At 72.7% G+C, this 115343-nt stretch carries 95 protein-coding genes and 3 pseudogenes (2 of these 98 only partly in view); 56 read left to right on the top strand and 42 right to left on the bottom strand.

Annotated elements, in window-relative coordinates:
* The 3 genes in view from ACU6P3_RS26610 to ACU6P3_RS26620 are tightly spaced (at most 27 nt apart) and all read right to left on the bottom strand, a layout consistent with a single transcriptional unit that may run on beyond the window.
* Positions 1-633 carry the 5' portion of an LLM class flavin-dependent oxidoreductase gene (locus tag ACU6P3_RS26610; RefSeq protein ID WP_447194426.1) on the bottom strand. The gene continues 390 nt to the left of window position 1, outside the view, so the window shows 633 of its 1023 coding nt (coding positions 1-633); it begins with the start codon at positions 631-633; its stop codon lies beyond the left edge, outside the window.
* 27 nt (positions 634-660) lie between these two features.
* On the bottom strand, positions 661-1410 hold the full coding sequence (locus ACU6P3_RS26615) for an SDR family NAD(P)-dependent oxidoreductase (protein ID WP_447194427.1): 750 nt from the start codon (positions 1408-1410) through the stop codon (positions 661-663).
* Positions 1410-2195, bottom strand: a complete 786-nt coding sequence (locus ACU6P3_RS26620) for an SDR family NAD(P)-dependent oxidoreductase (protein WP_030744961.1) — start codon at positions 2193-2195, stop codon at positions 1410-1412. Before ACU6P3_RS26620 ends, ACU6P3_RS26615 begins: the two co-directional genes overlap by 1 nt.
* A gap of 189 nt (positions 2196-2384) precedes the next feature.
* Here ACU6P3_RS26620 and ACU6P3_RS26625 point away from each other — a divergent pair, with 189 nt between their 5' ends.
* Complete coding sequence (locus ACU6P3_RS26625; RefSeq protein WP_447194428.1) at positions 2385-2816, top strand: nuclear transport factor 2 family protein; 432 nt, start codon at positions 2385-2387, stop codon at positions 2814-2816.
* A gap of 126 nt (positions 2817-2942) precedes the next feature.
* Positions 2943-3860, top strand: coding sequence for an MBL fold metallo-hydrolase (locus ACU6P3_RS26630; RefSeq protein ID WP_447194429.1), 918 nt, complete (start codon positions 2943-2945; stop codon positions 3858-3860).
* Here the strand turns inward: ACU6P3_RS26630 and ACU6P3_RS26635 are convergent.
* Both ACU6P3_RS26635 and ACU6P3_RS26640 read right to left on the bottom strand, forming a co-directional pair.
* Complete coding sequence (locus ACU6P3_RS26635; protein ID WP_447194430.1) at positions 3851-4363, bottom strand: flavin reductase family protein; 513 nt, start codon at positions 4361-4363, stop codon at positions 3851-3853. The genes ACU6P3_RS26630 and ACU6P3_RS26635 overlap by 10 nt on opposite strands.
* A gap of 242 nt (positions 4364-4605) precedes the next feature.
* Positions 4606-5781 carry a sensor histidine kinase gene (locus tag ACU6P3_RS26640; RefSeq protein ID WP_447194431.1) on the bottom strand — a complete coding sequence of 392 codons (1176 nt, stop codon included), beginning with the start codon at positions 5779-5781 and terminating at the stop codon, positions 4606-4608.
* A 306-nt stretch (positions 5782-6087) separates the two neighbouring features.
* Between ACU6P3_RS26640 and ACU6P3_RS26645 the strand changes: the two genes are divergently transcribed.
* The 4 genes from ACU6P3_RS26645 to ACU6P3_RS26660 all read left to right on the top strand — a co-directional run bounded on the left by ACU6P3_RS26645 (position 6088) and on the right by ACU6P3_RS26660 (position 10094).
* Positions 6088-7356, top strand: coding sequence for a beta-ketoacyl-[acyl-carrier-protein] synthase family protein (locus tag ACU6P3_RS26645; RefSeq protein WP_344280916.1), 1269 nt, complete (start codon positions 6088-6090; stop codon positions 7354-7356).
* The gene (locus ACU6P3_RS26650) at positions 7353-8675 is read left to right on the top strand and encodes a ketosynthase chain-length factor (RefSeq protein ID WP_447194432.1); all 1323 of its coding nucleotides are present in this window, start codon (positions 7353-7355) and stop codon (positions 8673-8675) included. The genes ACU6P3_RS26645 and ACU6P3_RS26650 overlap by 4 nt, the downstream gene beginning before the upstream one ends.
* Positions 8676-8772: 97 nt before the next feature.
* Positions 8773-9030 (top strand): acyl carrier protein, encoded by a 258-nt coding sequence (locus ACU6P3_RS26655; RefSeq protein ID WP_030744947.1) that lies wholly within the window; start codon positions 8773-8775, stop codon positions 9028-9030.
* 128 nt (positions 9031-9158) lie between these two features.
* Complete coding sequence (locus ACU6P3_RS26660) at positions 9159-10094, top strand: aromatase/cyclase (RefSeq protein ID WP_447194433.1); 936 nt, start codon at positions 9159-9161, stop codon at positions 10092-10094.
* Positions 10095-10254: 160 nt separating this feature from the next.
* On the opposite strand, the gene ACU6P3_RS26665 is transcribed toward ACU6P3_RS26660, so the two are convergent.
* Together ACU6P3_RS26665 and ACU6P3_RS26670 are read right to left on the bottom strand one after the other, a co-directional pair.
* Positions 10255-11385 (bottom strand): acyl-CoA dehydrogenase family protein, encoded by a 1131-nt coding sequence (locus ACU6P3_RS26665; protein ID WP_447194434.1) that lies wholly within the window; start codon positions 11383-11385, stop codon positions 10255-10257.
* A 43-nt stretch (positions 11386-11428) separates the two neighbouring features.
* A complete protein-coding gene (locus ACU6P3_RS26670) occupies positions 11429-13120 on the bottom strand; it encodes an FAD-binding oxidoreductase (protein WP_447194435.1) in 1692 nt (563 codons plus the stop codon).
* A 221-nt stretch (positions 13121-13341) separates the two neighbouring features.
* On the opposite strand from ACU6P3_RS26670, the gene ACU6P3_RS26675 reads away from it, so the two are divergent.
* Positions 13342-13791: a nuclear transport factor 2 family protein gene (locus ACU6P3_RS26675; protein WP_447194436.1), complete on the top strand. Its 450-nt coding sequence runs from the start codon at positions 13342-13344 to the stop codon at positions 13789-13791.
* 11 nt (positions 13792-13802) lie between these two features.
* Complete coding sequence (locus ACU6P3_RS26680; RefSeq protein WP_447194437.1) at positions 13803-14684, top strand: 4'-phosphopantetheinyl transferase superfamily protein; 882 nt, start codon at positions 13803-13805, stop codon at positions 14682-14684.
* Here the strand turns inward: ACU6P3_RS26680 and ACU6P3_RS26685 are convergent.
* Together ACU6P3_RS26685 and ACU6P3_RS26690 are read right to left on the bottom strand one after the other, a co-directional pair.
* On the bottom strand, positions 14653-15468 hold the full coding sequence (locus ACU6P3_RS26685) for an AfsR/SARP family transcriptional regulator (protein WP_344281675.1): 816 nt from the start codon (positions 15466-15468) through the stop codon (positions 14653-14655). The genes ACU6P3_RS26680 and ACU6P3_RS26685 overlap by 32 nt on opposite strands.
* A gap of 144 nt (positions 15469-15612) precedes the next feature.
* Complete coding sequence (locus ACU6P3_RS26690) at positions 15613-15957, bottom strand: hypothetical protein (RefSeq protein WP_447194438.1); 345 nt, start codon at positions 15955-15957, stop codon at positions 15613-15615.
* A gap of 345 nt (positions 15958-16302) precedes the next feature.
* Here ACU6P3_RS26690 and ACU6P3_RS26695 point away from each other — a divergent pair, with 345 nt between their 5' ends.
* Positions 16303-17325 (top strand): ArsR/SmtB family transcription factor, encoded by a 1023-nt coding sequence (locus ACU6P3_RS26695; RefSeq protein WP_447194439.1) that lies wholly within the window; start codon positions 16303-16305, stop codon positions 17323-17325.
* A gap of 912 nt (positions 17326-18237) precedes the next feature.
* Here ACU6P3_RS26695 and ACU6P3_RS26700 read toward each other — a convergent pair.
* Entirely contained in the window at positions 18238-18945 is a 708-nt protein-coding gene (locus tag ACU6P3_RS26700; protein ID WP_447194440.1) for an LOG family protein, read from the bottom strand.
* Positions 18946-19198: 253 nt separating this feature from the next.
* Between ACU6P3_RS26700 and ACU6P3_RS26705 the strand changes: the two genes are divergently transcribed.
* The gene (locus ACU6P3_RS26705; RefSeq protein WP_447194441.1) at positions 19199-19657 is read left to right on the top strand and encodes a pyridoxamine 5'-phosphate oxidase family protein; all 459 of its coding nucleotides are present in this window, start codon (positions 19199-19201) and stop codon (positions 19655-19657) included.
* Positions 19658-19692: 35 nt separating this feature from the next.
* Positions 19693-23028: an amino acid adenylation domain-containing protein gene (locus tag ACU6P3_RS26710; RefSeq protein ID WP_447194442.1), complete on the top strand. Its 3336-nt coding sequence runs from the start codon at positions 19693-19695 to the stop codon at positions 23026-23028.
* A 272-nt stretch (positions 23029-23300) separates the two neighbouring features.
* Here ACU6P3_RS26710 and ACU6P3_RS26715 read toward each other — a convergent pair whose 3' ends face one another.
* Positions 23301-24485, bottom strand: a complete 1185-nt coding sequence (locus ACU6P3_RS26715; protein ID WP_447194443.1) for a cytochrome P450 — start codon at positions 24483-24485, stop codon at positions 23301-23303.
* Positions 24486-24877: 392 nt separating this feature from the next.
* Here ACU6P3_RS26715 and ACU6P3_RS26720 point away from each other — a divergent pair, with 392 nt between their 5' ends.
* Positions 24878-26578 carry a hydrogenase maturation protein gene (locus tag ACU6P3_RS26720; protein WP_447194444.1) on the top strand — a complete coding sequence of 567 codons (1701 nt, stop codon included), beginning with the start codon at positions 24878-24880 and terminating at the stop codon, positions 26576-26578.
* Positions 26579-26639: 61 nt separating this feature from the next.
* Here the strand turns inward: ACU6P3_RS26720 and ACU6P3_RS26725 are convergent, their stop codons facing one another.
* Complete coding sequence (locus ACU6P3_RS26725) at positions 26640-27347, bottom strand: ScbR family autoregulator-binding transcription factor (RefSeq protein ID WP_447194445.1); 708 nt, start codon at positions 27345-27347, stop codon at positions 26640-26642.
* 115 nt (positions 27348-27462) lie between these two features.
* On the opposite strand from ACU6P3_RS26725, the gene ACU6P3_RS26730 reads away from it, so the two are divergent.
* From ACU6P3_RS26730 to ACU6P3_RS26740, 3 genes are all read left to right on the top strand, one after another.
* On the top strand, positions 27463-28437 hold the full coding sequence (locus tag ACU6P3_RS26730; protein WP_447194446.1) for a ScbA/BarX family gamma-butyrolactone biosynthesis protein: 975 nt from the start codon (positions 27463-27465) through the stop codon (positions 28435-28437).
* 195 nt (positions 28438-28632) lie between these two features.
* Positions 28633-29325 (top strand): HAD family hydrolase, encoded by a 693-nt coding sequence (locus ACU6P3_RS26735; protein WP_352087948.1) that lies wholly within the window; start codon positions 28633-28635, stop codon positions 29323-29325.
* A 327-nt stretch (positions 29326-29652) separates the two neighbouring features.
* On the top strand, positions 29653-30090 hold the full coding sequence (locus tag ACU6P3_RS26740; protein WP_447194447.1) for a hypothetical protein: 438 nt from the start codon (positions 29653-29655) through the stop codon (positions 30088-30090).
* Positions 30091-30138: 48 nt separating this feature from the next.
* Here the strand turns inward: ACU6P3_RS26740 and ACU6P3_RS26745 are convergent, their stop codons facing one another.
* The 7 genes from ACU6P3_RS26745 to ACU6P3_RS26775 form a co-directional block, all read right to left on the bottom strand.
* Positions 30139-31050 (bottom strand): endo alpha-1,4 polygalactosaminidase, encoded by a 912-nt coding sequence (locus ACU6P3_RS26745; protein WP_447198079.1) that lies wholly within the window; start codon positions 31048-31050, stop codon positions 30139-30141.
* 114 nt (positions 31051-31164) lie between these two features.
* A complete protein-coding gene (locus tag ACU6P3_RS26750) occupies positions 31165-32046 on the bottom strand; it encodes a ferritin-like domain-containing protein (protein ID WP_447194448.1) in 882 nt (293 codons plus the stop codon).
* Positions 32043-32768 (bottom strand): ferritin-like domain-containing protein, encoded by a 726-nt coding sequence (locus ACU6P3_RS26755; RefSeq protein ID WP_447194449.1) that lies wholly within the window; start codon positions 32766-32768, stop codon positions 32043-32045. The genes ACU6P3_RS26750 and ACU6P3_RS26755 overlap by 4 nt, the downstream gene beginning before the upstream one ends.
* Before the next feature lie 144 nt (positions 32769-32912).
* Positions 32913-33869 carry a carbohydrate ABC transporter permease gene (locus ACU6P3_RS26760; protein WP_447194450.1) on the bottom strand — a complete coding sequence of 319 codons (957 nt, stop codon included), beginning with the start codon at positions 33867-33869 and terminating at the stop codon, positions 32913-32915.
* The gene (locus ACU6P3_RS26765; protein WP_447194451.1) at positions 33866-35098 is read right to left on the bottom strand and encodes a carbohydrate ABC transporter permease; all 1233 of its coding nucleotides are present in this window, start codon (positions 35096-35098) and stop codon (positions 33866-33868) included. The genes ACU6P3_RS26760 and ACU6P3_RS26765 overlap by 4 nt, the downstream gene beginning before the upstream one ends.
* Before the next feature lie 5 nt (positions 35099-35103).
* Positions 35104-36360, bottom strand: coding sequence for a sugar ABC transporter substrate-binding protein (locus tag ACU6P3_RS26770; protein WP_344281722.1), 1257 nt, complete (start codon positions 36358-36360; stop codon positions 35104-35106).
* Between the two features lie 117 nt (positions 36361-36477).
* Positions 36478-37536, bottom strand: coding sequence for a LacI family DNA-binding transcriptional regulator (locus tag ACU6P3_RS26775; protein ID WP_447194452.1), 1059 nt, complete (start codon positions 37534-37536; stop codon positions 36478-36480).
* A 263-nt stretch (positions 37537-37799) separates the two neighbouring features.
* Between ACU6P3_RS26775 and ACU6P3_RS26780 the strand changes: the two genes are divergently transcribed.
* The 6 genes from ACU6P3_RS26780 (at position 37800) to ACU6P3_RS26805 (ending at position 43014) form a co-directional block, all read left to right on the top strand.
* Positions 37800-40073, top strand: a complete 2274-nt coding sequence (locus ACU6P3_RS26780; protein WP_447194453.1) for an amylo-alpha-1,6-glucosidase — start codon at positions 37800-37802, stop codon at positions 40071-40073.
* A gap of 226 nt (positions 40074-40299) precedes the next feature.
* The gene (locus tag ACU6P3_RS26785) at positions 40300-40701 is read left to right on the top strand and encodes a cell division protein SepF (RefSeq protein WP_344281728.1); all 402 of its coding nucleotides are present in this window, start codon (positions 40300-40302) and stop codon (positions 40699-40701) included.
* 129 nt (positions 40702-40830) lie between these two features.
* Positions 40831-41181, top strand: a complete 351-nt coding sequence (locus ACU6P3_RS26790) for a nucleotide pyrophosphohydrolase (protein WP_447194454.1) — start codon at positions 40831-40833, stop codon at positions 41179-41181.
* A 144-nt stretch (positions 41182-41325) separates the two neighbouring features.
* Positions 41326-41850: a DUF6099 family protein gene (locus ACU6P3_RS26795; protein ID WP_447194455.1), complete on the top strand. Its 525-nt coding sequence runs from the start codon at positions 41326-41328 to the stop codon at positions 41848-41850.
* A gap of 52 nt (positions 41851-41902) precedes the next feature.
* Positions 41903-42826 (top strand): LLM class F420-dependent oxidoreductase, encoded by a 924-nt coding sequence (locus ACU6P3_RS26800; protein ID WP_447194456.1) that lies wholly within the window; start codon positions 41903-41905, stop codon positions 42824-42826.
* Between the two features lie 14 nt (positions 42827-42840).
* Positions 42841-43014, top strand: a complete 174-nt coding sequence (locus ACU6P3_RS26805; RefSeq protein WP_447194457.1) for a hypothetical protein — start codon at positions 42841-42843, stop codon at positions 43012-43014.
* Between the two features lie 50 nt (positions 43015-43064).
* Here ACU6P3_RS26805 and ACU6P3_RS26810 read toward each other — a convergent pair whose 3' ends face one another.
* Positions 43065-43646 carry a DUF5919 domain-containing protein gene (locus tag ACU6P3_RS26810; RefSeq protein ID WP_447194458.1) on the bottom strand — a complete coding sequence of 194 codons (582 nt, stop codon included), beginning with the start codon at positions 43644-43646 and terminating at the stop codon, positions 43065-43067.
* A gap of 368 nt (positions 43647-44014) precedes the next feature.
* Between ACU6P3_RS26810 and ACU6P3_RS26815 the strand changes: the two genes are divergently transcribed.
* From ACU6P3_RS26815 to ACU6P3_RS26830, 4 genes are all read left to right on the top strand, one after another.
* Positions 44015-44254, top strand: a complete 240-nt coding sequence (locus ACU6P3_RS26815) for a hypothetical protein (RefSeq protein ID WP_447194459.1) — start codon at positions 44015-44017, stop codon at positions 44252-44254.
* Positions 44255-44396: 142 nt separating this feature from the next.
* Positions 44397-44582, top strand: coding sequence for a hypothetical protein (locus ACU6P3_RS26820; RefSeq protein WP_447194460.1), 186 nt, complete (start codon positions 44397-44399; stop codon positions 44580-44582).
* A 537-nt stretch (positions 44583-45119) separates the two neighbouring features.
* The gene (locus ACU6P3_RS26825) at positions 45120-46178 is read left to right on the top strand and encodes a TIR domain-containing protein (protein ID WP_447194461.1); all 1059 of its coding nucleotides are present in this window, start codon (positions 45120-45122) and stop codon (positions 46176-46178) included.
* On the top strand, positions 46163-46648 hold the full coding sequence (locus ACU6P3_RS26830) for an HIT family protein (protein ID WP_447194462.1): 486 nt from the start codon (positions 46163-46165) through the stop codon (positions 46646-46648). Before ACU6P3_RS26825 ends, ACU6P3_RS26830 begins: the two co-directional genes overlap by 16 nt.
* Positions 46649-46737: 89 nt before the next feature.
* Here ACU6P3_RS26830 and ACU6P3_RS26835 read toward each other — a convergent pair whose 3' ends face one another.
* Entirely contained in the window at positions 46738-47262 is a 525-nt protein-coding gene (locus tag ACU6P3_RS26835; RefSeq protein WP_447194463.1) for a hypothetical protein, read from the bottom strand.
* 156 nt (positions 47263-47418) lie between these two features.
* Here ACU6P3_RS26835 and ACU6P3_RS26840 point away from each other — a divergent pair.
* A pseudogene (locus tag ACU6P3_RS26840) lies at positions 47419-47640 on the top strand (3' terminal RNA ribose 2'-O-methyltransferase Hen1); the annotation flags it as partial.
* A gap of 835 nt (positions 47641-48475) precedes the next feature.
* Here the strand turns inward: ACU6P3_RS26840 and ACU6P3_RS26845 are convergent.
* Positions 48476-49060 carry a DUF6461 domain-containing protein gene (locus tag ACU6P3_RS26845; RefSeq protein ID WP_447194464.1) on the bottom strand — a complete coding sequence of 195 codons (585 nt, stop codon included), beginning with the start codon at positions 49058-49060 and terminating at the stop codon, positions 48476-48478.
* 172 nt (positions 49061-49232) lie between these two features.
* Here ACU6P3_RS26845 and ACU6P3_RS26850 point away from each other — a divergent pair.
* The 13 genes and pseudogenes from ACU6P3_RS26850 to argF all read left to right on the top strand — a co-directional run.
* Positions 49233-49942 (top strand): annotated as a pseudogene (locus ACU6P3_RS26850) (ISAzo13-like element transposase-related protein); the annotation flags it as partial.
* A 684-nt stretch (positions 49943-50626) separates the two neighbouring features.
* A pseudogene (locus tag ACU6P3_RS26855) lies at positions 50627-51310 on the top strand (Crp/Fnr family transcriptional regulator); the annotation flags it as partial.
* A gap of 242 nt (positions 51311-51552) precedes the next feature.
* Positions 51553-52488, top strand: a complete 936-nt coding sequence (locus ACU6P3_RS26860; protein ID WP_447194465.1) for a nucleotidyl cyclase domain-containing protein — start codon at positions 51553-51555, stop codon at positions 52486-52488.
* Entirely contained in the window at positions 52485-55001 is a 2517-nt protein-coding gene (locus ACU6P3_RS26865) for an nSTAND3 domain-containing NTPase (RefSeq protein ID WP_447194466.1), read from the top strand. Before ACU6P3_RS26860 ends, ACU6P3_RS26865 begins: the two co-directional genes overlap by 4 nt.
* Complete coding sequence (locus ACU6P3_RS26870) at positions 54998-56833, top strand: hypothetical protein (RefSeq protein ID WP_447194467.1); 1836 nt, start codon at positions 54998-55000, stop codon at positions 56831-56833. The genes ACU6P3_RS26865 and ACU6P3_RS26870 overlap by 4 nt, the downstream gene beginning before the upstream one ends.
* Before the next feature lie 242 nt (positions 56834-57075).
* Positions 57076-59787, top strand: coding sequence for a VWA domain-containing protein (locus tag ACU6P3_RS26875; RefSeq protein ID WP_447194468.1), 2712 nt, complete (start codon positions 57076-57078; stop codon positions 59785-59787).
* 84 nt (positions 59788-59871) lie between these two features.
* The gene (locus ACU6P3_RS26880) at positions 59872-63870 is read left to right on the top strand and encodes a tubulin-like doman-containing protein (protein ID WP_447194469.1); all 3999 of its coding nucleotides are present in this window, start codon (positions 59872-59874) and stop codon (positions 63868-63870) included.
* Positions 63867-67172, top strand: a complete 3306-nt coding sequence (locus tag ACU6P3_RS26885) for a hypothetical protein (RefSeq protein ID WP_447194470.1) — start codon at positions 63867-63869, stop codon at positions 67170-67172. Before ACU6P3_RS26880 ends, ACU6P3_RS26885 begins: the two co-directional genes overlap by 4 nt.
* Positions 67169-69298 (top strand): hypothetical protein, encoded by a 2130-nt coding sequence (locus ACU6P3_RS26890; RefSeq protein WP_447194471.1) that lies wholly within the window; start codon positions 67169-67171, stop codon positions 69296-69298. Before ACU6P3_RS26885 ends, ACU6P3_RS26890 begins: the two co-directional genes overlap by 4 nt.
* Positions 69298-72450 carry a hypothetical protein gene (locus ACU6P3_RS26895; RefSeq protein ID WP_447194472.1) on the top strand — a complete coding sequence of 1051 codons (3153 nt, stop codon included), beginning with the start codon at positions 69298-69300 and terminating at the stop codon, positions 72448-72450. Before ACU6P3_RS26890 ends, ACU6P3_RS26895 begins: the two co-directional genes overlap by 1 nt.
* 18 nt (positions 72451-72468) lie before the next feature.
* Positions 72469-73707 (top strand): arginine deiminase, encoded by a 1239-nt coding sequence (locus tag ACU6P3_RS26900; protein WP_447194473.1) that lies wholly within the window; start codon positions 72469-72471, stop codon positions 73705-73707.
* Positions 73708-74094: 387 nt separating this feature from the next.
* A complete protein-coding gene (locus ACU6P3_RS26905) occupies positions 74095-74526 on the top strand; it encodes a PPOX class F420-dependent oxidoreductase (protein WP_030744837.1) in 432 nt (143 codons plus the stop codon).
* 211 nt (positions 74527-74737) lie between these two features.
* Positions 74738-75742: an ornithine carbamoyltransferase gene (argF, locus tag ACU6P3_RS26910; RefSeq protein ID WP_447194474.1), complete on the top strand. Its 1005-nt coding sequence runs from the start codon at positions 74738-74740 to the stop codon at positions 75740-75742.
* Positions 75743-75806: 64 nt separating this feature from the next.
* Here the strand turns inward: argF and ACU6P3_RS26915 are convergent, their stop codons facing one another.
* Entirely contained in the window at positions 75807-76226 is a 420-nt protein-coding gene (locus ACU6P3_RS26915) for an ATP-binding protein (RefSeq protein WP_447194475.1), read from the bottom strand.
* A 618-nt stretch (positions 76227-76844) separates the two neighbouring features.
* Here ACU6P3_RS26915 and ACU6P3_RS26920 point away from each other — a divergent pair.
* Complete coding sequence (locus ACU6P3_RS26920; RefSeq protein ID WP_447194476.1) at positions 76845-77696, top strand: enoyl-CoA hydratase family protein; 852 nt, start codon at positions 76845-76847, stop codon at positions 77694-77696.
* 2 nt (positions 77697-77698) lie between these two features.
* Positions 77699-80101 carry an oxidoreductase gene (locus ACU6P3_RS26925; protein ID WP_447194477.1) on the top strand — a complete coding sequence of 801 codons (2403 nt, stop codon included), beginning with the start codon at positions 77699-77701 and terminating at the stop codon, positions 80099-80101.
* 61 nt (positions 80102-80162) lie between these two features.
* Here ACU6P3_RS26925 and ACU6P3_RS26930 read toward each other — a convergent pair whose 3' ends face one another.
* A complete protein-coding gene (locus ACU6P3_RS26930) occupies positions 80163-81008 on the bottom strand; it encodes a PaaX family transcriptional regulator (protein ID WP_447194478.1) in 846 nt (281 codons plus the stop codon).
* A 9-nt stretch (positions 81009-81017) separates the two neighbouring features.
* The gene (locus ACU6P3_RS26935) at positions 81018-82697 is read right to left on the bottom strand and encodes an AMP-binding protein (RefSeq protein WP_447194479.1); all 1680 of its coding nucleotides are present in this window, start codon (positions 82695-82697) and stop codon (positions 81018-81020) included.
* A 100-nt stretch (positions 82698-82797) separates the two neighbouring features.
* Here ACU6P3_RS26935 and ACU6P3_RS26940 point away from each other — a divergent pair, with 100 nt between their 5' ends.
* Entirely contained in the window at positions 82798-84021 is a 1224-nt protein-coding gene (locus ACU6P3_RS26940; protein ID WP_447194480.1) for an acyl-CoA dehydrogenase family protein, read from the top strand.
* On the top strand, positions 84018-84416 hold the full coding sequence (locus ACU6P3_RS26945; RefSeq protein ID WP_344276060.1) for a RidA family protein: 399 nt from the start codon (positions 84018-84020) through the stop codon (positions 84414-84416). The genes ACU6P3_RS26940 and ACU6P3_RS26945 overlap by 4 nt, the downstream gene beginning before the upstream one ends.
* Before the next feature lie 200 nt (positions 84417-84616).
* Here ACU6P3_RS26945 and ACU6P3_RS26950 read toward each other — a convergent pair whose 3' ends face one another.
* Positions 84617-86182 (bottom strand): hypothetical protein, encoded by a 1566-nt coding sequence (locus ACU6P3_RS26950; RefSeq protein ID WP_030744818.1) that lies wholly within the window; start codon positions 86180-86182, stop codon positions 84617-84619.
* Positions 86183-86790: 608 nt separating this feature from the next.
* Between ACU6P3_RS26950 and ACU6P3_RS26955 the strand changes: the two genes are divergently transcribed.
* The 3 genes from ACU6P3_RS26955 to ACU6P3_RS26965 all read left to right on the top strand — a co-directional run bounded on the left by ACU6P3_RS26955 (position 86791) and on the right by ACU6P3_RS26965 (position 91987).
* Entirely contained in the window at positions 86791-90150 is a 3360-nt protein-coding gene (locus ACU6P3_RS26955) for a S8 family peptidase (RefSeq protein WP_447194481.1), read from the top strand.
* Positions 90151-90307: 157 nt separating this feature from the next.
* Positions 90308-90979: a HEAT repeat domain-containing protein gene (locus ACU6P3_RS26960; RefSeq protein WP_447198080.1), complete on the top strand. Its 672-nt coding sequence runs from the start codon at positions 90308-90310 to the stop codon at positions 90977-90979.
* A gap of 3 nt (positions 90980-90982) precedes the next feature.
* Complete coding sequence (locus tag ACU6P3_RS26965; RefSeq protein WP_447194482.1) at positions 90983-91987, top strand: MerR family transcriptional regulator; 1005 nt, start codon at positions 90983-90985, stop codon at positions 91985-91987.
* A 66-nt stretch (positions 91988-92053) separates the two neighbouring features.
* On the opposite strand, the gene ACU6P3_RS26970 is transcribed toward ACU6P3_RS26965, so the two are convergent.
* Entirely contained in the window at positions 92054-92632 is a 579-nt protein-coding gene (locus ACU6P3_RS26970; protein ID WP_447194483.1) for a hypothetical protein, read from the bottom strand.
* Positions 92633-92707: 75 nt separating this feature from the next.
* Here ACU6P3_RS26970 and ACU6P3_RS26975 point away from each other — a divergent pair, with 75 nt between their 5' ends.
* Both ACU6P3_RS26975 and ACU6P3_RS26980 read left to right on the top strand, forming a co-directional pair.
* The gene (locus ACU6P3_RS26975; protein ID WP_447194484.1) at positions 92708-93049 is read left to right on the top strand and encodes a PadR family transcriptional regulator; all 342 of its coding nucleotides are present in this window, start codon (positions 92708-92710) and stop codon (positions 93047-93049) included.
* A complete protein-coding gene (locus ACU6P3_RS26980) occupies positions 93046-93708 on the top strand; it encodes a permease prefix domain 1-containing protein (RefSeq protein ID WP_447194485.1) in 663 nt (220 codons plus the stop codon). Before ACU6P3_RS26975 ends, ACU6P3_RS26980 begins: the two co-directional genes overlap by 4 nt.
* A gap of 97 nt (positions 93709-93805) precedes the next feature.
* Here ACU6P3_RS26980 and ACU6P3_RS26985 read toward each other — a convergent pair whose 3' ends face one another.
* The 6 genes from ACU6P3_RS26985 to ACU6P3_RS27010 form a co-directional block, all read right to left on the bottom strand.
* Complete coding sequence (locus ACU6P3_RS26985; protein WP_447194486.1) at positions 93806-95032, bottom strand: hypothetical protein; 1227 nt, start codon at positions 95030-95032, stop codon at positions 93806-93808.
* A gap of 438 nt (positions 95033-95470) precedes the next feature.
* Positions 95471-96046, bottom strand: a complete 576-nt coding sequence (locus ACU6P3_RS26990) for a hypothetical protein (protein WP_447194487.1) — start codon at positions 96044-96046, stop codon at positions 95471-95473.
* On the bottom strand, positions 96043-97440 hold the full coding sequence (locus ACU6P3_RS26995; RefSeq protein ID WP_447198081.1) for a hypothetical protein: 1398 nt from the start codon (positions 97438-97440) through the stop codon (positions 96043-96045). The genes ACU6P3_RS26990 and ACU6P3_RS26995 overlap by 4 nt, the downstream gene beginning before the upstream one ends.
* On the bottom strand, positions 97434-98240 hold the full coding sequence (locus tag ACU6P3_RS27000) for an ABC transporter ATP-binding protein (RefSeq protein ID WP_447198082.1): 807 nt from the start codon (positions 98238-98240) through the stop codon (positions 97434-97436). Before ACU6P3_RS27000 ends, ACU6P3_RS26995 begins: the two co-directional genes overlap by 7 nt.
* Before the next feature lie 1136 nt (positions 98241-99376).
* Positions 99377-99718 carry a hypothetical protein gene (locus ACU6P3_RS27005; RefSeq protein ID WP_447194488.1) on the bottom strand — a complete coding sequence of 114 codons (342 nt, stop codon included), beginning with the start codon at positions 99716-99718 and terminating at the stop codon, positions 99377-99379.
* Positions 99719-99830: 112 nt separating this feature from the next.
* Positions 99831-100700, bottom strand: coding sequence for a hypothetical protein (locus ACU6P3_RS27010; protein ID WP_447194489.1), 870 nt, complete (start codon positions 100698-100700; stop codon positions 99831-99833).
* Positions 100701-101851: 1151 nt separating this feature from the next.
* Here ACU6P3_RS27010 and ACU6P3_RS27015 point away from each other — a divergent pair.
* Positions 101852-102775, top strand: coding sequence for a MerR family transcriptional regulator (locus ACU6P3_RS27015; RefSeq protein WP_447194490.1), 924 nt, complete (start codon positions 101852-101854; stop codon positions 102773-102775).
* 191 nt (positions 102776-102966) lie between these two features.
* Here the strand turns inward: ACU6P3_RS27015 and ACU6P3_RS27020 are convergent, their stop codons facing one another.
* The 5 genes from ACU6P3_RS27020 to ACU6P3_RS27040 form a co-directional block, all read right to left on the bottom strand.
* Positions 102967-103311: a hypothetical protein gene (locus tag ACU6P3_RS27020; RefSeq protein ID WP_447194491.1), complete on the bottom strand. Its 345-nt coding sequence runs from the start codon at positions 103309-103311 to the stop codon at positions 102967-102969.
* Positions 103308-103457 (bottom strand): hypothetical protein, encoded by a 150-nt coding sequence (locus ACU6P3_RS27025; protein ID WP_447194492.1) that lies wholly within the window; start codon positions 103455-103457, stop codon positions 103308-103310. The genes ACU6P3_RS27020 and ACU6P3_RS27025 overlap by 4 nt, the downstream gene beginning before the upstream one ends.
* A gap of 21 nt (positions 103458-103478) precedes the next feature.
* Entirely contained in the window at positions 103479-103652 is a 174-nt protein-coding gene (locus ACU6P3_RS27030; protein WP_447194493.1) for a hypothetical protein, read from the bottom strand.
* Between the two features lie 156 nt (positions 103653-103808).
* Positions 103809-104810 (bottom strand): LLM class flavin-dependent oxidoreductase, encoded by a 1002-nt coding sequence (locus ACU6P3_RS27035; RefSeq protein WP_447194494.1) that lies wholly within the window; start codon positions 104808-104810, stop codon positions 103809-103811.
* Positions 104811-104914: 104 nt separating this feature from the next.
* Positions 104915-106147 (bottom strand): MFS transporter, encoded by a 1233-nt coding sequence (locus tag ACU6P3_RS27040; protein ID WP_447198083.1) that lies wholly within the window; start codon positions 106145-106147, stop codon positions 104915-104917.
* Positions 106148-106225: 78 nt separating this feature from the next.
* Between ACU6P3_RS27040 and ACU6P3_RS27045 the strand changes: the two genes are divergently transcribed.
* Entirely contained in the window at positions 106226-106987 is a 762-nt protein-coding gene (locus ACU6P3_RS27045; protein WP_447194495.1) for a DeoR/GlpR family DNA-binding transcription regulator, read from the top strand.
* A gap of 262 nt (positions 106988-107249) precedes the next feature.
* Here the strand turns inward: ACU6P3_RS27045 and ACU6P3_RS27050 are convergent, their stop codons facing one another.
* From ACU6P3_RS27050 to ACU6P3_RS27060, 3 genes are all read right to left on the bottom strand, one after another.
* Positions 107250-107636, bottom strand: a complete 387-nt coding sequence (locus tag ACU6P3_RS27050) for a VOC family protein (protein ID WP_447194496.1) — start codon at positions 107634-107636, stop codon at positions 107250-107252.
* A gap of 10 nt (positions 107637-107646) precedes the next feature.
* Positions 107647-108552, bottom strand: coding sequence for an LLM class flavin-dependent oxidoreductase (locus tag ACU6P3_RS27055; protein ID WP_447194497.1), 906 nt, complete (start codon positions 108550-108552; stop codon positions 107647-107649).
* A gap of 140 nt (positions 108553-108692) precedes the next feature.
* Complete coding sequence (locus tag ACU6P3_RS27060; protein ID WP_447194498.1) at positions 108693-109430, bottom strand: SDR family oxidoreductase; 738 nt, start codon at positions 109428-109430, stop codon at positions 108693-108695.
* Positions 109431-109570: 140 nt separating this feature from the next.
* Between ACU6P3_RS27060 and ACU6P3_RS27065 the strand changes: the two genes are divergently transcribed.
* The 3 genes from ACU6P3_RS27065 (at position 109571) to ACU6P3_RS27075 (ending at position 111411) form a co-directional block, all read left to right on the top strand.
* Positions 109571-110035, top strand: coding sequence for a MarR family winged helix-turn-helix transcriptional regulator (locus tag ACU6P3_RS27065; protein WP_447194499.1), 465 nt, complete (start codon positions 109571-109573; stop codon positions 110033-110035).
* A 308-nt stretch (positions 110036-110343) separates the two neighbouring features.
* Positions 110344-111120 carry a GNAT family N-acetyltransferase gene (locus tag ACU6P3_RS27070; protein ID WP_447194500.1) on the top strand — a complete coding sequence of 259 codons (777 nt, stop codon included), beginning with the start codon at positions 110344-110346 and terminating at the stop codon, positions 111118-111120.
* A gap of 57 nt (positions 111121-111177) precedes the next feature.
* On the top strand, positions 111178-111411 hold the full coding sequence (locus ACU6P3_RS27075; RefSeq protein ID WP_447194501.1) for a hypothetical protein: 234 nt from the start codon (positions 111178-111180) through the stop codon (positions 111409-111411).
* Between the two features lie 8 nt (positions 111412-111419).
* On the opposite strand, the gene ACU6P3_RS27080 is transcribed toward ACU6P3_RS27075, so the two are convergent.
* On the bottom strand, positions 111420-112361 hold the full coding sequence (locus ACU6P3_RS27080; RefSeq protein WP_447194502.1) for an oxidoreductase: 942 nt from the start codon (positions 112359-112361) through the stop codon (positions 111420-111422).
* A 433-nt stretch (positions 112362-112794) separates the two neighbouring features.
* Here ACU6P3_RS27080 and ACU6P3_RS27085 point away from each other — a divergent pair, with 433 nt between their 5' ends.
* The 3 genes from ACU6P3_RS27085 to ACU6P3_RS27095 form a co-directional block, all read left to right on the top strand.
* Entirely contained in the window at positions 112795-113469 is a 675-nt protein-coding gene (locus ACU6P3_RS27085; protein WP_447194503.1) for a TetR/AcrR family transcriptional regulator, read from the top strand.
* Positions 113470-113616: 147 nt separating this feature from the next.
* The gene (locus ACU6P3_RS27090; RefSeq protein WP_447194504.1) at positions 113617-114309 is read left to right on the top strand and encodes a FadR/GntR family transcriptional regulator; all 693 of its coding nucleotides are present in this window, start codon (positions 113617-113619) and stop codon (positions 114307-114309) included.
* Positions 114306-115343, top strand: the 5' portion of a protein-coding gene (locus ACU6P3_RS27095; RefSeq protein ID WP_447194505.1) for a CynX/NimT family MFS transporter. It continues 243 nt past the right edge of the window; the window shows 1038 of its 1281 coding nt (coding positions 1-1038); it begins with the start codon at positions 114306-114308; the stop codon falls past the right edge of the window. The genes ACU6P3_RS27090 and ACU6P3_RS27095 overlap by 4 nt, the downstream gene beginning before the upstream one ends.

A 115343-nucleotide genomic window follows, 5' to 3' on the forward strand; every position in this document is an offset into this window, starting at 1 on the left:
CAGGCTGGGCAGCACGTCGAAGCCGGCCAGGTCCTTCCCCGCCCGCTTCCGTCCCTCGCCGATCGCCTCGACGGCGTCGGCGACCGCGTCCGGCGACGTGAACACCCCGATCCAGCCGTCGGCGATCTCCCCGGCGAGCCGGAGGTTGCGCGGCCCGACCGCCGCCAGGTAGACGGGCAGGTCCGGACGGAAACCCTCGGTGAGCAGGTGCACCGGCGCCGGGCCGCCGACCCGGTAGTGCCGCCCCTCGTACTCCACCGGACCGCCGGCCAGGGCCCGCCGGACGATCTCCACGTACTCCCTGGTGCGTTCCAGCGGCCGGTCGGACCCGGCCCCGTACCAGCCCGCGGCCACATCGGGGTTGGAGACACCGAGGCCGAGACCGAACCGGCCGCCGCTCAGCGAGTCGAGCGTCGCGGCGGTCAGCGCGGCGAGCCCCGGCGGCCGGGCCGGGATCTGCATCACACCGGAGATCAGCGCCATGCGCCGGGTCTGCCCGGCGACCAGCCCCAGCAGGCTGGCGGCGTCCGAGCGGTACCCCTCGGGGGCGAGGGCCGCCGCGTAGCCGAGCCGTTCCGCGGCGCGGGCGAGCTCCGACGCGCCCTGGTGAGTGAGGTTGACTGCGAGACGCATGGCGCCGGACTCCCTGGGTCGGTGGGATCAGAGCAGGTGCGAGCCGCCGTCGACCAGGACGACCTGGCCGGTGGTGTACGTCGACTCCAGCAGCAGGGCGACGGTCCTGGCGACGTCCTCGGGGACCCCGACCCGGCGCAGCGGCGCGTTCTCCCGCACGTACTGGGCGATCGGCGCGAAGAACGGGTCGTCCGCCGTCCACGGGGTCTCGATCAGGCTGGGGGCCACGGCGTTCACCCGCACGTCGGGGCCCACCGCCTTGGCGAGCAGCCGCGTCATGTGGTCGATCGCCGCCTTGCTCACCGCGTATGGGATCGAGCTCCCGGCCGGGCGGGTGCCCGCGATGGAGGAGATGTTGACGACGGCGCCCCGCCCCGTGGCGGCCAGGTGCGGCATGGCGGCCACCGTGGTCTGCCAGGTGCCGATGACGTTGAGGCCGAGGATGTCGCGCCACACGTCGGGCGTCGCCGCCGTGAGGTCCTTGTGCGGTATGGCCTTCGTACGGCCCGCCGAGTTCACCAGCACGTCGAGCCGGCCGAACCGCTCCACCACCGCCGCGACCAGGGCCTCGGCCTGCTCCTGGTCCGCCACGTCGGCCCGGACGTAGTGGCCGTCGGGCAGCGAGGCCGCCACCTTCTCGCCCGCCTCGACCGAGCGCGAGGAGTTCACCGCGACCCGGTAGCCGCTGTCCCCGAGCCGCCGCGCGATCGCCTCCCCGATCCCGGAGGAGGAGCCGGTCACCAGCGCCACGGGGGCGTCCGCCGTGTCCTGGGGCATCAGTAGTTCCCCAGTCCGCCGCAGACGTTGAGCGCCTGGGCGGTGACACCCGCGGCGTCCTCGCCGATCAGGTACTCGACCATGGCCGCCACCTCGCGCGGCTCCACGTAGCGCCCCATCGGCACGCGCGCGGTGATGCGGTCGAAGGCGTCCTGCTCGCTGACGTTCCAGATGCCGGCGTAGTGCTCCCGCACCCGCTCCGCCATGGGCGTCTCCACGAAGCCCGGGCAGACGGCGTTGACCGTGATGCCGGTACGGGCCAGCTCCAGGCCGAGGGCCTTGGTGAAGCCGACGACGCCGTGCTTGGAGGCGGAGTACGGCGCGGCGTGCACCACGCCCTGCTTGCCGCCCGTGGACGCGATGTTGATGATGCGTCCGCTCTCCCGCTCCGTCATCCGGCCCGTGGTCAGGACCTCCTTCGTCATCAGGAAGACGCTGGTGAGGTTGACGGTGATGACGTCGTTCCACAGCTCGTCGGGGATCTGCGCGGTGGCCCCGCCGCCGCTGCGGCCCGCGTTGTTCACCAGAATGTCCACCGGCCCGTACCGCTCCACGGCGGTGGAGACGTAACCGTGGATCTGCGCGGGGTCGGCGACGTCGCACACGACGCCGTCGGCCTCGTGGCCTTCCTCGCTCAACTGCTTGACGGTGGCCGTCAGCCGCGCCTCGTCCCGGGCGCAGAGAAAGACGCGGTTGCCCTTGGCCGCCAGCCGCCTGGCGATCTCCAGGCCGATGCCGCTGGTCGCTCCGGACACCAGGGCCAGCGGGGGTGCGGTCGCGGTCATGAGTAACATCCTCCGTGGTGTGAGGGTCGGTCGCCTCGGCAGAGGTTCCCGGGCACCGGTCGAGCCCTGCTGGAGACTCCGTGCAGCCGGGGTCTCCCCGGCCGCCGGTCACCGGTTCGGGCGGATCCCGAGCGCGCCGGACGACCATGGGCCCTCGCCCGTCCCAGGCCGAGAGAAAGCGATGAGCGGATGACCGCGAACAAAACCGTGACCACGGACCTTTACTTAAGGGTGCAGCAGTTCTACGCCCGCCAGATGCACGCGCAGGACAGCGGACGCCATGACGATTACGCGGACACCTTCACCGAGGACGGCGTCTTCGCGTTCGGGCCGGGCCTGGAGCCGGCCGTCGGCCGGGAGACGATACGTGCCCTGCTCACCGACAACTCCGTGGTGGGCGGCGACGATCCGGTACAGGTGCGCCACTGGTTCAACCAGCTCGTCCTCGAGCCGCGGGACGACGGGGCGTTCGACTCCAGGTTCTACGCTTTGGTGGTGAACACCCGGCCGGGCTCCACCCCGGAGTTCGTCACCAGCGCCTTCGTGCACGATGTCCTGCTCATCGACGACGACGGGATACTGATGCGCTCGCGCAACCTCTCGCCGGACCACCTGGCCTGAGGGGCCCCGCGGCCACCGTCGCGATGGCCGCGACCGTCCGAGCCCGCCACCACACGCCGCTCAAGCGGGCCTCCATCCGCTCAGCCGACGATGGGTCAGATCCAGGATGTCGAGGAGGAGGCCCGTATGACTGTGGAACTCGGGACGCGCGAGTCGCGGCTCCAGGAGGTCGCCGACGGCGTGTTCGCCTGTGTGCGGCCGGACGGCGGCTGGTGTCTGAACAACTCCGGCCTGATCGTCTCCGGCGGGCAGTCGGCCCTGGTGGACACCGCGGCCACCGAGTCCCGGGCCAGGAGCCTGCGGGACGCGGTGCTCGGTGTCGCCGGGGCCCCGCCGCGTACGGTGGTCAACACCCACTCCCATGGCGACCACACCTTCGGGAACTTCGTCTTCCCGGAAGCCACGGTGGTGGCACACGAGGGCGCACGCGCGGAGATGGCCGCGATCGGACTGAACCTGACCACCCTGTGGCCCGAGGTGACCTGGGGCGCGGTCGAGGTCGTCCTGCCCCACGTCACCTTCGCCGACCGGCTGACGCTGCACGTCGGTGACACCGTGGCGGAGCTGATACACCTCGGCCCCGCGCACACCAGGGGCGACACGGTCGTATGGCTGCCGGAGCAGCGGGTCCTGTTCACGGGCGACCTGCTGATGTCCGGGGTGACCCCCTTCTGCCCCATGGGGTCGGTGGCCGGTTCGCTGAGCGCCTTCGCCGCGCTGCGCGCGCTCGGTGCCCTGACGGTCGTCACCGGCCACGGCCCGGTCGCCGGGCCGGAGGTGATCGACGCCGCGGCGGGCTACCTGACGCTGATTCAGCGCCTCGCGCGGGAGGGGGCGGCGGCCGGGCTCAGCCCGCTTGAGGCCGCCCGGGCCGCCGACCTGGGTCCGTACGCCGAGTGGATCGACGCCGAGCGGCTGGTGCCCAACCTGCACCGGGCGTACGGCGAGGAACGGGGCCAGGCCGTCGGCGACCCCGCCCAGATGCCCCTCCTCTTCGGCGAGATGGCCGAGTTCCACGGCGGGCTCCCGGCCTGTCACGCCTGAACCCCCCGCCCGGCCAGGCCGTCCCAGGCCCGGAAGTTTCCCCCTTGGTACAGCACGGGCCGACGGGGAAGCACCCGGGCCGCCTCCATCCGGCCGATGAGCAGCTGGTGGTCCCCGGCCTCCACCGCGCGCAGCAGCGTGCACTCGGCGTACGCCAGCACACCGCTGCCGAGGATCGGCACCCCGCGCACCGCCTCGCCCGGGAGCCAGTCCAGCCCCGCGAACTTGTCCTGGGACCGGCCCGCGAAGACCCGGGCGATCTCCTCGCCGTCGTCCGCCAGCAGGTGCACCGCGAACGCGCGCCGCAGCAGCAGCGAGGGGAGCGTCCGGGAGTTGCGGTCCGCGCACACCAGCAGCAGCGGCGGGTCCGGGCTGATCGCCGAGAACGCGTTGCAGGTGAAACCGCGGGGCTCGCCGTCACGGCCGGTCGTGGTCACCACCGCCACGGCGGTGGGTATCGAGCCGAAGAATTCCCTGAACGTCTCAGGGGCCACCGTCGTCATGCCGCCTCCGTGGCTGCCGATCCCGGCCGGTCCTGTCCGGTCCGGTGCGGGCAGCCTGGCAGCGGGCGATGGAGGTGCGGTCGAGGTGTGCTCGTGCCGGTCGGCGGAGGGCCGCCGTGTTCACCGGGCTGTCGGCGCCGGTGGCGCACAGGGCCACGGGACGCCCGGGACCCGAGCCGGGCTCCGCGCCCCGCGGCCCGGACCGGCACCGTGCGGGGCCCCCGAGGACGCCGCGGCCCGGTTCACCCCGCCCGGGGCGCGTAGTCGTCCCGGCGTGGCGTCTCCTTGCACGACGTGCCGGGACCGGCAAGCGGGATGGGGACCGCCGTGCGGGCCGGCGCCCGCTGTGGCGAGACCACGGTCAGTTCGAACATGCCGGTCGGGGTGCACCGCGCTGTACACGTGCCACCAGTGCTCGCGGCCCGCGAGGCGAGATTGGCCAGCCCGTGTCCGTGCGTCGCCTCCACCGGCCCCGGCGGCAGCTCCGCCCCGTCGTTGACGACGGACAGGACGTACTCGTTCTGTCTGCGGTAGACCAGGAAGCAGCAGGCCCGGGCCTCGCTGTGCCGGAGGATGTTGGTGACCGACTCGCGCACGGCCACCGCGAAGACCGTCTCGGTCTCGCCCGGCGGTACCCGGGTGGCCTCGTGCACCGTCACGGACACGCCCACGCCGCCCAGCAGGGCCCGCGCGTGGTCCAGTTCACCGATCAGGGAGAAGTCCCCGAAGCTGTGCGCCAGCGACCGCAGGTCGGACAGCGCGCCCCGGGTCAGCTTCAGCACCCCGCGCAGTTCGGAGCGCGCCCGCTCGTCCTCGCTGCCGATGTGCCGGGAGGCCAGCTCCCCGCGCAGGACGGCGAACGTCAGCCGGGCCGCCAGCAGGTCGTGCATGTCGCGGCCGATGCGCATCCGTTCCTCCTGGAGCGCCTTGCGTATCGCGCTGGCCTCGGCCCTGTGGACCGACGCCAGCCGGCAGGTCGTCCGGATCAGCGTCGCCACCCCCACCCCGACGGCGATGGTGACCAGCACTGACAAGGTTGTCTCCACGTACGACAGTCCGCCGTACCGGCAGGCCGCCCAGTCGCACACCGCCACCATGGCGAGTCCGGCCACTCCCTTGCGGTCACGCAGGACGGCCAGGACCGAGCCGGCGGCGAACCCGCCGAGACCGTGCCACTCGAGGTTGACGAGGAGCGGGGGCAGATACGTCAGCGCCGTCTGGAGCGTGAGCGTACAGATCACGTACGGGCGGTGGATCCGGCGGGCGGCGGGAGCGCTGTGCAGGCTCTGCAGGAGCAGCAGGGCCGCGAGCGTTCCCAGCGCCACCAGCAACAGCCGAAGGTCCCCGCGCGCCGTTCCCATCTCCTGGTTGAGCGCGGACAGCGCCACACCGCACTGCAGTCCCGAGATGACCAGCACCGCTGTCCAAGACAGGGGCGCATCCTCGAATAACTTGCCCATACCTTCCCCCACGCCGACAACTGCCCCATCATCGTGGAAAACCGCACGCGTGTTTGTGGATGCCCCGTATCCGGGAGGTAAATACTGCGCCCGCCTTCCAGGTGTCCCGGCCGCGGCCGACGAGGCCGGCACACTCCCCTCATGCTGAGCCCCATTCCGGTCCGAGCCAGGCTCTAGCGGATCCCCTGAGGGTTGCCCGTGTCAAGTACGTCAGGGGTGAGGAAGGGGCTCGTGGACCATGCCTAGCAGCGCAGGAGCCGGGCGGTGACCCGGCGGGTGGTGATCACGGGGATCGGTGTGCGGACACCGGGCGGTTCCGGGACGAAGGAGTTCTGGGACCTGCTGACGGCGGGCCGTACGGCCACCCGCGCCATCTCGTTCTTCGACGCGTCGCCCTTCCGGTCCCGCGTCGCGGGCGAGGCGGACTTCGACGGCCGGGCGGAGGGGCTGAGCCCGCGCCAGTTGAGGCGGATGGACCGGGCGACCCAGTTCGCGGTGGCGTGCACCAAGGACGCGGTCGCGGACAGCGGCCTGGACTTCGGCTCGCTCGACCCGCACCGGATCGGGGTGTCCCTGGGCAGCGCGGTGGCCTCCGCCACCAGCCTGGAGAACGAGTACCTGGTCATGTCGGACGCCGGCAGGGAATGGCTGGTCGACCCGGCACACCTGTCCCCGTACATGTTCGACTACCTCAGTCCCGGGGTGATGCCCGCGGAGATCGCCTGGGAGGTCGGCGCGGAAGGCCCGGTCACCATGGTCTCCGACGGCTGCACCTCGGGTCTCGACGCGGTCGGGTACGGCGTCCAGCTCGTCCGCGAGGGCAGCGCGGACACGGTGGTGGCCGGGGCCGCCGACACACCGGTGTCCCCGATCGTCGTCGCCTGCTTCGACGCGATCAAGGCGACCACGACCTTCAACGACTCGCCCGACAGCGCGTCCCGTCCCTTCGACGGCACCCGCAACGGCTTCGTGCTGGCGGAGGGCGCGGCGATGTTCGTCCTGGAGGAGTACGAGGCGGCGCGGGCCCGCGGGGCGAGCATCTACGCCGAGGTGGGCGGCTACGCCACGCGCAGCAACGCCTACCACATGACCGGCCTCAAGAAGGACGGCCGCGAGATGGCCGAGGCCATCCGGTCCGCCCTCGACGAGGCCCGGCTCGACCGCACCGCCGTCGACTACGTCAACGCGCACGGCTCGGGGACCAAGCAGAACGACCGGCACGAGACGGCGGCGTTCAAGCGGAGCCTCGGCAGTTACGCCTACGACGTCCCGGTCAGCTCCATCAAGTCGATGGTGGGTCATTCGCTGGGCGCGATCGGCGCCATCGAGATCGCCGCTTCCGTCCTGGCCATCCGGCACGACGTGGTGCCGCCCACGGCCAACCTGCACACCGCCGACCCCGAGTGCGACCTGGACTACGTCCCGCTGACGGCCCGTGAGCGGCGCGTGGACACGGTCCTGACCGTCGGCAGCGGATTCGGCGGGTTCCAGAGCGCCATGGTGCTGCACGAGCCGGAGGTGGCCACCGCATGAGTTCCCCCACGACACCCGGCACGACCCGGCCCGTCCCGGAACCGGGCACCGCCGCGGGCACGAGCGCCGCCCCGGCGGCCCGGCCCGGCCGTACCGTCGTCACCGGCATCGGCGTCGTCGCGCCGTGCGGGCTCGGCGCGGAGGCGTACTGGAAGGCGCTGCTCGCCGGCGAGAGCGGCATCACCGAACTCAGCCGGTTCGACACGTCCGGCTACCCCGCCACGCTCGCCGGCGAGATCCGCGACTTCGACGCCCGGGAACACCTGCCGAGCCGGCTGCTGCCCCAGACCGACGTCTCCACGCGCTACGCCGTCGTCGCGGCGGACTGGGCGCTCGCGGACGCCGGGGTGGCCCAGGAGGCCGGGGAGACGGGGGAGGCGGGGCTCGCCGACTACGACATGGGCGTGGTCACCTCCACCGCGCAGGGCGGATTCGACTTCACCCACCGGGAGTTCCGCAAACTGTGGGACGAGGGGCCCGAGTACGTCAGCGTCTACGAGTCCTTCGCCTGGTTCTACGCGGTCAACACCGGTCAGATCTCGATCCGCAACAAGATGCGCGGTCCGAGCGCGGCCCTCGTCGGCGAGCAGGCGGGCGGCCTGGACGCCGTCGGCCACGCCCGCCGCACCGTCCGGCGCGGCACCCCGCTGGTGGTCAGCGGCGGAGTCGACTCGGCCTTCGACCCCTGGGGCTACTCCGCCCAGCTGGCCGGCGGACGGGTCACCACCGCCACCGACCCCGCGCGGGCCTACCTGCCCTTCGACCGCGCCGCGAGCGGGCACGTCCCCGGTGAGGGCGGCGCGATCCTCGTCGTGGAGGACGCCGACTCCGCCCGGGAGCGCGGCGCCAGGACCGTCTACGGCGAGATCGCCGGCTACGCGGCGACCTTCGACCCGCCGCCCGGCAGCGAACGGCCGCCCGGCCTGCGGCGCGCCGCCGAACTGGCCCTGGCCGACGCCGGTCTCGAGCCGGCCGACATCGGGATCGTCTACGCGGACGCCGCCGGCGTACCGGAGCTGGACCGGGCCGAGGCCGAGGCGCTGCGCGGCCTGTTCGGCGCGTACGGCGTCCCGGTGACCGCGCCCAAGACGCTCACCGGCCGGATGTACGCGGGCGGCGGCCCGGCCGATCTGGCGGCCGCCCTGTTCACCCTGCGGGACGGTGTCGCCCCGGCCACCGCGCACACCACCGACGTACCGGACGACTACGGCCTCGACCTGGTCGTGGGCGAGCCGCGGCCCGTGCGCGAGCGGGCCGCGCTGGTCCTGGCCCGTGGCCGGCACGGGTTCAACTCGGCGATCGTCGTCACCGCCCCCTGACACCCGGCGGGACGGCCCCGGTCCACCCGGGCGAGTCCCGGAGGGCCACCGGCCCCCACGCACCTGCCACCCCCACATGACGAGGAGAACGACACCCATGGCACAGATGACCCTGGAAGAACTGCGCGACACGCTCGTCGCGTGCGCCGGTGAGGGCGACGCCGTCGACCTGAGCGGCGACATCCTCGACGTGCCCTTCGAGGAACTGGGCTACGACTCGCTGGCGCTGATGGAGAGCGCGGCCAGGATCGAGCGCGCCTACGGCATCAGCCTGCCCGAGGAGGCCACGTCGGAGGCGGACACGCCGAGGGCGCTGCTGGACCTCGTGAACGGCATCACCGCCTCGGCCGTCTGACGGACGGCCCGCCCGCGACCCGGCGTCCTCGACCGGCGACGACGACGCCGGGCGCGGCCCGTCGGCACGCGACGCCGCCCCACCTGTCCGCGCGACCTCTCAGTCCCTGGAAACCGTTGGGAGCCCTGATGGCCTCTGCCGCCGTTCATCGCACCGAGCACACCCTGACCGTCGACGCGCCGGCCGGCGTCCTGTACGGCCTCGTCGCGGACGCCACGCTCTGGCCCGCCGTGTTCGAGCCGACCGTGCACGTGTCACACCTGGAGCGTTCGCCCGGGTCCGAGCGCTTCGAGATCTGGGCCGAGGTGAACGGCCGGGTGGCGCACTGGAGTTCCCGCCGCGTACTGGACCCCGTACGGCGCTACGTCTCCTTCCGCCAGGACCACAGCACCCCGCCCGTCACCGCCATGTCCGGTGGCTGGCTCTTCCGGGAGCTGCCCACGGGGGAGACAGAGATCGTGCTCCGGCACCGGTTCACCGTGGCGGACGACGACCCGGACGCCGTCGCCGCCGTCTCGGCCGCACTCGACCGCAACAGCGCCCGGGAACTCGGCGCGCTGGGCCGGCTCGCCGCCGGCGGGCACGGCGTGGAGGAACTGGTCTTCTCCTTCACGGACACCGTCGAACTGGCCGGTACGGCGGCGGAGGCGTACTCCTTCGTCGACCGCGCCGACCGGTGGCCCGAACTGCTTCCGCACGTCGCCCGGGTGAAGCTCGTCGAGCCCGAACCCGGCGTGCAGGAGCTGGAGATGGACACCGTCACCTCCGACGGCGCCCAGCACACCACGCGCTCGCTGCGGGTGTGCCGGCCGGGCCGGTGGATCGGCTACAAGCAGGTCGCCACGCCCGAGCTGATGACCGGGCACAGCGGGCTGTGGACCTTCGCCGACACCCCGTCGGGCGCCGTGGCGACGGCGACGCACGTGGTCGTGCTCGCCCCGGACGCGGTCACCAAGGTCCTGGGCGGCGACGCCACGCTCGCCGACGCGCGCGCCTACGTCCGTGAGGCGCTGGGCCGCAACAGCCGCACCACGCTGGAGCATGTGGCGGCGGTACGCAGCTGACACCCGGGTCCCGCCCGCGCGGGGCCCGGACGTGACACGGCAGGTGGGGCGGCCCGACCGGGGCCGCCCCACCTGCCGTGTCCGGAGCGCCGAGGCGCGGGAACGCCGATGTGGCGCCGTCCGCGCGAGCGGACGGCGCCACCTCCCGTACCAGGTGTTCCTACGAACCGGCCGCGGCCGCCGCCGCGCCGCGGAAGCCCTCGGCCGCCGCCGGGAAGCCGAGCGCGACATGCGTCGTGGCCGACGTGATGTCGCGCCACGGGCGCTGGGCCGGATGCGACGCGGACTGGCCGCGCGTCCCGTACGCCCGCACCACCCGCGTGGCCGCCGTGGTCAGCAGCTCGGCCGCCACGGCACAGTCCCGGGTCGCCCGCGCGGTCGGCAGCTGCCCCGTCCGGCCCCGGTCGGCCTCGGCGGCGGCCCGCTCCAGCAGCAGTTGGGCGGCGTCCACCTCGGCCCCGGCCCTGACCACCTCGGGGCGCGGCGCGGTCCAGTCCGTCCAGCCGCCCACCAGAGCGCGCGCGGCGCCCAGGACCGGCCCGGCGAACGCGAGCCCGTTGACCGCCTTGTGCGGGACCCGGACGCACGCGGGCCCGCTCTCCCGGCCCCGCATCAGGTCGGCGTGCGCGAACGACAGCCGCGCGGGGACGAGGACGTCCCGCGCCACCAGCGTATGGCTGCCGGTGGCCCGCATGCCGACGCTCTCCCAGGTCTCCTCGATCCGGTACGCCCGGCGGCGCACCGCGAAGAACCGCAGCTCGCCCCCCGCGCCGCCGTCGGGGCCCGCGGCGCCGCCCGGCCCGCCCGACGCCCGGCCGCACAGCAGGGCCCAGTCCGAGAACTCGACGCCGCTCACATAGGGCCACGCGCCGTCGAGCAGCCAGCCGCCGTCCGTCCAGGTGGCCGTTCCCGAGGGGACCAGCCCGCCCACGAGGAGGGTGTCGGGGCCCTCGCTCCACACCTCGGCGCAGCCCTCCGGTGGCAGGAACGACGCCATCCGGCCGGTCTGCGCGCCCAGGGAGGCGATCCAGGCCGTGGAGGTACAGCCCTCGCCCACCAGGGCGACGGCTTCGAGGAGTTCACCGAACCCGCCTTCCGCGCCGCCCCAGCGGCGCGGCACGAAGTGCCGGGCGAACCCGGCGGCGAGCAGGGCCTTGACCGACTCGGGCGCGAGCCGGCCCTCGGCGTCGGCGCGGACCGCGTGCGCCGCCGCCACCCGGGCCGGGTCGGCGGCCGCCTCGCGCAGTCCCGTTCCCGGCGGAGAACCGGCCGGCAGGGTTTCTACGGACATGTCAGAGCACTCACTCCCGGTTCGGGACGGCGACCCGTCGCCGTCATGTCGTGGGCAGTTCGACGGACTGGCTGTGGTGGAAGACGTTCCGCGGGTCCCAGCGCGCCTTGACCTGCTGCAACCGCGGGTAGTTGTCCTTGTGGTAGAGCCGGTGCCAGGACCAGTCGGAGGTGTTGGCGTCGGGGTCGTGCACACCGGTGTCCGGGTAGTTGATGTAGCAGCCGTCCGTGACGCCGTTCGGGACGGGCACCCCGCCGGTCTCCTTGTACACCGCCCGGAAGACGCCGTTGGTCCAGGCGATGTTCGCGGCGTCGTCCGCCGGGTCCTGCCACATGCTCTGGTAGAGCAGCTTGAAGTGCGAGTCGCGCTGGGCCACCGCCGTCGCGCTCGGGGACACCCGGTCGATGGCCCCGCCCACCAGGTGCAGGATGACCATCGCCATCGGGTTGTCGATGCTGTCGCTGTTCAGCCACTCGTAGATGCGGTCGATGTGCGTGTCGGGCACCGCCCGGCGCACGTACGCGGAGTGGTGGTGGCCGCGGATGGCGGGGTCGGTGACCATCGGGGAGCTGGTGCCGAGGCGCCGGGTGGCCCGCAGCCAGGGCAGCCGGGTGGGTTCCGCCAGCTCCGGGAGCGCGCCCAGCTCGCCCATCGGGCGGACCGCGGCCTCGGCGGTCGCCCCGACACCGTCGAGGATGTGCGTGTGGTAGGCGCGGAACAGCTTCTCCGCGTCCGGCACCGTCGCGTCCATCTGCGCGAACATGCTGATCCCGCCGCTGGAGCGGTGGGTGAAGGGCAGGGCGCCGGCCAGCGAGGCGTACGGCGAGTCGGGCGAGCCGTGCGTCTCGAACCAGGTGCCGACGTTCTGCACCAGCCGCCTGAAGCCCCGGCCGTCGAGCTGGTCCCAGGGCAGCGACAGCGCCTGGACCAGCACCTCCTCGGGCGGCCTCGGCAGCAGCCCGCCCGGGTCGGAGCCGGTGGCACCGGGCGTACGGAACCAATAGCGGGTGATCACGCCGAAGTTGCCGCCACCGCCCCCCGCGCAGCCCCACCACAGGTCGCGGTTCGGGTCGTTCGCCTCCCGCGTGGCCACCACACTGCGCACCCGGCCCGAGCGGTCCACGACGACGACCTCCACGGCGTGCAGGTGGTCGACCGTCAGGCCGTGCAGCCGGGAGAGGAGTCCGTAGCCGCCGCCGGAGACATGCCCGCCGACGCCGACCGAGTAGCACATGCCGCCCGGGATGGTGACGCCCCACCCCTTGTACAGCGCGTCGTACACGTTCATCAGAGTGGCGCCGGCCTCGACGGCGAACGCCCCGCGCTCCTCGTCGAAGGAGACCCGGTTCATCAGGGACATGTCCAGGACCAGGTCGATGTCCTTGTGGAAGACGAAGTCGGCGAGACAGTGACCGCCGCCCTTCACCGATATGCGCTTGCCGCCGCGCACCGCCTCGTCGACGGCGGCCACCACCTGCTCGGTGGTGGAGACCAGGCGGACCTCGTCCGGAGTGCCCACCCAGCGGCGGTTCTGGCCGGTGGTCAGCTCCGTGTACCGCGGGTCGTCGGGCAGCACCCGTACCGGCGCCGCCGGGCTCGTCACGGCCCCCGCCGCCTCCCCGGCACCCGGGGCCGCCGCGGCGCCGCCCGCCGTGAGCAACGGGGCCGCCACCGCGGCGGAGGCCACGGACGCGGCCCCGCCGAGCACTCTTCGCCTGCTGAATTCTCGCTCCATGCTGCTGTTCTCCTCGGTCGCGCGGATGCGGGCGCGCGTAGGGACCCCGCGCCGCGCGCCCACCGCAACACGGCCCGCTCGCAACCGGCTTGAACCGGCCGCCGTACCGGTCCTCCATCGGTTTTCGAGCGGCGGGTACGACGATGTGCTCCGCGTCGGACAGGGCCCCGGACGGGACCGGGACGCGCAGGACGAGGCACATCAGCGGCGGGAGGAATCAGGTGACCGACAGCGACCAGGCGACCGGGAACACGGGCGTGTCGACCGACCTCTACACACGGGTCCAGCAGTTCTACGCGCGCCAGATGCAGGCGCTGGACGGCGGCCGTTTCGAGGACTACGCGGCGACGTTCACCAAGGACGGCACCTTCCAGCACTCGCCGGGCGCCGAGCCGGCCGTCGGCCGGGACGGGATCGTCGCCGAACTGGTCGAGTTCCACAAGCGGTTCGACGGCGACCCCGTGCAGCGCCGCCACTGGTTCAACCACGTCGTGCTGGAACCGCAGGACGACGGCTCGCTCCGCTCCACGGTGTACGCGCTCGTGGTCACCACCAGGCCGGGCGGCAAACCGCTCATCGCCCCCAGCTGCGTGGTGAACGACGTCCTGGAGGTCGAGGGCGGCGCCGTGCTGACGCGCTCCCGCCAGATCGACCACGACCAGCTCGTCTGAGGGAGACGGCAGTGATCCCGTACCGGCGGGTCACCCCCGCCGGGCCCTGGGGCCCGGTCCAGGACGCCTGGGCCGGGGCCGGCCGCGTGGTGGTGTACGGCGCGGCCGAGGCATGGGCGACCGACGCGCTCACCGCCCTGTCGGCTGAGGAGACCGCCCGCGTGCGCGCCCAGCGCAGCGCCGCCGCGCGCGGCCGCTTCCTCGCCTCCCGCCGGCTGCTCCGCCACACGGTCGGCACGCTCCTCGCCGTCCCGTGGACCGGCGTACGGCTCGCGCGCACCCCGCTCGGCCGGCCCGTGCTGCCGGACCGGCCGGACATCGGCATCAGCCTCAGCCACACCGGGGGGCTGCTCGCCGTCGCGGTCAGCGCGCTCGGTCCGGTGGGGGTGGACACGGAACGGGCCGGGCGGCCCACCGGACCGGAGCTGGCCGGCCGGGTGTGCGCCCCCGGCGAGCTGCTCCACCTCGCGGGACTGCCCGCGCGGGACCACGCGGACGCCGTGCTGCGCCTGTGGACGCTGAAGGAGGCGTACGTCAAGGCGCTGGGCACCGGACTGCGGATGTCCCTGCGCGGCATCGGTTTCGACACGATCGGCGGGCCCTCGCCGAGCGGACCGCGCGGCTGGTCGTTCACCACGCGGGAGGTCCGCGTATACGTCGATGGTGGTGCCGGTGGTGCCGGCACCTCGTACCACGTGAGCGCGGCCCACCTGACCAACGCCCACGCGACGGCGGCGCGGACGCCCGTGGCACCGGCACGTACCGCACCCGCACCCGTACCCGTGCCCGCGCCCGCGCTCGCGGACCGGCCCGGCGACACCGCCGCCGGCCGGGCCGGGAACACCGCCGCCGGCCGGCGGCTCAGCTCGCGCTCCGCAGCGGGGTCCTCGTGACGGCCTCCAGGGACGGGTCGCCGTTGAGCACCGCCAGGTGCAGCCGCTGCAGCCCCGGGGTCGGCTCGACACCGAGCTCCCCGTTCAGCCGCCCGCGCAGCCGCCGGAACTCCTCCAGGGCGCGCCACGGGCTGCCCGCCCGGTAGAGCGCGGTCATCAACTGCGCGCACAGGTTCTCGTTGAGCGGGTGGCGGGCGCTGAGCATGCGCAGCTCGGGGAGCAGGGAACTGTGCCGCCCCAGCCGCAGATCCGCCTCGATGCGCTGTTCGAGCACGGTCAGCCGGGCCTCCTCCATGCCGATCACCTCGAGTTCGAGGGCGGGCCCCTTGGGCACGTCCGCGAGCGCCGCGCCGCGCCACAGCGCCAGCGCCGTACCGAGCAGCGTGGACGCCGCGTGCGCGTCACCCGTCTCCAGTGCCCGGATCCCACGGGTGGACAGGTCCTGGAACTCGGCCAGGTCATGACCCTGGCTGGGGGCCACGAGGCGGTAGCCGCCGTACGCCGTGGCCAGGACGTCCTTGGGCGACGGGCCGCCCCGCTCGCCGTCGGCGCCGAGGGCGGCGGCGATCCGCCGGCGCAGTTGCAGGATGTACGTCTGCAGGGTGGTGGCCGCACTGCGTGGTACGGCGTCCCCCCAGACCTCCTCGATCAGGGCCCCGACCGGCACGGCGTGCCCGGGGCGGAGGGCGAGCAGGGCGAGTATCTGCTTGGGCTTGTTGGCGGTCGGGACGATGGACATGCCGTTGTAGTCGATGGCGAGCGGACCCAGGACCCGTGTCTGCACCGGTTGTCTCCGTTCTACGAGGCCCAGCGGCGGGGCATGACCCGGAGCCTGGCATCGAGTGCCACACGGTTCCCAGAGCGTCCGGCACGAGTTCCCCCGTGAACTGCGCATGCCGGGGTATGCGTTTTTCACAGCGGTCCGTGATCAGTCCCTCTCGCACAGTGCGTATGCCCGCGCGCTGCCGGTGTACATCCGGACCACCCAGGTGTTCGGGACGCGCGAGGACGGCGCGTTCATGTCGACCGGGCCGGCCGGCGCTCCGTCGGGCCGGGCCGTGGGCTCCGACTCGTAGCCACCGCCGACCAGTTCGGTGCCCTTCGGGCAGGTGGCCTCGGACGGCGCGCCCGTCGCCCACTTCCCCGTCACCACCACGGGGACGTCATCGGCCAGGGCCGGCGCGGCGCCCGCCGCGCCGAGCCCCGCGGCCAGCAGGCAGCACAGCGCGGCGCCGCGGGAGAGGGACGGCCGCGTACGACGGTTCTTCGGCATTCGGTACTCCTGAACAGGTCGGGGGTTCCACGGGGGGGCGGCCGGTGCGCGCCGTCGTCCGGCAGGCGGGGACGGCCGGGGCGGCCGGGCCCGAGGCCATGTGCCCGTGCGACACCGGTCATCCGGCGCGTGCGCCGTGTATTTCACCCCCGAGCCGTACGAGAATCGCACGACCGGCCCCCCGGCCCCCGGCCTCCAGGCCCACCGCGCACCGAGCGAGGAGAGTGCCATGAGACGTCCGTGTCCGACCACCGACGTTCCGGACGCACGGGACCCGCGGGACCCGTCGCTCCGACACGCCCGACAAGCCCGACCGGACCGACGTCCCGGGGGGCGGTGACGGCCGTGCTGCGCATCCACTTCACGGGCGAGGACCTGCGCAAGGTCACCGTGGCCGACGGAGTCGATCCGCTCTGGGAGGTGCTGCTGGGCCTGCACGCGGTGCAGGAGCGCGGTGCCGACTCCCTGGCGTTCGCGGAGTGGCGCCGCCGGTTACGCATACCGGCGGCGCGCTCGACGTCCGTGCGGCTGCTGACCGAACTGGCCCGCCCCTGGGGCTATTCGCCGGACTTCCTGACCCCCGGCCGGGCGGAGGAGGGCTTCGAGGCCGGCCTGGACCGGGTGCTGTCCACGCCCCGCGCCCGGCTGCGGACGGAGTTCTCGAACCTGGCGGAGGAGAGCCCGCCCACCGCCTGGACGCGGGCGCTCGGGGACGGCGAGCCCGCCGCGCTGCGCCGCCTCGGGGAGGCGCTGAGGACGTATCACCGCCTGGCCCTCGCGCCGTACGCCGGCGCCATCCGGGCCCAGACCGAGGCGGATCGCGCCCGGCGGGCGCAGGCCCTGCTCGGCGGCGGCGTGGACCGGCTGCTGGCCGAGCTGCACCCGAGGGCCGAGTGGCAGGCCCCGGTGCTCCAACTGCCCGTCTACACCGACCAGGACATCCACCTCGGCGGCCGTGGCCTGGTGCTCGTGCCGTCGTACTTCTGCCGTATCCAGCCCATCACGTTGCTGGACACCGACCTGCCGCCCGTCCTCGTCTACCCCCTGTCGCCACGGCTGGAGGGCCGGCTGACACCCGACTTCTCCGGCCTGGACGACGAGGCGTACGCGGGGGAGGACGCGGCCCGGGTGGACCCCGTCGTCGCGCTGCTCGGCAGGACCAGGGCCACGGTCCTGGAGGCCTGCGCGGTGGAGGGGACCACGACGGACCTCGCCCGGCGGGTCGGGGTCGCCGCACCGGTCGTCAGCCGCCAGACCAGCGTGCTCAGGGACGCCGGGCTGGTCGCGAGCGAGCGGTACGGCGGATCCGTACGGCACCGGATCACCCCGCTCGGCATAGCCCTGCTCAACGGCGAGTTGCCCGGCTGACGCCGGACCGGACCGGACCGGCCGGTCGATGGGGACGCGGGCCCGGCCAGGGGCATTGCGTCTGGGGGCAAACCCTGGATCCGGCGGCCCGCACGCGCGACAGTGTTCGAGCGTCGAGCGGACGGGCCCAGCGTGACCCGCACCCGCTCGACGGTGGGCCCCAGGCCACACGGGGGAAACGGGCGGCGACGGGGCAACGGGGGAACGGGGGAACGGGGGAGGCGTCGCCGCGCCGGACGGGGGTACGGCGCGGCGACGCCGCGCCGCTCCTGGCCCGCCGCGCGGACTCGTCGGTGACCTGACGCGGCGCCGGCGCCGCCCACCTGTCACGGAGGCTCGGACGGAGCCCGCCCGGCGCGTCACGGACGGCGGAGCGGCCGGAACGGCCGGACGGCGGAACCGTACGGCCCTCGCCGTGCGCGGCCGGCCGCGTGGTCCGGGCGCGGGGGATCCCCACCGGCACCGGTGAACGCGCGGCCCCTCCCGTACGTACGACGGGGCGGAGCCGTACACCCGTGGGATCAGGAGCGCGCCGATGACCCGTCATGTCCGTCGCCACACGGCCGCGATCGCGGCCCTGGCCGTCGCCTCGGTGCTGACGGGCTGCGGCGGGACCTCGGATGACACGCCCAAGGGGGCGGCGTCCGCCTCCGCGCCGGCGTCCGCTTCCGGGGCCCCCGCCGGGTCCCCCTCCGCCGGGCCCGAGTCGGACGATGCCGCCGAGTCCCCGAAGCCCGCGAGCATGGAGAAGCTGGCGGAGGTCGTCGGCTGCGAGCCCGAGGAGCGCGGCAAGACGCTCGACTACCGGCAAGGCGTGTGCCGGACGGACAGCGGCCAGTACGTGATGCTCACCTTCGACACGGACAAGGGCCAGGAGGACTGGCTCACCTACGCGCAGGCGTACGGCGGGATCTACCTCGTGGGCAAGCGCTGGGTGCTCTCGGCGGAGCCGCGCGCGGCCATGGAGGAGGTCCGGGCCGAACTCGGCGGGACGATCGAGGAGACCGGCGCGTTCGGCGCGTCGCCCGGCGCCTCCGACGGCTCGTAGCCCTCCGCCGGATCGACCAGGCGGTCCAGCGCCTCCTCCACCTCGGAGGCGACCTGGATGACGACGCGCTCGTCCGGGCTGATGAACCCGTCGGCGACCATGTTGTCCAGCAGGGTGAGCAGCGGGTCGAAGAAACCGCCCCGGTTGACGAGGACGAGCGGCTTGCGGTGGATGCCCAGCTGGTTCCAGGTCGCCACCTCCAGCAGCTCGTCCAGCGTGCCGAAGCCGCCGGGCAGCACCGCGAAACCGACCGCCAGCCGGTACATCAGCGCCTTGCGTTGGTGCATGGTCTCCACGACGATCACCTCGGCGCGCGACTCGTCCGGCCGCTCCCGCTCGTACAGCTGCCGGGGGATCACCCCCGTGACCGGGGCCCCCGCCTCCAGCGCGGCGTCCGCGACGGCGCCCATGATGCCGACCCCGCCCGCGCCGTAGACGAGCCCCGACCCGCGCCGTGCGAGCGCCCCGCCGAACTCGGCGGCCAGTTCGAGGTGCTGGGGCCGGGCACCCGGCCGGGCCCCGCAGAACACCCCGACCCTCGCCACGCCCGACTCGGCACACGCTGTTGGCATGGACGCGTCCGCCACCTGTGTCACATCCGGCTCCTGTTCATTCGGCTGCCATGCGTACTCGAATGAATACAGTAAGTGAGATCGCCTCTGCTGGGCCGGGCCGCCCGCTCCTCTTGTCTTGCTGCATAAGGGATTTAATAGCTTTAAACACCCGAAAGAGTTAATTCCCGGATCTTCTGAGTTTGGTCAGGGCATACCGGTATCGGCAAGACGTTTGTCTACGAGATGCGGAGGCTTGCCGATGGTGCCTGCCATGCAACGGGACGCGCGGGAGCGGTTCCTGGCCGACGTCCATGTCGGCGTCCTGGGGGTCACGGACACCCGGGGCGAGAGCGCGCCGTTGCTCGTGCCCGTCTGGTACCGGTACGAGCCCGGCGGCGACGTGGTCGTGCAGACCGCCCGGTCGGCGGTCAAGACCCGGTTGGTCGAGGAGACCGGCCGGTTCAGCCTCTGCGTGCAGGACGAGACGGCGCCGTACCGGTACGTCAGCGTGGAGGGCCCGGTCGTCTCGGTCGCCGACCCGGCGGACGCGGCCGAGCGCGAGGCCACGGCCCACCGCTACCTGGAGTCCGACGACGCTCGGGACTACCTGACGGCGACCGCCCATCAGCTCACCGAGGACGTCACGCTCCGGATGCGTCCTGAGCGCTGGCGCACGGCCGATTTCGCGGCCTTCGCCGCCGAGTTCGCCGGTTCCGACGGCAACCGCTGATCCGCCCCTCCCACTTGCCGGAAGGCATTCTCCGCATGAGCAATACGCTCCCCCGCCCGGACATCCGCACGGGCCTGTCCACCCGCTCCCGGCTCCCCGGCCCGCCCCCGCGCGTCTATCCGCGCGACCGCAGCCTGCCCGAGCTGTTCGAGGACCGGGCCCGGTCCGCGCCCGAGGCGCCCGCGGCCCGGTACGGGGACACCGTCCTGACCTACGGCGAACTCGGTGCCCTGTCCGACCGCCTCGCCGCACGGCTGCTCGCCGCGCACGTGGCACCGGGATCCGTCGTGGGAGTGTGCGGCAGCCGCTCCCTGGAGGCGCTGGTCGCCTTCCTCGGCGTCCTGAAGGCCGGCTGCGCCTACGTCCCCCTCGACGAGGACCACCCGCCGGCCCGGCTGCGGGCCATGGCCGAGGACGCGGGCGTGCACACCGCCGTCGTCCTGCCCGGCGGCACTCGCCGCATCCGCGGCCTGCGCACCCTGATCGGGGTCGACCCCGTCGCGGCCGGCGCGTCCGGGGCCGACGCCTCCCCGGGCCGTCCGTCCGGGGCGGACGAGCGGGCGGCCGTGCCCTGGCCCCCGGCCGGTACGGCGCTGCCGGCCGCGCGCGCGGCCGACCGCGCGTACGTGATGTTCACCTCCGGCTCCACCGGCCGGCCCAAGCCCGTCGCCATCCCGCACCGGGGCGTCGCCCAACTGGTCCTGGCCGACGCGGAACTGACCCCGCCCGGACCGGGCGACGGGGTGCTGCACGGCTACGGACTCTCCTCCGACGCCTCCACGATCGAGATCTGGAGCGCCCTGCTCGGCGGCGCCTGCCTGGTGCTGGTGGACCGCGCCGAACTGCTCTCCCCGGCCGCCCTGGAAGACCGCTTCCGGGCCCAGGGCGTGACCGTCGCCTACCTCACCACCAGCGTCTTCCACCATGTGGCCAGGACCCGCCCCGCGGCCCTCGAACCGCTGCGGTTCGCCTCCGCCGGCGGCGAGGCGATGGACCCCGCCCTGGCCAGGGCCGTCCAGGAGGCGTGCCCGCACACGACCCTGGTGAACTTCTACGGGCCCACCGAGAACAGCGTCGTCTCCACCGCCCACGTCCTGCCGAAGCTCACCGGCGACGAGGAGTCGGTCCCCATCGGCCGGCCCTTCGCCGCCTCCACCTGCCATGTGCTGCGCGCGGACGGCGGCCCCGCCGCACCGGGCGAGGAGGGCGAGCTGTACGTCGGCGGCGACGGCCTGGCGCTGGAGTACATCGGGGACCCCGAGCTGACGGCCCGGCGTTTCGTCGACGCCCCGCACGAGCCGGGCGGCCGGCTCTACCGGACCGGCGACCGGGTCGTCCGCACGGAGGACGGACTGCTCGTCTACCGGGGCCGGCTGGACCGCCAGGTCAAGGTGCGCGGCCAGCGCATCGAACTGGACGAGGTGGAGGCCCGGCTGCGCTGCCACGACGAGGTCGGCGAGGCAGTGGTCGAACTGCGCGCCGACGCCCTCACCGCCTACCTCACCCCGGCGCGCCCCGGGGGCACGGTGCCGGTGGACGAGCTGCGGCGGTACTGCGTGCAGTGGCTGCCCGCCCAGGCGGTGCCGACCCTGGTGCCCCGCGACCGGTTCCCGGTGACCAGCGGCGGCAAGGTCGACCGCAAACGCCTGCTGGCCGAGACGGCGGCAGGGCCGGACCCCGCCGGGGCGGCGGGGGCGACCCCGGCCGACGGATCCGTCCAGGGCTCCGGGACGGCGAAGACGGCGGCACGGACCACGCCCGCCGGAAAGATCACGGGAGTGCTCGACGCGCTCGCCGAGGTGTGGCAGCTCGTGCTGCGCGTCCGCCCCGCCCCCTCGGACAACTTCTTCCACATCGGCGGCGACTCCCTGCTGGCCGCCGAAGTGGTCACCCGTACGCTGGCGTTGCTCGGCCTGGACGCCTCCCTCGGCAGCACCCTCGTCCGGGCGCTGCTGACCGATCCCACGCTGGAGGGGTACGCGGCGGCCGTCGGCGCGCACCGGGGCGGCGGCGCGGGCGCGGGCCGGACGGGGGCGGGGGGCCCGGGCGCGGACATCGACTTCGAGCGCGAGACCGAGCTGGGCTTCACGCTGCCGCCCGCCGAAGGGCCAGAGCCGCGCCCGGGAGACCCCGCGGACGTCCTGCTCACCGGCGCCAGCGGATTCGTCGGCGCCTTCCTGCTGGACCGGCTGCTGCGGGAGACGACGGCGCGGATCCACTGCCCGGTCCGGGCCTCGGGTCCCGCCCACGCCGAGCGGCGTGTGCTGGCCGCGCTCACCCGCTACGGGCTGCACGCGGACGAGGCCGCGCGGCGACGGCTGGTCTGCTTCCCCGGCGACCTCGCCGCGCCCCGGCTCGGACTGAGCCCGGAGCACACCGCCGAGCTGGCGGGCTGCCTGGACCTCGTGATCCACAACGGCGCCCAGGTCAACTTCCTCTACCCCTACACGGCGTTGCGGGCCGCCAACGTGGACGGCACCCGGGAGATCGTCAGGCTGGCCGCCCCCCGGCGGGTGCCGGTCCACTTCCTGTCCACCGTGGCCGTCCTCGCGGGGTTCGGCGCGGAGGGCCGCCGGGAGGTGGACGAGGACGTCCCGCTGGCCCACGCGGACCGCCTCACCATGGGGTACGCGGAGAGCAAGTGGGTCGCCGAGGGCCTGCTCGGCCGGGCCGCCCGGCAGGGACTGCCGGTCGCCGTCCACCGGCCGTACGAGGTGACGGGCGACCGGCTGCACGGCGCCTGCAACACGGAGACCGCCATCTGCTCGCTGTTCAAGACCATCGCGGAGACGGGCCTGGCCCCCGACATCGCGCTGCCCATGGACTTCGTGCCGGTCGACCATGTCGCCGAGTCCGTCGTGCACATCGCCACCCGGCACCCGGCGACCGGCCGCGTCTACCACCACACCAACCCGCGCCCGGCCGTCCTGGGCGACGTGCTGGCCCGGATGCGCGCGGCGGGCTGCGAGATGACGATGCTGCCGTACGAGGAGTGGGTGAGCGAGCTGGTGCGCCATGTCGCCGCGAACCCGACCAGCCCCACAGCGCCGTTCGTGTCGCTGTGCGTGGACCGGGTGAACAAGGGGGACATCTCGGTCAAGGAGCTCTATCTGGAGGACATCTTCCCCCGGCTGAGCCGCCGCAACACGGAAGCGGCCCTGGCGGGCAGCGGCTTCGAGTGCCCGCCGGTCGACACCGCGCTCCTGGACCGCTATCTGGAGTTCTTCTTCACCTCGGGCTACATGCCCCGCCCGGGACCGGCCACGGACGCCGTGTCACGGGAGGCCGCTCGGGCCGTGCAGGTCCTGGCGGAGTCGGTGGAGTCGGTGGGTTCGGCGGAGCCGGAGACCGCGGGGGCGTCCACGGGATAGCCGGTGCGCGGCGCCGCGGGCCGGGGGACCGGGGGCCGGGCGGAGCGACCACGCCGCCGCCCGGCCCGGCTCGTGTGCGGTACGGGCCTGACCGGTGCCGTACGGGGCCGGCTCGTGCCGTACGGGCCCGGCCCCTGCCGCACCGGCTTCGCGACCGTACCCGCCGGGACGGTTCGGGGCCCCGGGCCGTACCACCCGTGCCCCGGCCCCGGGCGCCGTGTTCCGGGACCGGGGCGGTCGGGAGCGGGGCGCCCGGGGCCGTACCGGGACCGTCACCAGCGCACCGGAACGGCCTCCGGCAGCAGCACCGCGTGGTCCTCGCGCCAGCGGATCTCCTCCGGAGCGACCGCGAGCCGCAGCCCGGGCAGCGCGTCGAGCAGCGCCCGTACGGCTTCCTCGGTCTGGGCCCGGTTGAGCGCGGCGGCCGGGCAGAAGTGCCGTCCTCGGCCGAACCGCAGGTGCGGCACCGGCGGGCGGTCGATGTCCAGGCGTTCGGGGTGGTCGAAGACCGCCGGGTCACGGTTGGCGGCGTCGGTCGAGATCAGTACCAACTCCCCGGCCCGCACGGTGACTCCGCCGACCACGGTCTCCGCCGCGGCGACCCGCGTGATGGAGTCCCCCAGCATCACCGACCACCGGTACAGCTCCTCCAGTGCCCGGGGCAGGGCCTCCGGCTCCCGGCGAAGCCGGGCGGCCAGTTCGTGGTCACGCGCCAGCACGAGCGCGCACAGCGCCAGGAAGGCCGCCGGGTTGCCGAGCCCGGAGAGGAAGAGGAACACCGCGATCTCGACGAGGTCGTCATGGCCGAGCGGGCGGTCGGAGGAGCGGTTCAGCGCGACCAGGCGGCCGAGGAGCCCGTCCGTGCCGATGACGGCCATCCGCTCCTCGAAGTGGTGCATCGCCTTCGTCCAGTCGTCGAACAGATGCTCCTCCATCGCCCTTCCCGTGGCCAGCAGGCCGAACCAGCCGGCCAGTTCCGGGGCGTCGCGCACCGGCAGGCCCAGCAGCTCGCAGGTGACCTCGGCGGCCCAGGGCAGCGCGAAGTCGGCCACCAGATCGGCGGGTTCGCCCCGGGCGAGCATCCGCGCGAGCAGGGTGTCGGCGATCTCGCGCACCCGTTCCAGGGACACGTGAGGCTGTCTGGGCCCCATGCCCTTGACGGCCTCTTCCCGCAGCCCGGCCCCGCGCAGCATGTGCATCGTGCCGACGACCGTGAGCGGCGGCGGCTCCTTCTCCTCCCGCGGCATCGCGGGATCCGCGGCCCTGCTCCGGCTGAGCAGGGGATCCTTCAGGGCCTCGCGGGCCGCGGCGTACCCGGTCACCAGCCAGGCCGGCCAGCCGCCGTTGGTCACCACACGGGTGACCGGGGCGTCGGCGAGGAAGCCCCGTAACGCGTCCGCCAGCTCGTCGCCGCGGAAACCGAACGGGTAGTGGGGGAGTTCACCGGCACGGGGCATACACGTCTCTCCTCGGAACGTCGAAGCGGCTCGGAACGGGACTTTCGCGACACGCTCTGACATGGCCTGGCCCAGGCCCTCCCGTGATAGCCGCATTACTCGCGCGACGGGGGGCGAGGACGGGGAAGACCACCCACAGGAGTGGTCCTTTCCCACGCCCGGGGGTGCCCGGGCACGTCATCGGCATACCGCGGTCCATCGCCCGGACGGGGGAACGCGGGGCGAGTCCCCGCCATGACCGGTGCCCCCGAGGACACGATGGTTCTTTGCCGTGCCCCGCTCCCCGAAGTACGTGCTCGTCCCGAGTTCGCCTTCTTCCCGAAGCGCGCCTTCTCCACTTCCCATTCCCCTGTTCCACATCACCGGGGGCACGGCGGGTCCGGGAGGCCGACATGCGGATCCTGCTCCTCGCGAGCGCCTTCAACAGCCTGACGCAGCGCGTCTACGCCGAACTGGCCGACCGGGGCCACAGCCTCGACGTCCATCTCGCGGTCGGGGACGATCCCCTGCGCGACGCGGTACGCCGGCACGCGCCGGAGCTGATCATCGCCCCGATGCTCAGGGCCGACATCCCCCGGGACGTCCGCTCGGCGCACACCTGCCTGATCGTGCACCCCGGCCCGCCGGGCGACCGCGGCCCCTCCAGCCTGGACTGGGCGATCCACGAGGGACGTACCACCTGGGGGGTGACCGTGCGCCAGGCCGAGGAGGAGATGGACCGCGGCCCGGTCCGGGCCTTCGTCCCCTGCCCGCTGCCGCCGGCCGGCAAGAGCGACCTGTACCGCAACGAGATCTCCGACGCCGCGCTGACGGCCGTGCTGCGCGCCATCGACGTCCGTACGTCGGGCGGCCACCCGCCGAGCCCTGGGCCCGCCGGGCCACAGGGTGCGCCCGACCGCCCTCGGCCGTACCTGGACCAGCGGGTACGACGTGTCGACTGGCGGAAGGACACGACGGTCACGGTGGTGAGGAAGCTGCGGGCGGCGGATTCCCGGCCGGGGGTACTGGACACGCTGTGCGGCGAGGAATGGTTCCTGCACGGCGGCCACCCGGAGGACGAACTGCGCGGCGAGCCTGGGGCGTTGCTGGCCACACGCGCCGGCGCCGTCTGCCGCGCGACCGTGGACGGCGCCGTATGGATCCCCGAACTGCGGGGCGGGCGCCGCGCGGGCGGGCCCCTGCCCCTCAGGCTCCCCGCGACCCTGGCGCTGGGCGCCCGGCCGGACGCCCTCGCCGGCCTGCCCGAGGTGCCCGCGCCGCTGCATCTGCCGGAGCACCGGCGGACCTGGAGCGACATCCGCTACGCGGAGGACGGCCCGGTGGGCTTCCTGCGGTTCGCCTTCCCCGGCGGTGCGATGAGCACCGACCACTGCCGACGGCTCTCCTCCGCCTACCACTACGCGCGGTCACGTCCGACGTCGGTGCTCGTACTGGGCGGCGGCCGGGACGTGTTCGCGGGCGGGCTGCACCTGCGTGTGATCGAGGCCGCGGCCGACCCCGCCAAGGAGTCCTGGGCCAACGTCAACGCGATGCACGACCTGGTGGAGCGGATCCTGACCACCACGGACCGGCTCGTGGTGGCGGCGATCGGGGGCAACGCGGCGGCGGGCGGCGCGATGCTGGCGATGGCGGCGGACGAGGTCTGGTGCCGGGGCGGTTCGCTGCTCAACCCGCACTACCGGTGGATGGGGCTGCACGGCTCGGAGTACTGGACGTACAGCCTGCCGCGCCGGGTGGGGCGGCCGGCGGCCGTACGCCTCACCCAGCGCGCCATCCCCGTGACCCCGGCCATGGCGAGGCGGATCGGGCTGGTGGACCGGGTCCTGGGCGTCGCGCCGGGGGAGTTCGCGGCGGAGACCGTCCGGCAGGCGCGGACGCTCGCCGCGACGGCTGACGTGCAGGAGCGGATCGCGGCGAAGAAGGCCGCGCGGGACCGCGACGAGGCGGTCAAGCCGCTCGCCGCCTACCGGGTGGAGGAACTGGAGCTGGCGCACAAGAACTTCTTCGGGCGGGGCGAGCCGTACCACGCGCTGCGCGCCGCATTCGTCCGTGAGCGGCCCGTACGGACCGCGCCGCCGCACCTGGGGGCCTGACGGCCCGGCTCCGGGGCAGGGGGCGAGGGACCAGCCGCGACGGGCCGGGGGAGACGGCGGGTCAGGAGAACATCGCCCGCGCGCCGTTCGCCGGTTCCCCGCAGCACGAGCCGCCGCTGCGTCCGCACACCCGCGTGAGCAGCGCGGCGGGATCGGGGTCCTTCTGGAGCGCGGGCAGCAGCAGCCCCCACAGATCGTGCAGTTCCTCCTCGATCTGCCGGCGGCCCTCCAGGGCGTCGGAGACGGTGTGCAGCCCGAAGAACGCGCACACCAGTCCGTACGCGGCGACCTGCGGACGCACCCCGGGCGCGAGGTCGCCCTCCGCGCGTGCCTCCGTCAGCAGCTCGGCGACCGTCTCCAGCCAGCCGACGAAGGGGCGTGGCAGCGCGGCGTCGATGGCCCTGCGCTCGCTCCAGAGGCGGGAGCCGGCCCGGATGATCACATCGTCGCGGAAGGCCCGGGCGACCTCGAAGCTCAGGGCCACGAGCCTTTCCAGCGCCGGGTGCCCGGTGGCGCGGTAGCGGTCGATCAGCGCGGGCCAGGTCGCGAAATGTTCCTCCACGATCGCCAGGGCGAGATTCTCCTTGCTCGCGTAGTGGAAGTAGATGGCGCCACTGGTACGTCCCGACCGTGCGCTGATATCGCTGATGCTGGTCCCCGCATACCCCCGTTCGTCGAACAGACGTGCCGCCGTCTCCAGGAGAAACCTGCGCGTCGTTTTCGCACGAACCTGCTCAGCCCGAACCCGCACGTGGATACCCCCGCACATCCCCGGTCGATGAATGACCGCCCGTCATGACAGAGCGCAATGTAGCGCTTTTCGCCGGGGGCTGACGGACGCGTCCGGGGGTGCGCTTCCCGCGGAATTGCGGTGTTCTTGTCGCATGAAGATATCGGTGGGTGGTCCCGTCGAGGGAATCCGGCCGCTGTCGTGGTCACGCACCGTCGCCCGCGAGCTGGTGCACCGTACCTCCGTGGCGGAGGTGCTGCTCACCGATGTCCGGCGGCTGGCGGACGGCCGGTACGTGGCCGCAGCCTGCTGGCCCCGGTCCCACCCCACCTTTCCGCGGGACGGCGACGGGCGGCACAGCCCGCTGATGGTCGTGGAGACACTGCGTCAGCTCGGCATCTACATTCCGCTGCGCTACCTCGCGGTCTCGGCGGACGCGCACGCGCTCATCACCGATCTGCGGTACGCCATCGACCCGATGACCGAACCGCGCGCGGAATCCGGCGCGACCGGAGTCACCTGTCTCGTACGGGCGAGCGAGGTGCGCCGGGCTTCCGACGGGACGGTCTTCGGGCTGCGGCTGCACGTCTCCTGCCTGGCCGGCGGGGTGCTCTTCGCCCGGGCCGGGGGCGGCGCGCGGTTCCTGGACCCCGTGCGGTACGAGGCCGTACGGGAGGGGCGGGCGCACGGCGCGGCGCCCCTCCCGGCCCGGTCCGACGGCGGCGTCCGCCCCGATCCGCGCCGCGTGGGGGCGGCCGGGCCGCGCGACCTCGTGATCCGGACGGACGGAGGCCGGGCCGGCGGGCACCCGGTCCTGGTGGAGCCCGTGGACCCGCACCATCCGTTCTTCTTCGACCACCCCACCGACCATGTGCCGGGCATGGTCCTGCTGGAAGCCGCCCGCCAGGCTGCGGCGTTCGAAAGCGGTGGCGTCCTGCTGCGCCCGACCGCGGGCCGGCTGACCGCCGCGCGGTTCGTCGAATACCGGCCGCCCGCACGCGTCCTGTGCGTTCCGCGCGACACGGCCTGCGTCTTCCGATTTCTCCAGGACGGGCAACAGAAAGCTTTCGGTGTTCTGCGGTATGAAAACCTGAATAATCAGATAGAGACACTTAATGTGAATCCTTGACTACCGAGAGTCGGATTCTCTAACGTAGCGATCGTTATGTTCTTGGGTCACGGGAACCGGCCTTCGGCAAAGGGCCGTGCCCGCCCGGAACCGCGCCCGCTCGTCAGCGGGTAACCCACGTGCCCGCACTGCTCCGCGTCGTCGCGCCGGCCGGCGCTGCCGCTTTCCGGGCTCGCTGAACAGAAAGCAAAGCGGATGACAGACCGACGCATCCTTTCCTGGACTCCCGCGGCCGTTGTTTTCGACTGCGACGGCACTCTCATGGACACCGAAATCCACTGGCAGGACGCGCGTGTCCGCGTCCTCGACGAGTACGGATCCACCCCGGCGCCGACGTTCGCGGAGCGGGCCAAGGGGCTCCACTACACCGAGTGCGGGCGCCTCATGGCCACCGAGGCGGGCCGCCCGGAACTCACCGCCGAGATGACCGGCAAGCTGCTCGCGCACTTCGTCGACCTCGTCACCGGCGCTCCCGTGACCATGCCCGGCGCGTGCGAACTCGTCGCGGACGCGGCCACGTTCGCACCGCTGGCCGTCGCCAGCAACTGCCCGAGGGAAGTGGTGGAGTCCTGCCTCGGCACGGCGGGGCTGCGCTCGCACTTCGCGCACATCGTGGTGCCCGACGACGAGATCCGGCCCAAGCCGCAGCCGGACGTCTACCTCACGGCCGCGCGGCTGTGCGGCGCCGATCCGGCCGAGACCCTGGCGGTGGAGGACTCGCACGTCGGGATCCTGGCCGCGCAGCGGGCGGGCCTGCGGGTCCTGGGCGTAGGACCGCGGCCCGGGGAGCCCACGCTGGAACTGGTGGACCTGTGGGTCCGCTCGCTGGCCGAGCCGGAGGTACGGGACTGGGCGGGCGCCCGCATCCCGGCGCAGGCGTCGGGCTGAAAGGGGCGCCCGGCCGCGCTGGGGAGGGGCCCGGGAGGGAAGCGCGGCCCCGCGGCCGGGCGTCGCCGGGACCGGGTCGTACGGCCGTCCACGAGCGGACCCGTACGGCCCGGCTCCGGTGGGCCGTGAACCAAGGGCCGGTGGCACAAGGTGACACAAAGGGCCGCTGACGCGGCGGCCGGTGACGCGGGGCCGCGGGGCGGGCGGCCGTGCGTGAGCGACGGGAAGGCGCGCCGTCGGCGTGTCGGCCTACCATGAATGCCATGGCTCATATCCGCCTGAAGACGGCCGTGTCCCGGCCGTCTCGGACACCGGGGAGGCCGTCGAATGGATGAGGAACGGGCCGGCCGACTCGTGGCGGCGCTGCGGACCCGGGGCGTCATGGCGCACACGGCCCACCTCGGGGTGTACCAGTTCGGGATACAGGTCGTGCTCATGGAGGGCGGCGAGGCCGTCTGGGACACGGACGAGTCCCTGGGGCTGCGGGCGGAGGTCGTCGAGGACGGGGTCCTGGTCGGCTTCGTCCCCCAGATACCCGGCTCCGAGGGCTTCACCGACGAACAACTGGTGGAGGCCGTCGCCGCCACCCGCTACGACAAGGAAGGGCTGCACCCGCCCACGGACACCCCGCCCGGGGGCCGGCCCGGGGTCCGGCCCCCAGGGCCGACCCCGTCTCCTCCTCGTCCGTCCTCGCCCCGCGGTTCTCCGCCGCCGCCCGGCCGCCGTGGTTCCCGGTTCCCCCGATGGCCCGGCCACCGAGGTTAGGGGGCTTCCCTTCCCGTGGTGGTCGCGGCGCGCGCGGGCGGCGGGACGTCAGGCGCAGCGCTCGTTGACGTGGCCCTTCTCCCCGGCCGGGACGACATCCCGGTCCCGGAGCACGATCGACAGCCGGTCGCCCCACCGGTCGCACGCCGTGGTGAGGTCCTGCGCGCGGTACTCGATCACCAGAACCCGGTCGTCGTAGGCGTCGGCGTACGCGTCGCACTCGTCGTAGCGCGCGCACTCCTCCGCCACGGCGAAGTCGAAGCCGATGCGGGCGCGCTGTCCCACCATGTCCGCCGCGTTCTTCTGGCCGATGGCCAGGCCCGCCCCGTGCGCGCGGTCGGCCAGCAGTTCGGCGAAGGCGGCGGCCTGATCGCGGTCGAGGAGATCGTCCGAGCGCAGGTACGAGTCCAGGTTGTCGATCTCGACGGCGTCGAAGCCCTTCTCGGCGCAGCCCTCGATCCAGCCGCCGACGTAGTGGGCCAGTTCCTCGCGCCGTTCGGCGGTGGAGGTGTCGAGGAGCGGTTCGTCCCAGTCCTCGTCGACGACGAGTTCGCCGTCCGCGTCACGCAGCAACAGGCTCGAGTGGTTCTCGCGCCACCAGTCGACGGCGTCCGGCTGGGTCTGGTAGCCGTTGACGTAGCAGATGTTGTACGCGCCGGGGGCGGGCTTCGCCGTACGGTCCCTGACGACCGTCCACACGCCCTCGGGCGGCTCGTACGGGCCGCCCAGCTGGTAGTCGAACGCCGCGCGGGTCTCCGGCGGCCGTATCTCCCCGTCACCGGTGTCCCGGTCGGCGCCCGCCCCGGAGCCGCTCGCCTCCGAGCCGCCCTGGGGCGCCGGGTCCTTTCCGGGATCCGCGCTTGCCGAGCACCCGGTCAGCACGAGTGCCAGGGCGACCAGCGGCGCCGCGAGCGCGGCCGGGGCGGGTCTGCGGAGGCGGGGCAGGGGGAGGTGGCGCACGGAGGTCTCGCTTCCGGTGGTGGTGCGACGGACCCGCCAAGTCTTCCACCAGCGCTTGACCGGCACGGTCCGCACCCCGGCGTCCGCCGGACGGTCCGGCGGACGGGCGGGCTCTCACACGGTCAGGAGGGTCTGCCCGGCCGCCCGGTCGACGGGCAGGAGCGCGTCCGGGACCGGGGGCCGGCCGAGCAGGAGGCGCAGGACCGCCACGTGCATCGCCTCCACCGGCGCGACCGTGGCCGCGGTCCTGGCGCCCGCGGGGTCCTTGACCTCGAACGCCGCGAAGAGACAGGTCTGCGCGGCCTGTTCCTCCAGCTGGAGCGCCAGCTTGGCGACATCGCTCACGTGGCCGGCGTGTTCCAGGGCCGAGGCGACCTCCCGCTGGTTGGACAGCGGGACGCCGGTGAGGGGCGACCGGCCCGCGCCGGTCAGGACCCCGTTCCATGCCGTGGCGTGGTCGGCGTGCTGGGCCATGGCCTTGGTCAGGAAGGATTCCAGCGCGGCCGGTACGGAGCCCAGCCGGCCCGTCCTGAGCGTGGTCAGCGCCGCCGCGTAGACGCCCACGGCCTGGTGTTCCAGGGCGGCCGACAGGGCGACGAGCCGTAGATCACCGGTGTAGGCGGCGTCCGCGCCCGGCTGTGGCGCCGGCGGTGGGGGAGACGGGAGCGATCCGGGGGCCCCGGGGACTCCAGGAGCCCCCGGGGCTCCTGATGGTCCCGGTCCTGCCACCGCCCCCAGGGCACCCGGTGACCCGAAGGTGCTCGGCAGTCCGGTGGCCGGTGCCCCGGCTGTCCGGAGTCCTTCGGGCGCGCAGGCGCCCAGCAGGAGTCCGGTCCCCAGGCCTCCGGCCGCCCGCAGGAGCAGCCGTCGGCCGGGACCGGGGGCGGTGTCCGGGCCGGGTCCGATGGCGGTGGCGGTGTCTGCGCCGATGGCGGTGCCGGTGACGAGGGTCCTGCCCGTACGCCGGGACGGATCGCCTCCACGGTCCCTGGTCATCGCGCCCCGCCAGCGGAGAGGGGCGCGACCGGCAGGGCCAGGGCGGCCGGGGCCGGCGGCGTGCTGGGACAGAAGGTCTCCGGGAACCCCGCGTCGCCCACGGACGCCGGCAGACCGGCGGCGTCCGTGGGCAGCGCGGTCAGAGCGTCGTCCCCCGCCGCGGACAGGGCCTCCAGAGCCAGCAGCACCGCCCGGTGCTGGGCCTCGACCGGGGCGATGGCCCCGAACAGCCGCCGCAGCCGGGGGTCGTCGGTCTCGCCCACGTTCTTGGTGTACGTCCGCGCGGCCAGGTCCTCCAGCGCGAGCAGGAGTTTGATCAACTCGGTCGGGGTGCGTACCGCGCGCAACGACCTCTCGACCGGCCGGGCGTAGGCCGGGTCGGTACCGCGCCGTGCGCTGCCGCCGGCCCGGACGGCGGCAGCGTCGAACCGCCTGGCGTGCTCCTCGTGATGGCGGCGCGCGCCGTCCAGGAGGTTCGTGAGCGCGCGGCCGCCGTGTTTGACGAACGGCAGGGAGCGGGCGGTCCGGTGGACGGAGACCGCCAGGTTCTCCAGCGCCGCCGCCGCGCTCAGCGCCGCGATCTCGTGGGCGGTGCCACGCGCCGCGGCGGACGTGGACGACACGTCGGGTGAGGGCGCGGCGGCGGCCCGCCGCCACCGGCCGCCCGGGCGCCCCGCGGTCTCGCGGACCCACCGGGCGCCGGCCTGTTCCGGACGACCCATCTCGTACCCCGTCTCTCTCGGCGCCCCGCGCCGCCGCGGGCCTCGCACCGACACATTCGCCAGCGGGCCGCCGGAGAGCGCCGACCGCACCGGCACGGCCGGGGGTGTTTCACCCCCACGGCCGAAGCCGCGCCCGGTGCTCGCTCACTCCTTGACCGCCCCGGAGTTGGCGCCGTTCACGAAGTAGCGCTGGAAGCAGAAGAACAACGCCGCCACCGGCAGCGTCGACAGCAGGGCCGCCGCCAGCTTCAGCGGGTACTGCGTACCGCCGCCGAGCCCGCCCGAGACGAACCGCGCGAGTCCCGTGGTGAGCGTCTCGTACTGGCCGGACTGGGTGGCCACGAGGAAGTGCGTGAACTCGTTCCACGAGCCCTGGAAGGCCAGGATCGTGACGGTGATCAGGGCGGGCCTGGCCATCGGCAGGACCACGGACCAGAAGATCCGGAACACGCCGGCCCCGTCCACCCGCGCGGCCTCCTCGACCTCCGGCGGCACCGACTCGAAGAACTGCTTCATGATGAAGATGCCCGCCGCGTCCACCAGCAGGGGAAGGACCATGGCGGAGTACGTGTCGAAGATCCCGAAGGTGTTGAGCACCAGGAACTTCGGGATGAGCAGGGCCACCGGCGGCACCGCCATCACCGCGAGCACGAAGCCGAACAGCAGCGAGCGGCCCGGGAAGCGCAGCCGCGCCAGCGCGTACCCCGCCATCGAGTTGAACAGCACCCGGCCCGCCGTGACCAGCACCGCCACGAAGGCCGAGTTCCCCAGCCAGCGCAGGAACGGCACCCCGTCCGCCGACTCGCTCAGCCCGAACAGCCGCTGGTAGGCCGCGGTCGTCGGAGGAGAGGGAATCAGCGAGAGCGGGTTCGCCGCGGCGTCCGGGTCCGTCTTGAACCCGGTCACGAGCTGGAGCACGAACGGCAGCAGGTACAGCAGCCCGATCCCCACCACCAGGCCGTACCCCAGCACCCGCAGGGGGAGCGGGAACCGGCCGAGGACGGGGCGGCCCTGGTCCCGGACGGCCCGGCGCTCGCGGACCCGCGCGTCCCGGCCGGACCGCCGGTCGGCCTTCTCCACGGCGGCGGTCCTGGCGGTCATCGGTTCCTCCCGGCACGTGTGCCGCGCTCCCGCAGCGCCCAGCGCTGGAACGCGGTCAGACACAGAATCAGCACGAGCAGCACGAACGCGATGGCCGCGCCCTGGCCGAAGTCGGCGTTGTCGAAACCGGCCGAGTACGACAGGAAGGCCGGCGTCAGCGTGGTGTTGCCCGGGGCGCCCTGGCCCATCACGTACACCTGGTCGAAGACCTGCCAGGTGGCGATCAGCCCCAGGGTGAGCACCAGGAACAGCACGGGACGCAGCGCGGGCAGCGTCACGTACCGCAGCATCTGGAAGCGGTTCACGCCCTCCAGCGCCGCCGACTCCTCCAGCTCCCTCGGGATGTCCTGGAGCGCCGCGAGGAAGATCAGCATGAAGGTGCCGGAGGTGGTCCACACGGCGAGCAGGATGATCGTGCACATCGCCACGGACGGTCCTGACAGCCACTCGAACCAGGACAGTCCCATGAAGGAGTGCTCGGCGAGCGCCCCCGTGGGCCGGTCCGGGTCGACGATCCCGAGGCCGCCGAGGGCCAGGGAGAGCACACCGCGCGAGTCCGCGAACCAGTTCGGGCCCTTCACCCCGATCCAGGACAGCAGCGTGTTGACGGCGCCACTGCCCTGGAACAGGAAGAGGAAGACCGTGGACACGGCGATGGAGCTGGTGACCGACGGGAAGAAGAAGGCGGTGCGCAGGGCTCCCCGCGCGCGCAGCAGCTTCTGGTTGACGATCAGGGCCAGCAGCAGCGCCAGTCCCGTCTGGAGGGGCACGGTCAGCAGGACGTAGTAGGCGTTGTTGCGCAGGGCGGTCGCGAAGAGCGTCCGGTCGAGTCCGTCCTGTGTGAACAGCGTCCGGTAGTTGTCCAGGCCCACGAAGTCGGCCTGGGCGCTGAACGGATTGGACTGCCCGTCCCAGCGCAGCAGGCTCACCCACAGTGCCATCAGGATCGGCAGCACCAGGAACAGGCCGAGGATCAGCACCATGGGGCTGACGAACAGCCAGCCCCAGGCGCCTTCACCGCGACGCCCCGCGCGCGGGGCGCGGGCGCGGGACGTCGCGGTCGAACCGGTCCCACCGGGCGTGTCAGGTTCGCCCGATGAGCCGGTCGTTCGGGAGCCCTCGTCGGTGCGAGAGGCTTTCCGGCCCGTGGTGGAGGCCGTACGCGCGTCCGTACCGGATGCGCCCGGCGTACCGGGCGTACGGGCCGTGCGTGTCGTGCGGAAGGACATCGGGCTCATTCGCCCTTCGCGATCGCCTGTTCGCCGTTGCGCTGGAGATCGGCGAGGATCTTCTTCGGGTCCGCCGTGCGCAGCGACTGGAGGTCGGTGTTGAACTGGCTGAGCACCTTGTCGAAGCCGGCGATCGTCACCGGCCCCTGCGCGTAGGCGCTGCCGTCCACCCAGGCCTTGGCGGCCGGCTCCTGCTTCGCGTAGGCCGCCAGCGCACTGGTGCGCGAGGGCATCACACCGAACGCGTCGGCGAACTTCAGCTGCTGGTCCGCGGAGCTCAGGTACGTCACGAGGTCGACGGCCGCGGCCTGGTGCGCGCTCTCTGCGGCGACGCCCCAGCAGTTGCTGAAGGCCAGCGTGCCGGGGCCGGCCGGACCGGCGGGCAGCGGCACCGCCGCGTACTTCACATCCGGGTAGTCGAGCCGCATCCCGCCTTCGAGCCAGTTGCCCTCGATGGTCATGGCGGCCTTGCCCTTGCCGAGCGCCTCACCGCCCCAGCTGGTGTCCACCTGCTTGGCGAACTTCATCGAGCCCGACGCCAGCATGGACTTCACGAAGTTCAGTCCCTCGGCGTTCTGCGCGGTGTCGGCGGTCATCTTCTTCTGGTCCGCGTCCGTGAGCCAGCCGCCCGCCTGCTTCATGAAGACGCCGAGCCGCTGGTACTCGTCGCTGGTGACCAGGCCGGTGACCCCGTCGCCGGTGAGCTTGCCGGCCACCGTCTCCAGGTCCTGCCAGGTCTTGGGGTAGTCCTTCTCCGTCAGCCCCGCCTTCTTCCACAGGTCGGTGTTGACGGCGAGCGCCAGGGTGGAGGTGTCCTTGGGCAGGCACACCAGCTTCCCGTCGTACGAGAAGGAGGCACGCAGCTGCTCGGAGAAGTCGTCCGCGTCCGGTATCCGGTCACCGTAGGCGTGGAGCGAACCGCCCTTGGCGTAGTTCGCGAACTGGTCGGAGTTGACGTAGAAGACGTCCGGCGGCTTGTGCCCGGCGAAGGACTGGGCGAGCTGCTGGTTCATGTCCTTGGCGATCTCGACCGTGACCGTGTTGCCGGACTTCGCGGCGTACGCGGCGGCGGCGTCCTTGACGGCCTTGGTCTCGGCGTCGCCGGAGGTGGCGATCAGCACTCGGAGCTGCTGCTTCTCGCTCTTGTCCTGCTCCGTCTCCTTGCCACTGCCGAAACTGGACGAGCAGCCGGTGGCGGCCAGCAGTGCCGCGCAGGTGGCGAGGGCGGCGACAGCCGTACGGGTGACCATGAATTCCTCCATGAATCCATTGGGTGGTGCGGGCGCGGTTCGTCAGGGGCCGGGGGGCCCGGTCCGAAGGGTGGGGTGGGGGCCGACGGGGCCCGGTCCGAGGGGAGCGGGGCCGGTGGTGCGCGGTGCTCAGCCGTCCGGAGCGGGTACGAGGGTGGTGCTGTCGCGCACGACGAGGGACGGTTCGAGCAGGACCCGCTCGGGCGGGGCGGTGGGCCGGCCCATCCGGGCGAGCAGCAGCCGGACGCACTCGCGGCCGACCGCCTCCAGCGGCTGGGCGAGCGTGGTCAGACTCGGGGAGAGGAGCGCGGCGGTGGGCGAGTCGTCGAAGCCGACCACCGCGACGTCCGCGCCCGGCCTGGCCCCGCGCTCGCGCAGGGCGTGGTAGCAGCCGAGCGCGAGCACATCACTGGCGGCGACCACGGCTGTGGCGCCCGCGTCGAGGAGCGGCCCCACGGCGGCGCGCGCCGCGTCGAGGTCGTCGGCGCTCCGGGCGCTCCGCCCCCGTACCGGCAGCCCGTGCCGGCGCATGGCGCGGCGCCAGCCGTCGGCCCGGTCGTCACCGACGCCGGAGCCGCGTGGCCAGCCGAGGAAGCCGATCCGGCGGTGTCCGAGGGCGATCAGGTGTTCCACCGCCGCGTCCGTGCCCGAGGCACCGTCGACATCGGCCCAGTCCCCGATCTGCCGGCCCGACCACATGCGGCCGAAGCCCACGAACGGCACGCCGCGCTTGGCCAGCCACCCCTGGCGCGGGTCACTGCGCTCGGTGCCGCTGAGCACGAAACCGTCGACGTGGTGCAGGTCGAGCAGCTCTTCGTGGCCCTCCAGACCGGCGCCACCGGGCGGGGAGGCGAACAGCAGGATCCGGTAGCCCGCCTCGTCGGCCGCCTGGGACAGCGCGTGCAGGAAACGGTCCATGACCGGGGTCGTGGTCCCGTGAGGGGTGGGGCGGATGCCGTAACCGATGAGCTTGCTGGAGCGGGTGCGCAGCGCCTGGGCGGCGCGGTGCGGGCGGTAGCCCATCTCGTCGACCGTGCGGCGGACGCGCTCCAGGGTCTCCGGGCGCAGCAGGTCCGGGGAGTTGAGCGCGTTGGACACGGTCTGCGGAGAGACCCCGGCCCGGCGCGCGACCATGGCCAGGGTCACCGGCCCGGCTTTGGGCGAAGGCGTGCTGGTGGAGCGGGGCATGGGTGTTCTCCGTGAACCGGTCGTGCGTGCCGGGCGCGGTGTGCGATCGGCTGTCCGTTGCGGGTTGCGGGTTGCGGGTTGCGGGTTGCGGGTTGCGGGTTGCGGGTGTGCGGCCGTGTGCGGGCTTGCGAGTTCTGTGTGGCGTCGTGTTCGGCGTTGTGTTCTTTGATGGGTTTATTGGAGCGTTCCAAAGGCGTTGTCAGCGACGTGAAGTCGTCGTTAAGGTTCTTGGAACGCTCCAATGCCTGAGAGGTTCTGCTCTTTTGGACACCACTGTCAAGACCCACGACATAACGAACTCGGTCGCGGGGGCCGGGCCCACGGCCGAGGGCCTGCAGCCCTTCCTGCACGAAGCGTGCGTCACGCTGTACGCGCCGAGCTTCGCGGTCTCGCACGCGGACGGGCAGATCGGCGGCGGTGCCGACGGCTTCTACCACGGCGACCGCCGCGCGCTGGCCCGGCTGACCGTCGAGGCCGAGGGCATCGCCCTCGCGCCGGTGGTGGGAGCGCTCCAGGGTGCCGACCGGGCGGCGTTCCGGGCGGTCCTGCGCGGCCTCGGCGAGGTGACCCCCGACCCCGCGGTCACCCTGCACCGGCGGCGGAGCATCGCGCCCGGACGCCTGGAGGAGACGTTGGAGGTCGCCAACGCGGGCGTGCGGCACGTACGGTTCAGGCTGCACGTCACGGCCGCCACCGACCTCGCCCTGATGGAGGGCGTCAAGTCCGGCCACCGGCTGACCACCGCACCGGCCACCGCCGCCGACGGCGGCCTCCGCTGGTCGCGGGACGCCTTCGACGTCGCCCTGGTCAGCACCCCGGAGCCGGACGCCCTGGACGCGCCGGCCGGGCGGTTCACCTACGACATCGAACTGGCGCCCGGGACGTCCTGGAGCGCCGAACTGCGCTGCGCGGCGGCACACGAGGACGGCGACCAGTTCCCGGCGCCGCCGGCGGACAGTGTGCCCTGGCGCACACCCGTACTGCGCAGCGCGGACCGGCGCTTCGACCACTGGCTGAGCCAGTCGGCGGCCGACCTCGACCGGCTGCGCCTGACGGACCACGCCGGTCCCGGCGGCCCGACGCGCTCCGACGACGGTGTGACGGGCCCGGACGGCGTGACGGGCTCCGACGGCGTGACGGGCTCCGACGGCGTGACGGGCTCCGACGGCGTGACCGGGCCCGGCGCCCGGCCCGCCGTCGGACCCGCCGCGCCCGAGGGGCGTGCCGACCAGTTCCTGGCGGCGGGCGCCCCCTGGTTCCTCACCCTCTTCGGCCGCGACTCCCTGTGGGCGGCCCGGATGCTCCTCCCCCTGGGCACGGACCTCGCCGCCGGAACCCTGCGTACGCTCGCCCGCCGCCAGGGCACGGCCGTCGACCCGGCCACCGAGGAGCAGCCCGGCAAGATCCTGCACGAAGTGCGGCGCGCCGCCCAGACGTTCGACGAGAGCTTCTCCCTGCCGCCCGTCTACTACGGCACCGTGGACGCCACTCCGCTGTGGATCACACTGCTCCACGACGCGTGGCGCTGGGGCCTCGCTCCGGAACAGGTCGAACAGCTGCTGCCGCACGCCGAGTCCGCGCTCGCGTGGATGCGCGACCACGGCGACGCGGGCGGCGACGGCTTCCTCAAGTACATCGACCGGACCGGCCGCGGCCTCGCCAACCAGGGCTGGAAGGACTCCGGCGACTCCATCCGGTACCGCGACGGCCGCCTCGCCGCCTCACCGATCGCGCTGTGCGAGGTGCAGGCCTACGCCTACGAGGCGGCCCGGGGCGGCGCCGCGCTGCTCCGCGCCTTCGGCAGGCCCGGTGCCGACGCGTGGGAGGAGTGGGCCGAGCGGCTGGCCGAGCGCTTCCGGCGGCACTTCTGGGTGGAGGACGAGCGGGGACCGTACCCCGCCGTCGCGCTCGACCGGGACGGCCGGCCCGTGGACTCGGTCACCTCCGGCTTCGGTCACCTGCTGGGCACGGGCCTGCTCGACCACGAGGAGAGCGCGCTGCTGGCGGCCCGGCTGAGCGGGTCCGACCTCGACTCCGGCCATGGGCTGCGGACGCTGAGCAGCGACGCGGCGGGCTTCAACCCGTACGGCTACCACATCGGTTCGATCTGGCCGCACGACACCGCGATCGCGGTGCACGGGCTGGTCAGGGCCGGGTTCCCGGACGCGGCGGCGCCGCTGGCGGCGGGGCTGCTGACCGCGTCCGCGGGCTTCGACGCGCGGCTGCCCGAGCTGTTCGCGGGGCACGGCGCCGCGGCCGGCGCGCGGCCCTCGCCCTATCCGGCGTCCTGCCGGCCGCAGGCGTGGGCGGCGGCCTCGTCCGTCATGGTGCTCAGTTCGGTGCTGGGACTGGACGCGGACGTGCCGGGGGGCAGGCTGACCGTGGCGCCGGCGTTCGCCGAGGAGTACCGGCCGCTGACCGTGACGGGGCTGGAGGTCGGCGGACGCCCGCTCGGCATCGCCGTTGACGCGGACGGCACGGCGCGCGTCGACGCGCCGGAGGGACTGGTGGTCGAGCGGGCGTCTGTGCGGAAGTGACGGCGGGCCGCCGGCCGCCGGCCGCCGGCCCGGGCCGGGCGAGCCCGCCCGGCCCGGTTCGGTCCCGACCGCTCTGCTCCGCTCCGCACGCCGGGACCGTCGCCCGGGTGCGGAACAGGACCCGATGGGGTCGATCCGTACCCGGAACCGTGTCGCTGATGGGCCGAACGGGTGAGGCGGGGGACAATGGCCCGATGCGGAAACAGTGTGCGGGCGAGGTGGTCCGGTGAGCAGGTACGGCAGGTACGACGTCACGGACGAGCAGTGGGAGGGCCTGGCCCAGGTCGTCCCCCTGCGCGGCCGGGACGAGTGGCCCTCGCGCGCCGACCACCGGACCGTCCCCCAGGACTACGCGGCGGAGAGCCGCCGCCTCGTCGTCCTGCGGGTGCAGGTCTTCGCGGACGCGCGGGAGGTGGCGGACCACATGATCGCGCGCATCCCGGTGCTGCTGGACCTGACGGCCGCCGAGACCGATGTGGCCAAGCGCATCCTGGATTTCAGCAGCGGGGTCGTCTTCGGCCTCGGCAGCCGGATGCACCGGGTCGACAAGAACGTCTTCCTGCTGGCGCCCGTGGGTATGGAGGTCGAAGGCGCGGCGGCCGAGGAACTGGCGGCGGACGGTCCCTGAGGGGGCCCGGGACATGACGCGCCCCGGGACCGACGTACGGGGCCGGGCGTCGCGTTCCGAGTGTGCGCGGCGACGGGGGACGTGGCACCACACGGTCCGGATCATGATGGTCCGGATCATGATGGAGGCATGACCGATCTGGATGTAGCGGAACTCCAGCGCAGGCTGGCCGCGTTCGCGGCCGCCCGGGACTGGGAGCAGTACCACACACCGAAGAACCTCGCGGCCGCGCTGAGCGTCGAGGCGTCGGAGTTGTTGGAGATCTTCCAGTGGCTGACGCCGGAGCAGTCCGCGCGCGTGATGGCGGACCCCGGATCGGCGCACCGGGTGTCCGACGAGATCGCCGACGTCCTGGCGTATCTGTTGCAACTGTGCGGGGTTCTCGGTGTCGATCCGCTCGCCGCGCTCGCCGCGAAGATGGACCGGAATGAGACGCGCTTCCCCGTGGAACGGCCCGGCAATCCCGGCGATCCACACTGATCGTCACTCTCCGGAGTGGCAGAGGTATGCACAACGAGCCTGCTGTCCACAGATTTCCGCATTGCTCTGGCCTTTCTGTTGCCATTACCTCACGCTGGGTAGTGGAGTAAGTGGGCAGGATTGTCGTACGAACGGGGGCTGCGGATGGATGCGGAACGGCTCATCGGTGTGAGTCGGCATGCCCTGGCCAAAAGCGCTGACGCGCTGGAGGTCATCGCGGAGGCATGGCAGGCGCAGGCCCTCGCCCAGGCGATCGGCAATCAACTGGCGTCGGCCGGTCCGAAGGAGTTGAGGAGTGAGGCCCGGGAACTCGGCGAGGCGGGCGGCCGGGGCTGTGGGTTACCGGACCAGCCGGGGCTGCGCCTCGGTGGTGTCCGTGCCCTTCAGCTCACCGGCGTGTCCGACCCCCGGGGCACCCTGACGGCGCTCGGTGTGCTGCTCGGAGAGGTAGGGATCGCGCTGGTCGCGGTCGCGTGCGACACGGACGAGGAGGGGCTGTACTGGCAGTGCATCGAGGCGATGGACGCCGCCGACGAGTCCAATGACCGGGTGGGCGGCATCCTGCGCCGGCTGGCGGCGCGGGAGCGCGAGCGCGAGCGGGAGAAGGAGCGGGCGAGGGACCGGGAGAGCGGCTGGGAGTGGGAGTGGGACGGCCCGACAGTGCGCTGACCGGCACGGCCCGGACGAGCCCGATGCCGAGGTGACGGTGCAGGATGGAGGCATGGATCTTCGAATTTTCACCGAGCCCCAGCAGGGGGCGACCTACGAGACATTGCTGACCGTCGCGAAGGCGACGGAGGACCTGGACTTCGATGCCTTCTTCCGTTCTGACCACTATGTCCGGATGGGTGACGTCGACGGGCTGCCCGGCCCCACGGACGCCTGGATCACCCTGGCCGGCCTGGCGCGCGAGACCAGCCGGATCCGGCTGGGCACGTTGATGACGGCGGGCACGTTCCGGCTGCCGGGTGTGCTGGCCATCCAGGTCGCCCAGGTGGACCAGATGTCCGGCGGCCGGATCGAGCTGGGCCTCGGCGCGGGCTGGTTCGAGGAGGAGCACACCGCCTACGGCATCCCGTTCCCCAAGGAGAAGTTCGCCCGGCTGGAGGAGCAGCTGGCGATCGTGACCGGCCTGTGGGAAACGGAGATCGGCAAGACGTTCTCGTACGACGGCACGTACTACCAGCTGACCGACTCGCCCGCCCTGCCCAAGCCGGCGCAGCACAAGGTCCCGGTCCTGATCGGCGGCCACGGCGCCACCCGCACCCCGCGCCTCGCCGCCCGGTACGCGGACGAGTTCAACATCCCGTTCGCCTCGGTCGAGGACACGGAGCGCCAGTTCTCCCGGGTCCGCACCGCCGCCGAAGCGATCGGCCGCGCGGCGGACGAGCTGGTGTACTCGAACGCGCTGGTGGTGTGCGTCGGCAAGACCGACGCCGAGGTGGCCCGCAGGGCCGCTGCCATCGGCCGCGAGGTCGAGGAGCTGAAGACGAACGGGCTCGCGGGCTCACCGGCCGAGGTGGTCGACAAGATCGGCCGCTACGAGGAGGCCGGTTCCTCGCGGATCTACCTCCAGTTCATGGACCTGGACGATCTCGACCAGCTGGAGCTGATCTCCCACGAGGTCCAGTCCCAGCTGCGCTGAGCCGGACGGTCCTCGTGACCGATGTCTTCGGCGCGGCGGCGCCCCGCGGACGGGGCACCGCCGCGCCCGCCCCTCGGGTCGACGACGCACTACGGGGAGCGGGGATCGAGTACCGGTTGGGTGCCCGTGGAGTGCGTGACCTGGCGGAACTGTTCAAGCGCGCGAAGGACGACGCGGAGAGCGCATAGCGACAACACACAAGCCCCCCGTCGGAGTGTGAGGTTTCGTGCGTTCGGGGTCAGGTCAGATCGACGGGCCGGCCGTCCTGCCACAGGGCCGAGACGTGTCCGTCGAAGCGGTCGTACAGCCCGTCGTTACCCAGGCGTCGCAGGTGCAGCATGGGCGACTCGTGTCCGAGGAGACTCGACAGATGTGGGGTGACGAGCATTTCGTCATCGAAGGAGAAGACGGAGAGCGCAATGTGATCGTCGGAGAACCGGGCTTCGATGCCAGACGCCTCCCCGAGACGCTTCAGCGCGTCGAGAGTGATCCGGATGCGCGTCCCGACGGTGAGGGGCACGCCTTCGATCTCTTCCCTGCGGCGCGTAACGTCCGAATCGGGGTCACCGATCAGAAAGCGCACCGAACACCCTGAAGCCGCCTTGGCCTTCAGCCTCTCGGCGAGGCGCGGGTGTTCCTGCCAGATGAAGTAATTCGTGTATCCCGCAAATGTGATCGACGTCGAGGCGCCGTCGATGAGCCGCGCCCACACCGCCGTAGGGCAGGCGTTCCGGTACGGATAAGCGGAGACGATCTCTCGTTCGGGGCCTACCTTGATGGCGCTACGGATGGCGTTCGGCCATAGCACGTCTGCACTCACTCCAACCGCCTCCGAGACGTCCTGACGTGTCCCAGGGTGGGGGACACGCGTCGCGTCGGAGAGCCATCGCTCCACTGTCTTCGCACTCACCCCGACTCTACGGGCGAGCGCAGAGCGGGTCATATTCGCGTTGGAAATAGCATCTCGAAGCTGCGTGTTCAAGGCTTCCCCCGGGGACGTTTGGGTCGTTTGGGACGATAGCGCGCGGGAGGTCCAAGTGTTTTCGATCTGTCGGTTTTGACGTCCCGTTACCTGACCGATCCTGTAAGTGACGCCACTGCGGAGGAGGCATCCGCGGGCGCATGTAAGTGTCCCGGCGCCGCTGCTGACGGCCCGGGACTTGGTCGACGCCTACGAGGAGCGTCAACATGCATCAGAGTAGCCAGCCGCGTCCCAGCGCCGATATCGGGTTCCGGGATCACGTCGAGAACCGTCGGCCGGCCCTGGAGGGGGCCGTGAAGACCGCGTACGGCGCCTTGCTGAAGCACATGGAGAGGTGCGAGCCCTGTCGCGAGTACGGCGTGGACTGCCCGACGGCGCGGAGTCTGCGCGGCGTGTGGAAGCGGGCGGCCGTGGCCGCGAACGCGAGGACGGGGGAGAGGGCGTGACGACGTCGATCGCGGGACTCCCCGCCGACATGAGCCGTCGACCGGCACGGCCGGCGCGGCGTCCGGGCGCCTGGGTCCCGTTGTGCACCTGTCCGGGGCTCCACGTCCGTGTTTTCCGTCGTCGCCGGGAGGTGGCGGTGTGGTGGACATGACGATTCGCGTCTACCGGGTCGCCTCTGACGGCACCCGGACCGAGACGGTGCCGAAGTACCGGGTCGACGGGACAGAGATGCCGAACCGGAAGCTGGGCTATCCGCGCACCTGCGCATGTCGGATGCACAAGGGCGGGTACATCAATCCACCGGTCAACGGGCCGGACGCCCCGTGAACCGACGTCGCATCACCCTCCCGGAGCCCACTCGTCCGTCTGATCCCGTAGCGGCGCTCCCGGCCTGCCCGTCGGTGTCCGCGCACTCGAAGGAGATCGCGGAGTGTCTGCGGAAGATCGGCAAGCGGGAAGTTCCTCGGGGTTGATCCACGTGTGGGACGACCGAAGCCACCCGGACGCGACCCCCGAATCCCCGTGCGGCGGGGTGCTCACCTGTCGCACGGGATGAAGGCGGAGGCGCTTTGGTCGGCTCACCTCCGCCCGCGCGGGCCCCGGACGTCGTCACCCCCCGTTGGAGGCGTCCGGGGTCTCTTTCGGTCGCCTTCTCCCCACGCCCACAACGCGGGGCAGGCCGTGCCCTGCCGGACCCGACATCCTGTGCCCCGTCCGATCGGGTACGCCGGAGGAGAGCCGGCCCCGCCCACCCCGCCGACGGGCCCCGCAGCGATCGCACGCGGAACACACGCGGATCACATGTGCCGGTGCGTACCGACCGATAACATCACGGGATAAACATGGCGGAAACGGGGAGGGTCCATGACAGGCCAGCCGTTCTTCTTCACCAGTTACGCGGTACGGCGGGCGGACAGTCCGCTGGTGGCGAAGTTCCACGCCAGGCTGCAACAGGAAGTACGGATCAAGCGGGGCCGGTCCGCGCCGAGCGACGGATTCCTCGACACGGTGTCGTTGAAGCTCGGGAGCGGCTGGCGGCCCCAGTTGGTGGACGCGTTGCGGACCACCAGAGTGCTGGTCGCCCTGCTCTCCGACGACTACTTCGACAGCGAGTGGTGCGGTCGGGAGTGGGCCGTCATGACGGAGCGGATCCGCCGGGCGACCCCGCCGGGCGGCCCGGAGCCCGTCGCCGTTCTGCCGTTGTTCTGGGTGCCGGTGAACCGGCCGCTGCCCGGGCCGGTCTCCGATCTCCAGTACCGGACGCCACGGTTGGGAGACGCGTACGCGGACAGCTGCCTGATCGATGTGATGCGGGGGGACTCGCGGGCGTACCACAAGTTCGTGGTGGAGCTGACGGATTACATGCTGGAGATCTCCGGGACGCCGCTGCCGGAACTGGACGCGGCGGGTACGGGAGCGATGGCGCCCGCGTTCGGTCCGGTGGGCGCCCCGAGTACGCCCGGCCCCACGGGGGCGGCGGCGGGGGCGTCGGGCGCCTCGGAGGTGGCGGGGACGGAACCGGCTGCCGTCGGTTTCCCACTGGCGGGCGCACCGGAGGCCAGGACAGCCGGGACGGCCGGGACGGCCGTGTCGACCGGGACGGCGGTGCCCATGAGTCCCGTGGAGAAACGGGAGTTCATCGAGCTGCTGCTGGAGTCCGACGTCTGCCGTACCCGCGACGCGTGGGACGTCTACATGGAGTCCATCCACTCACTGATCCGTCCAGAGCGGCTGAACGCGCTGTCCGACGGCGGAGGAGTGCACACGCGTGTCACCGCCCTGGTCAACGCGGCGCTGCGGCGGCGCACCCCGGACGTCCTGCGGGCCGTCGCCGACGCCTTCGCGGAGCAGGCGGGTGAGGAGGAGGCCCGGCCGGTGCGCGGGCGGGTCGAGGCGGCGGTGGCCAAGTGGCCGACGACCTGACGGGCCGACGGGCCGCCGCCGGGACCGACTGCGTGTTCTGTCGGATCGTGGCGGGTACCGCACCGGCCCGGATCGTCCACGAGGACCGGGACACGCTCGCGTTCATCCCCATCAATCCGGTCGGTGACGGGCATGTGCTCGTCGTCCCCCGGCGGCACGTACCGGATCTGTGGGAGCTGGACGACGCCCTGGCGACGGCCCTGACGACGAGCGCGCTACGGGTGGCCCGGGGCGTGCGGGCGGCGTTCCGGCCCGGCGGGCTGAACATCGTCAACTCGGCGGGCGCGGCGGCCACCCAGACCGTCATGCACCTTCACGTGCATGTCGTGGCGCGCTACGAGGGCGATCCCATGGGTGACTTCTGGCCGCCGAGGACCGCCACGGAGGCGGCCCGGATGGATGCGACGGCCGAACGGCTGCGGGCGGTGCTGGGCGAAATCCGGGCGGACGGCGGCTCCACCGTCGGCTGAGCGGTGGCCGGGGGCGGCGGACAACGGCCCGGACAACCGAGGCGGGTTCGGCCGAGCGGGACCAATCGAGCGGGTTCGGCCGAGCGCGATCAGCTGAGCAGGACGGCGACGAGGACGACGAGATGGGCGACCGCGAGTCCGCCGTAGAACAGCGAGAGGGTCGTGGAGAAGGCCGCCCGATGCCAGCGCGTGCGGTGGGCGTAAGGCGTGAGGTCCATGGAGAAGGGCTCGACAGGGGTGTGCCCGGGCTCGTCGGGCCGTAGGCCCGGAGGTTCCGGCCGTGCCGCCTCCGGCCTCGCCGGCCGTCGGACGTCGTCGTACAGCATGCGGAACAGCCGTTCCCGGTACAGGAAATAGCCGTCCAGGAACCAGAACGCGACCAGTGATATCAGCGCCGTACCCGCCGCCGGCCAGCCGGCGTCGCTCGCGGCGAACGCCAGCAGGGCACCGGCCAGGGTCAGGGTCCACCCCTTGACGAGAAAGGAGTTGTTGCTGAGGCGGGCGATCACGGACTGGACGAATTCCAGGTGCTTGACCTGGTCGGGGTCGAGAGCCGGCCGGCCGGCCGGGGTGATCTCGGGGGTGGTCCGTGCACCGTCTTCGCTACCGCTCATCGGACGAGGCTATCCAGAGTGCCGGGGTGCCGGGGTACGCACGCCGAAACGCGGTGGCTGTGCTCGGTTCCCGGCTCGCCCGGGTGAGTGCGCCGGAGCGTGGGCGGGCCCGAAAACCCTTCGTCCTGCCGGTGAACGCGCGGCCATACTCGGCGAGTGTTCTTGACGATCAGTACCACCGGATCCCCTGGATGTCCCGCGACCGATCTCGGCTTTCTGCTGCACAAGCACCCCGACCGGGCCCAGACGTACCACACCGCCCACGGCACCGCGCATGTGCTGTATCCCGAGGCGTCGGCCGAGCGCTGCACCGCCGCGCTGCTGCTGGAGATCGATCCCGTGGCCCTGGTACGGCGCGGCAAGGGCAAGGGGAAAGGCCCCTGGCACTCTGCCCGCCGGCCTGGGCGTGTCGTGGACCACGAACTGTACGGCTCCGTGCGCTCCTTCAAGCACCAAGCCGTGGGCCAGGACGCCTATCGCCGACAGCCAGAACCTGAAGTCGACTTCCACATTCGTCGCACAGCGGCCGACCAGCGGCTACCAGTACATAGACGTCGACTATCAGCTCTCCATCGGCTCCCCCGACGCCATCGATCTCCTGCCCCCATTACCTGGGGTGGCGCAGAAGTGCGCTGCGACGACCAGTACGCCGTCACCAACACCGGCGGCTATGTGGTGCCCTGGTATACACCGACCCTCAAGCTCCCGCGCTCCGAGTACGGTTCGTCTGCCGACGTGATCGAGTGGGCCCAGCACAACCTCTCCGGCCACTGGGGACTGCGCGGCACCGGCCAACCCCTCCACCGACTGCAAAGCAAGCCACAGCAGACGAGCAACCGCCAGGCCATCTGCGGGACCACCAAGTTCACCAAAGACCCCGCCGTGCAAGATGACTCCTGCGACGAATTCCCCTTCGCCGGCACCTACGAAACCGGCGCCCTCAACGGCATCACCCACGGCAAGGACTGCGCCCAAGTGACCGCCGTGAGCGCGGGCACCAGCGGCGACCTCGCCGTGGACTGGCCCACCGTCACTACGGTAGGGACCGTCACCGGCAGTGAGAAGTGCGTACGCGGGCATATCCCCGCAGCGCTCAACTCAGACCTGGGGTCGACCTACGGCGGCTTCGTCGTCAGCGCGCGGCTCGGAGACAATGACCCGTTCTGGCTGAGCATCACCTTCTGACCTGGCTTTCGCCCATGGATTTCGGCGGTCAGCCTCGCAGGTCGTTGAGGCTGACCGTCGGCAGGGGACTCTCTGCGGTCCCGGACGACAGCGTGAGGCCGAACTCCCGCTCCACCGCAACCAGAGCCATCGCTGCCTGTGACCAGTCATCGTCGAATTCATCGTCCTCTGGGAAGAACCCGGCTTCCGCCAGGGCGTGGTTGACACGTGAGGGATCTGCGCCCGTCGTGAGATGCACAGCGTAATCGTCGTAGTGAGCCATGAGTTGCCTGTCGATCGCATGAGCGATGCGGGTCGTACCATCCATCACATGCCAGACCGAAACCGCCTCGGTTCCCACCGACAGGCGCGTGAGCACCGGGGTCTGGAGCAGCAAACCGTGGGCGTCGACGTCGAGAAGGAAGGTCCACTGACCGGCCTGGCAGATACGTGCCGCGGGGTTCTCGTGGCCGAATCCCAAGCGCCGGACAGCCTCGCCAGGGGTGTAGTGCGGGTACGGTGCCTGATCCGTGACGCTCAAGCGGGCCAGCACCTCGTCCGGCGAGACATCCCGCACACACGTGAGGCCGAAGTGATCCGACGGCACACACATGGCCAAGGATGATTCCGTCACTGCATCACGTCTTCCACTGGGGCGGCACGGCGCGCCCTCACCGACACTCGGGCAGCGGGTCGGCGGGCTGCACGTCTGTTCGCATGGGTCACCAGAACTGTACCGCTGCCCCCCGCTGGGTTCGTCGATGAATTAGTGGGTTGCTTGGGGTAGTTGGGATCGTTCATATGGTATGAGGCTCTTTGATGGATCGACGGGGTCGTTACGGGCGAAGCTTGAGGCGGTGACGCCGTATCTGGATGAGCGGCAGCGCCGGATCCTCTACGGCGCGGAGGCCCGGCAGCTGGGGGCACGGTGGGATCGCCGCGGTGGCACGGGCCGCGGGGGTCTCGAAGGGCTGTGTCAGCCGCGGCCTGGCCGAACTCGATGCGAGCGAGGAGCCGGACGGGCGGGTACGGCGGCCGGGGGCAGGGCGCCCGGCTCTGGCGGACAGGGACCCGGGTCTGGTGCCGGCCCTGCTGGAGCTGGTGGAGGACAGTACGCAGGGCGATCCGATGAAACCGCTGACGTGGACGACGAAGTCGTTGCGCCGCCTCGCGGACGAGCTCGCCGCCCAGGGCCGGCAAGTGGGTCGCGACACCGTCGCGGCACCGCTGAAGGCGGCCGGGTTCAGCCTGCGCGGCAACGCGCGGGTGCCGACCGGCAGTCAACACCCGGACCGGGACGCGTGGTTCGGGCGCCTGAACGCCACGGTGACCGCCTTTCTGAAGGCCTGTGACCCGGTGATCAGCGTGGATACCCAGAAGGACCTGGGGCGCAACACCGGCTTCGTCGTGGTGGGCACCGATCACGACACCGCCGCATTCGCCGTGGCCGGCCCGCGCCGCTGGTGGACCGAGGAGGGGACGGGCCGCCTACCCGCACGCGAAGCGCCTGCTGATGGGCCACCACCCGGAACCGATCCCCGCCCGGCTGATCGACCCCAGCGATCTCGCGATCTACGTCATGCACGCGACAGCCGCAGACCGCGAGGGCAAAACAACCCACTCATTCATCGACGGCCTCAGGGTGGAGCGAGGGGATGTAGCGATATAAAAGTGAATGTAGGCTGTTTCTGGTGCGTAGAGGTCGAATCCCTGGCTGGTGAGCGAACTGGAACTCACTCGGGAATGTGAGGACGTCGCGGTGGCGCGTGGAGTGTGACGCCTTCCCGGGCTGGTTCGGGGCCGGTGAAGGGTTGGCGGTGAAGTGGTGAACCCTGGAGGCTCGTAGGACGTACGCCGGCCCCGTGGCACGGGCGGCCGGGCGCCTGGGTGCCGCCACTTTCGTCACATAAGGCTCTCTGAAAACATCACGTCACACTCGTCCCGGCGACTCTCTCTACGGCTCCTCCTCGACAGTCTCGAACAAGAGACGAATCGGCCGTTTCCCCGGAAACGGGAGCGCCGGAGGAGCATCATGGTCACGTTGACGGGGGTGTGACATGGCCCATACCGTTTTCGCGCCATCGCGGTGTTGGGCCGTCAATGTCCCCCGCTCCACGGGTAGTTGGGAACGGGGAGGATTGCGCCGCAGGCAGGGACGGTCCTGGCGCTGGGCCCGGATCGTGCCGCACGGGGGGTCGGGATGAGTCTTTTCGAACGTAATCGTTCGTTTCTTGACGCCCTGACCCCGCAGGACCGCGCGGCCCTGCACGCGCTCGGAACGCGTCGCGTCTACCGGCCCGGCGAGTTGATGATGCGGGAGCGGGACACGACCACCTTCGTCCTCGCCCTGCGCTCGGGCTGGTCCGTCGTCTCGGTCGACACCGACCGCGGCGCCCGCCTCATACTGGCGCTGCGCGGCGCGGGCGAGGTGGTCGGAGACATGGCCGCCTTCGACCAGGGGCCGCGCAGCGCGTCCGTGACCGCACTGAGCCGGGTGGAGGCGACGGCGGTGTCGGGCGAGCGGTTCCGCAGCTTCCTCGCCGCGCGTCCGCACGCCACCTCCCTGATCATGCGTCAGCTCAGCGCCAGGCTGCGCAGTTCCGACGTCGAACGCCGGTCGCTCGCCTCCAGCTCCGTCCTCCAGCGCCTGGCCGCGCGGCTGGTCGAGCTGACCGAGCGGGTCGGCCGGACCGGCAACGAGGGGACCAGCGTCGAACTGCCGCTGCCCCAGCACGATCTCGCCGCGGCGATCGGCGCCACCCGGGAGGCGGTCGCCAAGGCGCTGCGGTTGCTGCGCGAACAGGACGTCGTACGGACGGGCAACCGGCAACTCGTCGTCACCGACACACACCTGCTGCGACTGCTCGCGGAGGGACGGTCGCAGCAGGGGCGCGGGGACCGGGAACGGGGAGGCCGGGGAGACCGGCCGGACCACCCCCGGCCCGGTACGGGGCCGGGGACCGTGTCCGGGAAGGACGGCCCGGGCGGAACGGGGCCGGGCAGAACCGGCCCGGGCAGAGGCCGGTCCGGAAAAACCCCGCCGACTGTGTAAACGGCTACATCGCCGGCCGCGCAGCGCGGCCAGGCTTGACCTGTCACCACCGCACAGGGGGATCAGTGAACAGCGTGGGAGCAGTCAACAGACTGGTGGTCTTCTGCGACGCCGTAGGGTCCGGCTCGCTGGGGATGGAGGCCAAGAAGCGCATGCGGAAGGGCCTGTACGGGGTCTTCGGCGAGGCGTTCGGGTCGGTCGGCGTACGGGCCTCCGGCCGGGTCCACCAGGAGGACCGCGGGGACGGCATCCTGGCCGCCCTCGACCCGGCCACACCGCCGACGCTCATGGTCGGGCGCTGGCTGGAGACCCTGTACCAGTCCCTGCGCGAACACAACGCGGGCACCGGGGAACGGCTGCGCCTGCGGGTGGGCATGAACGCCGGACCGGTGTTCGACGACGGCAGGGGGCTGGTGGGCAGGGCCGTGGACCTCGCCTGCCGGCTGTGCGACAGCTCCACCGCCAAGCGCGTGATGACCGACGCGCCCGACGCGGACCTGCTGCTGGTCGTCTCCGAATGGCTGTACGCCAACGTGGTGGCGGAGGGCGGGCGTTACATCGAGCCCGAGCACTACTGGAGCGAGCGAGTCAGCGCCAAGGAGACCGACGAGCGCGCCTGGTTCCACATCCCGCGGTTGACCGGTCCACCCGCCGCGCGGCCGTCGGGGCCGCCCGGGGAGGACCCGTTACCGCACCGGACCGGCGGTGGGCCGGCATTGGGGGACGGCCCGCCGCCACCTCGGGCCGGGACCGGTACGCCTTCCGGTCCCGGCCCGGGCCCCGGCTCGGGCCCGGGTCCCGGCTCGGGCACGGACACGGGCTCGGGTGCCGGATCCGGTGGCAGACAGATCACCGCCCACGGCGACTTCATGTACCTCGAGAACAACGTGATCCACAACTTCACCGGGTTCCGCAAGGACCGGGCCCCGCGCCGCGCCGACGGCTCGGGTGGCGCCGACGATGCCGGTGGTTCCGGTGCCCCGGGCCGGGAAGCCGGTGAGCGATCGTGAGCGACCAGGACGAGACCCCGGAGCCGGATGCTCCGCAGGAGGAACCGAAACAGGGCGCCCCCGCGGGCAAGGCAGGAGGCGGCTCGGCGGGCAAGGCGGGCTCCTCGAGCCCCGCGCAGCCGGACGAGGACGGCGACGGCCAGCCGGAACAGCCCGAGGCCAACCCCTTCGACCAGGCCGGCCGCAATCCGCTCGGCGGCTCCGGCGGCTCAGGCGGTATCGGTGGCGCCGGTACGGCCCACGCCGCCCGCCTGGCGTTCGCCGCGGGCCACGCGGGGCGGGCCGTCGGCTTCGGCGCGGACGGCCAGTACTTCGAAGGCAACACGTTCATCAGCCAGTACGGCGCCGGCGGCGGCCCCGCCATGGTCCAGGGCCCCGTACACGCCGAGGAACTGGCGCGCCTGGACGAGATCTACTGCCAGACCGACGGCTACCGGCACATGAAGGACCGGCTGCGGGAACGCGGACTGCTGGTCCTGTGCGGGGAGCCGGGCAGTGGCCGTACGGCGACGGCGCTCGCCCTGCTCGCCGAACTGACGGAGAACCGGGTGATCCGGCTGGACCCCAGCAGCCGGGTCCACGAGATCACCGCCGTCACCGAGGGCCACGGCCACCTCCTGGAGATCGAGGACGACGACGGGCCGGGCCAGGAGACCGAGCCCGCCGAGGGCCGCGGCCGGGCCCGGGTCCGCGCGCCCGTCCTGACCGAGCTGCACCTCGACCGGTTCCGCGGCCTGCTGGTCGGGTCCGGCGCGTACGGCGTGGTGCTGGTGGAGAGCGGCGAACTGGCCGACCGGCTGCTGCGCGGCCGGTACGGGGTCGCCTGCCCGTCACCGCCCTCCGGGCAGGTGCTCCGACGCCACCTGGAGGTGCTCCTCAGGGACGCGCCCGAGACCGCGCTCGACGAAGCCAGGGCGCTGGCCGGCCGGGACGACGTCAAGGCGGCCCTCGGGCTGCGGGAGCTGCGGCCGGGCGAGGCGGCCCGGTTCGCGGAACTGCTGGCCCGCCGCCTGCGGGGCGAGCTGACGCACGAACAACTGCTGGACGAGTGCACGACGTTCGTCCGCGCGCAGGCACGGGCCTGGTTCGCCGGGGCGGACCGGCCCGGCACCCTGCCCGAGGCGCTGCCGACGCTCAGCGCGGCCGCGTTCCGGATCGCAGTCGCCGTCTTCCACGGCTCGTCGTACAGCCTGACCGCCGAGGCCGGCGAGCAGCTCGCCTGGGAGCTGGCGGTGACGCTCGACCCCGGGACCGCCGTGGGCCGGCGGCTTTTCGGCACGCACGCGGAGGCCCGCCCCGCCGTCGCCCGGTCCGTACTGGGGGACGGCGAGCTGGACCTCGGGGACGCGAAGATCCCGGTGCGCGCGATCGGATTCCAGGGCGACGCGCTGGCCACCGCCGTGCTGCGGGAGGTCTGGCTCGGCCACCACAACGCACGCGGGCCCGTCGTGCGCTGGCTGCGTGCGCTGTGCGACGACCCGCGGCCCGTGCTGTGGGTGCGGGCCTCCATCGCGGCAGGCGTGCTGTGCTCGTGGGACCTGGCCTACGGCGTCGGGGAGATGATCGATCCGATGGCCGCGTCCGACAGCGCCGTGCAGCAGATGTCGGCCGCGACCGCGCTGGCGGAGGCGTCGCGGGAGCCGTCCGTACGGTCCGGTGTGCGCAGTCTGCTCAAGTCGTGGGCGAAGAGCGACAGCGCGGAGCTGCGCACCGCGGCGGTCCTGGCCCACGGCTACGGGATGGCGGCCGGGTCCGTGACCGCCTCGCTCGACGCGCTGGGCAAGGCGGTCCGCCTGGGCGAGGACGACGAGGACGACGACCGGGGCACGGACCTGCTCGCCGACGCGTCGTTCAGTGTGACGCGGCTGCTGGCGGGTCCGGAGCCGGAGACCGTACTGCGCCGCCTTGAGGACTGGCTGCACGACGGCCGCCGTCCGACCGTCACGCTGGCGCTGCTGGCCGTCATCGGCGCGCTCAGGACGCGCACCACGTACCTGTGGGGCCTCCAGGACGTGCCCGAACTGGACGGCCAGGGCGACCGGATGCTCGCCACCGGACTGCTGACGGTCCGGCCCGAGCTCACCGGACCGCTGGCGGCTCTGGTACGGCGCGCGCTGGCGACGGCCCGGTCCGGTTCGGTGGCCCAGGACGCGCTCGCCGCGCTGCTGCGCCAGGCGGCCGACGAGCACGAGAAGAACAGGAGTGGAGACGGGGACCGCCGCGACCGCGGGGACGGTCAGGACCGCAGGACCGGCCACAGGAACACCCGCGACCACGGGGACGCCCGCGACGGCGAGGCCGGGCTGGCCGGGCGGGACGGCGAGGCCGGCCGGGACGGCGACGACCCGCTGTGGACCGTGTGCCGCTTCCTGAGCCGGCTGGCCGTGGGGCGCAGGGACCGGGACCGGTTGCGCCATCTGCTGGCCCGGCTGGTCAGGGACCCCGACGAACCGCTGGACAAGGACGTCGCCCGCCGGATGTGGGACGCGGTGGGAGAAGGAGCAGAGAGATGAACGCGTCACCGCGGTACGGGGACGAGTACGGACAGCCGGGCCGGCCGGGGCAGCAGCAGGGCCGCCCGGGACCGCGACCGGGCCGGCAGGTGCAGCGGGAGGGCCGCCCGGGACAGGAGGGCCGCCCGGGGCAGCAGGGCGGGCCCTACCCGCGCCAGGGCGGCGGACAGCGCCGGCCGGCTCAGCAGCCGTACGAACAGGGGCAGTACGAGGAGGAGGGGCAGCGGTACGAACGGCAGGAGCCGGAGTACGAGGAGCGGCAGGGCGGGCAGGGGCCGTTCCCACCGCAGGGGGCGCCCGGCGCGTACGGCGGCCCGCCGCGGGCCCAGGGACAGGGTCCGGCACAGGGCCAGGGGCAGTGGCAGGGCCGGCCCCCGTCCGGGGACGACGCGGACGCGTCGTACTGGGAGAGCCCGGCGGGACCGCTCGTACGGGAGCGCCGGCCGCCCTACCGGCGCGAGAGCGGCCAGATCGCCGCGGTCCTGCTCTACTCGAACGGCGGGCACAGCGTGGTGTGGCCGGACCGCCGCGAGGACCACGACCGGCCGATGCTGCGTCCGCCGTACACCGTCTTCGAGGTACTGCTCGGCCGCAACGTCACCGTGTTCGACCTGGCGCTGCCCGCCGCGGGCGACGCGCAGTTCTTCGACACCCGGGTGGAGGCCCACTGGGAGGTCGAGGACCCGGTCGAGGTCGTCCGCAAGGGCGTGTGGGACGTGAGCGAACTGCTGTACGGCGAACTCCTCCAGGAGCTGCGCCAGGTCTCCCGGCGCTTCCGCCTCACCGAGGCGCAGCGCGCCGACGAGGCGATCCGGGACGAGCTCCGGGGCGGCCGGATCGACCTGGGCCGTGATCTGGGGCTGCGGCTGCGGATCCATGTGTTCGTCGACCTGAGCGACACGGTCAGGCGGCGCAAGAGCGAGGTCGAGGAGATCGACCTGGACATGACCAGGGACGAGGCCCAGGCCGAGGCGGACCGGCGCCGGGAGGCCGCGGAACGCCGGCTGGTCAGGGAGCGGGCGGCCGAGCTGGAAGCGGTGCTTCGCAGGGGCGAGGAGGCCGAGATCATCAGCCTGATGGCGAAGAACCCCGAGAAGGAGTGGGAGATCCGCCAGGCCATCAGGGAGGAACGACGGCAGGGCCAGGCCGACTTCCTGAACCTCTTCAACCGGCTGCTGGACACCGGCCACCTGGAGCGGCACGACATCGGGGACCAGATGTACGACATGCTCCAGTACCTGCGCGAGAGCGGCCGGGCGGTGATCGGGGGAGTGTCGGACCGGCTGCTGGCGGAACGTCCGTCGCGGCGGGAGCTGGAGGCGGCCACCCGGGACCGGTGGCGGGACGGCCGCGACGACGACCGGTACGACTCCCGAGGGGACGGGCGGGACGGACGGAACGGTGGGGACGGCGGGGACGACGACCGCCGTTACGACCGTCGTCCGGGCGGCGGCCGCTCGGGCGAGGACCGTCTCGGTGAGGGCCGGGACGGCGAGGCGGGCCGGGACGCGGGCGACGGCTGGGCCGACGACGGGTGGGGACGCGACAGGGACCGGGAGACCGGCCGGGAGAACGGCCGGGAGAACGGCCGGGACACCGGCCGGGACCGGGTCCGCGGCTCCTACGGGGGGCATGCCCCGGAGCCGGAACGGCCGCCGTGGGACGACGACGAACCGCGCGTCTACCGCCCCACCAGGGTCGAGTCCGGCGCCGAGCGCGACCGCCGGGAGCGGCTGAGCCGTGAGGAGGACCGGGAGCGCCGTGCCGAACGGGGGGCGGCACGGCGCGACTCCCGGCCCAGTGCCGACTTCGACGACTGGGAGGACGCATGAACGCCGGGGCCACGGGGGCCACACCGACCGGTGGGGACGCCCCGCACACGGAGCCGTACAGCCGTACGACGAGACACAGGTACACAACGACGAAAACGGGAAGGACGCGGGCGGCACGGGCGGCACACGGCGCCCGGGCGCCACATGGTGCGGGGGCGCCACACGGTGCACGGGCGGTACGTGGCGCACGCGCGGCGCTCGGCGCGCGCGCGTCGGCGGGACTCCTGCTGGCGCTGACGGCCGTGTTCACCCAGACGGCGGCCGGCCCCGGCAGCGCGACGGGCGCGCCGGGCCTGCCGCGCGCGGCGGCCGAGGGAGCCGACCCGATCGACTTCGCCGTGGTGGTCGACCAGTCCTCCAGCCTCTCCGACAAGGACCTGGCGCGGGAGGTGGAGGCCGCCGCGCTGATCGGCCAGGGCGAGATCTCCGAGCGGTCCCGGGCCACGGTCATCGGCTTCGGCAGTTCGGAGAAGCCCGGACAGTCGGCGGTGCGCGAGGTCTGCGAACCGACCGTCGTGGACGCGGCGGGCCGCAACCGCCTCAGCGACTGCGTCAAGGAACTGTCCCGCCGCGACAGCGAGAGGATGGGGCCGGGCACCGACTTCCCGGCCGCCCTGCGCCAGGCGGTCAACCGGCTGGGCGGGGAGGACGGCAGGCCCGCCACGCCCAAGGTGGTCTTCCTGCTCACCGACGGCCGGCTGGACGTGCGGGACAGCCCGGAGTACGGGCCGGACGCGGCCAGCCGGCAGGCCGAGGCGGCCAAGCAGCTGACCGAGGAACTCGGCCGGGCCCGCGAGGAGTCCGTCCAGATCTGGCCGCTCGGCTTCGGCCAGGAGATCGACCGGGGCGCGCTCGGTGACATGGCCGCCGGCGGATTCCGGGGCGGCTGCGCCGACCTGCCGTCCGCGGCGCCCCGGATGCGGGTGGTGGACAGCTCGGCCGAGATCGACAAGGTGCTCCAGGAGACCTTCGCCGCCGCGCGCTGCGCCCAGGTCGTCCAGGGCGAGGTCGGCAAGCCGCCCACGGACCTGACCGTGACGATCCCCAAGATCGCCACAGACGGCTCCATCACGGTCAGCAAGCACGACCCCAAGGTCACCGCGACGTACTACGACCCGCGCGGTCGCAAGGTGCCCACCCGGGGTTCGTACGACGGCTCGACGTTCGAGGCCACCGGGCAGAACGGCCCCGTGGAGGCGCTCCGGGTGAAGAACCCGCGCCCCGGCAAGTGGCGGGTCCACCTGGAGGCGCCGGACGGACACCGGGGCCGTGAGGTCGCCGTCCGCGCCATCTGGCAGGGCCGGCTGCGCTCGGCCGTCACGCTCGACCCGGCCTCTCCGCGCCCTGGAGAGCGGGCCGTGGTCGAGGTGCGGATGCAGACGCGGCGCGGCGTCGTCATCGACGATCCGGACGAGCTGAAGGGGGTCGAGGTCGCCGCGCGGCTGTCCGGCAGCGGTTTCGACGCGGTGACCGTGCCGCTCTCGGACGACGGCAGGGCGCCCGACGCGCGCGCCGGGGACGTGCGGTTCACCGGCAGGCTGACCGTCCCGTCCTCCGCCGACGGGGACCTGGCGCTGACGGCCGAGATGACGGCACCCGGCGTCACCGGCGACCACCGGCCGCTCAACGCCCGGATCTCCGCCGGGACGTCGCCCGTCGCGGCGTCCCTGACCGTCGCCCGGGACAGCGTCCACCCCGGTGGCGTGATCGAGGGCACCCTGGACGTCAGCAACAAGGACCAGGGCGCCCACCGGCTGCGGCTGGCCGTCACGGACCCGCCGCCCGGCGGAGGGCTGCGGGTCAGCCCCGGCATCGTCGAGGTGGCGGCGGGGGAGGAGCGGAGCGTGCCGCTCCGGCTGACGCTCGGCTCCGGTGTCCCCGTCGGTGAGATCGGCAGCCGGATCACGGTCACCGACACGGACGACGAGGGGCGCGCCCTGGACACCGTCTTCGTGGGCGTGCCGGTGGAGCCCACGCCCACCTGGTGGGACCGGTGGTGGGGCGCGGTGCTGGCGGCGGCGGCCCTGGCGCTGGCCGTGGCCGTCTTCCTGGGGGTGCGGATGACGGCGCTCCACAGGCGACGGGACCTGACGGGCGTCCGGCTGGAACTGTGCGGCGAGGGACTCCGGCCGGACGAGCTGACCGTGCGTTCCGGGCAGAGTCCGGGCGGGGCGTTCCACTTCGTGGTGGACCGTTCGCGGGGGGCAGCACCGTCGCTGGCCCGCGCCGGGTCCGGCCAGGGCGGCGCGTACCGGCTGCGGCGCACGGCGGCGGGGGAGTTCCTGCTCCGGCCGCGCCAGGGCAGGGAACGGTCGCTGCGGGCGGGAGAACCGGCGGGACTGGGCGACGGGCTGGAACTGGTGGTCCACGACCGGCGCACGGCGGGCGGGCCCGAGGACGCCCGAAGCGCCCGAGGCGTCCGTGGTTTTCGTGGCGCCGGCACCGGTACGGGTCGTCGGGACCGGGACGCCGACCGGAACCGGGCCGTCGGCGGGGACGAGTACGGAGAGAGGGACAGGTACGGGGAACGGGACAGGTACGGAGAAAGGGGCAGGGGCCGCGAGGGGGCCGGCGCCGGGAGCCGGGACACGGCCCGCGCCGACGACCGGGAGCGTGACCGCCACGGCGACCGGGATCGGGGCCGCGACCGGGGCGGGGACCGGGATCAGGAGCGCCGTCGGGGTGGCTGGGCCGGTCTGCGCGGCCGACGTCGCGGCGCCGCGACGCGCCGGGACGGCGACGGCCGCCCCGAGGACGGCCGGGACGGGCGTCGCGGCGACGGGAGCCGCCGGGACGGGCGTCGCGGCGACGAGCGGGCCAGGGACGACCGGGGCCGGGACGAGTGGGGCCGGGGCGAGGGCCGAGGGGGCGGTCGGCGCCATGACAGCGGCGGCCCGGCCGGCTCGGACGGGCAGGCCGCCGGTTCGCCGGGCCGGTTCGACCCCAACTTCTGAGCGCGGCGACCGAGTTCCGAGTTCTGAGTTCTGAGTGACGACGGGCCGCCGCCGGGACACGGCGGCGGCCCTACGGGAGACGACATGAAGATCTATCAGCCCATGCTCTTCGTCGGCCTGGGCGGCACCGGCGGCAAGATCGGTGCCGAGCTGGAGCGGGGCCTGCGCCGCGAGCTGTGCGGTCCCGACGGTACGAAACTGGCGTCCGACGGCCGGCGCGCGCCGTTCCAGCTCCCGGACTGCCTCCAGTTCGTGTACGCCGACTTCAGCGAGGCCGAGCTGGCCCGGCTGCCGCACCTGTCCGCCAAGGGCACCGAGGCCGCCGCGTACGCCCGTACCGCACGGGCCGTCCACGACCTGCTGCCCGCCCACTACGACAGTTCGCCCGAGGTGACCCGGATGCTCCGGGTCGCGCTGCACGACGAGACGCACGACTGGCTGCCCCCGCAGGACAGACAGCCCCGGGTGGCACCCCTGCACAACGGCGCCGGCCAGCTGCCCACCGTGGGCAGGGCGGCGCTGTTCGGCACGTTGCGGGGCGGCCTGGAGCCGGTGCTGCGCCAACTGCGCGCCGCCATCGGCACGATCGCCAACGCGGCCGGTGACCTACGGGAGATGGGCGGCCGACAGATCCGCGGCTGCGACGTTTTCGTGGCGTTCTCCGTGGCGGGCGGCACGGGCGCGGGCATCTTCTACGACTTCATCCACCTCATCGGGCACGAGTTCCGCACCGCCAAGGTGCCGGGACTGAAGATCTACCCGCTGGTCGTGATGCCCTCGGCGTTCCCGCCCGAGGCGGGCGGCGGCCGGGAGGCCGAGCTCAACTCGGCGCGGGCCCTGGTGGACCTGTCCCGGCTGGTCGACGACCAGAACGTGCCGGACGCGCAGTCCGACTTCGGCGACGTGGAGCAGCGGGGCTCGCTCGGCGTGCGCTACCCGGTCCAGGGCGAGGTGGTGCTGCGCCCCTCCACGGTGCAGACGGCCTTCCTCTTCAGCCGCCCCTCCGGCATCCGGCCGGAGGACCTGCGCCGCTCCATCACCGCCATGGTGATGTCGCTCATCGGCACGGAACTGGGCGACGAGAACACCCAGGGCCGCACCGAGGGGGACCACCAGTCCTTCGCCGCCAGCTTCGTCAACAAGAGCGTGGAACGCTCCACGCCCTCCCGGTCCGGCATCGGCTACCGGGGCATGTCCACCAGCCTCGCCGCCTCCCTGACCGTTCCCGTGGACGACCTCGCCGAGATCGTCGCCGGCCGGCTGCTGGCCCAGGCCGTACGGGGGATGGCCGAGGACGCCCGGCGCGCCGACGACGACGGCACCCACCTGGTCCGGGAGATGTTCGACCGCTCCGGCATCGGACGGCTGTGGACACGGGAGGCGCCCGAGGTGGCGCCGCCCGACCCGCTGCCCAAGGGCGGCAAGGCCATCAGCCAGGCGCTGCGCGACCGGATCGGCGACATGGAGGACGGCATCGGCCGTCTCGACCGCGAGCTGGACCGGGAGATCCCGCGCCTGGTGGAGGACTTCAAGCCCGGCAGCGGGGCACGTGAACTGCTCGCGCTGCTGGGCCCGTTCCGGCTGGAGCGGGTGCTCTCCGGGCTGCCGGGCCATCCGCAGCGGGCAGCCGAGGTGGGCTTCGCCGGGATGCTGGAGAACCGCAAGAACGACCCGGAACGGCCCCCCGGCGTCGAACCCTCCGCGCCGCCGATCCCCCGGATCAGGCGCAGCGCGGCCGGCATGGTCCCCGCGCGCTGGGGCGACCCGGACGTACAGGACGCGCTGGACGAGCAGGACGCGTGGTACGTCTGGCGCGCCAACCGGCAGTGGCACCGGGCCTGGAAGGACCACGAGTCCCGGTGGCGGCCCCCGCTGGTGCGCGCCCTGAAGGAGGTGGGCGAGCTGGTACGGGCGCTGCGCGCGCACGAGGAGAGCGAGCGCAAGCTGTTCGCCGAGCGGCGCAAGGAGCTCTACCGCGACGACCGCACGGGCGTGTCGTACCTGCTGCCCCCGCAGAACAACCTCCGGGCCTTCTACGACGACGTCTTCGACCGGCTCGCCCAGCACGAGAGCCTGTCGGACAACCCCAGCGCCGCCGGGCTGCTGGCGCGGCTGATCACACCGGAGGACTGGCAGCGGGCGCTGGACGCCGTGCGCCGCTCCCCGCGCGCGGCGGTCAAGGAGATCAAGCAGGTGGTCGAGCGGCGGGTGAAGGCGCTGTTCGGCGAGGCGAGCGTGCTGGACGACCGGCCGCTGCTGCCGTCCCTCGGTGTCCTGCTGCGGGCCGCGGCCGGGGACGAGGAGGCGGAGGCGACGGTCGACGGCCGGTGGCTGAAGCAGTTCCGCTCCCAGCTCGCCGGCCTGCTGCCCGTCGGGTTCACCCCGGACGGCAGCGGCCCGCTGAAGGTGCTGATCGTGCACCCCCAGAGCGAGGCGGACGCCCGCGCCGCCCGGTACCTGGAGCAGGAGCTGAACCTGCCCCGCGACCCGGGCATCACACCGGAGTTCCGCGCCGTGGAGGCGGAGGCCATCACGGTCGTGCTGTTCCGCAGCGGGATGAGCCTCACCGACGTCTCCGAGGTCCGGCACGCGCTGCGCCAGTGGTCCGAGGCGCGCGACGCGTCCGGTGGCGACGACTTCCTGCACTGGCGGCAGCGGCTGGGATACCGCGACGACTGGCTGGCCAGCACGGAGGACGACCGGCGGCGCATCCTGCACCGCGTCCTGTGCGCGATGTGGAACGGCCGGGTCGACGTGGAGGGGGACCCCGCCTCGCCCGACCGGATCCGGATCCGGCTCCAGGACGGCGACTCCGCCACCATGACCCTGAACCTGGAGACCTTCGACGGACACGTCTCCAGCTGGGCCGGGCTGCTGCGTGCCTACGAGAAGTGGGCGCTGCTGGAGGTCGAGGGCCAGATCATCGAGGACTTCTGCGACCGGCTGATGCGGGCGCAGCCCGCCGGGCTCACCACCACCCCCGTGGCGCCGGCGCCGCTGTTCCGCAAGCTCGTGCACGAGGTGGCGCCGCGTCAGCTGCGGCTGCTGGACGAGCTGACGGGACGGTTCACCGCGGAGGACGAGGAGTGGCTGCTGCCGCTGCGGGACTTCTGGGAGAAGACCTTCGAGGGGGCACTCGACCTGCGCTTCCCGGGCGCCTCCCGGCCCACCCGGCCGACGCTCAGGGCCCTGGACCAGCGGCTGGCACACGGCGGTTCCGCCGTGCCGCCGCCCCGTGGCGACGGCCGGCGCGGGACGGCCGGACGGCCCTCGCCGTCGGACCCGCAGGCCCCGCGGAGGGGCCCGGCACCCCGGCGCGGTGAGCCTGGCGAGCGGTACGGGGAGTGGGAGCCGCGTGGGGTGCGGGAGCCACGAAGGGCGGAGGGGGCGGACACGGCGGACGGAGCGTGGGACTCGTACGGGACGGAAGAGCCGTACGAGCCGTACGAGTCGTATGACTCCTACGAGCCCCGTGAACGCAGGGCGTCGCGCCCTCCACGTGAGCCGCGTGACCACCGGGACAGGCGTGAACCGTCGCCGCCGAGGGACGCCTACGGGGACCGTGACGCCTACGAGGACCGTGACGCGTACGGGGGGCCTGATGCCTACGGCGGGCGCGACGCGCACGAGTCGCCGGACCGCTACGACGACGCGCGTGAGCCGTACACGAACCGGGAGACGCGTGAGCGGTACGGGTCTCGCGAGGTACGGGAGGAGCGCGAGCCGTATGTGAACCGGGAGTCTCACGAGGCGCGCGAGTCTTACGACGAGCGGGACCACTACGACGGGTGGAACGGTTCCGACGGGCGTGGCCGGTCCGACGGATGGGACCGAACCGACGGTCGTGGCCGTCCCGACGGGCGCGACCGTGTGAACGAACGCGACCGCCACGGCGACCGCGCGGCGGCCGGCCACCAGGAGGCGCCGGAGCCGCCCGCCGGGGCCGACCCCTGGGACGTCGACGACTGGGGCGAGAGCGACCCCGGTACGGACTCCTCCCGCGGCTCCGGCAGCAGCGGCGGCCGGGGTACCGGGACCGGCAGCACGAAGTGGGACAACGGGCAGGAGGGAACCAGGCTGTGAGCAGGGACCGCCGACCGCCCGCCGGGGTCGTCCTCCTCGACCTGCGCCACTGTGCCGTGCCCCACGACGACCCCCACGGTGGTTCGGGACACGGCCACGACCGCACCGCCGAGGACCCGGTCACCGAGGCGCTGGCGCGGGCGAGGTCGTCCGACGTCCGGCGCTTCCTGGTGCTCGACGACGCCGCCCGGCTGGTGGCCCATCAGCTCCATTACGAACGGCTCTACAAACACGGACCCGCGCAGGTGCTCTGCCTCGCGGTCGGCGGCCGGGACCTGCGCGCCCTGGGCCGTCCGCACGCACTGCGGCCCCCGACCGCCGGGGTGTTGTGGATCCCGGAGGCGTACGCGGGCGCCGGCCCGGTGCGCGGGGCGGAGCCGGACGGACCGGAGGACGACGACGCGCTGCGTCCGCTGCTCGAACTCCTCGGCGAGCCGTTGGTCTTCGACGCCGTGCTCACCGAACTGGCCGACGTCCTGCACGGCGTGAGCGTGCCCGCTGCCCGGGTGCTCGAACACGATCTGACGGAGGAGGCCAGGACCCGTGCCTGGCGCCAGGCCCTGGAGCGGCTGACCGGTCAGGAGATCCCGACCCCCGCGCTGGTCGCCGAGGGCGCGCCGGGCTCGGGCCCCGGCGCGGGCGACGCGGTCCCGGCCGCCCTGGCCCCCCTGCTCGGGCACACGATGCCCCGGAGCCTCGCCGGGCGCTCCTGGCTGGTGCCGGGCGCGCCGGCCGAGACCCGGCAGCGGGCCTGCGGCCGGGCGCTGGAGGACGCCGAGGACGGATACGAGCGGGTGCGCGGGCTCTCCGGGCTGTTCGGGCGGCTGCCCGGCCGGCGGGCGCGCCCCGTCGACCTGCCCGAGCGGCTGGAACGGCTCGCCGACGAACTCGGCGGCTACCGCGACGTGATCGCCGGAGCGCTCAGCGACGGCGGCGGCGACCGGCTCCGCCCGGACCAGCGCGGGCGCCTGCTGAAACGGGGGATCGACCTGCCGGAGATCCCCGAGGCGTCGCGAGGCGCGGTGGGCCCGGGGCTGCGCACGTACACCGAGCGGCTGATCGAGTCCGGGCTGCCGTTGCGGTCCGTGGCGGCCCGCCTCGGCGCGCTGTCCGACCTGTCCGCCCCGGCGGGCAGCGCGGCGCGGCTCGCCCGGCTGGACGAGATCTGTCCGCCCGGGCGGCTGGACGACCTGGCCTCGCCCGTGCCGTTCCGGCTGCGCGGCTCGACGTTCGGGCAGGTCGCCCCGGTCTTCCTGCTGGCGCTCCTCGCGGGACTGTGGCCGGGGCCCGGCTGGGTGCTGGGGCCGGCCGCCGGGGTCGTCGCGGCGGCCCTGACGCTGCTCATGCTGCGGCGCAGGCCCAACCGTTCGTACGACGGCAGGCTGGACGGCGGCGGCAGCACCCCCTGGGGCCTCCGGCTGCTCGCCGGGCCGGCGGGCGGGGCCGCGGGCGCTGTGACCGGTCGGCTGACCGAGGTGCCGGTCTGGGCCGGGGCGACGGCCCTCGTGGTGGCCGTGGCCGGGCTGGGGGCGCTGCTGCTGCGCGACTGGTCGGCCGCGGTCGACCAGTGGTGGACGCGTACGGACGTCCGGTGGGCGGCGCGCGCACTCACCGGGATCGACGACCTGCTGGCCCGGACGGCCGTCCACGACTGGCTGTTCGCGGATGCCCGGTACCACTGTTCGGACGGGGCGCGCGCGGTCGCCAGGCTCGTACGGGACCTGGCCGGGACGGCGGAGGACCGGATCACCGGTGGCACCCGCACCGAACCGGCCGGCTGGACGGCGACCCCGGCACCCGTCACGGACACGGCGACCGGTGCGGGCGGACAGGCCGCCGCCGAGCCCTGGAGCTGGGACAACTGGGGTGACAGCGCGGCGGACGACGGCTGGTCGGCGAGCGTCACCCGCTCCGGGATCACACGGGACGACGGTGACCACCGGGATCACCGGGACCATCGGGACGGCGGCAACGACTGGGGTGATCAGGGCGAACGGGACGGCCGGGGTGACTACGACCACCGTGACTACCGGACCGACCGTGACTACCGGACCGACCGTGACTACCGGACCGACCGGGGCTACCGGGACGAGGGGGGCCATCGGGACGACCGGGGCCACCGTAACGGGAGTGGCTACCAGGGTGGCTACCAGGACGACGAAGGCGGTTACCGGGACGACGGGTGGTACGAACGGTCCGGCCCCGACCACCTCGGTGACGGCCGCGCCGCCGCTCCCGCCGGCGCCTGGCCGCCGGGCGCCGACGGTGATGACGGCGATGACGGCTGGTCGGAAGGGACCAACTGGTCACGAGGGGACGGCGGCTGGGACGACGATGGCCGGACGACACGGCCTGCCCGGGGGGACGACGACCGGGCGCGCGGGGACGCGAGGGGCGGCGCCACCGACGACGGCCGTGCGGAGACCGCCGCCGCGGCCGGTGAGCGTCGGCCGCCGAGCCGGGACGCGTACGACGAACCGGCCGACGGCCCGCTGGAGTACGACGTCTCCGACGAGGACGGCGCCTGGCCCGCGGGCCGGTCACGGCCGTCCCAACGCGCCCGCGGACCGTGGCCCCGGGACCCCCGCGGCGCCGGTTCCGCGGCCGATCCGCCGTGGCTGGAACGCGAACGCGGCGACGGCGGCGCGGCCCTCGTGGACACCCTCCACGGTGATCTCGCCGACGGCGCCCTCACCATCCTCGCCGCCCACTGGGCGGCGGTCGAGGCCGACCCGGCCCAGGCCGGCCGGGCCTCATTGCGCGCGCCCATGACCGACGTGCTGGACGCGGAACACGCGCTGCTCCAGCGCGACGGCGCGACATCCGCGCCGCGCTTCGCGCGCGAGCCGGGCCGGCGGCCCGGCGCCGCCGAACTGCTCGGCGTGTCCGCCGACCGCGCCGGGCGGCTGCTGGGTCCCGATGGTGGCACCGGGGGCGCCGACGAGACCGTGCCCTTGTGCGCGGCCGAACACCGGCGGATGCTCTCCAAGGACCCGACAGCGGTACGTCAGGTCAGGTTCGCGCCCGAGGCCATGCGCCGGGGCGCCGAGGCGGACCTGACGTACGACGGCTGGTACACGGCGGGCGAGGACGTGGTCTGGACCCCGGGCGGCCGGCACGCGGGCGTCCTGCGCCTGGTGCCGCTGCGGTCCGGGATCGTCAGAACCGTCCGGGGCGAGCAACGGGAGCAACGAGAGCAACGGGACGCGGAACAACGGGCGCACGAGGAACGACGGGGGCACGAGGAACAACCGGAGCAGGAGGAGCGACGGGAACGGTGGGGGCAGGGGGAGGAGTCATGACCTCGGGAGACGAACGCGCGGACACCCGGGCCGAGAAGGTGGAGCTGGAGTTCAGCACGCACGGCGGCGAAGCCGTGCGCTTCGCCGCGCTGCTCCACGGGGACCGACGGGCGCCCGGCGGCCCCGCCCCGTTGCTGGTCCGCCCGGTGACCCTCGGTGAGGGATGGCGCGTCCTCCAGTACCGGCTGCCCGCCGCCGCGCAGGGCGACCCGGCGGCGTACGCGGCGTTCGAACGCCAGGTGAGCGCCGGGGTCGCGCTGGAGCGGCGGTACGGGACGGAGCGGTACGGCGAGGTGTTCACCCGTCTCGTCGGCTTCGACCTGGAGGCCCCGGAGCCCTTCGTCCTCTACCGGGCGACGGACGGGGAGCCCATCGCCCGGCGCCAGGGGACGCTCACCGTCGCCGAGCAGCAGCAGGTGGTCGCCCAACTCGTCCTGGCCGTACGCCTGCTGGACCACGTGGGACTGGTCCACCGGGCGATCACCCCGTACACCGTCCGCTGGGACGGGACCCATGTGCGGCTCGCCGAGCCGTACGCCGTCCTGCGCACCGGTGAGCCCCGGGCGGCCTACGGCACCGCGCCCTGGGCCTCGCCCGAGCAGCGCGAGGGGGTGGGTGCCACCGACACCCGCGACGATCTGTGGTCCGTCGCCCAGCTCGTCTACTTCCTGCTGGCCGGGCGGCCGGGGGCGGCCTCGGGCCCGCCGCCGGACCTCCGCGAGTTCCGGCGGCTGGCCGCGCTCGACGAGGGCGGGGCATTCGCCCCGTACGCCGACGGACGGCCCCTGGCGGCGGACCTGATGCGGCTGCTCAACGTGGCGGACCCGCTGGCCGCCGCGTCGTCCTCGGCCGACCCGCTGAGCCGGGCCCGCGCCGAGTTCGACGCCCAGCGCGCCAAGAAGCGCCAGGAACTGAACCGCGGTCAGGAACCCGAGGAGCACTGGGCGGAGGCCGCGTACGAATACCCGCCGCCCCGCCGCTCCCTGCGCTCCTGGCTGACCGGCGGTGCCTCGGCCGCGGCGCCCGAGCCCGCCCCGGAGCCGGCCCCCGAACTCCCGACCCCGGTCCGGCGGCCCACCCTCTGCCCGCACTGTCTGCTGCCGGTCTCCTACGACGAGAGCCGGCTGGTCACCCTCGACTCCAAGAAGGTGGCCAACCCGCTGGACCTGAGCGCGGAGCGGCGCCCCATGCACCGCCAGGACGCGCTGCGCCAGGCGTACCAGACCTGCCCGCACGCCCCGTCGGCCGCGCCGCACTACCTCCCCGTGCCGTACCTCACCAACGGCGAACCGCTCACCATCGCGCTCGTCGGCAGCTCGGCCGCCGGCAAGAGCCACCTCCTCGCGGCCATGCTCGGTGAGATCGAACAGGGCGCGCTGGAGCCGTACGGCCTCAAGAGCCTGCCCCTCAACCCGGAGACGCACCGGGAGTTCCTGCGGGACCGGGTCCAGCCGCTGCACCGGGGCAAGGTGCTGGAGCGGACCGGGCAGGCGTCCTTCGCCCATTTCACCGACGGTCTGCTGATCACGGGACCGGCCGGGACCCGGCCGGTCGTCTTCTTCGACCTCGCGGGCGAGGACCTGGCCCAGAACGGCGAGGTGACCAGCTTCCTGATGGGCGTGGGCGCGTTCGTCTTCGTGCTCGACCCGCTGCGGGCGCTGCGGCTGCGGACGCTCGACCCGGTGCGCGCGCGGACCCGGCTCCAGCAACGGGACCTGGGCGACGAGGCGTTCACCACCGTCCTCAACCGGGTCCCGCGCACCGGCCCGTACATCGCCGCCCCGGCGGCCGTCGCGCTCAACAAGAGCGATCTCGTCCGCTTCGACCCGGTGGTCGACCGGTGGCTGGGCCGGGCCCTGCCGGTGTCGCTCGACGAGGAGACCTTCCGCGCGGAGAGCCGTGACGTGTACGCCTTCGCCGCGCACCACGGCAGCCCCGCCTGGCTGAAGCCGTTCGACGACTGCGCGCGCTGCACGCTGCACTTCGTGGCGGCGACCGGCGCGCAGGAACGCGGCGGGACCTTCCCGCACGGCGTCCGGCCACGGCGGGTCCTCGCACCCCTTTTGTCGATCTTCGCCATGTGCGGGCTGCTCCCCGCGGCGGAACTGAGTGAGGTGGGGACCTGATGGCCCGTCATGAGGAGTCGGTCGACCAGATCGTCTTCCGCTGGGACGCCGACAACACGCTCGGCACCACCGGCTTCGGCCCGGTGGCCTGGTCCTGCGAGCGGGAGCGGGCCGAGACCATCTTCGGCCACATCGCACCGCTGTTGCGGACGACGGCGGCGGAGACCGTGCCCGCCCTGGTCCGGCTGGAGGGCAGGGGCAGCGGCGTCCTGCTGATCCGCCGGGCCGTCTGGCCGGACCCGGACGGACAGCCGAGCACGGTCTGCCACGCGCTGATCGGCACGTCCGACACCCTGGACGTGGAGACCTCGCTCGGGCTGCACCACTGGCGGTGGGAGGGCGGTGACCTGCCGCTCGGCGATGTCCGCGGCGACCTGGCGAAGGTCAGGGTGGCGGCGCTGCTGGCGGGCGCCGAGCGGGGCCGGCGCGCGCTGATGCGCGGACTGGCCGACGAGGAGGAGACGCTGGCGGCGGTGGCGGCCGAACTGCTCCGCCGGCCGGGCCAGAAGCTGACCGTGCTGGACGGGCGGGGCGGCGACAGCGCGTTCCGGGTGCTGTGGGGGTTGTACGGGATCTTCCGGGGACTGCCTCTGGCCCGCTGGACGTTCGCCACGCATGACACGGCGGAGGCGCGGGCGCTGCGGTTCGTCTTCGTACGCCGCTGGCCCGGGCCCGCGCCGCAGCGCACGGAATGGACGCGGACGGACCCGCGCGAGCGACTGGGCGACCGGGCGGAACAGGTGGCGGCATGGCTGGTCGACCACTACCTGCGCGGGGCGGAGGAGGGGGAGGAGCGCGAGTACGAGGTCGCCAGGGCGCTGGCCTCGGTCGCGCGGTCGCGGTCGCCCTTCGACGACGGCGCGCTGCTGGACATGGCCGCGGAGGCGCTGGACCGCCTGGCGGCCCGTCCGCGCCGGCTCTACCGGCCGGACGGGGGCAGCCGGCCGGACCTGCCGCGCCGGGGCCCCGTCCGGCCGGATCCGACACGGCGGGACTTCGAACGCCCGGATCCGCCGCGCGGGGGCCCGGGCCCGGTCCGGCGCGATGCCGAGCGTCCGGATCCGCGGCGCGGGGGTTCGGACGCGTACGGGCGTGACGGCGAGTCGCCGGATCCCTCACGTGGGGGTTCGGACGCGTACGGGCGTTCTGATGCGGTCCGGCGTGACGGCGAGTCTCCGGACCCGCCGCGTGGGGTGCCGGGGCCGTCCCGGGCGGGCCAGGATCCACCGTTCCGTACGGTCCCGGGCTCGCCCCGGGCGGTTCCGGATCCGCCCCGTGGGGGCGAGGATCCGTCTCGTACGGGCTCGGGGCCGCCCGGGCGTGATGCCGAACGTCCGGAACCGCCGCGGGCCGTTCCCGATTCGGCCCGGGGGCTCCCCGGCCGCCCGGACGCGGACGTGGCCCCCGATTTGGACGCGGACCCGGACCCGGACCGGCGGCCGGGCGGGGCGCGCCGGAACGACCCCGGCCACCCGGAGTCGGGGGGCCGGGAATCCGGCGGGCGCGGATGGCCCGGGGCGGCGCGTCCGGGTGGGTTCCGCCGTGACTCCGACCGCCCCGATCCCCTGCCCTCGGGCCCTGGCGCGTCCTCGGACCCGGGCCCGTCGTCCGGTCCGGGCGTGCCGTCCGATCCGGGCACGTCCTCGAACCAGGGCGTGGCGGGGCCGCCGCGCCGGGATCCCTTCCGTCCGGGGCCGAAGCCGCCCGAAGCCTCCCGCCAGGACGCCGAGCGGCCGGATCCCGTCCGGCCGACGAGGCGTGAGACCGGCCCGGTCCGGCCGGAGCCCTTCGGACGGGACGCCCAGGGCGGGCCGCCCGGCCCCTCCGGCCCGTACCGCCCCGGGCCCGTACGGCAGGACCCGCCGCGCCCCACCGCCCCGGTCCCCACCGCTCCCGCCGCGCCGCCACTCCTGCGCCGGGTCCAGCCCGACTGGCCGATGGAGTCGGCCCGCGGCAGCCTGGTGCCCTGGCGCCGCCGCCGTACGACCGTCAAGGCCGCGCGCCTGCACGCCGTACTGCGGGCCCCGGAGGAGTCCGGTGCCGCGCCCGGGGAGATCCCGGAGAACGTCAGGGGCGCCGTGCGCGGCGGCTCCGACGGCGACCTGATCGCCGCCGTGCGGGAGCCCGGTCTGCCCTACGTGGCCGTCACGGCGCTGGTGAAGGAGATCGCCTCCCGTTACGGCGAGTGGAACGAGCACCGCCGGCAGGCGCTGTGCGACGCCGTGCTGGAGCGGGGGCTGTTCGCGGCCGGCCTCCCCTGGCCGCCGTACGGGGGCCGGCCGTCCGACGAGACCCAGGCCGCGAACGCCGCCGCGCTGTACCTCTGGGCCGTCCGCCCCCTCGCGCGCGAGCCGCGGAACAGCACGCGGCTCGTCGCGCTGCTGCCCCGACTGGGCGGCGGGCAGGACCCGGTCGGCCGCTCCGCGGTGCGGCAGATATTGGAGGCGAAGGACGGCGCGAAGTTACGGGACGAGGTCTGGCTGGCGCTGCTCGACGCCGCGTGGCACGGCTCGGAGGGACGGCTGCCGGAGCCGCCGCCCGCCGCCTTCCCGCAGGTGGAGCCCAACCCTTACGAGCCGGAGCCGGAGCCGGAGTCCGGGCCGTACGAATTCCGCTCCCACGAGACGCCCAGGTCCCACGAACCGACGCGCGCGCGCCCGCCGACACGCGCCGAAGAACCGTACGACCAGGCGCGGGACCAGGCGTACGAGCAGCGGCCATCGGTGTACGAGCAGCCCCGTTCGCACGAGCAGCCCCGGTCGTACGAGCACCAGGGGCGGGAGGAGGGGCGCGCGACGCACGAGGAATCCTTCGCCCCGGACGAGACCGGGAAGCCCGCCGAACTCCACAAGTCCTACGAGCCGGGGAGGCCGGCCCACGCTGTCGGCCCGGTCCACGGCCCTGGCCCGGCCCCGGGCCACGGGTCCGTCACCGAGCCTCCCGCGGAACCGTCCGCCCAGGTGTCCGCGCGGCCGGCGGCCCCCCTGCCACCGCCACCGTCCGCCCCGCCGTCCACTTCACCGGCCGCCCCGCCCGGCCGGGCCCGGGAGCCGCGCGTATCGGCGACCGAGGACGGCCGGCTGGTCTTCATGGCGCTGAGCAGCATCCTCGTACTGGCCATCGTGGCACTGGTGGTGGTGCTGGCCAGGTGATCCCGTCACGATGGGGGCATGGGATTCCATGTCGACTCCGAGACCGGACGGCTGCGCCGCGTCATCCTCCACCGGCCCGGTCTGGAACTGAAGCGGCTCACCCCCGCGAACAAGGACGCACTGCTCTTCGACGACGTCCTCTGGGTGCGCCGGGCCCAGGAGGAACACGACGCGTTCGCGGAGCTGTTGCGCGGCCGAGGGGTGGAGGTCCATCTCTTCGGCGAGCTGCTGCGCGAGTCGCTGGACCTCCCCGAGGCGCGGCGGCTCGTGCTGGACCGGGTGTTCCACGAGAAGGAGTACGGCCCGCTCGCCACCGGTCACCTCCGGGAGGTCTGCGACGGGCTGCCGACGGCCGAGCTGGTCGAGGCACTGGTCGGCGGGATGACCAAACGGGAGTTCCTCGAGCGGTTCGAGGAGCCGGTCTCGGTGCGGTTCCACGCGATGGACCTGGACGACTTCCTGCTCGACCCGCTGCCCAACCACCTCTTCACCCGGGACACCTCCGCCTGGGTCTACGACGGGGTCTCCATCAATGCCATGCGCTGGCCGGCGCGGCAGCGCGAGACCGTGCACTTCGAGGCGATCTACAAGCACCACCCGCTCTTCGCCGGCGCGGCCGCGCCCGCGGGCTCCTTCCACCACTGGTCGGAGGGGCAGGACGACTACCCGTCCACCATCGAGGGCGGTGACGTCCTGGTCATCGGCCGCGGCGCCGTACTGATCGGGATGAGCGAGCGCACCACCCCGCAGGCCGTGGAGATGCTGGCGCGCGGCCTGTTCGCCGCTGGTTCCGCCACCACGATCGTGGCGCTCGACATGCCCAAACGGCGCGCGTTCATGCACCTCGACACGGTGATGACGATGGTGGACCAGAACACGTTCACCCAGTACGCGGGGCTCGGCATGCTCCGCTCGTACACCATCGAACCGGGCGGCGACGGCCGGGAGCTCAAGGTCACCGACCACCCGCCGGAGCACATGCACCGTGCCATAGCGGCGGCCCTCGGCCTGCCCGAGATCCGGGTGCTCACCGCGACCCAGGACGTGCATTCGGCGGCCCGGGAGCAGTGGGACGACGGCTGCAACGTGCTCGCTGTGGAGCCGGGGGTGGTCGTCGCCTACGAGCGCAACGTCACCACCAACACGCACCTGCGCAGGCAGGGCATCCAGGTCCTGGAGATCCCCGGCAGTGAGCTGGGCCGGGGCCGCGGCGGCCCGCGCTGCATGAGCTGCCCCGTCGAGCGCGACGCCGCGTAGCCGCCGGTGGGCGGGGGCCGAGACGCGCCGGGGCGAAGCCCCGGTCGCGCGTGCGGCTCGGTCGCGCGGTGGCGGCCCCCGGCCGGGTCTTCCGGCCGGGTCTTCCGGCCGGGCTCCCGGCCGGGGCCCCGCGCACGCGGTTCAGCCCAGAGGAGGCACGGGCCCCGGTCCTGCCCACGGACGGCACGTCTCCCGAGCCTTTCCTCCCGGCTGTCCGGCTGTCCGGGTTGTCCGGGTGTCCGGGGTGAGTTCATCCGGCACGCCCGGGACACCCGGGCGTGCCGCTCCAACCGCTCTCTTGCGTCCCGCGTCGCGTGGTGCGCACGGTGCGCGGGGCCCGAACGGCCGGGCGGGAATACCCGCGTGTGCCCGGGACTTGGCCCGTATATGACCGCCTCTTCCTTCACCCCGCGCACGCTCCTCGCGGAGAGCAGGCTCGGTGTCCTCGCGACGATCAAGTCGGACGGCCGCCCCCAGCTCTCCCCGGTCCTGCCCTTCTACGACCAGGAGGCCGGTGTCATCCGCGTCTCGATGACCGAGGGACGCGCCAAGACGGCCAATCTGCGCCGGGACCCCCGGGCCACGCTGGAGGTCACCAGGCCAGACGGCCGGGCGTGGGCCACCGCCGAGGGCGTGGCGACACTTGTCGGGCCGGGAACCGACCCCCATGGCCCCGAGGTCGAGGCACTGGTGGACTATTACCGCGCCGCCGCCGGGGAGCACCCGGACTGGGAGGAGTACCGGTCGGTCATGGTGTCCGAGCGCAGGGTGCTCATGACGATGACGGTCGACCACGTGTACGGTGCCGAGCTCAGCTGACACGCGAGGCCGCCGGGCGGCCGGTGAGCGGGCCGGAACTCAGGGGAAGGGCCGGGGAAACTCGAGGGAAGGCTCACGGGAACGGGATCGGGATCGCCCGGACAGTCGCTGTATAGCGATACAGAACCTCGTATATGGTTCCATTGTCGTGACCTCATGATTCCGCGACCCCGCCCCGCACACGCACCCTCGCGCCACAGGAGCAGCCACCATGGCGATAGACCTCGCAGGCCGCCACTTCCTCAAGGAGCTGGACTTCACCGCCGAGGAGTTCCGCGGCCTGATCGAACTGGCCGCCGAACTCAAGGCCGCGAAGAAGGCCGGCACCGAGGTGCCGCGGCTGCGCGGCCGGAACGTCGCGCTGATCTTCGAGAAGTCCTCGACCCGGACACGGTGCGCCTTTGAGGTGGCGGCGGCCGACCAGGGCGCCGCGACGACGTACATCGACCCGGCGGGCTCACACATCGGCACCAAGGAGTCCGCGAAGGACACCGCCCGGGTGCTCGGCCGCATGTTCGACGGTATCGAGTTCCGGGGAGACGCCCAGGCGACCGTGGAGGAACTGGCCGCGCACGCGGGCGTGCCGGTGTTCAACGGCCTCACGGACGAGTGGCACCCCACCCAGATGCTGGCGGACGTGCTCACGATGACCGAGCACAGTGCCAAGCCGCTGACGGACATCGGCTACGCCTACCTCGGTGACGCCCGCTTCAACATGGGCAACTCCTACCTCGTCACGGGCGCGCTGCTGGGCATGGACGTACGGATCGTCGCGCCGCGCGCCTACTGGCCCTCGGAGGAGGTCCGGGCGCTCGCCGACGCGGCCGCCGAGAAGAGCGGGGCGCGCCTCACCCTGACGGAGAACATCGAGGAGGGCGTCGCCGGGGCCGATTTCGTGGCCACCGACGTCTGGGTGTCGATGGGGGAGCCGAAGGAGGTCTGGGACGAGCGGATCGCGGCCCTCGGACCGTACGCCGTGACCATGGACGTCCTGCGGGCGACGGGCAACCCGGACGTGAAGTTCCTGCACTGCCTGCCCGCCTTCCACGACCTGGGCACCGCCGTGGGCCGGGAGCTGTACGAGCGCCACGGGCTGACCGCCCTGGAGGTCACGGACGAGGTGTTCGAGTCGGAGCGCTCGGTGGTCTTCGACGAGGCGGAGAACCGGCTGCACACGATCAAGGCCGTGCTGGTCGCCACGCTGGCCCGCGACTGACCGGCCGCGCCCACCGGCGGACTCGGCTCCCCCCGGCTGCCCGGCCGCTCCGCGGCTCCTGTGCTCAGCAGGCCTCAGTCGTGGGGAGCGTGAACCAGACCGCTTTGCCCTGATCCGTGGGCCGATGGCCGCACGCCTCGCTGAGCGTGCTGATCAACAGCAGACCCCGGCCGTTCTCCTGCAGGGGATCCGGCATGGACCCGGGGTGGGCCAGGTCGCCCGGCGGGGCCGGATCGCCGTCGTGAACCTCCACCTGGCAGCCGGTGGGGAGCAGTTCGACAACGAGTTCGATGGGTTGCTCGCCGTCCGTGTGCTGGATCGCGTTGGCGACCAGCTCCGCCGTGAGTAGCTCCGCCGTATCGCTGTGGGTCGGCTCCTCCAGATGCGCGAGTGCGGTACGGACCAGCGCGCGTGCGAGCGGCACGGCTTCGGCACTGTGCGGAAGCGTGACTCGCCAGGGGGAGGAGCCTACGGCTTCGGGCATGGTGGCGGGTCCGATCGGGGCGCAAGGGGCGTCGGGGTGCGAATGGGTGAATTACTCTCGGGTCAACCATACGGAGCGTGAGTGCGGGGGCAAGGGGCTGCGGCCTGCCGGGCGGAGGACTTCTGTCCCGCGGCGACAGGGACCTTCGGCAGCCTACGGACGCCATCTCACGGACGTGTCACGGAAGCGTCGCAGACGTATCGCGCACTCGTGACGATAGTCACACGCAAGTGATACGGTTCGGAAGTTCGGCCCCGCGCCCGGCCCCGGCGGTTCGCGTACGGCGGGCGGCGGGCGGCGCGTACCGGTGGTACGTACCGGGGCGGTGCGCACACCCGGCACGAGCAACCCGGCACGAGGTGCCCGTACCGGCGCGCGGCCCGTACCGCCGCGACCGGCACTGAGCGACCGCGCGTCCGCAGCATCCGCTGAAGGAGGCCGTACTCCATGAGCCACCGCACGGAAGGCCGGCCGAAGGACCCGGGCCGGCCGAAGGACCCGGGCCGGCCGAAGGACCCGGGCCGGTCGAAGGACCCGGTTCGGTCGGAGGGTCCGGGCAGGCCGGAGGACCCGGTACCGGAAGGCCCGTCCGAGGACAGGCCCCGGGAACGCCCAACGGTGCCTCGAGCCCGGAGTGCCTCCCCGGGGCCCTTCACCGGATCCGCTTCGCCCACCGGGACCTGGCGCCATCTGCGTGTCACCCGGGACGCCGGTGTCGTCACCGTCACCCTCGCCCGGCCGGAGAAACTGAACGCGCTCACCTTCGGCGCCTACGCCGATCTGCGCGACCTCCTCGCCGAGCTGTCCCGGGAGGGCTCCGTACGCGCCCTGGTGCTGGCGGGGGAGGGGCGCGGATTCTGTTCCGGCGGGGACGTGGACGAGATCATCGGCGCCACCCTCGCCCTGGACACCGCGCGGCTCCTCGCCTTCAACCGGATGACCGGGCAGGTGGTCAGGGCCGTCCGCGAGTGCCCCTTCCCCGTGATCGCGGCGGTGCACGGGGCCGCCGCCGGCGCGGGCGCCGTGCTCGCGCTCGCCGCCGACTTCCGGGTGGCGGATCCTTCGGCGCGGTTCGCCTTCCTCTTCACCCGCGTCGGCCTGTCCGGCGGTGACATGGGCGCGGCCTATCTGCTGCCGCGCGTGGTCGGGCTCGGGCACGCCACCCGGCTGCTGATGCTCGGCGAGCCGGTACGCGCCGCGGAGGCCGAACGGATCGGCCTGATCAGCGAACTGACCGGCGAGGGCGGCGCCGACGAACGCGCCGCCGAGCTGGCCCGCCACCTCGCGGACGGCCCCGCCCTGGCGTACGCGCAGACCAAGGCGCTGCTCACCGCCGAACTGGACATGCCGCTCGCCGCCGCCGTCGAACTCGACGCCGCCACCCAGGCGTTACTGATGACCGGCGAGGACTACGCCGAATTCCACGCGGCCTTCACCGGGAAACGCGCTCCCAGGTGGCAGGGCCGCTGATCATGACCGCAGCCGTCCGGCGAATCGCCGTCATCGGAGGCGGGCCCGGCGGGCTGTACGCGGCCGCCCTGCTCAAACGGCTCGACCCCGAGCGCGAGATCACCGTCTGGGAGCGCGGCGCGCCCGACGCCACGTTCGGCTTCGGTGTCGTCCTCTCCGACGAGACCCTCGGCGGCATCGCCCACGCCGACCCCGCCGTGCACGCCGCGCTCCAGGACGCCTTCGTGCGCTGGGACGACATCGACATCGTCCGCCGCGGCCGTACCCTCACCTCCGGCGGCCACGGCTTCGCCGCCCTCGGCAGGGTCGCGCTCCTGCGGATCCTGCACGAGCGCTGCGCCCGGCTCGGCGTCCGGCTCCGCTTCCGCGCCGAGGCCCCGCCCGCCGCCGAACTCGCCGCCGCCCACGACCTGGTGATCGCCGCCGACGGGGTGCACAGCCGCACCCGGCAGACCCACGCCGACATCTTCCGCCCCACGGTCACCACCCACCGCTGCCGCTATATCTGGCTCGCCGCCGATCGCGCCTTCGACGCCTTCCGCTTCGAGATCGCCGAGACGGACCACGGCGTGATGCAGCTCCACGGCTACCCCTACGAGCGGAGCGCGACGGCGGGCCGCAGCACCGTCATCGTGGAGATGCGGGAAGAGGTCTGGCGGGCCGCCGGGTTCGCCGGACTCGACGAGCGCGCGTCCGCCGACCGCTGTGCCGCGGTCTTCGCCGACGCGCTCGGCGGGCGCCCGCTGCTCTCCACGGCCGATGTCGCCTCGGTCGCCTCCTCCGCCTCGACCGTGTCCTCCGCCTCCGCTGCCTCAGCCGCGTCCTCCCGCCCGGCCGCATCCCCCACACCCGGCGCCGCCCGTGATTCCGCCTGGACCGCATTCCGTACCGTCGTCACCGAACGCTGGAGCCACGGACGTACGGTCCTGATCGGCGACGCCGCCCACACCGCCCACTTTTCCATCGGCTCCGGCACCAAGCTCGCCATGGAGGACGCCCTGGCGCTGGCCGCCCGCCTGGAGGAGGAACGTGACCTGCCGGCCGCGCTCGCCGCCTACGAGCGCGAGCGCCGCCCGGTCGTCGCGTCCACCCAGCGCGCGGCACTGGCCAGCCTGCGCTGGTTCGAGGAACTGGCCACTCACACCGGCCGGCCGCCACGCCAGTTCGCCTTCGGGCTGCTCACCCGCAGCCGCCGGGTCACCCATGACAACCTGCGGCTGCGCGACCCCGGGTTCACCCGGTCCGTCGAGGACGAGTTCGGCTGCCCGCCCGGCACCCCGCCGATGTTCACACCGCTGCGGCTGCGCGCGCTGACCCTGCGCAATCGGGTCGTCGTCTCGCCCATGGACATGTACGTGGCGCGCGACGGCGTTCCGGGCGACTTCCACCTCGTCCACCTCGGTTCCCGCGCGCTCGGCGGCGCCGGGCTCGTGATGACCGAGATGGTCTGCGTCAGCCCCGAAGGCAGGATCACCCCCGGCTGTACGGGCCTGTACACCCGGGAGCAGGGCGACGCCTGGCGCCGCGTCACCGACTTCGTGCACGCGTCGGCTCCCGGCACGGCCATCGGCGTCCAGCTCGGCCACGCCGGGCGCAAGGGGTCCACCCGGCTGATGTGGGAGGGCATGGACGAGCCGCTGCCCACCGGCAACTGGCCGCTCGTCGCCGCTTCCCCGCTCCCGTACCGGCCCGGTGTCAGCCAGGTCCCGCACCAGCTCGACCGACGGCAACTGGCCGAACTGCGCGAGCAGTTCGCGGCCGCCGCCCGGCGGGCCCGGCGCAGCGGGTTCGACCTGCTGGAACTGCACTGCGCGCATGGCTATCTGCTGTCCGGCTTCCTCTCCCCGCTCACCAACCGGCGCACCGACGCCTACGGCGGTTCGCCGGAGCGCCGGCTGCGCTTCCCCCTGGAGGTCTTCGACGCCGTACGCGCCCAGTGGCCGGAGGACCGGCCCATGACGGTCCGGATCTCCGCCACGGACTGGGCCCCGGGCGGCACGACCCCCGAGGAGGCCGTCGGGATCGCCCGCGCCTTCGCCGAGCACGGTGCCGACGCGATCGACGTCTCCACCGGCCAGGTGGTGGCGGACGAGCGGCCGGAGTTCGGCCGCTCGTACCAGACCCCGTACGCGGAGCTGATCCGCTCCACCGCGTCCGTACCGGTGATCGCGGTGGGCGCCATCTCCTCCTGGGACGACGTGAACTCGCTGATCCTGGCGGGCCGCGCCGATCTGTGCGCGCTCGGCCGGCCGCATCTGTACGACCCGCACTGGACGCTGCACGCCGCCGCCGAGCAGGGGTACAGCGGCCCGGCGGTGCCCTGGCCGGCTCCCTACCGTGCCGGCAGCCGGCCCCCGCCGACGGGCCGCGCCGCCGCGCCCGGTCCACGGCTCGCCCCACGCTGAGCGGCGTGGTGCCGGGTGCCGCCCGGCACCGGGGCCGCCGACGTCGTCCCGTGGCCGCGGCTCATCCCGTGGCCGTGGCGCGCCGCCGGACGAACTCCAGCCCGGCCGCGCGCAGTCGCGCGTGCAGGCGCGAGAAGACGGCGGCGGAGCGCTCGCCCGGCCAGCCGGCGGGGAGCAGCTCGGCCGGCAGCCCGGGGTCCGCGTACGGCAGCCGGCGCCAGGAGTCCAGCGCGAGCAGGTAGTCGCGGTACGCCTCCTCGGACGGGGCCACCGCCGTGTCACCTCCCTCGCCCTCGCGCTCCCAGGCGTGCAGCACCGGCTCGTGCGCGGCCAGGAACGCGCCGTGCCGCTCGGCGATCGACGGCAGGTCCCACCAGCGGGCCACCGCCTCCGCCGTCGCCTCGAAACCCAGGTGCGCACCCCGGAACAGATCGACGTACGGATCGAGACCGAGCCGCCGCAGGGTGTTGCGCGTCTCCTCGTACAGCCGCTCCGGCGCGATCCACACCCCGGGCGCCGCCGTGCCGAAGCCCAGCCGGCCGAGCCGCGAGCGCAGCAGATGCCGCTTGTGCCGCTCGGCCTCGGGAACGGAGAAGACGGCGAGCACCCAGCCGTCGGAGAGCCGGGGCGCCGGCCGGGCGTAGATCCTGCTGTCCCCGTCGTCGAGCAACTGCCGGGCCTGCTCCGACAGGACGTACCCGGCCGCGCCGTCCGCCGTACGTTCCGGCAGGAGCAGGCCGCGCCGCTTGAGGCGGGAGACCGCGGAGCGGACGGACGGGGCGTCCACGCCGACGGCGGCCAGCAGCCGGATCAACTCCGCCACGGGCACGGGCGAGTTGTCCGGTGTGCGGCCGTACGCGCCGTACAGGGTGACGATGAGGGAACGGGGGGTGTGCTGCTCGGCCACGTGATCATGTTAGGGCGTGCCGCGGTACGTGTCCGCCGCGCGCAGGCGGAAGCGCTGGAGCTTTCCGGTGGGGGTGCGCGGCAGGGCGTCCAGGAAGACGATCGCGCGTGGGCACTTGTACGGTACGAGCCGCGACCTGACGAAGCGCCGCAGCGCCTCCGCCGTCCGCTCGTCGCGCCCCGCGCCCGGCCTGAGCACCACGTACGCGGCGACGACCTGGCCGCGCAGCTCGTCCGGGTGGCCGATGACGGCCGCCTCCGTGACGTCGGGGTGGGCCAGGAGCGCGTCCTCGACCTCCGGGCCCGGGATGTTGTAGCCGGCCGAGATGATCATGTCGTCGGCCCTCGCGACGTAGCGGAAGTAGCCGTCCGGCTCGCGCACATAGGTGTCGCCGGTCAGGTTCCAGCCGTCCCGTACGTACTCCCGCTGGCGCGGGTCGGACAGGTACCGGCAGCCCACCGGGCCGCGTACGGCCAGCAGTCCCGGCTCGCCGTCGGGCACCGGCGCGCCCGTCGCGTCCACCACGCGCGCCTGCCAGCCCGGCACCGGCAGCCCCGTCGTGCCCGGCCGGACCGCCTCGTCCGCCGCCGAGATGAAGATGTGCAGCAGTTCGGTGGCACCGATCCCGTTGATGATGCGCAGGCCGGTCCGCTCCCGCCAGGCGTGCCAGGTCGCGGCGGGCAGGTTCTCGCCCGCCGACACACAGCGCCGCAGGGAGGACATGTCGTACGGCTCCGTCCCCGCCAGCGCGTCCAGCATCACCCGGTACGCGGTCGGCGCCGTGAACAGCACCGTCACCCGGTGTTCGGTCACCGCCGCCAGCAACTGGGCGGGCCGGGCCCGTTCGAGCAGCAGCGCCGACGCGCCCGCCCGCATCGGGAATATCAGCAGTCCGCCGAGGCCGAAGGTGAAACCGAGCGGTGGGCTGCCGGCGAACAGGTCGCCGGGCTCCGGGCGCAGCACCTCGCGCGAGAACGTGTCCGCGACCGCCAGCACATCGCGGTGGAAGTGCGCACAGCCCTTGGGCCGGCCCGTCGTTCCCGAGGTGAAGGCGATCAGCGCCACATCATCGGCCGCCGTCTCGACGGCCGGGTACCGCCGCGCCGGTCCGTCGGCGGCCAGCCGCAGCAGATCGTCGGCGCCGTCCCCGCCGTACGGGGTGATCCGCAGCCCCGGCACCCGCGCCGCGACCAGGTCCGCCAGGGACCGCGCGTCGCACAGGGCGTGACTGACGCGCGCGATGGCGCACATGGTGGCCAGTTCCTCCGCCCGGTGCTGTGCCAGGACCGTCACCGCCACGCCGCCCGCCTTGAGGACGGCGAGCCAACAGGCCGCGAGCCAGGGGGTGGTGGGGCCGCGCAGGAGCACCCGGTTGCCGGGCACCACACCGAGGGCGGACGTCAGGACGTACGCGATGCGGTCGACGCGGTCGCGCAGGTCCCCGTACGTCCAGAGGGTTCCGCCGTCAGAGGCGTACGCACGGGCCCCCGTCGTGGCCGTACGGAACACGGGCCGGTCCGGGCCGAACCGCTCGACGGTCCGGTCCAGCAGCTCCACGGCGCAATTGAGCCGGTCGTGGTCGGGCCGGTCCGGGCCGGAGGCGAGAGGGAGGAGACGGGGCCACTGCTCGACGGGCGGGAGATGGTCGCGCGCGAAGGTGTCCAGATGGGCCGACGGCGTCAGCGCCATGGATCGCCCCCCTTCTCACGGTGGGGTCGCCCAACGAGCGTATCGTGAAGGTGACGACAGTCAACGGTCCGCGATAGAGGCGCTGGAAGTGGGGGCTCGCATGCCCGTATTCTCGCTCGATCCGGCACAGACCGACTGGTGCGCACGGCTGCGCACCCTGGCCGTGGAACGGCTCCTTCCGCTCGCGGAACGCGGCGAACCGGGCCGGGTGAACCGTGCTTTGATCGCCGAACTGGGCGAACAGGGCCTGCTCGCAGACGTGTTGGACGCGGGCGCCCTGGAACTGTGCCTGGTGCGCGAGTCGTTGGCCCGGGGCTGCACCGAGGCGGAGACGGCGCTGGCGCTCCAGGGGCTGGGCACGTATCCGATCGTCCAGGCCGGTACGGAAGAACAACGGGCGCGCTGGCTGCCCCCGGTACGGGCGGGGCGGGCGGTGGCCGCGTTCGCGCTGAGCGAGCCGGGCGCGGGCTCGGACGCGGCGGCGCTCGCGCTGCGGGCGGCGCCCGAGACGTCGTCCGGAACACCGGCCGGCTGGCGGCTGACCGGCGAGAAGCGCTGGATCTCCAACGCCCCCGAGGCGGATTTCTACGTGGCCTTCGCGCGGACCGGCGCGACGGAACGCGAGGGGACGGAGAAGGCAGAGCAGACGGAGAACGCGGAGAACGCGGAGAGGGCCAAGGGAGCAGGGGCGGCGGGGAAGACGGCGGGCGCCGGCGCACGGGCCCGGGGCGTCACCGCGTTCCTCGTCCCCGCCGACCGGCCCGGCCTGACCGGGGAGCCCATCGAGATGCTCTCTCCGCACCCTATCGGGGCCCTCTCCTTCGACGGCGTTCCGGTCACCCGCGCCGATGTCCTCGGCGAGGTGGGCGGCGGCTTCCGGGTCGCCATGAACACCCTCAACCTCTTCCGCCCCAGCGTCGGCGCCTTCGCCGTGGGCATGGCGCGGGCCGCCCTGGACGCGACGGTCCGGCACACCGGGCGGCGTACCGCTTTCGGCGGCCCGCTCAAGGACCTGCAGGCCGTCGCGCACCAGGTCGCGGAGATGGCGACGCGCACGGAGGCCGCCCGGCTGCTGGTGTACGCGGCGGCAGCGGCGTACGACGACGGCGCGCCGGACGTGCCCGCCCGCTCGGCCATGGCGAAGCTGTTCGCCACCGAGACGGCGCAGTACGTGGTCGACGCCGCCGTCCAGCTCCATGGCGCCCGCGCGCTCCAACGCGGACACCTGCTGGAACACCTCTACCGAGAGGTGCGAGCCCCGCGCATCTACGAGGGCGCCACCGAGGTGCAGCGCTCCGTCGTCGCCAAGGGGCTGTACGCATGAGCCTGGAGCGCGTCAATCCGGCGCACCTCGCCCCGCCCACCGGTTTCTCACACGCCGTCACCGCCACCGGGACCCGGCTGGTCCTGCTGGCCGGGCAGACCGCGCTGGACGGCGAGGGGCGGGTGGTGGGGGACACCCTGCCCGCCCAGTTCGAGAAGTCCCTGGCCAATCTGCTGGCCGCCCTCGACGCGGCCGGCGGCGCGCCGGGTGACCTCGCACGGGTGACCGTCTACGCCACGGACGTCGCCTCCTACCGCGCCCACGCCGCCGAACTGGGCCGCGTCTGGCGGCGCCTGGCGGGCCGGGACTATCCCGCGATGGCGGTCATCGGGGTGGTACGGCTCTGGGACGAACAGGCGCTGGTGGAGCTGGACGGCATCGCGGTACTTCCGTAGGCAGGCAGCAGGCAGCAGGCAGCCGACGACACGCCGACAGTCGCCGACGCCGATGCTGTTACCGACGGCCAAGCGGCCAAGCGGCCCGGCGTCCCGCGCCGATGAGACGCGGGACGCCGAGGTGGGGGGCCGGGAGGAGACGTCGGTGAGGGCGTGGCCGGGGCACATGGCCGCGGAACGCCGGGCGGGGGAAGCGGGCGTCAGCTGGTGATCGGGTCCGTCTTGGTGCAGTTCTTGAACTCCACCCACGGCCGGGCGCCGCCGTTCTGCGGGCCCGTCGCGTAGGTCGGGTCGCCGGTGATGACCTGGTCCCGCTCCTCGTGCGTGATGTCGATGCCGAAGAGCTTGAAGCCCGCGGTCACACTGCCCGCCGAGATGCCGAACCCGATGCCCACCGAGGCGTTCCACCAGTCGGTGTTGGCCTTGTAGTCGATCCGCGTGAGCTTGCCCTTGTCGTGCAGCAGCCGCTCCAGCGGGCCGGTGTCCGAGTCCGGTGCCTCCGCGGCGTCCGAGGGGGTGGGCAGGGCGTCGCCGGCGGGGAAGTCGCCGCGGCCGCGCAGCCAGTCCTCCACGAGCTTGCTGTCCCCGTCGTTGTCCAGCGCCACCTCGGCCGACTCGACGTGTACCTGGGACTCGATGGTGCCGCCACCGCCGCCGACCTCGATCGTCACCGGACCGGCGTTGGCACCTGCGCCGGCCTTGGCGCCCGGGCCTGCGCCGGCCTCCTCGCTGGTGGTGATCGTCAGCTTCTCGGGGTGGTGCGGGTCGCCGTTCTTCTCCTCCTCGTCATAGGCCGCGGCGTCGTAGGTGACCGACACCTGCTGCATGCGGGAGCCCTTGGCCTGGGCGCCCTGGCCGCCGCCACCGCTGACGGTGAAGGTGTAGATGAAGGTGATCTTCCCCGCGTCCGGTCCGGTCTTGGCGCGCATGACCACCACGTCCTCGGTCATGGACGCGTTGAGCCCCTCGGTGCTGATGGAGCCGAGGTCCTTGGGCTCGCCCTTGTCGTTCTTCTGGTTCTTGCTCTTGAAGCTCTTGCCGAAGCTCACGCCGCCGGCCTTCTCCGTGGTGGACTTGGTGATGTCGACGTCCGGTGCCTTCTCCGGCGGGAGGTCGGGCAGCTTGTCCTTCGCGCCGTGGCTGCAGATCATGCCGAGTTCGGCGGCCCTGGCCCCGGTCTTGTTGTTGCACTTCTCCTGGGCCTTCAGGTACTCGGCGAACTCCTTCGCGTCCTCCAGGTTGGCCTTGAGGTCGGCGTTGGTGTCGCCCGTCTTGTTCCCGTTGAACAGCCACTGCCCGCCGCTGCCGCTGCTCTTGACGTAGCTTCCGCTCAGCGAGGCGCTGCCGCCCCAGTCCTCCAGGCCCTTGATGCCGGTGGAGATGCTGGCCGTGACCCCGCCACCGGTCTCGGTGACGCGCTCCAGTGTGACCGTGCCGTCGGACCACTGCTGCACCTTGACGTACTCGGAGCCCCTGATCTTGATGAAGAGGACCTCGACCACGACGGTGGTCTTGGTCTCCTCGGAGGAGAGCAGGCACTTGGCCGGCTGGAACGGATCGTCGGGGTTCGGGCCGGGCGTGCCGTCGTCCCCCGGCCCGCCGCCGTCGTCCCCGGGGCCGCCCGCCTCGTCGCCCTTGTCGCACGCCCCGGCCCCGTCCATCGGGTTGAGTGCGCGGCACACCCAGTACTTCAGGCCGGTGGCCTCGTCCTGGGGGATCGTGAGGCCCAGGATCGCCGCGATGACGAGAGAGACGACGCCTATCATCGCGGCGTACTCGGTGCCGCCCTGTCCGCGGTCCCTACGGGCAGGAGCATGCCAAACACGAAGGCTTCTGGCTCGTCTCACCACGCACTCCTTGTCCACGCGTCGCCCGTCCCGGGTCCGAGCGGACGAGGGGGGTTCCGAGCAGATTAGGGATGGGTCCGGGCCCATCAGGAGGGCCCGGGGGCCCAGTTGCGGGCCCAGACACGCGTACTGCCGGAAACGGGCGGCGGGACGGGGCGGAACGGGCACGCGGGCCGCCGCACGCGGAGCCCTCCTCGGCCCTCCTCGGCAGGGATCGCCGCGCGGCCGCCCCTTTCCGTGCCCGGTTCGGACCGTCGTGCGTCCGCCTCCTCGGTGTCCGGTTCGGACAGCCGCGCGCCCGGTCGTCTGCCCGCGATCCCCCACGACGCGGGAAGTTGCCGGAATTCGATCAGTGTCCGGGTGAACCCGACGCGGCCGTCGTACGTCTTCCGTGCCGACGCCACCCCTCTGCCGCCCCCATTCGGAAGCGGCCGAGGGCGGGACGGAGCATACCGAGTATGTACACGGCCGCCGCTCCGCGCCCACGGGCGGTCTCACCCTGTCAATACCTCATCCATGGGGGAGAGTTGCCGAGAAACACACGCAGAGTGGGCGCGGCCGTGGTGGCCGCCCTGCTCACAGCCGGGCTCACGACCGGGGCCGCCTCTGGAGCGACGGGCTCCGGTTCCGGCGCCGGCGGTGACACCGGGAACGGCGCGAGCGCCGGGCGGCAGGACCGGCCCGCACCCTCCGTCGTCACACTGATCACCGGTGACCGGGTCCACCTGGACGCCAAGGGCCAGGTGACCCGCGTCCAGCGCGGCGAGGGCCGCGAGCACGTCCGCATAGCCGTCAAGCGGGCCGGGGGCGCGACCTACGCCATACCGTCCGACGCGGCGAAGCTGATAGCCCGAGGCACCCTGGACCGGCGGCTGTTCGACGTCACCGCCCTGGTCGAGAACGAGTACGACGACGCGCACCGGAACACACTGCCGCTGATCGTGTCGTACAACGCCTCGAAGGCGCGGGCGAAGGCGGCCTTCTCGGCGGCGGACGTCGCCGTGCGCAGGCCCCTGCCCGCCGTGCGCGGCGAGGCGCTGACCGCGCCGAAGACCGGCACGGCCGAGGTCTGGCGGGCCCTGACCACCCCCGGCCCGCGGACCGGCGCGGCGCGCACGGCGGCACCGGGCATCGAGCGGGTCTGGCTGGACGGCCGGCGCAAGGCCGCTCTCGACAGAAGCGTTCCGCAGATAGGCGCCCCGGCCGCCTGGCAGGCCGGCTACGACGGTACGGGGGTGAAGGTCGCCGTCCTGGACACCGGCGTCGACGAGACCCACCCGGACCTGAAGGGCGCGGAGATCGCCCAGAAGGACTTCTCCGGTTCTGGCAACACCGTGGACCACGTGGGTCACGGCACACACGTCGCCTCCACCGTCGCGGGCAGCGGCGCCCGGTCGGGCGGCTCGTACAAGGGTGTGGCGCCCGGCGCGAAGATCCTGGACGGCAAGGTGCTGGACGACGCCGGCTTCGGCGACGACTCGGGCATCATCGCCGGTATGCAGTGGGCCGCCGACCAGGGCGCGAAGGTGGCCAACCTGAGTCTCGGCGGCGAGGACACCACGGAGGTCGACCCTCTGGAGGCCGCCGTCGACCGGCTCTCCGCGGAGAAGGGGATCCTCTTCGTCATCGCCGCGGGCAACGAAGGCCCGGGCGAGGGGACCATCGGCTCCCCGGGCGGCGCCGCCTCCGCCCTCACCGTCGGCGCGGTGGACCGCGCGGACCGGATCGCCGACTTCTCCTCCACCGGCCCGACGGCCGACGGCTCGTTGAAGCCCGACATCACCGCGCCGGGCGTGGACATCGTCGCGGCGAAGGCGGCCCAGGGGGAGCTCGGCGACCCGGCGGCCGACGGCTACGTCTCGATGTCCGGTACGTCCATGGCGACCCCGCACGTCGCGGGCGCCGCCGCCCTGCTCGCCCAGCAGCACCCGGACTGGCCGGGGCAGCGCATCAAGCAGACGCTGACCGCGTCCGCGAAGCCCACCGCCGGACTGACGGCCGGTCAGCAGGGCGCGGGGCGCACCGACCTGACCCGTGCGATCAGCCAGACCGTGGTCTCCGAGCAGACCTCGGTGAGCTTCGGGGGGCAGCCCTGGCCGCACACCGACGACACCCCGGTGACGAAGTCCCTCACCTACCGCAACACCGGCAAGGAGTCCGTCACCCTCGACCTGTCGCTGGAGACCGTCGGCCCCAAGGGCGCCCCCGCCCCCGTCGGCTTCTTCGCGCTCGGGGCCCGGCGGGTCACCGTGCCGGCGGGTGGCGCGGAGAGCGTCACCCTCACCGCCGACACCCGCGTCGGTGACGTGGACGGCGCCTTCTCCGGCGCGGTCGTCGCGCGGGCGGACAAGGGCGGCCAGAGCGTCCGCACCACGTTCGGCGCGCACCGCGAGGTGGAGTCGTACGACCTCACGCTCAAGTTCATCGACACCAAGGGCAGGCCCGCGCGGACCGCCGACACCACCGTCTACGGACACGACACCGACTTCTGGAAGGATCCGGCCGACACCGACGGCGACGGTGTCACCACCCTCCGGGTGCCCAAGGGCGACTTCCTGGTCTCCGCCGCGGTGGAGACCCCGGTCGGCGGCGACGCCGAACCCGAGATCGCCACGATGGCCCGGCCGAAGCTCCCGGTCACCCGGGACACGACGCTCACCTTCGACGCGCGCCGGGCCGAGCCGGTGAACATCACCGCGCCGGAGTCCGCCCGCTCCGGGGAGGCGTACCACGTCTTCAAGTCGGACTACCCGGGCGGTCGCGGTCTCGGAACCTCCTTGTACCTGGACTCGTTCAAGGGGTACCGGACCGGCCAGGTCGGCGCCCCGGTGCCCGCGAAGGAGTTCAGCTCGCAGCTCGGCGGCGTGTGGCAGAAGGGCAGCACCAGCTACAACCTGCTGTACAACCGGACCGGTTCGCTCCACACGGGGCTCACCCACCGGGCGACCCCGGCCGAACTGGCCCGCGTGGACCTGAAGGTCGGCGCCTCCGCCAAGAAGGCGAAGGGATGGGTCAACGGCTTCTGGAACCACGCGGACTACGGGATCGGGACCGGCATGGCGTCGTTCCCGCTGCCCGCCACGGCGAAGACGTACGTCACCACGCCCAAGGGCTTCGCGTGGGAGTTCCACGTCGGCCAGGACGGCGCCACGGAGGACGACTACGGGCTGTCCTTCAGGTCCGACCCGGCCAGGGAGTACGCGGCGGGCAAGACCTACACGAAGACGTACAACGTCGGTGTCTTCAGCCCCCGCGTGGGCGGGGAGGACGTGGCGCGGCGGCTGGGCAACCAACTCGCTTACTGCGTCAACGAGTTCACCGACGGAGCCGGGCACTCCGGCAGCTCCGAGGTGAGCGCGCAGCGCACGGTGGTCACCGCCGGCGGAAAGAAGATCATCGACGAGAAGGGGCCGCTCTGCTCCGAGGCCGACGGCCTGCCCGCGGCCTCCGCCACGTACCGCGTCAGCACGGAGGCCACCCGCTCCACCGCGGTCGCCGGGGTCACCACGCGGCTCTCCGCCGCCTGGTCGTTCACCTCGAAGAGGGTCACGGGCGAGAAGCCGGTGACGCTCCCGCTGTCCACCGTACGCTTCCACCCGAAGCTGGACCTGACCAGCACCGCCGCGGCCGGGAAGAAGGTCACCGTGCCGCTGTCCCTCCAGGGACCGGCCGCGGGCAAGGGGCTGAAGTCCCTTGCCGTCCAGGTGTCCTACGACGGTGGCAAGAAGTGGGCCAAGGCCCCGGTCGCCACCGGCAAGGACGGTGCCAGGAGTCTCGCCCTGAACCACCCGGAGAACGCGAAGTCGGTGTCGTTCAAGGCGAAGCTCACCGACAAGCGGGGCAACACCTATGACGTGACCGTCATCAAGGCGTACCTGCTCACGTGACACCGCGCGGGTGACGCCGTGCGGCTGCCCCGCACGGCGTCACCCCGCCCCCTCGGGACGTCACCCGCGACGGGGGAGCGCGTCCCCGCGCATGCCCGGCTCCGCTTGACCTTGACACGGTGACAAGGTCTTCACTGTGGTCAAGGAGGTGGTCCTGATGGCCATGCCGGAAGAGCGCACGAACATGATGCGGGCTCTGCAGGGGCTGGAGGACGACAGCCCATCCGCCCGGCTGCGGGCGGCGCTCGCGGTCGGCACGACCCCCGACCCGGGGTTCATCGGCAAGCTCGTCGAGCGATGCGCGGTCGAACCCGAGTTCTACGTCCGCGACATGCTGACGTGGGCACTCACCCGCCACGCGGCATCGCTGACTGTCCCGGTGCTTCTCGACGAAGTCCGCTCGGACCGTGCGCAGGCGCGGAGCCAGGCATTGCACACGCTGTCCAAGATCGGGGATCGGCAGGCGTGGCCCGCGATCACACCGGCGCTGCTGTCCGACGCCGACGACGAGGTGGCCCGGAGCGCCTGGCGGGCTGCGGTCGTGCTCGTGCCCGAAGGCGAGGAGCACGAGCTGGCCGTAGTGCTGGCGGCACAGCTCGGGCGCGGCGAACGCGCGACGCGGCTGAGCCTCAGCCGGGCGCTGATCTCGCTCGGGGAGGTGATGCTGCCGACGTTGGGCGCGGCGACGACGGATCCCGATCCCCGCGTGCGCGCGCACGCGATCGCCACGGAACGGCTGTGGCGCGACCCGGACGCCGGGTTCGAGTTCGCGACCGAGGAGGCGAAGCGCGCCATGGCCCTCGGCGAGGCCGGCCGGCAGGGGCGGTAGGCGGTGTTGATCGGTGATGTCGCGCGGCGGTCCGGGGTCAGCGCCCGCATGCTCAGGCATTACGAATCGCTCGGCCTCGTGCGGCCGACGGGCCGTACCCACGCCGGCTACCGCGAGTACTCCGGTGAGGACATCCGGCGCATCTTCCACATCGAGAGCTTGCGGTCATTGGGACTGTCGCTGCGCGACGTCGGGCGTGCGCTGGACGATCCGGGCTTCGCGCCCGCGGAGCTCGTCGACGACCTCGTCCGCCGGACGCGGGACCGTATCGCGGTGGAGACGGAGCTGCTCACGCGTCTCCGTCGGATCGGTGCCGCGGAGCCCGCCGGCTGGGAGGACGTCCTCCAGGCCGTCGAGCTCCTCCAGGCGTTGGGGTCGAAGAGCGCGGGGGCGCGGCAGCGAGCGGCCCTGTCCGCGGTCGAGGCAGTCCCCGCGCCGGTGGAAGCACTGGTCGAGGCCGTGTTGAGCGAGTCGGACCCGAACGTCGCCGGAGCCCTTCGTTGGGCTCTGGCGCGATCGGGCGGGGACGCCCTGGCACTGCTGGCGGAGGGCCTCGGTTCACCCTCGGCCGAGGTGCGGAAACGCGCTGTCCGGTCCATCGCCGAGATTCCGGACGATCAGGCGACCGCACTGCTGCGGGACGCCCTCACGCATCCGGACGTCGTGGTCCGCGGGTACGCGGCTCTGGAACTCGGGCCACGTGGCGTGGCCGACGCGGTACCGACGCTCATCGACATGATCGTCGACGGGAGGAACGACGCCGACGCGGCCGACACGCTGAGCGCGCTGGCGAGTGACCCCGCGTTGGCGGACCGGATCGCTGCGGTCCTCGTCGACCTGGCCCACGGCACCGTCGGATCGTCCGCACGCCGACGGCTGACACAGGCACTCGCGGGCATCCCGGGAGTCATGACGTCACGTGCCCTGGCCGATCTGTCGCATGACGAAGACCGTGCCGTGGCGCTCACCGCGATGTACGTTCTCACGCTGCGCGACGCACGGCAGTGACTCTCTCCCGGGACCGCGCGCGTGGGCCCGGTCGCCGGTGGTCACCGCCGACAGGCCCACGCGGTGTCACGCTCCAGTGGTCGAGCCGGGGCGGACGATCATGAGGACGACCACGATCGCCCAGAGAAGGTTGAAGACGCCCGTGAGCGCGGAGAGCCGGGCCGCCGCGGGGCCGGCCTCCACCGAGGTGGACCCGGACCCCTCGTCGGCGGTGTCCGCGGGCAGCTCCAACAGGCGTTCCTGCTGGGGCAGTATCGCCAGCGCCAGGATCCCCGCCGCGATCGCGGTCAACACGAGCGACACGATCAGCCAGGCGTCGGTGAGCACGTCCAGTTGTACGGCGGTGGCGATGCCGAAGACCGGGACGACGACCCCCACCACCGCGTAACCCCGGCAGACCCGGTGCAGGAACGCGGCGATCCCGGCGGCCCGTCCGTCCGCGCCGGCGTCACGTCCGTCCGTGTTCCCGTCGCTCCCGCCGTTCCCGTCGCTCCCGCCGTTCCCGTGGATCTCGGCGTTCCCGCGGTTCTCGCCGCCGGGTGCCGACTGCCGCGCGTAGCGGGGGAAGAGGGAAGCGGCCACGGCGATCGGACCGATCGCCAGGATCGCCGCGAGAACGTGCACGGACAGCAGCAGCTTGGTCATCGAACCCCTCCGGATGCATATATTGGCTGCCAATAGATAGCACGCCTATGGCTTTGATAGGTAGCCTGTCTACTCATGAAGTCGGATGCGGTGCGGGGACACTTGGACGGGCTGCTGCTGGCCGTGCTGGAGCCGGGCCCGTTGCACGGTTACGCGATCATCACAGCGGTGCAGCGGCGCAGTGGAGGCGCGCTCGAACTGCGCACGGGCACGATCTACCCGGCGCTGAACCGGCTGGAGCGGATCGGACTGCTGAGCAGCAGCTGGCAGTCGGTCGGGGAGCGGAGACGGCGTTGCTACGAACTCACCGACGCGGGACGGGCCGGCCTCGCCGAGGAGCGGACGGCCTGGCGCGAGTTCACGGCGGCGATCGGGTCCGTCCTGGACCCCGTCGCCCGTCCCGGGCACGCCGTATGAGCGGCACCGGCCGACGGGCCGACCCTGTTGAGGAGTACGCCGCGGCCCTGGCGGCGGCCCTGCGCGGGCCGGCCCGGGCGAAGGCCCGGATGGTCGAGGAGATGCGCGACGGCCTCGCGGACGCGGCGGAGGCGCACACGCGGCAGGGGACACCCCGCCGTCGGGCCGTCGACCTCGCGGTGCGGGAGTTCGGGACGGTCGACGAGGTCGCGCCGAGCTGCCAGCGGGAACTGACCGTCGCGCAGACCCGGCACACTGCCCGGACCGTCGTCCTCAGCGCCCCTCTTCTGATCGTGTGCTGGTACCTGCTCCTGGCCGCCGGCGACGGCCCGGGCCGGGAGCTGCCGGGCCCGGCCCGGCTGCTGGCCGTTCAGCTGGCCGGTGTCGCGGCCGCCGCCGCCCTGCTCGCCGTGGTGACGCTGGCCGCGACCGGCCCGCTCGCCCGTCGGCTGCCGGTGCCGCGGGGGCTGCCCCTGGCGGTCGCGTGGACGGGGACGACAGCCGGCGTGGCCATGGTTCTCGCCACGCTCACCCTCGCCATCGCCTCCCCGTCCGCCGCGAACTGGCCGCTCATCACGTTCGCCTGTGGGCTCACGGCCGTCGCGCACGGCATGGTGGCGGCCTCGGCACGGATGTGCCGCGTGTGCGCCCGCGCGTAGGCCGTGTCCGAGAAGGCATCGTGTGCCCGGCGACGCCTGGGCAGACACAGGGGCGGACGACGCCGGATGCGCGGGACATCGCCCAACAGCGGCCCGGCTAGCAGATGTTCTGCCGGCTGTTGACCAGCCTGATGTTGCGGAAGGTGGTATTGATCCCGCAGGGGTTCTCGGTTATCTGAGAGTCGGTCACCGTCAGGTTCTGCACGGTGATGTCGGAGTTGTTGGCGAACTCCGAGCGGGCCGCGAGCCGGATCTCCCCGCCACCGGTGACACTGCCGCTCTGCGCGGCGAGGTTCACGTTGTGGCAGTTCTCGATCAGGATGGCGTTGTTGCCGGTTCCGGAGAGATCGACGCGGTCGATGACCGCGCCACCGCTCTCGGACACGCAGAAGACCCCGCGTCCGCCACCGCGGGCGACGACCTCGCCCACGCGGATGTTGGTGGGATAGCCGCTGCCGACCCGCCCGTTGCGGTTGGCCATACGGAACGCCGCGTAGCCGGTGCCCGCACCGGCGCCGTCCGCGTCCACCTTGGTGACGGTGGCGTTGACGGTCTGGTTCAGCAGCAGGCCGGACTCGCCCACGTCGCGGGCGGTGACCGTGCCGATGGTCAGGCCGTCGACCCCGTACGTCTCCACGGCGTGGCTGCTCGCGCCGGACACGTAGACGTTGTCGATCCGGACGTTCCGTGTCCACTGGCTGGTGTCGCCCCGGTTGTCGATGCGTACGCCCAGACCGGCCGCGAGGCGCATGTCGATCCGGCCGAGCACGACGTTCTGGACGTTGCGCATGAAGATGCCGTACAGCGGGGTGCCCGTCACACTGAGGTTCTGGACCTCGATGTCGCGGGCGCCGCGTGCGTAGACGGGCGCCTGGTCACCGGAACCGGACCCGGTGACGTTGATCGTGCCGCAGACGTCGAGCGCGGTGTAACTCGGCAGGGAGATCCTGGAACCCGCGCCGATGGAGCCCGAGCCCCGCACCACGACGCGTTCCTTCGAAGTCCGGCCCGCCGTGAGGCTGTTGACCGCCGCCTGAACCGCGGCGCGCATGTCCGTTCCGGTGTACACCACACCGCTGCCGCGCCGGGCGGTCCAGGTGCTGCCGCTGAGCACGGCCTCCGCCTGGTAGGAGCCGTCGCCGCACGCCGCCGCTCGCCGGGGAGCCGGGGCGGCGGGTGGATCCGCCGCGGCGCTCGGGGGACCCGTCAGCGCGGCGGCGCCGGTGAACAGGACAGCGGCCAAGGAGGACAGGACAACGCCCCGTCTCCCGCGTCCGGTTGCCGTCGTGCCGGCACGGCGGGCCGTGGCTCCGCGCTTTTCCATGTCGTCTTCTCCTGCGGGGGGAGGGGCGCTTGTGGGGCCAGAGGGGCAAGCGTGCTGTGCTCGCGTCCGTGGTCGTCGTCCTCCGCGCGGTTCTCCCGTCCCGTTCCCACCGCTCGCCGACGCCCGTTCCGTACGCGTCGGTGTGGTCACGGGAGCAGATGGCCGTCGTGAGCGACTCGACCTGGGGCGGCCAGGCGTTCGGCGCGGCGAGCGCTGATCGAGCACTGGTGCAGCAAGCGTTTTCTACGGCGCGGCCGTCAGTCTGGCAACGGGGCGGAAGAGCGTCAAGAGGCGGTGCGAGAGGCCGTGACGGACGGCGCGCCGGCCCCTGAGTGGGCAGCCGACGTCACCACTGAGCGCCGCGGCGGGGCCGCGGCGCTCACGAGGGCGGTGCCGCGCACGATCCCGGCCGTGTCCCGAGCCGGTGGCCCGGCGCGGCTATCGCCTCGGTCCCCCGACGGCGTAGGCCACGGTGCCGACGACCACCAGCACCAGGGCCGTCCAGGTGCCCGCCGCCGCGCCGGGCGGCAGCAGCATCCAGGTCGCCACCCGCATCGGCGTGCTCGTCGGAGGCGGGGCGAACAACGCGAACGAGAGCCAGGCGAACGGCAGCGTCCACGCGTACTGGCCGCCCGAGAGCGCCGCGCCCAGGGCGGCCAGTCCCATCAGCCCCGCGGTGTCCCGGACGACGAACGCGGTGGTGGCCATGTCCCCGCCCACTGCCCGCACGGCCAGCGGGACCGCGGCGACGACCGCTCCGGCGAGCAGCACGTGCGCCGCTCTGCGGGGCACCCAGCGGATCGCGGCCGTCCGGTCCAGCGCGAGGTCCTGCCCGCTGAGCCCGATCGAGGCCGCCATCGCGCCCGTGGCGAGGACGAGCACGGGCAGCCGCGGATCACCGGGCCCCTCGGCCCCGTCCCGGCCGAGTGCCCACACCGCCACCGCGCCGATCACCACCGCCGCGATCGACGTGGGTATCCGTCGCGAGCGCGCGTACAGCCTCAGCCACCTCACCGGGAGGCACCGCCGGACAGCGCGTCGAGCGCGTCTCCCTCGCAGGAGAACGCGGCGGCGCGCATCGCGTCGATCCGCGAGCGCTGCTCGGCCCGCGGCAGCGCCTCGAGGTCCTTCCACACCTCGCGGGCGTCGATGCCGAGCTGGCGGCGCAAGTCCGCCAAGCCCGTGCCGGGCAGCGACCTGAGGTCCCCGAGGACCCAGCCCACCGCCACGGTCCGCGCGATGTCCTCTCCCCCCGTGCCGCTCCAGCCGACGGGGGAGCACCCCGGCACCATGCCCTTGGCGATCAGGGCCAAGGTCAGCTCCTCACCCCGCGCGGCGACGACGACGTCGTCGTCGAAGTCGAAGAGCACGGTCTCGCGGGACCACCGGGGTGTGGAACCCTCCGGCGGTACGGTGGCGTTCTCCCGGACCGAGACCGGCGCCTGGTCGCCCAGCGCGCCGTGCAGCAGGCGCAGCGCCTGCCTGCCGGGGCCCGCGAGGTCGGTGAGGTGTGCCCGCTGTGTTGTGGTCACGCACACCGGGCCGTCGCACACCAACTCCGCGGCGGCCTTGTCGAGGACGTACATCCGGCGTGGGTCGGAGGGGAGGACGAGCAGGGCGATCGCCGCGCCCGCCAGGACGGGCGCCAGGGCGACGAGCCGGGTGCGCGGGGTGGCGGCGACCAGCAGCGCGAAGCCGGTCGCGGCCATGCCGAGCAGCCAGATCGTCTGCCCGACGTGCACGGAGGCGGAGAGTGTGACGAGCGCGTCGCGCACCTCCTGCACCGCCGGTGACAGCAGCGAGAGCCGGTTCGGCTCCGTGGTGGGGAACCCCGCCCCCGTCTCCTTCTCCGTCCGTCCCAGCGTGGTCTGCATGAGGGCCGTGAAGACGAAGGCGCCCATGGCCAGCGCGGGCGGGGTGAGCACAAATGGCAGGGCTCGTGCGGTCCCCATGCCGAGCACGGCCCCCGCGACCAGCGAGAGCGCCCCCACCAGCGAGATCGGCAGCCATCCGAGGTGCGTGTACTCGGTGTTGACGAACACCTGGACCGCGCCCAGGAGGACGAGGAGCGCGAAGGCCGAGGCCAGCGTGATCGCTGTCGCGCCCGCCGGCACGGCCGCCCGGTGCCGGACCGGCCGCGGTGTGCTCGACAGCAGCTCGGACATCTTCGAACGGTGGTCGCGCAGGCCCTGCAACGCCCCCAGGCCCACGGCGAGCGGCCACAGGTAGAACAGCAGGCCGCGGATCCACAGGGCCATGGACGTCCACTGGGCCGTCCACGCCGTGGTGCCCTCCCCCCACGCGGCGTCCACCAGGTACAGGAACGCCAGCGCCGTCGCCAGGACCACGGCACCGGCCCACGGGGCGACGGAGCGCTTCAGCTCGGTGCGCAGCACGCGGTTCACCAGGCGCCCTTTCCCTGGCCAGGGCCCTGCAGCAGTGCCGAGTAGCCGCGCTCCAGCGGGCTGTCGCCCACGTGCTCGGGGCCGCCGGCCGCCGCCAATTCGTCCGGAGTGCCCTGGAAGACCAGTCTTCCCTCGGCGAAGAGCACCACATCGGTGCAGGCGGCCGCCACGTCCTCCACGAGGTGGGTCGAGACGACGACGCAGGTGTCCTTGCCCAGTTCCTGCAGCAGCTCGCGGAAGCGCAGCCGCTGCGCCGGGTCCAGGCCGACCGTGGGCTCGTCCAGCAGCAGGACCGACGGGTCGTTGACGATGGCCTGGGCGATACCGACCCGCCGCACCATGCCACCGGACAGGGTCTTCATCCGCTTGTCGGCACGGTCGGCCAGGCCGACCCGCTCCACGGCGCGCTGCACCGCGGCGGGGATGTCCGCCTTGGGCACCTCTTTCAGCCACGCCATGTACTCGACGAACTCGCGCACCGTGAAACGCTTGTAGTAACCGAACTCCTGCGGCAGATAGCCGGTCCGGCGGCGCAGCGCACGGTGCTCGCCCATGCCGCCCACGGACTCGCCGAGCAGCTCCAGGGTGCCCGCGGCCGGGCGCAGCACGGTGGCCAGCGCCCGGATGAGGGTGGTCTTGCCCGCCCCGTTGGGCCCGAGCAGACCGTGTACGCCGGTGCCCAGCGACAGGTCGAGCCCGTCGACGGCCATCTTGTTCCTGCCGACCCTGACCTTCAGCCCAGTGGCCCGGATCTCCCAGGCGTAGGGCGTCGGTGCGATGTCGGCCGCGCTCACCGCGGGCATCATGTGGTGGTCCTTTCCGATGGGGCGACGATGGGTTCCCGGCACGGCGTACGCGCCCCTGCGGGCGATCACGACACCGGTGCCGGGCGTGAGGATCAGCCCCGCACGGGCGGACCGACCGCCTACGGGACAGCGTTTTGGACGGCGTTCTCCCGGACGAACAGACCGTGGGGCGCCATGGCCGCGGTACGTGTCCGAGCTCCGGCGCGGACCGCCGCGGCGCGCCGCGATCGTTCACAGCCGGCAGACGGCCGTCCCCCCGCCGCCCGCGGCCCCGGCGAACGTGCCCGCCACACCGCCGGACAAGTCGCCCGGCACACCCTCGGCGACGCCCCGCCCCTCCGCACCGCCGTCCACTGCGACGTACGCCGGCACAACTTCCTCGCGCCGCGAGGCCGCCGCTGACCGCCGACCGGACGAGGCCCTCCTCGGCCGGCCCGTGCGTCACTGCGCTGACTGATCTCACACCCGCCAGACGCCCGAGCCGGGCCGCGGGTTCTCCCCCCGACGTGACCCCCGCCACACCAAGCCCGCGCGGAGGTCCGGTCGAGCGTCACCACCCCGGTTCGGCCTGAGACCTCCACCGGACCCGGGAGGGTTCAGGCGTTCGCCCGGTTCCTCCTGATCTCTCTGATGGTCATCGAGCGACTGCGCTTGATCAACGTGCGCAGGGTGTTCGCGTTCCGGAAGCCGATCTGGCCGGCGACCGCCTCGACGGACCTCGGCCGCCTCGGCGGACCGGCGGCCGAACGCCTCGCACCGCTCCGGGAGCGGCGTACAGCGGCCGCCTGCCGCTTCGCCGCGACGCTCCGCGACGGTGGCACCCCTGACCGCGCCCTCGGAAGCGTCCTGCGCATGCACGCCAGTCGTCTGCTCGGACGGAGGTTCTCCCGAGCATCCCATCCGGACTCGTCGAGAACGCCGCCCACGTCGTCGAGGACGTGGCCGGGCGCCCGCGGTCCCCCCCGATGGTCGATCCGGACCGCCCCCTCGGTTTCCACTCGCCTGCGGACCGTTTCGTGGGACCGGACACCGAGTACGACCAGTCACCCGGGTTCCTGATCGGGGCGGCCGGCGCCGCGCCGGCCCTCTCGGCGGCTACGGTCGGGCCTCCGGTTCCCACATGACTGAGTGGCTCACGAGCGCAGGAAGGCGAGATTGAGTGATGGGGCGCCGGCGACGGAGGAGTTGAGGTCGAACGGGATCCTCTCCCAGCCGTGCTCAAGCGAGTCGGCGGCCTTGATGACGTTGATGTCGATGATCTCGCTGTCTCCCTCTTCGGCCGCCTTGGCGTACGCGAGGTAGAAGGGAACGGCGTGGCCACCGCCCAGTCCCGGGGCGCCCTCGTTGAGATTCAATTGCTCGGACTGGTAGACGCGTGATGGTTCCGCCCAGGCCACGTGGAGGACCAGATTTGTCAGCGCGGCCCCCTCTTCCCGCATGTAGGCGAGATACCTGGGCGCGCCCTTCTCGTTCATGTTCAGGCCGCTTTGAACGAGAGTGTAGCCCGGAGGGACATGGGGGGATTCGGAGATCCAAAGATCGGTGATTCCTTTTTGCGTGTCCGTGGCCATGTGCTCCTCCTTGGTTTCACGAACGGGGCTGCACGGTGAGATGGATGTCTTTGTGCACGTCAGCACGTTCGGGTGAGGTAACCGTGACGGTGAAACTTCCCTGATTGTCCCCGGCATACAGCGTCGTTGCAGCCGCCACACCGTTGCCATCGGTTCGGGACGGGTACGTGGTCGCGCCGGTGCCGAACTCGGAGCCGGTGGATCCATTGATGGTGAAGGTGATGGACAGCATGGGCACATCGTCGTTGTTCTCGGTGATGTGTACGTCGAGCCTGTGCGTGAACGCGTAGTCGACCGGCACTGCCTGATTGTCGGCAAGCGGGTCCATCAGCTCCACCGACACCGTTGAAGAAGACGTCCGCACGGAGAAGTCGCGGGGAGCGGAGGGTGGTGAGTCCAGACCACTTCTGTGGGCGGTGGCGGTGACGGTGTGCGGGCCCGTGGTCCAGTCGGTGGTGGGGGTGTAGGTCCAGGTAGTACCGGTCACGTGTGCCTCGCCCGGCAGTGGGGGATTCCCCTCGTCGGTGAGGGTGACTTTCTCCACCCCGGGATCGGCTGTGCCGGTGACCTGCTGCCGCAGCTCGGTCACCGTCGCACCCTCCAGCGGAGAAGAGATCACCGGAGCGGCCGGCGGTGGTAGGGCCACGTCGAAGGCCACGTAACGTGGTTCCGAATCGACGTGGCCGTAGCCCTCGTCGAAAGGGGCCTTGTACCAAGCGGTGGCGGAGACGGTGTGGGAGCCTCCCGTCCAGTCCTTCGTCGGAACGCACGTCCAGGTGCCGCCGGAGACCGAATAGTCGCCCAGTAGGCTGTCCCCGTCCATGACGGTGACTCCCTCCGTCGAGGAATCGGCCGTGCCGGTGATCGGCTGCCGCGGATCGGTCACCGTCGAATTCTCTCGCGGGGAATCGATCACCGGAGGTGAAGGTGGTGGCCACTTCGGAGAAGGCGGTGTCCACATCTCTTTCATGAGCGGTTTCCCTTGTCCAATAATCCTGCGCGGGGAATGCGGCGGCGTTGGAAGGGCGAGGGGTATGAACTTCCTGAATTGCCAGCAGGTCCCGGCCGTTCTCATAGAGTTGGGGCGCGCGGAGAGAATCGACCACGGCCGCACCCTCGTCGGGTCGGACACCATCGCCGGGCGGCTTGCCCACCACAGCCCGGCAGCGGCGCAGCGCGGCCGGTCTCCTCCCCGGGACAGCGGACCTTGTCGGGCTCGGGCATCCCGATCGGCGAGATGAACCGTCCGCGCGGCGCCGAAGACGCCCAGTTGTGGATCCCGCCGACCGAGCCGGAGGCCGGGGCGCTGTTCACCGGCTGGGGCGGTGAGCCGGCCACCTGCCGCACGTCCGTTCCGGTTTGGAGCGGCTGCTCGCCCGAACTCAACCTGGCCTCCCACGTTTGGCAGGGCTGCGTCGGCGCCCCGCTCGCGATGTTCGGCGCACCCGCGCGAGCCGTCCGCGGGGGACCCGACCCCACCAGGGCGGAGCGGGTAGGGGCAAGGCGACCGACCACGCGCCCGGATCCGAACGGCCCACACTCGCGCGGCGCCGGCATCGCCCTTGCTCCGACCGTCGCCGACACGGCCCCAGTGAACATGTCCGGCGCCCGCAGGCGAAAGACCGGATCCGGCCGACGCGGTTCGCGCCCGGCGTGTCGGAACGCCGTTTCCGTGTCCGGTCCGTGTGTTGTCGTCGTGGATCGCCTCACGCTCGCAACTCGGGCCGACGTACGGCTCGTTCCCCGATATTCGGGGCCTGAGGGGTGGATCGCGCCACTTACGTGGCGGATCGGCCAATCTCGACATCCGCCACCGGGAGGCCGCCGTCCCCGTGTCGGTGACTGTGAACCTCAGCCTGCCGTCGTGCGGATGCCCCAGCAGGAAAGGGCGGCCCTGCGGTCATTACGGAGGAAGGCCGCATTTCCTGGCATCGGCGCGGGGCGATGTGTATGCGGTGAGTACGGGGTTGCACCTTCCGTAGCGGCATGTGGTCCGGTGGACTTACGTCCCGATCCCTTGAGGAAAGGTCCCTGCTCATGCATTCGTCTTTCATGCCACCCCGCCGGGTCAAGATCGGTGACGCGGCGGCCTTCGCCGGCAGTACGCCACGGGCGATTCGCCATTACCACGAGATCGGCCTGCTCCCCGAGCCCGAGCGGGGCGGCGATGGCCGCCGCCGCTACGGGTACGAGGACATGATCCGCCTGCTGTGGATTCGCAAGATGGCCGACGCCGGGATCGCCCTGGGCGACATCCGTGACGCCTTCACCACCGGCATGGCCTCCGCCGGTGCGGACAGCGGAGACGGTATCGCGGGCACCCTGGAGCGGCTGGAGGAAACCCTCGCCGAGCAGGAGGCGGAACTGCGGCGGCAACGGACCGCCGTGCAGCGGATGCGTACGGAAGGCAGCCGGATGGGCCTGCTCTCCGACTTCGTCACCGAACGCCTCAAGAGCCTGCCCGAGGGCTCCCTGCGTCAGGCGGACCTGGACAGTCTGCTGGTCACCGAGCGGATCTTCGGCCCGCTCGGCGCGGCCGTCCAGGCCACCCGCTTTATCGTCCTGGCCACGCATCCCACTCTGCGGGAGGACTCCGACCGCATCGACGACGCCGAGGCGGCACTCGATGACAGCGTCGCCGTCGACGATCCACGGGTTGCTCAAGTGGCCGCCGAGCGGCACGCCTTCGAAAGCGCCCTGCACGCCGTCATCGAGGAGTCCGGCCTGGACAAGGACGACGATGCCCTCTTCGACGCCTGGGACGCTTTGCACCCCGCTGCCGCCGATGACGGCGAGGACGAGGCCGACCTCAGCTCCGGCAGGCGGCAGGCCGACTCCATGAGCGCGTTCGAAGCCACCGGCAAGATGCCCTACGACTTCTCCCCGGCCCGCCTGCGCTGCATGGAACTGGCCGAAGAACTGTCCGCCCAAGACTCACCCGCTACCTGGAACACGCCCTGACCAGCAGGGGCTTCCTCAGCCCTGCCGGCAGAGGCGTCCAGGGGGAGGGCCGGCAGCAGGAGTCCCCGCAGGATCATCGTGAACCCGTGTTCCTCCGGGCCCGGGACATGGGACTGGGCTGGGCCCCGGCACCACGATCAACGGTGCCGGTTGCGGAGCCTCTCCGGCCTCCTGTCGCGAGTGAGCCGCGCTCACATGGTGGCGACAGCCGTCGCGGCGTGTACGGCGGTCAGGAGCGCGGCGCCCGCGATCATCGTCCATTTCCGGGTGACGACCCCGATGACGGCGTCGCCCACCTGGGCCGCGGCGGCCGCGCACAGGATGAGCGAGCCGGCGGGACCTGGCCACGCGAGCGGTGCCACGAGGGCCGCCACCCCCAGTGGCACTCCCCGGGTCGCGTACATCCAGCCGTAGAAGCGTTCCCCGGCGGTCGGCGTACCGCTCTCACTGAGCGCCGCCGGGCGTACACCTCCCACCAGCGCGAAACCGATACTGGCGACCGCGGCGACAGTGTTGGCACCCAGGAGAAGACTCACGAGGCGTACTCGGTCGACGGTTCGGTGCCGTACTTCGTCCAGACCTCAGCGACGGCGTCGTGCGACAACGGCTGCCCGGACTCGACCATCGCCTTGAGGTCGCGGAAGTACCGCACGTACAGGTCCGGAGTGAAGGTGTTGAGCATGACCAGTCGGCGTTCGGCGGTTCAGCCGGTGGCAGGTCTCGTGGGGGTGGCCGCGACTGCCGCCGCGGTCATCTGCCGTGCGGTGGTCGCGAGGCTGGCGATCGCGTCGTCGGGGGTCAGGCCGCAGAGGTCGATCAGCGCGAACAGCGACTCGGCGCTGATCACGAGGGCGAGGCCGCGGACCAGTTGTTCCACGCCCGGAGCGGAGACCACGATGCCGGCAGTCGCGGCCGAGGCAGGGGTCTCCGGACCTCGGCCAGAACTCTTCACGCGATGACGCCGAAGAGGTCGAACAGCACGATGGGTCGGCGGGGGACACGGCGAGGGTTCCTCCAGGTCCGTTGGTGGGCGTCAGGGACGGTGGGGCAGGGCGCGGGCGAGGGAGTTGAGGGATGCCAGGGCGTCGGGGCCGGCGGGGGCGAGGACGACGCTGGTCGCGCCGGCGGCGTGGCGGGCGGTGATCGCCGCGCGGGCCTGGTCGGGTGTGCCGGCGATGCTCAGTTCACGGACCCAGGCGGCGGGCATGGTCCGGGCGAACTCCCGGCCGTCGGAGCAGGCGGCACGGTATGCGCGCAGCTCGGCGGCGAAGGGCAGGGGGTCGAGGTGTGCGGCCCAGTCCGGCTCGCCGATCGCCTCCAGCCCGGCGCGGACGCGGGCGAGGGCGGCTTCCTCGTCGTCGTCGACGGCCGCGGCGTCGTAGGTGACGATCTCCGGTTGCTTCGTGGTGGCGGTGGCGCCGAGGTGGCGCAGGGAGGCGGTGACGTAGGCAGGGGCGGCGGGTTCGGCCAGGAGGAGTCCGTCGGCGACCTCGCCCGCGGCTTCCTGTGACCGGGGGCCGCGGACGCCCAGGACGACCGGCGGGACGTTGTCGGGCGTCTCGGTGAGGACGACGCCTTCACAGCGCACGTAGCGGCCGTTGGCGGGGCCGGGCTCACCGGCGAGGAGCCGGCGCAGCGCGCTTGTGTACTCCTTGATCAGCGTCAGGGGGCTGGCGGGCCAGGAGCCGGCCTGGCGCATCCAGTCGGGCATGCCGTGACCGATGCCGATGATGAGGCGGCCGGGGTGGAACTGGGCGAGGGTGGCCAGCTCCATCGCGGCGAAGCACACGTTGCGGGCACCGGCGGGCAGAATGCCGACGCCGACGGTGAGGTTCGTGGTGGCGGCCAGGACGGTGGCCGCCTGGGCGATGCCGCCGCGCCAGCCGAGGTCCTCCACCACCCAGACTTGCTCGAACCCCAGCTCCTCGGCACGCCGCGCGTACGGCAGCACATCACGGGCGGGAAGATCGCGGGGCAGCATGATTCCGGTACGGCCGCGGCTGGGCTGGGCGTGCTGGGCGTGGGGCTCGGGCATCAAGGGCTCCTTCGGGGGCGGCGGGGGTTCGCCTCCCGGACCTTGGCGGCCCGGGAGGTGGAGGGCTGGTACGGCACGGGGTCAGGTCCGTGCCGTACCAGCGGTCAGTGGCCGCTGGGTGCCATCTCGCTCTCGCGGGCGTGGCCGGATCCGGTGCGCAGGACCCGGGCGCCCACAGCGGTGGTCACACACAGCAGGGTCAGCAGGGCGAAGGCGTGGTTGAGGGCGACGAGGTGGGTCAGCCAGCCGATGACGGCGGGGCCGGCGAGCATGCCGACGTAGCCGAGTCCGGCGACGCGGGAGACGTTGGCGCCGGCGGCGGAGGGGTCGGTGTGCCCGGCCGCGCTGAACAGCTGGGGGACGCAGCCGGACAGGCCCAGGCCGAACAGTGCCCAGCCGGTGAACGCGGCCCACATCCACGGGCCGAGGGCCACGAGTGTGATGCCGACGGCGGCCGTGGCCACGCCGTAGCGCAGGATCGCCATGGAACCGAACCGGGCGACGAAGCGGTCCGCGAGCAGCCGGCCGACGGTCATGGCCGCCGCGAAGGTGCCGTACGCGAAGGCGGCTGTGCCGGCCGGGGCCCCGAGGACGTCCTTCAGGTGCAGGGCGCTCCAGTCGTTGGCGGCGCCCTCGCACAGCATGACCATCAGCGCCAGGACGGCCAGCGGCCAGACACGTCCCGTGGTGCTGCGCTGCTTGCCGGCCGGTGCCGTCCCGGTCTCCGTCGAGGAACCGGAATCGGCGCCGGTGCTGTCGGCGGTGAGAGCGCCGGGCAGCAGGGCACGCGCCGAGGCCAGGGTGATCACGATGCCCGCGGTTCCCATGGCGGCCATGCCCGCGGCCGGGTTCAGGCCGGCGCTCGCAGTGCCCGCTCCGGCGAGCGCGGCCAGGACACCGCCGACGGAGAACGTGGCGTGGAAGCCCGACATGACGGGCCGGCCGTACGCCTTCTCCACGTGCACGGCGTGGGCGTTCATGCTCACGTCCAGGCAGCCGTTGCAGAACCCGAAGACCAGCAGCGCGCCGGCCGGCGTCCACGGATCCCGGGCGAGACCGGGCAGGATCAGGGTCGCGCCGCAGAGTAGGCCGCCGGCGGGGGCCACGATGCGGGAGCCGAGGCGGTCGGTCAGACCACCGGCCACCTGCATCCCGATGAAGGCCCCGAGCCCGAGCAGCACCAGCAGGCCGCCGAGCGTGGCGTGGCTGATGCCCACGCGTTCCTCGATCGCGGGGATGTGCACCACCCAGGTGCACATCAGGGTGCCGCAGAGGACGAAGTAGACATAGGTCGCCACACGGGCGGCTCGAAGCGAACGTTCCACGCCGCTCACCATAACGAACATGTCTCATGTTCGAAAGGCCGGATTGTGAACACATTGCCTGTTTGATTTCGAGTGGTGTTCAATCGCGGTATGAGCAACGCAGACCGGCACGGACTGATTGCGAAGGCCGTCAGGGACTCCGGCGGCGCCACGGTCCAGGAACTCGCCGAGCTGACCGGCGCCTCGGAGATGACCATCCGGCGCGACCTCGACACCCTGGCCGCTCAGGGCGTCCTCGAACGCGTCCGCGGCGGGGCGCGCACCCTGCTGCTCCGAGGCGAGGAACCGCCCTTCGCGCTGCGCGCCCACGAGGCGGTCGACGCCAAACGCCGGATCGCCGCCGAGACCTCCGCACTCATCGCCGACGGCGAGAGCATCCTGCTGGACAGCGGCACCACCTGCCTGGAGATCGCCCGACTCCTGCGCGAGCGGCCCGTCACCGTAATGCCCCTGTCCCTCCAGGCCATCCACCTGTTCGGCGAGACACCCGGACCGGCCACACTGGTCGTGCCCGGCGGACAGCCCCGCGCCGCCGAGGGCGCCCTCACCGGCCCCCTCACCCTCGCCTCCCTGGCAGCCCTGCGCTTCGACACCGCCGTCATCGGCTGCTGCGGACTGAGCGCGGCCGACGGCCTGACCGCCTACGACCTCGACGACGCCACGGTGAAGAAAGCGAGCATCGCCTCCGCCCGCCGCACCATCGTCGCCTCCGACGGCAGCAAACTGGGCCACACCGCCTACGCCTACGTCGGCCCGGCCGCACTCCTGCACACCCTCGTCACCGACACCACCGCACCCGCCGACGAAGTCACCGCACTCGAAAGCGCCGGCACCATCGTCAAGATCATCTGACCAGGGAACACGGTGGCATTCCGCAGGTTCCGACAGCGGGAACCACCAGCAACCCGCACCGGCCGGAGCCACAGCTCTGTGGCCCGGGAACTCGGCCTGGACGGTCGCACGGCACGCGAGTACGCCCGGCCCGCGGCTACGGGCGTGGAGCGACAACGGGCGCCCCGACAACTGCGTCGGTCCTTGAACAGAGGCCGATCACGCCCGTTCGTTGATCAGGCTGCCCCGTCGGGGATCCCCAAGATCCCCGACGGAGTCGAGCTCAGCTGTAGGGCGTGGTGATGAACTCGGCCAGGACCGTGCCGCCGGGGTCGAGTGTGTACAGGCCGCGCCCGCCGAACAGGTGGTTGATCTCGCCTTCGCGAGTCTTGACCGGGTTCGGCCAGTAGGGGACGGAGTTCTTCTCGAGGCGGGCCAGGATCGCGTCGAACTCTTCGTCGGTCACGAGGAACGCGATGTGGCTTTCGTTGATGCGGTCGGCGGGGACCAAGTCGTCGGCGAAGTCGATGCCGACGTTGTTCGATGTGTTGACCTGCGTGAACCGGCCGTAGTCGAAGGGGGCGGGGGCGGCCGTCAGGTCGGCCAGGAACGCAGCGGACTCTCGCCGGTTACGGCAGTGGACGATGAAGTGGTTCAACTCGTTCGGCATCTTGGTTCCTTCAATGTGAGCGGTCCGGCGCCCTGGTCGTGCTGTTCGGGGAGGTGAGTCTGTCCCCGAGGATGTCGGCGAGCAGGTCGACCTGCTTCGGGTCGGTGTCGTTGCCCACGAAGACGAGTTCGTCGAGTCCGGCTGCTTCGTGCACAGTGACGGTTGCGCGGATCATGTCGGCGGTGATGGCCGCTGAGTCGATGACGGTCCGGACGTAGTCGGGGCCGGCGAAGGCGTAGTAGTCGTTGACGGCGCGGGCGAGGGATCGGTGTGCGTGGCCGCCGAGGGCGAACATCGCCGTGGCCCTGGTGCGCGGACGTCCTTGCCTGCCGGCCTCCTTCCAGCGGCTGTTGAGGCGGGTGGCGAATGTGATGAACGCGTCGATGTCCCCGCCGGTTCCGGCGATCCATCCGGTGCCGTGGGACGCGATACGCCGCAGCGTCGCCTGCGATGCGCCGCCGAACCACAGCGGCGGCCCTCCGGGGGTGACCGGGGCCGGACCCACCTCCTCTTCCCGCCAGATGGCGGTGACGCGTTCCACCAGTGTGTCCAGGGCACGCCCTCGAGTACTGAATTCCAGGTGGCTCGCCCGGTAGTCGTCCTCGCGGGCTCCGGGAGCGAGACCGAGATGCAGCCGTCCGGCGCCCGCGATCCGGTCCAAGGTCGCCGCGGCCTTGGCGAACAACGCGGGGTTGGTGTGCAGCGGGGCCAGCAGCACGCTGGTGACCAACCGGATGCGTTCGGTGGCCCCGGCTGCCGCGGCCAGTGTGATCAGGGGTTCCGGAGTGGACCAGGCCAGGCGGTCGCTGGCGATCAGCGAGGCGAATCCCCGCTCCTCGGCCCGCCGCGCCCACGTCACCAACGTACGTTCCTCAACTCCGGTGACATGACCCGGCAGCCCTACGCCTATCTCCATGTGCCGTGTCTCTTCCTCGATAACGGACCGGGTGGCGCGTGTCCTTCCACCGCTGCCGGCCGTGCTTCGTCGACAGCGGCGGGAGGCGTCGCCCGCCCGGCCTCATGACGTGCGTCGGGGTATTGTCAGTTTTCGGTGGCTCAGCTCTTGAGCGTGCCGCCGTACTCCTCCGGGACGAGGTCGGCCTGCTCGGCGCCACTCCTGATCAGATCGAGGATCGTGTCGGCGGCGCCCTCGGGCGACTGGGGTACCAAGCCGCTGGAGCCCTCCATTTGCAGCGCGCCTGCGACGTCGCCGCGGACCGTCCTGACGAACTCGGTCTCGGTGACCGATGGGAACATCATCGACACGGCGATGTTGTCGTCGGCGAGCTCGACGCGGGCGACCGCCGAGAGCTTGGCGAGGGCGGCCTTGGAGGCGGAGTATGCGCCGGATCCGGGCAGCGACGACCAGATGATCCCGGAGCCCACGTTCACGATGGCCCCGGCTCCCTGCTCGCGCATCTGCGGAAGGACGGCCTGCGTCGCGGTCAGGGGTGCGACAACGTTGAGTTCGAGGACGGCCCGGAAGTCCTCGGGGTCGATGGCGTCGACGGTCGCCTGCAGCCCCTGGCCTGCGTTGTTCACCAGGACGTCGATCCGCCCGAACTTCTCGATCGCGGCTTCTACGGCCGCCGCGACCTGGGCCTGGTCGGTCACATCGCATGGCACGGCCAGGGCCACGGACTCGCCGAGTTCCTTGGCGAGCTGTCGGATGCGTTCCTCGCGGCGAGCGAGGAGCACCACGCGCGCACCGGCGCGGGAGGCGGCGCGTGCGGTGGCGCCTCCGATGCCTGACGACGCTCCGGTCACGAGTACTACGGCTCCGCTGATGTCCATGGGGGATTCCTCATCCATGAGTCGGTGGATTGCCCGAGCGCGCCACGGCCTTCGAGGCGCGGGGGCGTCCGCCATTCAATGCTATCGATTGATAGCTGTCAATTGATAGCTGTCGAGTAATAGGAAGGTATCCTCGTGGCATGAGCGACGTCAAAGCCGCCAGTCTCCACGAGCTGGCCGACCTGGTCTTCGCCGTGGGGCGGCAGCTTCGGCCCCCGGCGGACCCCGCCTTCGAGCCGTGCACGCCGATCGAGATCAACGTCATGCGGTTCATCCACCGCCACCCCGGCACGTCCGCGCGAGCCGCGTCGGAGGCGACCTTGCTGCCGTCGAGCAACTTCAGCCGGGTACTGCGTGGCCTGGAGACGAGGGGGCTCGTGGATCGCGTCGTGGACGACCGCAACGCCCGAGGCGTGCGCCTGTACCCCACCGACAAGGCCCACCAGAATCAACAGATCCTCCGCGACAACTGGGACCGGACCCTCCGGGGCATCATCGACGACCCCGCCACCATCGAGATCGTCAATGCCACGCTCCGGCGTATCGAGGAAGAACTCATAGCCCGGCGCAGCACAACGGACCCCGATGGCGCTCAATCCGACTAGTGCCGCGACCGGCAAGGTTTGCCCGTCAAGGAGCGGCGTCCGGTGCGTGTGATCGCAAGGCGGTCAGAAGTCCATGTAGCGGAGCTACCTGGGCTTTTGGCCAACGCGGCGAGCGCGCGTGCCGGGCGTCGCGACGGGGCAAACGTTGCCGGGAGGGGCACTAACCTCGGGCCTTCGCGAGGTCTCCCGGCTGGTCGACACGCCCGCCCGCGGTGGGAAGGGCGCGCTGACAGTTGGGGCGGGGCTCTTCCCTCCGGGTGGGCGGAAATCCTCTTGGGGAGCCCTCTCGCCCGTGCTGAAATCCGCGAATGGATACTTCAGACGTACTCGCCCTCTTCGACCGTCAGATGCGGCGGGACACTCTCGCCGACGCGCTCGGCGCCCGGATCGAGCGGGTCGGCACGGTGGTGCGGCAGGTCGGTGCCAAGGGCGGCTGGAGCGCGGTCGTCTGGTCCGGCCTGGACCAGGCCACGGCGCGGTCGGCGATCGCCGAGCAGGTGCAGTACTTCACCGAGCTGGGCCGCGAGTTCGAGTGGAAGCACTACTCGCACGACCAGCCGGAGAATCTCGGCGAGCTGCTGCTGGCGGCCGGGTTCGAGGCTGAGCCCGACGAGACCCTGATGATCGCCCGGATCGCGGACTTGCCCGATGGCGGCGGCCTGCCCGAGGGTGTCCGGCTGCACCCGGTGACCACCCCGGCCGACGTGGAGCTCATGCTGTCCGCGCACGAGGGAGCGTTCGAGACGACTGCGGACTGGCTGCGGCCGAGCCTGCTCGACATGCTGGTCGAGAGCCCGGGGACAGTCAGTATGGTCGTCGCGATGGCCGACGACATGCCGGTCTGCGGGGCGCGGGTGGAACTACACCCGGGCACCGAGTTCGCCAGCCTCTGGGGCGGCGGCACCGTACCCGCCTGGCGCGGCCGGGGTGTCTACCGGGCGCTGGTTGCACACCGCGCCAAGATCGCCGCCAAGCACGGCCACCGCTACCTGCAGGTGGACGCCTCCGACGAGAGCCGCCCGATCCTGCGGCGGCTCGGCTTTGCCGCTCTGAGCACCACGACCCCGTACGTGTACAAGCCGTAGCCGACACCCCTTTGTTCGAGGGTCGGTGAGGTCAGCGAAGTCCTTCATCGTGTCTCCGTGCTCGATCGGTCGGCGGCGTCCGCCGGGGTGCGGGGCTGGGGCACCATGAGCTCCGGGTCGAGCCGCTTCTCCATGTCCAGCCGGCACGTGCCGTACGGGTTGACGTTCGATCAGAACAGCGCGGTCAGGCCGCGCCGGTCCTCGGGCGTGACCTTCTTGGGCCATGTCGACGTGGACGAGCGCGGCCTGGAGCAGGTGCGGCGCGAGCACCGACGTGTCGGATCCGTTTGAAGACGACCTTAGATGGCGGCCCCGGCTTCGAGGTCGAAGGGGACACCCGTGAGCTGTTCGCTCGCCGCCCACAGCCGCCTGCCCTCCGCGGGGTCGTCGGCGCCTGTGGGGAGCTTGGCGGGCTTGGGGGTGCCGGAGGTCTGGTCCCGTCCGGCGGGGCCGATGAACCGGCCCGACTGGACGTATGGGCTGGTCGCCGCGTACAGGGAGGGCCAGGCGGCGCCCTCGGCCGAGCCCATGAGCAGGCGTGCGGCGATCGGGGTGACCATGCGGCTCAGAGCGCCGGTGCCGTGCTGCTGCAGACCGGTCATCGCCGACCCTGGGTGGACGACGAGGGCCTCGACAGAGCTGCTTGCGGTGCGGCGCGCGAGTTCGAGGGTGTAGACGATGTTGGCGCGCTTGGACTTGGCGTAGGCGCCCATGGCGCGGTAGCTCTTTTCGCTCATCAGGTCGTCCAGCCTGCCCATCGGCCACCGCGCCGCGATGGCGCTGACGGTGACCACGCGCGGTGCGGACGAGCGGCGCACGGCGGGCCAGACTTGGGCGTCGAAGGCGAAGTGGCCGAGGTGATTGGTGCCGACCGTCATCTCGAGGCCGTCGTGAGTGGTCCGTCGCTCGGGCAGGTTCATCACGCCGGCGTTGTTGAAGAGCAGGTCAACCGTCTCGGTCTCGGCGATGCGGGTGGCCGCGTCGCGGACGGAGGAGAGGTCGGAGAGGTCGAGCACGAGGGTGTCCGTCCGGGCCTCGGGGGTCGCGGCGCGCACAGCCTCCGCGGCCTGGTCCAGCTTGGTCCGGCTGCGGCCGGCCAGGATGACGCGGGCCCCGCGCCGGGCGAGCGCGCGGGCGGTCTCGACTCCGATCCCGCCATTCCCGCCGGTGATCAGCGCGGTGCGGCCGGTCAGATCGGGGATGTCGTCGGGGGTCCAGTCGTTCACCGTTGTCACGTTCACCGTTGTCACGCTCCTCGGATTCGTTGATTTTGTGCGCGGTCATGCGGCGCTCGGCAGGGTCGTAATACCGAGCTGGAAGAGCATGCCGAGGGTGTCCTCGGCGAAGGCGGCGTCGGCGAGGACCTGGATGATGTCCAGGCGCATGCCGCTGAAGGCGCCGACGACACTGGGCCGCCGTGAACTTCTTGCATGCGTCGGTGCCGCGGTGTTCTCCCAGGCTGCCGCCGCGCCCGATCATGTCGTCCGCTTGAGAGCTGGTCGACAACGTCGAGACAGTCCTCGTTGACGACTTCGTGGATGAAGGGCGTCGGTCCTGGTGCGCCGCCCAAGACCTGCCTCCTTTTTTTCAGACCGGTGGTCTGCTCGACTGCGACGCCAACGTAGAAGACCACCGGTCTGATGTCAAAAGACCGGCAGTCTGTAACCTGGGGGCATGACGAACTTCCAGCGCGCGCGCAGTGAGGAGCAGCGCGAGATACGGCGCAAGGCCATCCTCGACACCACCGCCGCCATGCTCGAGGAGATGCCCATCGGCGAGATCAGCCTGAACGAGCTGAGCCGCCGCGTCGGGCTGGCGAAGTCCAATGTGCTGCGCTATTTCGAATCGCGTGAGGCGATCCTGCTGGAGTTGCTCGACCGTGCCTGGCGGCAGTGGGTGGCCGACTTGCCCGCGCCTCTGCAGGCCGGCGTCGACCAGGACGCTCCGGTGAGCCGGCGTGCGGAACAGTTCGCCGCCGTCATCGCGGGCTCCCTCGCCCCACGCCGGGTCCTGTGTGACCTGCTGAGCGCGCAGGCGGGCGTACTGGAACACAACGTTTCCCCGCAGGTGGCCGCCCGCCATAAGCGCGCGGCCGTGGCCAACGTCGCCGACATCGCGGCGTTGGCCCACCAGTACCTTCCTGAGCTGGGCAACAGCGCACCGCAGTTGACCGCAGCCGTGATCATGGCCGTCGGCGCCGTGTGGACACACGCGCGGCCCTCCCCGGCGATGCTCGCCGCCTACGAAGCCGACCCCTCACTCACCGCGTTCAAGCTGGACTTCGTGACTGCCCTGCGGGAGATGCTGGCCACGCTCACCGCGGGCACCATCGCCCGCGCCTCCGCCTGAGCCCGGCCAGGCAGTAGCTGTGGGCCGGCCGCGGTGGCCGGCGCGCGGTGGCGCGTCGCGACCAGGTACGACAAGACCGCCACCTCCTACGAAGCGGCGGTCTCTGCCGGCCTCCAGATGTCAGACATTCGATGTTAGGGTCACCTTATGAAAGATCTCCGAGCGCCGCGCCGTGTCGCGAGCTTGTCGGCGCAACTGGTGGACACCCTCCGTGAACAGATCACATCCGGCGCATGGCCGGTGGGAATGCGGGTCCCGCCCGAACATGAGCTGGTCAAGCAGCTCGGCGTCGGGCGCACGACGGTCCGGGAAGCGATCGGTGCGCTGGTGCATCTGGGCCTTCTGGAGGCTCGCCAGGGCGACGGGACGTACGTCCGGACATCGAGCGAAATGCACTCGGTACTGATGAGACGTGCCCACACGTCGAGGCGGAGCGACGTACTGGAACTGCGTGCAGTCCTGGAGGAGTACGCCTCGGGCCAGGCCGCGTTGAGACGTACCGAGAATGACCTGCTTCACCTTAGGCGTCTCCTCGGCGAGGCCGAGGAGACCGCGGATTCACAGGAGATGGCCGCCATCGCGGAGGCCGACACCCGCTTCCACCAGGCCGTAGTGAGTGCCAGTGGGAACACCTTGCTCACCGAGGTGTACGACGTCCTCCGCGTCGCGGTCGCCGAGCAGATCGGCGGCACACTCTGGCCCAGCGAGACAGCCTCAGAACACACCCTTCTGCACAGGCGTCTCGTGGAGGCGATCGCTGCCCAAGACGAGCTCGGCGCACGCTACTGCGCCACCGAAATCGTGAAGCTCACCGAGACCGGAACGGAACAGCGGCAGTGACCACTTCGAGGAACTCCCCCGTCGGCCTCACCGCGGTTGTACAGGGCGATCCGGCCCCGACCGTGAAGCCGATTCCTACGCCCGCCCTTTCAGCCGGCCTCTTGATCGCTGTTCTTCTGGTGGCGGCCAACCTGCGCGCGACCCTGACGGGTGTGGGCACACTGCTGCCGGCCATCGAGCAGGACACCGGGTTGTCCGCGTCAGCGGGTGGCGTGCTGAGTACGCTGCCGCTGCTTGTCTTCGCTGCGACTTCGCCCTTCGTCGGACGGGCCTCACACCGCTTCGGTACCACCCGACTCCTGGTGGCCTCTCTCGCAGTGCTGTCAGCGGGCACCGTTGTCCGGTCCCTTCCTTCGATTGCCTGCCTGTTCGCCGGAACCGTGATCCTCTCGGGGGCGATCGCGGTGGGCAATGTCCTCTTGCCCACGGTAATTCGTACCCATGTGCCCGGCTCGAAGGTTCATACCGTCAGTGCCCTCTATGTCACCGTTATGGGATTGGTCGCCGCCTTGTCGTCCGGCATCTCCGTCCCCCTTGCCGGCGCCCTCCCCGGCACCTGGCATTCGGCTCTGGCCTGGGGAGTGGTCGTCGCCCTCGCCGCTCTCGCGGTGTGGCTGCCTCGACTGCGCGGGGCCCGGGCGGAGGGCGGCGCTCAGTCTGACGGAACACACGCTCCGACCCCGTGGCGATCCTGGCTGGCATGGCAGGTGTCCTTCTTCATGGGCCTGCAATCCCTTGCCTTCTACACCGCCGTCGCTTGGCTGCCCAGCATCCTCAGCAAGCAGGGCATGAGCACTACAACTGCTGGTTGGATGCTGTTCTACTACCAGCTCGTCGCACTGATCACGAGCATGTTGCTGCCTTTGATCACTCGAGGCCGTCACGACCAGCGCTTCGTTGCTGCTGCGGGATCACTGCTCGTCGCTGGGGGCTTCGCGATCCTCCTCCTTCTTCCATCCCTGGCAGTCGCGGCGTGCACTCTTCTCGGGTTGGGTGCCGGTGTCTGCCTCGTGCTCGCCCTGAGCTTCCAGAGC

It is taken from the genome of Streptomyces hebeiensis, from assembly GCF_052983195.1.

Coding starts and splice junctions, on each gene's coding strand:
- ACU6P3_RS27025 (WP_447194492.1), bottom strand. CDS start 103,457: ATGCTCAACACCTTCACTCCGGACCTGTACGTGCGGTACTTCCGCGAC.
- ACU6P3_RS26735 (WP_352087948.1), top strand. CDS start 28,633: ATGACAGACCGACGCATCCTTTCCTGGACTCCCGCGGCCGTTGTTTTC.
- ACU6P3_RS27040 (WP_447198083.1), bottom strand. CDS start 106,147: ATGGTGAGCGGCGTGGAACGTTCGCTTCGAGCCGCCCGTGTGGCGACC.
- ACU6P3_RS26765 (WP_447194451.1), bottom strand. CDS start 35,098: ATGTCCTTCCGCACGACACGCACGGCCCGTACGCCCGGTACGCCGGGC.
- ACU6P3_RS26670 (WP_447194435.1), bottom strand. CDS start 13,120: ATGGAGCGAGAATTCAGCAGGCGAAGAGTGCTCGGCGGGGCCGCGTCC.
- ACU6P3_RS26775 (WP_447194452.1), bottom strand. CDS start 37,536: ATGCCCCGCTCCACCAGCACGCCTTCGCCCAAAGCCGGGCCGGTGACC.
- ACU6P3_RS26615 (WP_447194427.1), bottom strand. CDS start 1,410: ATGCCCCAGGACACGGCGGACGCCCCCGTGGCGCTGGTGACCGGCTCC.
- ACU6P3_RS26895 (WP_447194472.1), top strand. CDS start 69,298: ATGGCCCGTCATGAGGAGTCGGTCGACCAGATCGTCTTCCGCTGGGAC.
- ACU6P3_RS26800 (WP_447194456.1), top strand. CDS start 41,903: ATGGATCTTCGAATTTTCACCGAGCCCCAGCAGGGGGCGACCTACGAG.
- ACU6P3_RS27000 (WP_447198082.1), bottom strand. CDS start 98,240: ATGCCCGCGGTGAGCGCGGCCGACATCGCACCGACGCCCTACGCCTGG.
- ACU6P3_RS26900 (WP_447194473.1), top strand. CDS start 72,469: ATGGGATTCCATGTCGACTCCGAGACCGGACGGCTGCGCCGCGTCATC.
- ACU6P3_RS26750 (WP_447194448.1), bottom strand. CDS start 32,046: ATGACCAGGGACCGTGGAGGCGATCCGTCCCGGCGTACGGGCAGGACC.
- ACU6P3_RS27055 (WP_447194497.1), bottom strand. CDS start 108,552: ATGGAGATAGGCGTAGGGCTGCCGGGTCATGTCACCGGAGTTGAGGAA.
- ACU6P3_RS26880 (WP_447194469.1), top strand. CDS start 59,872: ATGAAGATCTATCAGCCCATGCTCTTCGTCGGCCTGGGCGGCACCGGC.
- ACU6P3_RS26770 (WP_344281722.1), bottom strand. CDS start 36,360: ATGGAGGAATTCATGGTCACCCGTACGGCTGTCGCCGCCCTCGCCACC.
- ACU6P3_RS26835 (WP_447194463.1), bottom strand. CDS start 47,262: ATGAGCGGTAGCGAAGACGGTGCACGGACCACCCCCGAGATCACCCCG.
- ACU6P3_RS26905 (WP_030744837.1), top strand. CDS start 74,095: ATGACCGCCTCTTCCTTCACCCCGCGCACGCTCCTCGCGGAGAGCAGG.
- ACU6P3_RS26985 (WP_447194486.1), bottom strand. CDS start 95,032: ATGGAAAAGCGCGGAGCCACGGCCCGCCGTGCCGGCACGACGGCAACC.
- ACU6P3_RS26755 (WP_447194449.1), bottom strand. CDS start 32,768: ATGGGTCGTCCGGAACAGGCCGGCGCCCGGTGGGTCCGCGAGACCGCG.
- ACU6P3_RS27005 (WP_447194488.1), bottom strand. CDS start 99,718: ATGAACGAGAAGGGCGCGCCCAGGTATCTCGCCTACATGCGGGAAGAG.
- ACU6P3_RS26650 (WP_447194432.1), top strand. CDS start 7,353: ATGAGTTCCCCCACGACACCCGGCACGACCCGGCCCGTCCCGGAACCG.
- ACU6P3_RS26760 (WP_447194450.1), bottom strand. CDS start 33,869: ATGACCGCCAGGACCGCCGCCGTGGAGAAGGCCGACCGGCGGTCCGGC.
- ACU6P3_RS26625 (WP_447194428.1), top strand. CDS start 2,385: ATGACCGCGAACAAAACCGTGACCACGGACCTTTACTTAAGGGTGCAG.
- ACU6P3_RS26635 (WP_447194430.1), bottom strand. CDS start 4,363: ATGACGACGGTGGCCCCTGAGACGTTCAGGGAATTCTTCGGCTCGATA.
- ACU6P3_RS26730 (WP_447194446.1), top strand. CDS start 27,463: ATGAAGATATCGGTGGGTGGTCCCGTCGAGGGAATCCGGCCGCTGTCG.
- ACU6P3_RS26620 (WP_030744961.1), bottom strand. CDS start 2,195: ATGACCGCGACCGCACCCCCGCTGGCCCTGGTGTCCGGAGCGACCAGC.
- ACU6P3_RS26815 (WP_447194459.1), top strand. CDS start 44,015: ATGCATCAGAGTAGCCAGCCGCGTCCCAGCGCCGATATCGGGTTCCGG.
- ACU6P3_RS26970 (WP_447194483.1), bottom strand. CDS start 92,632: ATGACCAAGCTGCTGCTGTCCGTGCACGTTCTCGCGGCGATCCTGGCG.
- ACU6P3_RS27085 (WP_447194503.1), top strand. CDS start 112,795: ATGACGAACTTCCAGCGCGCGCGCAGTGAGGAGCAGCGCGAGATACGG.
- ACU6P3_RS26890 (WP_447194471.1), top strand. CDS start 67,169: ATGACCTCGGGAGACGAACGCGCGGACACCCGGGCCGAGAAGGTGGAG.
- ACU6P3_RS26980 (WP_447194485.1), top strand. CDS start 93,046: ATGAGCGGCACCGGCCGACGGGCCGACCCTGTTGAGGAGTACGCCGCG.
- ACU6P3_RS26630 (WP_447194429.1), top strand. CDS start 2,943: ATGACTGTGGAACTCGGGACGCGCGAGTCGCGGCTCCAGGAGGTCGCC.
- argF (WP_447194474.1), top strand. CDS start 74,738: ATGGCGATAGACCTCGCAGGCCGCCACTTCCTCAAGGAGCTGGACTTC.
- ACU6P3_RS26870 (WP_447194467.1), top strand. CDS start 54,998: ATGAACGCGTCACCGCGGTACGGGGACGAGTACGGACAGCCGGGCCGG.
- ACU6P3_RS26825 (WP_447194461.1), top strand. CDS start 45,120: ATGACAGGCCAGCCGTTCTTCTTCACCAGTTACGCGGTACGGCGGGCG.
- ACU6P3_RS27035 (WP_447194494.1), bottom strand. CDS start 104,810: ATGCCCGAGCCCCACGCCCAGCACGCCCAGCCCAGCCGCGGCCGTACC.
- ACU6P3_RS26720 (WP_447194444.1), top strand. CDS start 24,878: ATGCGGATCCTGCTCCTCGCGAGCGCCTTCAACAGCCTGACGCAGCGC.
- ACU6P3_RS27090 (WP_447194504.1), top strand. CDS start 113,617: ATGAAAGATCTCCGAGCGCCGCGCCGTGTCGCGAGCTTGTCGGCGCAA.
- ACU6P3_RS27015 (WP_447194490.1), top strand. CDS start 101,852: ATGCATTCGTCTTTCATGCCACCCCGCCGGGTCAAGATCGGTGACGCG.
- ACU6P3_RS26660 (WP_447194433.1), top strand. CDS start 9,159: ATGGCCTCTGCCGCCGTTCATCGCACCGAGCACACCCTGACCGTCGAC.
- ACU6P3_RS27065 (WP_447194499.1), top strand. CDS start 109,571: ATGAGCGACGTCAAAGCCGCCAGTCTCCACGAGCTGGCCGACCTGGTC.
- ACU6P3_RS26715 (WP_447194443.1), bottom strand. CDS start 24,485: ATGCCCCGTGCCGGTGAACTCCCCCACTACCCGTTCGGTTTCCGCGGC.
- ACU6P3_RS26705 (WP_447194441.1), top strand. CDS start 19,199: ATGCAACGGGACGCGCGGGAGCGGTTCCTGGCCGACGTCCATGTCGGC.
- ACU6P3_RS26725 (WP_447194445.1), bottom strand. CDS start 27,347: ATGTGCGGGGGTATCCACGTGCGGGTTCGGGCTGAGCAGGTTCGTGCG.
- ACU6P3_RS26950 (WP_030744818.1), bottom strand. CDS start 86,182: ATGATAGGCGTCGTCTCTCTCGTCATCGCGGCGATCCTGGGCCTCACG.
- ACU6P3_RS26790 (WP_447194454.1), top strand. CDS start 40,831: ATGACCGATCTGGATGTAGCGGAACTCCAGCGCAGGCTGGCCGCGTTC.
- ACU6P3_RS26690 (WP_447194438.1), bottom strand. CDS start 15,957: ATGCCGAAGAACCGTCGTACGCGGCCGTCCCTCTCCCGCGGCGCCGCG.
- ACU6P3_RS27045 (WP_447194495.1), top strand. CDS start 106,226: ATGAGCAACGCAGACCGGCACGGACTGATTGCGAAGGCCGTCAGGGAC.
- ACU6P3_RS26925 (WP_447194477.1), top strand. CDS start 77,699: ATGACCGCAGCCGTCCGGCGAATCGCCGTCATCGGAGGCGGGCCCGGC.
- ACU6P3_RS26665 (WP_447194434.1), bottom strand. CDS start 11,385: ATGTCCGTAGAAACCCTGCCGGCCGGTTCTCCGCCGGGAACGGGACTG.
- ACU6P3_RS27070 (WP_447194500.1), top strand. CDS start 110,344: ATGGATACTTCAGACGTACTCGCCCTCTTCGACCGTCAGATGCGGCGG.
- ACU6P3_RS26960 (WP_447198080.1), top strand. CDS start 90,308: ATGGCCATGCCGGAAGAGCGCACGAACATGATGCGGGCTCTGCAGGGG.
- ACU6P3_RS26945 (WP_344276060.1), top strand. CDS start 84,018: ATGAGCCTGGAGCGCGTCAATCCGGCGCACCTCGCCCCGCCCACCGGT.
- ACU6P3_RS26915 (WP_447194475.1), bottom strand. CDS start 76,226: ATGCCCGAAGCCGTAGGCTCCTCCCCCTGGCGAGTCACGCTTCCGCAC.
- ACU6P3_RS26975 (WP_447194484.1), top strand. CDS start 92,708: ATGAAGTCGGATGCGGTGCGGGGACACTTGGACGGGCTGCTGCTGGCC.
- ACU6P3_RS27050 (WP_447194496.1), bottom strand. CDS start 107,636: ATGCCGAACGAGTTGAACCACTTCATCGTCCACTGCCGTAACCGGCGA.
- ACU6P3_RS26940 (WP_447194480.1), top strand. CDS start 82,798: ATGCCCGTATTCTCGCTCGATCCGGCACAGACCGACTGGTGCGCACGG.
- ACU6P3_RS26740 (WP_447194447.1), top strand. CDS start 29,653: ATGGATGAGGAACGGGCCGGCCGACTCGTGGCGGCGCTGCGGACCCGG.
- ACU6P3_RS26700 (WP_447194440.1), bottom strand. CDS start 18,945: ATGCCAACAGCGTGTGCCGAGTCGGGCGTGGCGAGGGTCGGGGTGTTC.
- ACU6P3_RS26795 (WP_447194455.1), top strand. CDS start 41,326: ATGGATGCGGAACGGCTCATCGGTGTGAGTCGGCATGCCCTGGCCAAA.
- ACU6P3_RS26655 (WP_030744947.1), top strand. CDS start 8,773: ATGGCACAGATGACCCTGGAAGAACTGCGCGACACGCTCGTCGCGTGC.
- ACU6P3_RS27060 (WP_447194498.1), bottom strand. CDS start 109,430: ATGGACATCAGCGGAGCCGTAGTACTCGTGACCGGAGCGTCGTCAGGC.
- ACU6P3_RS26935 (WP_447194479.1), bottom strand. CDS start 82,697: ATGGCGCTGACGCCGTCGGCCCATCTGGACACCTTCGCGCGCGACCAT.
- ACU6P3_RS26710 (WP_447194442.1), top strand. CDS start 19,693: ATGAGCAATACGCTCCCCCGCCCGGACATCCGCACGGGCCTGTCCACC.